The organism is Bacillus sp. z33, assembly GCF_058313615.1.
The window spans coordinates 1,038,086-1,153,428 of sequence record NZ_JBZFQN010000001.1 but is presented as its reverse complement, the minus strand read 5'-3'; the positions used below and the strand labels follow the sequence as shown (position 1 = coordinate 1,153,428).

Genomic DNA, 115,343 nt, shown 5'->3' with positions numbered 1-115,343 from the left:
CATATTATCCTTTTTGTCGAGAATGGCATAAATTTGATCTTTCGTTACTGTACCAATGCGCGGACTATTTGCCTTTCCAGATGTCCGTACATGTAAAGCGGAAGGTGTAATCCGGATATTCTTTGCGGCTTTTTGCGAAAGACTCTGATGAATATATCTACTGTTCACCCAACCCAAATTCCCCTCATAGGTAAAAGAGATCCAGCCATTTTGTACCCCGGAGATCTGGATGATTGTGCCGATGGAAAGATTGCCAAGTACCTCAAAATCCATACCGGGACCATTGCGAATCCGTAGGCCGTCAGCAGTGACAACGCCAGAATTTGATGAGAGCTCCGCTTCTTCATAGCCTGTTACAAGCCAATTAGCAACCCAGCCCGATTTTTTGCCATTCACTTGAAATTTGATCCAATTGCCATCTGTTTCTACAACATCATAGATGCTGCCTGAATGTATCTCATCGATAATTAGATCATTTATATTCGGACCTGCCCGGACATAAGCGGAATGCTCACTAACCACGATTTTGTCCATTGATGCATGTGCGATAAGGCTGGTGTTTTTCATTGGCAAGACTAAAATTATTATTCCTAAAAAAACGATTACTTGTTTTATCAAAATGGAGATCGCTCCTTTTTTATTCAGATCATTGCAATTGAAAAAGAAAAAATATTTTTTATGAAAGTTACATTAGCCAGTCGGGAATACTGAGTAAGACAATCTGTAGTTAAAAAAATAAGGGGTGTAATAATATGAGATACAGCGAAAAAGGATCCATTACACAAAACGCAAGTAATCAAATATTCGGTGTGGATTTTCATGATTTTTTGATTAAGGAGCAGAATAATTCGATGATGGAGCTTGCTTCGGAATTTGGACTGTCTATCAGAGATGTGAAACAATTAAAAAAGAAACTTGAGCGTTCTTAAGGGTTGACAATAAGGAAGTTACTTCGTAATATTAATTAAATAAAAATACATATATTACATACCAATGATGGTGAAGAGTAATTTAGATCACACATGAACAGAGAAGAAGTATCTTAGGCTGAAAATACTTCTGCATGTGCCTTTATGAACGAACACACCGTAGGTTTCGCCCTGAAAAAACGTAAGTTCTAGTAGGGGATGAACGTTAAACAGGCGTTAACTGTAAAAGTGGGAGCTTATAAAAGTTCCAACTAGGGTGGCACCGCGGGCAACAACTCCCGTCCCTTGCATATGCATGGGACTGGGAGTTGTTTTTATTTTACCTAAAATTACCAAGCCATGCCAATTTGAATTTTTTATAGATTGCAGTTTAAGGAGGAAATTTGATATGGCCGTCCAAATACCAAGGGGTACCCAGGATATCCTTCCTGGTCAATCAGAAAAATGGCAGTATATTGAAGAAGCAGCTAAAGAAATTTGTTCGTTGTATCAGTATCAAGAAATACGCACACCGATTTTCGAAAGCACGGAGTTATTTGAAAAAGGTGTAGGAGATACGACGGATATTGTGCAAAAAGAAATGTATACCTTTACGGATAAGGGCAACCGAAGCTTAACGTTACGTCCGGAAGGTACAGCAGCCGTTGTTCGTTCCTTTGTAGGAAATAAAATGTACGGAAATGCGATCCAGCCGGTTAAGTTATTCTATATTGGACCGATGTTCCGCTACGAACGTCCACAAGCTGGGCGCTTCAGACAATTTGTACAGTTTGGTGTTGAAGCCTTGGGAAGTTCCGATCCGGCGATTGACGCTGAAGTGATTTCTCTAGCGATGAATATATACAAAAAGTTAGGGTTAAAGAATCTAAAGCTTGTCATTAACAGCCTCGGAGATAAAGAAAGCCGTGCTAAACATAGAGAAGCTTTGATTGCACACTTTAAGCCTCGTATTGAAGAGTTCTGCCCGAACTGTAAAAATCGATTGGAACGCAATCCGTTGCGAATCTTGGATTGTAAAGAGGACCGCAATCACGAATTAATGGCGAGTGCACCTTCCATTATTGATTATTTGAATGAAGAGTCTACTCAATATTTTAACAAGGTGAAAGCATACTTGGATGCAATCGGAATTTCATATGTCGTGGACCCGGGCCTGGTTCGGGGGCTTGATTATTATAATCATACAGCTTTCGAAATTATGCTGGACTCTGAAGGATTTGGAGCGATTACAACCCTTTGTGGAGGCGGTCGTTATAACGGGCTTGTACAGGAAGTAGGGGGCCCGGAAACTCCAGGCATTGGATTTGCCCTAAGTATTGAAAGATTATTAGCAGCTCTTGAAGCCGAAAAGATAGAGCTGCCAGTAGAAAAAAGAGTAGATTGTTTTATCGTGTCACTTGGTGATGAAGCGAAGGATTACTCTGTAAAACTGGTAGATGAGTTACGCAGCAATGGGATTTCAGCTGAAAAGGATTATTCCGATCGAAAAGCGAAGGGACAATTTAAGGCGGCTGACCGTGTAAATGCTAAATTTGTGGCTGTCCTCGGAGAAGATGAGCTGAAAGAGAATAAAATATCTTTGAAAAATATGCAAACTGGTGAGCAGCAGCAAGTTGGTCTCGCGGAATTACTAACAGAATTAAAAACTAAACTGGGAAGATAATAGGAGGAATTTACAGTGTACGGAAGAACATATTTTTGCGGGGAAGTACCGGTAACAGCAATCGGAGAAGAAATCACTGTCAAAGGGTGGGTCCAAAAAAGACGTGACCTTGGCGGGTTGATTTTTATCGATTTAAGAGACCGTACAGGGATTGTCCAAGTTGTATTTAACCCAGATTTATCACCTGAAGCCCTAGGTCTCGCTGAAAAAATCAGAAGTGAGTATGTATTGAGCGTACGGGGAAAAGTTGTGGCGCGTGAAGAGGGAACGATAAACAGTAACCTTAAAACGGGCAGTATTGAATTGCAGGCAGAAGAGGTAACAATTATTAACGAATCCAAAACACCTCCATTCGCGATTACGGATAACGAAGAAGTATCTGAGGATCTTCGTTTATCTTACCGTTATTTAGATCTTCGCCGTCCGGTTATGTTTGAAACATTTAAAATGAGACATAAAGCGACAAAAGCAATCCGTGACTTTTTGGATGGAGAAGGGTTCCTTGATATAGAGACACCTATTTTAACAAAGAGTACTCCGGAAGGCGCACGTGATTATTTAGTACCAAGCCGTGTGCATGAGGGCGAATTCTATGCATTGCCACAATCTCCACAAATCTTCAAGCAATTATTGATGGTATCCGGAATTGAACGCTATTATCAAGTTGCACGTTGTTTCCGTGATGAGGATTTGCGTGCAGACCGCCAGCCTGAATTTACGCAAATCGATATTGAAACAAGCTTTATGAGCCAGGAAGATATTCAGGACTTGACTGAACGCATGATGGCAAAAGTTATGAAAGATGTTAAAGGAATCGACCTTACTTTACCATTACCGAGAATGACGTATGATGAAGCGATGAGCCGTTATGGTTCCGATAAACCAGATACGCGTTTTGCAATGGAATTAATAGATGTGAGCAATGTAGTTAAAGATTCAGGCTTCAAAGTGTTCGCGGGTGCTGTGGAATCAGGCGGACAGGTTAAAGCGTTAAATGTAAAAGGAGCTGCTTCCAATTATTCCAGAAAAGACATTGACGCATTGGGCGAATTTGCTGCCCGTTATGGAGCAAAAGGCCTTGCCTGGATGAAGATGGAGGAGGAAGGTCTAAAAGGACCAATCGCGAAATTCTTCCAAGATGAAGATGGTAAAGGGTTAATCGAGGTTACTGGCGCTGAAGCTGGAGACTTGCTGCTGTTTGTTGCAGATAAAAAATCTGTTGTAGCAGATGCATTGGGCAGTTTACGAAATAAATTAGGTAAAGAATTAAATCTAATTGATGATAGTAAATTTAATTTCTTATGGGTAACTGACTGGCCATTGCTTGAATATAAAGAAGAGGATGGCAGATACTATGCGGCTCACCATCCATTCACAATGCCTGTTAGAGAAGAAATTCCATTACTTGATGAAAACCCTGGTGAAGTAAAAGCAATTGCCTATGACCTTGTGTTAAATGGATATGAATTGGGCGGAGGAAGCTTACGTATCTTTGAACGTGATATTCAGGAAAAAATGTTTGAGGTTCTTGGATTTACACCTGAAGATGCAAATGCACAATTTGGTTTCTTGATGGAAGCATTTGAGTACGGTACACCTCCACATGGCGGAATTGCGTTAGGATTGGATCGTTTAGTTATGCTGTTATCCGGCCGTACTAACTTGCGTGATACGATTGCATTTCCTAAGACTGCAAGCGCAAGCTGCCTGTTGACTAATGCACCTAGTGAAGTATCAGATAGCCAGCTTAAAGAACTTAGCCTAAAGGTCTCAAAAACAAAATCCGACTTGTAAAAATAATCAGAATTTGATAAAATAAAATTAATCAAATAGACGTCCTGAAGTGTACGTTATGCATCCTTTTTGTTTTGACCAACATTTCATTAACGGGAGTCCGGAGTTTACCAATTGCGCAAATGCCTTTCTCGTGAAGGACTTGCAATACAGAGGAACAGGACGCCCACCTGCCGAGGGCGGGCCAAAGCACCAGGCATCAAACGGCACAAATTGGGACGTCTATACTTATGAAGAATTTACAAAACACGCTGCAGTTGCTGCAGCGTGTTTTTTATATTTTCAAAAACCTTTGACCCAGAGTGCTTATGAAAAATAAATCAATTCATTCCCAGTCGGTAAGTATGGTATTATAAATCGAAAAGATGATACGTTTTCTTAGGAAAAAGCACTAAATATATGGACAGCACCTGACTGGTCAGCAGAAACTGTATCTTACAGTGGTTAAGTGGTTCGTATAAAATACAATTTAAGTGACTAAGTGTGGGAAGCACACAAACGTTTAAGGAAGAAAAAATAGGAAATTACATTAAATAATATAAAGAAATTGGAGTGGAGCTATTCATGTTGCATCAATTCTCACGTAATGAATTGGCGATCGGTAAAGATGGCCTTGAAATATTAAAAAACACGACTGTGGCGATTCTTGGTATAGGCGGTGTAGGTTCTTTTGCCGTAGAAGCTTTGGCACGTTCCGGGGTAGGTACTTTAATATTAGTGGATAAAGACGATATTGATATAACAAACGTGAATAGACAAATTCATGCTCTACTATCTACAGTAGGGGAACAAAAAGTGGATGCCATGAAAAATCGTATCCTTGATATCAATCCTGATTGTGAAGTAATTGCTTTAAAAATGTTTTACACAGAGGAAACGTATGAGGATTTCTTTGCTTATAAACCAGATTATGTGATTGATGCTTCCGATACAATCATTTATAAAATTCATTTGATGAAGGAATGTTTGAAAAGGAATATCCCAATCATCTCAAGTATGGGTGCTGCCAATAAAATGGATCCCACCCGCTTTAAAATTGCCGATATATCCAAAACACATACAGACCCATTGGCCAAGGTCATTCGTACCAAGTTAAAGAAAGAAGGAATTAAAAAAGGGATTCCAGTTGTTTTTTCTGATGAGAGCCCCATCATACCTTTTGATGATGTAACAAAAGTGGTAGGTAATCAGGATGCTGATATACGTAAAGCTAAATTTCCGCCATCTTCCAATGCATTTGTTCCATCGGCTGCAGGGTTGATTACTGCAAGCTGGGTCGTAAAAGAAGCGCTGAAGGAAGTAAAAATTAAACGTGTTAATGATTAACTAAATATAATTGGCGAGTGATGTGTTTACCAGAGAGACATTTCCTCCGACATAAAAAAAGATTGGCTGAGGCCAATCTTTTTTTATGGCTTATTTTTAAATTGTTCCAACCTTTCATAAATGGCAGCTATTCGTTTTTCCTCTCCTGATTCGATAGGTTCGTAATATTTTGTTCCCTTTAAGTTATCAGGGAGATAATCTTGTTTGACCCAGCCGCCGAATGTACCGATCGGGTAGTCATGGGGGTATTTATACCCGACATGGCCAAGGTCTTTTGAACCTGAATAATGGGCGTCGCGTAAATGCTTAGGGATATCCCCAACTTTGCCGCTCCGGATATCAGCAATCGCTTGGTCTAAGGCCTTATAAGCAGAATTGGATTTGGAGGAAAGACACATTTCCACAACCGCAACCGAAAGTGGGATGCGCGCTTCAGGAAGCCCGAGTCGTTCACTGGCTGTCACAGCTGCCAATACATTATTTCCTACAGAAGAATTAGCGAGTCCGATATCTTCGTAGGCAATGACTAAGAGTCTCCGATTTACTGCAACCAAATCCCCGATTTCAAGAAGATGAGCCAAATAATATAAAGCAGCATGGACATCGCTTCCTCTTATACTCTTTTGCAGGGCCGATAATAGATTATAAAAATTAGACCCTTTTTTATCGCCATAAACCCCTACATTCCCCCCTAAATCGTCAATTACTTGATCCTCAATAATATAGGTATCCTCGTCCCTGATTGATGAGTAAACAACTGATTCAAGCAAGGTTAATGCTTTTCTGGCGTCTCCATTTGAGTTAAAGGCAATTTTCTCGATTTGTTCATCGGTAATTCTGATATCCATCTTACCCAGTCCGTTTTTTTCATCGGATAAGGCTCTCTGGAGCAAGGTAATGGTTTCTTCGACGGATAATCGGGTGAGCTGCTTAATTTGCCCGCATCGGCTCCGTATAGCCGGGTTGACATCATGGAAGGGATTTTCCGTTGTAGCTCCAATTAAAATAATGTCGCCTCTTTCTACATGAGGAAGAAGATAATCCTGTTGTGCTTTATTGAATCGGTGGATTTCATCGAGGAATAGAATAACCTGTCCGGTCAGACGAGTTTCCTCCACAACTGCTTCAACATCTTTTTTGCCGGCAGTGGTCGCATTTAATGCAATAAATGGTATTTTGGTTGTCCCGGCAATCGCATAGGCAATAGATGTTTTCCCAATGCCGGGTTCACCGTATAACAACATAGAAGGGACATGTCCGTTTTTAATCATTTTATATAAACTGGTTTGTTTGCCAATGCAATCTTTTTGACCAATGATTTCATCTAAGTTTTTGGGACGCATACGATATGCGAGTGGTTCAGAGTTCACCTTAATTACCTCCACTTTTTGCTTCCGGATGATTTCATTATATCGATAAACCGAACGCATTCCTATAATTTCGTTTTTGTAAAAAAAGTAGTGAATTTTATCCTTTCATGAGATTTCCTGTAGTCGCGACTGTTTTTTTTTACTATGATAAAGGGAGAAGGTGAAAAAAATAAAGAATAATTGTGTTGAGCCGTTGAATACAGGCAATGATTTAAGGTATGGTATACTTTTGTAGACTAAATGTAAGGCTGAGGTGCTAAAAACATGAGAATATCGACCAAAGGAAGATATGGACTTACGATAATGATTGATTTAGCTAAGAAACATGGAGAAGGTCCTACTTCCCTAAAATCAATAGCACAATCAAATGATTTGTCCGAGCATTATTTGGAACAATTAGTGACCCCCTTGCGTAATGCAGGACTTGTAAAAAGTGTCAGGGGTGCCTATGGCGGCTATAAATTAACGAAAGATCCACATGAGATTACAGCAGGTGATGTGATCAGAGTCCTTGAAGGTCCGATTACACCGGTTGAAGGTATTGAAGATGAAGAACCTGTTAAACGGCAATTGTGGATTAAAATTAGAGATGCTGTGAAGGATGTTTTAGATCATACAACTTTGGAAGATTTGGCATCCTATAAGGAAGAGGACGACTCTACTCAATCATATATGTTCTATATTTAATATAAAGTAATTTTGTTTGGCAAAGGAGGTATAGGCCATGGAACAAATTTATATGGATCATGCAGCGACAACGCCTATGCATCCAGAAGTTATTAATGTGATGGCGGAAGTTATGAAGAATTCTTTCGGAAATCCATCAAGCATCCATCAATTTGGGAGAGAATCGAGAAAGCTGGTTGATGATGCAAGAAAATTGCTGGCCGACAGTATTGGTGCGCAAATAGATGAAATCATATTCACGAGCGGTGGTACAGAAGCAGATAATGCAGCGATAATTAGCAGTGTACAAGCCATGAAGGATAAAGGAAGGCATATTATCACTTCAGAAATTGAACATCATGCTGTACTCCATACATGTCAGGCGCTTGAGAAAGACGGATACGAGGTTACGTATTTGCCTGTCAATGAAGAAGGTTTAATCACCGTTGATTCTGTTCAAGCGGCTTTACGTGATGATACGATTTTAGTTACAATTATGTTCGGAAATAATGAAGTGGGCTCCATTCAGCCCATTCAGGAAATAGGCCGGATATTAGAGAGTCATCAGGCATTATTCCATACCGATGCTGTACAGGCATATGGAATCCTTCCTATTACGGTTCATGATTTAGCTGTCGATTTCTTAAGCGTATCAGCACATAAAATTAATGGACCCAAAGGGATGGGATTCTTGTATGCGCGTAAAGGCGTTCCTTTTAAACCGTTGTTGCTTGGTGGGGAACAGGAAAGAAAACGCCGGGCTGGTACGGAAAATGTGCCTGGAGCAGTTGGATTTGCAAAGGCAGCAGAGTTGATGTCTCAAACACGTGATGTGAAGGTAGGGCAATACTTAACATTCAAAAAAATAATGATACAGGTATTTGACGAATCAGGCATAGATTATTCCATTAATGGTAAGCTCGATGATTCCTTGCCACATGTTCTGAATATCAGTTTCCCCGGCTCAAATGTCGAAGCATTTCTAGTCAATATGGATTTGGCGGGTGTTGCTGTTTCAAGTGGGTCTGCATGTACAGCCGGTTCGATTGAACCATCACATGTGCTCGTCTCTATGTTTGGCAAAGATTCCGAGCGTACCAGAAATTCGATACGTTTCAGTTTTGGACAAGGAAATACAGAGCAAGAAGTAGAAAAAGCAGCAAAGATTGCTGTGGGTGTTATTAAACGATTAGTGAAGTAAAAAGGTTTGAGGTGAAGTATATAATGAAATCCCCAGCGGAAACTAGGGTCGTTGTCGGAATGTCCGGTGGAGTAGATTCTTCTGTTGCAGCTTACCTGTTAAAAGAACAGGGCTATGACGTTGTAGGAATTTTTATGAAAAACTGGGATGATACAGATGAAAATGGTGTTTGTACAGCTACGGAAGATTATGAAGATGTCATCCGTGTTTGTAACCACATCGGAATCCCCTACTATGCGGTCAATTTCGAAAAACAATATTGGGATAAAGTGTTCACCTATTTCCTTGAGGAATATAAGGCGGGACGTACACCAAATCCTGATGTCATGTGCAACAAAGAAATTAAATTTAAGGCCTTCCTTGAGCATGCGATGAATTTGGGGGCGGATTACCTGGCGACAGGACATTATGCCCGCGTAGCATACATGGATGGAGAATATAAAATGCTGAGAGGATTGGATGAAAATAAGGATCAGACTTATTTTCTTAACCAATTAACTCAGGAACAATTAAGTAAAGTCATGTTCCCGATTGGTGAATATGATAAGCCGAAAATCAGAGAAATTGCTCTGGAAGCTGGTCTTCCAACGGCTACTAAGAAAGATTCCACAGGGATCTGTTTTATTGGTGAACGTAACTTTAAGGAATTCCTTGGTCAATATTTGCCTGCCAAGCCTGGCGAGATGAGAACGATGAGCGGGGAACTTAAAGGTAAGCATGATGGACTCATGTACTATACATTGGGACAACGCCATGGGCTTGGAATTGGCGGAAGCGGTGAACCATGGTTTGCGGTTGGAAAGGATTTAGAAAAAAATATTCTTCTGGTCGAGCAAGGATTTCACCATGACAGCCTCTACTCTGATTCCATTATTGCAGACAAAATGAACTGGATTTCTGAAAGAAAGCCAGGGGATACATTTGAATGTACGGCTAAATTCAGATATCGCCAGGCAGATAATAAAGTAACTGTGAAAGTACTGGACAATAATCAAGCGGAAGTTATTTTTGCAGAGCCTATCAGAGCGGTGACCCCGGGACAAGCCGCAGTCTTTTATGACGGTGAAGTTTGCCTCGGTGGAGGTACGATTGATAAAGTTTATAAAAAAGGTTTAAAGCTCGACTATGTCGGGTAATTAAAAAGCTAATTGAATGTGGATAGTCTGTTTCGTAAAGGAACAGGCTATTTATGTTCTGTAAAATATACATATGCGGGTGATTGAAGATGGATGTGAAGAAGTACGATTATTCACTTTCCAAAAAAGAAGTTCTCGAGGTATTTGAAACCGATGCAGAAAGGGGGATAACAGAAAAAGAAGCAGAAGCAAGATTAAAAGAGTATGGGAAAAATGAATTCGGAGTAGAACAAAAAAACTCATTATTAAAAATGATCGCTTTACAATTACATAATACGCTTAATTACATCTTGATGGTTGCCGCTATATTCTCTTTTATAGTGGGTGAAGTGAGCGACGGTTTAATTATCGCTTTTGTCATTATAATCAACACGATTATTGGTGTAGTCCAGGAGAAAAAGGCAGAAAATGCATTGGACGAACTAAAAAAGTTAGCAGCACCAAAAGCGCTGGTGAAAAGAGAAGGAAATGTCAGGGAAATAGATGCATCTTTGCTCGTACCGGGTGATTGCGTTCTGCTTGAGGCAGGAAGGACAGTGCCGGCTGATGTTCGTATCATTCAATCCCATTCTCTGAAAATTGAAGAATCTGCTTTAACGGGGGAGAGTCTTCCGGTAGATAAGGACGAGAATTGGAATCTGGAAAATCCTGATCAGCCCCTTGGGGATTATCTTAATATGGGATTCATGTCTACTCAAGTTACAAATGGCCGAGGCGTTGGAATTGTGACTGCAACCGGATTGAACACAGAGGTAGGGAGAATAGCTGAAATGCTTCACAGCACGGAATCCAGTCAAACTCCTTTACAAAAAAATCTTAACCAGCTCGGAGAAAAATTAAGTTATTGTGCCATTATTGTCTGTGTCGTTATGTTCTTTGTAGGATTAATGCAGGGAAGAAATCCTGGAGAGATGTTTATGATCTCCACAAGCCTTGCTGTTTCCGCTATACCTGAAAGTTTATCGACAATGGTTATTATTGTGTTAACGCTTGGGGTAAGGCGTCTTATTAAACAAAGAGCAATTATACGTAGAATTCCAGCAGTTGAAACGTTGGGTTCGGTCAGCATGATTTGTTCAGATAAAACAGGAACACTGACTTTGAACAAAATGAGCGTAGTTGAGCGCTATGTTAATTTAAAAGTATTAGAGGAAAATGTACCATATGCTGAGGATGACCAAAAGTTGGTTAATCAACTGGCATTATGTTCGGATGCCACTTATGAACCGGAAGAAACCGGCGATCCTACAGAAGTGGCTTTTGTTAAAGCAGCACATGTGAATGGATACACAAAGTCTGGTTTGGACAAAGAATTTCCCCGTGTGGCCGAAATACCTTTTGATTCAACGAGAAAAAGGATGACTACCATACATAAAGATGGCGATGGATATCATGTACTGACAAAAGGTGCAGTGGATATCCTGCTAGAGAGAATAACTACTATTCAATTAGATGGCCAAATAGTAAAAATCACGCCTGAATACATAACTGAAATTAACCAGGCTGTGTTGGAGATGTCCAACCGGGCTCTTCGTGTAATGGCTTTGGCAGGTAAAAAAGTTTCAGCTGAAGTAATGACTGAAATGGATGAAGAGGAAATAGAGAGTAATTTGACATTTTATGGAATGGTAGGCTTGATGGATCCTCCACGTCCAGAAGTAAAACTTCAGATTGAAAGAGCCCACCGTTCAGGCATTGAAGTAACGATGATTACAGGTGATCATCCGCAAACAGCAATTGCAATTGCGCACAGATTGGGAATAACAGAATCCGATCAAGTGATCACTGGTGCAGATTTGAATCAAATGACACCTGAAGAGCTGAAGGAAGCAGCAGTAGATACACGTGTATTCGCCCGGGTATCACCGGAGCATAAAGTGCAAATTGTACAGGCCTTTAAAGAAAATGGACATATTGTTTCCATGACCGGCGATGGTGTGAATGATGCACCTTCCTTAAAAACAGCTGATATTGGGGTTGCCATGGGGCAAACAGGTACAGATGTTGCCAAGGGTGCTTCAGATATGGTTTTAATGGATGATAATTTCACCACGATTATAAAAGCGGTTGAAGAGGGTAGGAATATTTTTGCTAATATACGAAAATCTATTCTTTTCCTTGTTACAAGTAATTTCGGTGAAGTCTTAGCTCTCTTCTTTGCCATTTTGCTTGGCTGGCCGACACCGCTACTGACCGTCCATATTCTATGGCTGAATTTGGTTGGTGATTCTATTCCAGCCTTTGCGCTTGGTGTAGATAAGAATAAGGATGTCATGCTTGATAAACCAAGGCCTAAGAAAGAAGGAATTTTCACGAAGGATTCAGTCATCTTCCTGATTTTAAATGGATTATTGATTGGTGTATCTTCTCTCTTAGCCTTCCTGATTGGATTGAAATGGGCAGCTGGAATTGATTCAATATTCGATTTACAATTTAATAATCTTACAGCCCATGAACTGAGAGTCGGGCAAACGGTCGCCTTTATGGCACTAACCTTTATTAGCTACATTCAAGTATATAATGTTAGACATTTACGCAAACCGATCTGGAAAACAGGTGTATTTAGCAATAAATATTTAAATTGGTCTGTCATAGGTGTCGTCTTGTTGCAAATTGCGGTAGTTTATATCGAACCTTTTGCCAAACTTCTCAAGATTGAACCAATCGGTTTGAAAGAATGGATCCTAATCTTCTTCTGTGCACTTGGAACCATTATCGTAAATGAAATTGTTAAGGGCTTCTTAAGGCTCTATGATAGAAGAAAAGCTATGGAGTAACTCCATAGCATCAAACTGTAGACAAAATCCCTATATTAAGGAGACATTGTCTGCAGTTTTTTTCTTTTTTCGTTCTCTTTTCGTTAACACTATTTTCTGCAGAATGGGCTCGCTTTCCGCGGGCAAGCATCAAGCCTCCTCCTGCATTGCACTGCGGGGTCTAGGGTACGCTTGTTTTTCCCGGAGGAGTTTCGCTCATTCTGCAGAAAATAGGTCACTGCGTTTTATACGAAATTTCTCGGTATACGACAGAAATTCTCTGTATTTTTAATTAATATAATTTACTATATAGGGCCTAAAAAATAGATGAGGCTAGATCCATCGTGAAAAAGCCGAAAAATAAGGAATTCAGAAAATGGATCGTACCGAGCCATTCTGAATTCCTTTTTGTCTACAATCTGAGTCTATGGAGTAACTCCATAGACTACTTTATTTCCTCGCTGATTCGATTAGCAATAAGCTGATACCCATTCCGGTTTAAGTGGAGGCTGTCGCTGAAATAGTCCTTTTTTGATTTATCCTGGAACAAATCATTCGTTGGTACGAAGGTAATAGATGAATAGTTGTCCACTGCTTCTTTTAAATCATGATTCCAATCTTCTAAAATTCGATTAAGCTGCTCATCGCTTGGGTTGGGATTATATAATCCGACCACAATGAAAGGGACATCTTCATCAAGGTGGCGGATGCTTTTTAAAATGGTATCAATATTATCAAGATAGTCTTCTTTTTCTCTTTTTACAGCATTCTGATTGATGGTTTGAAAATCTCCGCCTAAGGTTGTACGTAAATCGTTTGTACCAATAAATAAAATGATAGAGTCCGCTTCATTTACTTTTTCGTTTATTTTAGGATTAGCTAATTGTTTTAGCACTCCTTCTGACTCTTGTCCAGGGATTCCATAGTTATTAATTTGATACTCTTCATCTGAAGACGCACTTTTTAATATTTTTTCAAGCTGACCGACATAGCCTTCCTCCTTGCGATCACCTACCCCGTAAGTTAAGGAATCGCCAAGAGCCATAACGACATGCTCCTCATTGGGCTTGGTCTTTTCATCTAAATAATAGGCATATCCCATCCATGCCAATCCAATTACGAGCAAAATTCCTGCAGTATAATAAATTTTTTTCATCTTCTCTCACTCCTATATTTACACTTTTACCCCAAAGACCATGATTTTTAACAAATAGTGTAATTTTATTGACTACAGGAATCATTTGATTGAAAAATGGTACGTGACTCGAAATTTCCCAGCTATATTGAAATTTGCAGCGATTTTATTTCTTTCACTTTTTGTTGCAAAGAAACTGATAATAAGATACTTGCCACAGAGGTCAACTGGATGTCACTTTGTGGTATACTATTTCCATTCAGTTAGGAATGTAGGAGTGAACAACGTTATGGATAAAAATAAATTAGGTATTCAATATATGGAACAAGGAAAATGGGAGGATGCGGCAAAAATTTTCACCGAAATGATAGAAGAAAATCCAAATGATCCGGTAGGATTCATTAATTTCGGCAATGTACTGGCATCGATGAATGATAATCAGCGAGCGATTAAATTTTTTGAAAAGGCCATCGAACTTGATTCAGATGCTGCGACTGCTTATTACGGTTTGGGCAGTATTTATTATGAGCTGGACGATTTAGTAAAAGCGAAGGATCAATTTGAACTGGCTATAAAAAAAGGGATTGAAACAGCGGATGTGATGTTTATGCTGGGATTATGTCTTCTACATTTAGACCAGCCGAAACTGGCATTACCTTATTTCCAAAGAAGTGTTGAACTAAATCCGTCGGATGCAGAAGCTCAGTTCCATTATGGACTGGCTTTGGCAGGTGCTGAGATGTATGATATGGCAATTGATGCGTGGAATAAGACGCTTGAGATTGATGAGTCTCATGCAGATGCGTATTTTAATCTAGGAGTGGCCTATGGTGGAATAAAGGGGGATGCTGATAAAGCGATCTCTTATTTTGAAAAAGCAATTGAGATTCAGCCAGACCATATCCTTGCATTGAATGGATTAAAACAAATGAAGGAACTGTTATAAACGGGAGGTGCTTCCTGTGGAACAAGAGTCGTTCGTCCTTTCCGACAATGACAAACCTTTCATCAAAGGAACACAATTGGTTACCATTTTTCATAATGAACAAAATTTATACTCGGTTGTGCGTATCAGAGTGAAAGAAACAAATCTTAATTATGATGAAAAAGAAGCGGTCATCACCGGGTATTTTCCCCCTATCCATGAAGAAGAAATATACACATTCTACGGAAAAATGAAAGAACATCCCAGGTTTGGGATTCAATTTCATGTAGATAGCTTCCAGCGTGAAATTCCAGAATCAAAGGATGGGGTCATTGCCTACTTATCCGGGTCTCTTTTTAAGGGCATTGGGAAGAAGATTGCGGAAGCGATTGTTGATAAACTTGGGGAGAAAGCTATTTCTAAAATATTGGCCAACCCATCTCTATTGGATGAAATCCCTAAGTTGAGCGGTGAAAAAGCGAAGCATTTGTATGATACACTCGCTGCTAATCAGGGCCTTGAACAAATTATGATTCATTTATCCAATCTAGGATTTGGTCCTCAGCTTTCTATGAAGATCTATCAGGTTTATAAACAGGACGCGATTACCATCATCGAGCAAAATCCCTATCAGCTGGTCGAAACAATTGAAGGGATCGGGTTTACCCGTGCGGATGAAATTGGATTGCAGCTGGGCATTGGAGGAAGCCATCCATCACGGATTAAGGCGGCAATTCTCTATACATTGGACAGATCCTGTGTACAGGATGGTCATTCGTATATGGAGGCTGAAGAACTGCTCACCAGTGTTAAAAACATTTTGGAACAAAATCAGAATGTGGTCATCAGCTTTGAGCAAATTACGGATCAGCTGATTCAGATGGGTGAAGAAGGCAAAATTATTGGTGAAGAGAAAAGATTTTACATGCCATCCTTATTCTTTTCAGAGAAAGGGATCGTAACGAATATTAAACGGATTATGTCTCAGGATTCATATGCCGATCAATTCCCTGAATCTGAATTTTTACTGGAGCTTGGAAAACTTGAGGAACGAATCGGAATGGAATATGCCGAGGAACAAAAGGATGCGATCTTTAAAGCCTTACACTCACCCATGCTGATTCTGACAGGTGGACCCGGTACGGGAAAAACAACGGTTATAAAAGGAATCGTTGAACTATATTCGGAATTACATGGGTTATCCCTCGACCCGAAAGACTATAACAATGAAAATCCTTTTCCGTTTGTTTTAGCTGCTCCGACGGGGCGTGCGGCAAAAAGGATGAAGGAATCTACAGGACTTCCGGCTGTGACCATCCATCGTTTGCTTGGCTGGAACGGGTCGGATGTTCAGCGTGATGAGGATAATCCGATCAGCGGAAGACTTTTGATTGTGGATGAGATGTCCATGGTAGACATATGGCTAGCCAATCAACTATTTAAAGCTTTGCCTGACAATATGCAAGTCATTCTTGTCGGGGACGAGGATCAATTGCCTTCCGTAGGACCAGGCCAGGTTTTAAAGGATTTGCTTGCCTCATCGGTTATTCCGGTGACACGCCTGGAATCAATATTTAGACAGGAAGATGGTTCTTCCATTATTCAACTTGCGCATGCGATAAAAAACGGACAGCTGCCGCCAGATATCCGTAAACCGCAGGGAGATCGTTCGTTTTTCTCTTGTTCTACAAATCAAGTTGCTGATGTGATTAGACAGGTAGTAACCAATGCCCGACAAAAAGGATTCCCAGCGCGTGATATTCAAGTTCTGGCACCTATGTACAGGGGAAGCGCCGGAATTGATTCGTTAAATGTACTTTTGCAGGAAATTCTGAATGATAACCGTGATAAGAAAAAGAGAGAATTAGCTTTTGGGGATGTGGTGTACCGTGTAGGAGATAAGATTCTCCAATTGGTGAACCAGCCCGAAAATGGTATTTACAATGGTGATATGGGTGAAATTATTGCGATTATCTATGCAAAAGAGAATGAAGATAAGCAGGATCAAATTTTTGTTTCATTTGACGGGATAGAAGCGAAATATACCCGCCAGGAGCTTAATCAAATCACGCATGCTTATTGTTGTTCGATTCATAAATCCCAGGGAAGTGAATTTCCAATCGTTATTTTGCCGGTAGTTAAGAGTTATCATCGAATGCTGAGACGCAACCTAATTTACACGGCCATAACGAGGAGCAAAAATTTCTTAATTTTGTGCGGTGAAGAGGAAGCCTTGCGATATGGTGTTGGCCGCAATGGTGAAGATGAACGGAGAACTACTTTGCTGGAAAAACTGCAAGAAGGATTCCGTGAAAAAAGCAGTGTAACTGAATCTGATAATCTGCACGTAGATGAAGAAAATTCTGAAAATGAAATGACATATGAGCAAAAGTTATTTCAGACAGATCCGATGATTGGGATGGAAAACATTACTCCTTATGATTTTATGGTAAGTGGATAAACTACAAATGTTGGTCTTTAAGCTGAATGAATTCTGCATTCAATGGACAAACTGACAATACACATTATTTTTTTGAGGTGATTGTTATGAAATGTCCTAATTGCTCCAGCAAAGATATTGGTAAAATAGGCGTTAATCAATATTATTGCTGGAATTGTTTTGTGGAATTGTCCATCCAAAAAGGAATCATGCATGTCCATCAGGTAGAAGAAGATGGATTGTTGAGTTCTTTGGATGATTTGTTTAGTGAAGAAGATCGACAAATGAGTCTTTGATTCGTACTTCCTATATTATGGGGTGACTTGCAATGAACAAAATGGTTTCGTCGTTAATAACCTTAGGAGCGGGAATGGCGATTTATCGAAGCATGTCCAATAATGGAATGCTATCTAATCGCAGAATGAAAAAGTTGAAGCGTACAATTATGAAGTCTTTTTAAGTGGCTTTATTTAGGTTTAAAAGGCAGGAGAATTTTCCGCCTTTTAAACCTTTTTTTATAAATTACTTGCAGAATTTGACCGTTGGATGAATAAAAAATTAGTAAGATTCCGGAGACTCCAATACATATTTTCTTTTAAACATAAGGAAAATAGAATGGAGGTGGGAATTGTGAACATACAGGTAAAATGGTTTTATCGACTTGGCTTTCTATTATTGTTATTCATCGTCTTATTTGTTTTTTACTTACTCAGACCGATTTGGCTTCCTATTATACAGATATTTATGACTGCCATATCCCCATTTATTGTTGCTGCTTTTATTAGTTACCTCCTTCATCCTCTTGTAGAAAAGGTCCATCGAGAAGGGATTCCTAGAGGGTTAGCCATTGGTTTGATCTACCTGGTGTTTTTTGGTGTTGTAGGGTATGGACTATTTAAAGGAATCCCTGTATTCATAAATCAAATGATTGACGTGGCGGAAAGAGCACCTGAAATGGCAGAGCTATATCGGAATTATATCGTTCGTTTTCATTCACAAACATCAAACTGGCCATTTGGACTGCATGAACGTCTGGAACAAATAATCAACACTATGGAAATGAAACTAAGTTCGTTCGTCAATGTATTGATAGAAGGATTAAGTGGGCTATCGGACTTTTTCTTCTTTGTGGTACTCATCCCGCTTATATCCTTTTATTTGCTGAAAGATGCTGATAGGATAATTGCCTTTGGGTTAAAGCTATTCCCTAAAAAAACAAGGGGAACGATTAAACAGTTTTTAACGGACATTGATCATTCATTAGGTGGTTATCTACGTGGCCAGTTGCTGGTATGTTCTATTATAGGGGCTTTTGCTGCTATTCTCTTTTGGTTTTTTGGTATGAACTATCCCTTACTGCTGGGTATCATTATTGGGGTGACGAATATTATCCCCTATTTCGGGCCATTGATTGGTGCTGTTCCGGCATTACTTGTAGCGGTCACTATTTCAACAAGTATGGTCATCAAGGTGGCGATCATCATTATTGTCCTTCAATTCCTTGAAGGGAACGTCATTTCACCAATCATAATGGGAAAAACGTTAAAGCTCCACCCGCTTGTTATCATTTTTGCTTTACTTGTAGGTGGAGAGATAGGCGGAATTCTTGGCTTAATTCTTGCTGTTCCTATCCTCGCATTTTTAAAGGTTGCGATTACCCATAGTAATTTGTTAAATGAATAATTGATAAACAGTGACTGTGAAACATTGACAAAGAAAACACTAATGACTATAATCCAACATATAACGGATATATTTAAAATATGTTGATGGACCGAGTATGCTTAAGTCCTTCCGTAATGTAAATTGCATTTACATGAAAGAGAGAAGTCTCCGTGGCTGAAAGAGACTTTGGAAGAAGAGAAGCAGAACGCTAATCCGGAGTGCGGGCAAACCCCGCCGTTTAAACCGCGTTAAGGTTTCTGAGGTGACGAAACAATCATGTTTCGTAATCAGGGTGGTACCGCGAGTCAAGCTCTCGTCCCTGCTTTTTGGGATGAGGGCTTTTTTGTGTATAAAAAAGGAGGAGTCAATCAAATGAAGTACATGACTGGGGCAGAAATTCGCCAAATGTTTTTAGATTTCTTTCAGGAAAAAGGTCACAGAATTGAACCGAGTGCATCATTAGTGCCGGTAGAAGATCCAACCCTGCTATGGATTAATTCCGGTGTTGCAACATTAAAAAAATATTTTGATGGCCGAGTTATTCCGGATAACCCGCGAATAACTAATGCCCAAAAATCGATTAGAACAAACGATATTGAAAATGTTGGTAAAACAGCACGGCACCATACTTTCTTTGAAATGCTGGGTAACTTCTCAATTGGTGAATACTTCAGAGAAGATGCAATCAAATGGGGATGGGAGTTATTAACGGACGAGCGTTGGTTTGCAATGCCAAAAGATAAACTCTATATTACCTACTATCCAGCTGATAAAGATACCTATAATGTATGGAAAAGCTTGGGGGTTCCAGATGATCATTTAATTCCGCTTGAAGATAACTTCTGGGAAATTGGTGAAGGCCCATCTGGACCTGATACTGAAATTTTCTTTGACCGTGGAACCAAATTCGACCCTGAAGATATTGGAATTCGTTTAATAGAAGAAGACATCGAAAATGACCGCTATATCGAAATTTGGAATATCGTATTGTCTCAATTTAATGCTAATCCAGAAATCCCACGCAGTGAATATCCGGAATTGCCTAAGAAAAACATAGATACAGGTATGGGCCTTGAGCGGATGGCATCCATTTTCCAAAATGGTGACACGAACTTTGATACGGATTTATTCTTGCCAATTATTCATAAGACAGAAGAAATTTCTGGTCAAACATATAGAACAAGCGCAGAAAAAGATGTGGCGTTTCGTGTGATTGCTGACCATGTTCGTACTGTGGCCTTTGCTATAGGTGATGGTGCGCTTCCGTCCAACGAAGGTCGAGGATATGTATTACGGAGATTGTTGCGAAGAGCTGTCCGTTTTGCTAAGAAAATCGGCATTAATAAACCGTTTATGTATGAACTGGTGCCGGTTGTCGCTGATATCATGGTGGATTATTATCCGGAAGTTCAACAGAAGAAGGATTTCATAGCGAAGGTTGTCCGTAATGAAGAAGAACGTTTCCATGAAACATTGCATGATGGGTTAGCGATTCTTTCCGAAGTCATTGTAGCAGAGAAAAAAAGAGGAAGCGATACAGTAAATGGATATGATGTATTCCGTCTTTATGATACGTATGGATTCCCTGTTGAACTGACAGAAGAGTATGCTGAAGATGAAGGGATGAAAATTGACCGCAAAGGTTTCGAAAGGGAAATGGAAGCTCAACGGACGCGCGCGCGTGCTGCACGCCAGGATGTGGATTCTATGCAAGTGCAAAGCGGTGTTTTAGGAGATATCAAAGTACAAAGTAAATTTGTCGGATATGAAACTCTGCAATGCCCGGCCAAAGTGGAAGCTATCATCAAAAATGGTGAAAAAGTAGATGACGCCATGGCTGGAGAGGAAGTCCAAGTCATATTGGATCAAACTCCTTTTTATGCGGAAAGCGGCGGACAAATTGCAGATAAGGGATTCTTTGAAGGTGATGATTTAAGAGTATTCGTAAAAGATGTTCAAAAAGCGCCGAATGGTCAAAATCTGCATACAGTCATTGTGGAATACGGATTGCTGAAGGAAGGAATGGAAGGCAAAGCGATTGTGGATGAAGCCAATCGTCGTAAGATTATTAAAAATCATACGGCAACACATCTCTTACATCAGGCGTTGAAAGATGTACTGGGAACGCATGTTAACCAGGCTGGTTCTTTAGTTAGACCAGATCGACTTCGTTTTGACTTTTCCCATTTTGGACAAGTAACGGAAGAAGAGCTTGAACAAATTGAGCAAATCGTTAATGATAAAATTTGGAAGAGTATAGACGTAACGATTGAAAATAAAGCTATTGATGAAGCAAAGGCAATGGGTGCAATGGCTTTATTCGGAGAAAAGTATGGTGATATCGTACGTGTTGTACAAGTGGGAGATTATAGCTTAGAGCTATGCGGTGGTTGCCATGTACCTAATACGTCAACGATCGGGCTCTTCAAAATTGTCTCTGAAGGCGGAATTGGCGCAGGTACGAGAAGGATTGAAGCCGTAACTGGTGAATCTGCTTACCTGCAATTAAAAGAACAAATTGGTGTTCTGCGTCAGGCAGCGGCTAAGGTTAAAGCAAATCCAAAAGATTTACCGGCAAAAATCGATTCCTTATTAGGTGAACTAAAAGATGCCCAAAAAGAAAATGAATCTTTGGCAGCAAAACTTTCTAATATAGAAGCAGGAAATATTCAAACCAAAGCTGAATCTATCAATGGTGTAACAGTCTTATCTGCAAAGGTACAGGCACAGGATATGAATAATCTAAGAAATATGGCTGATGAATTAAAGCAAAAGCTTGGGTCTTCTATTATTGTCCTTGGCAGTACACAAGGTGATAAAGTGAACCTGATTGCAGCAGTGACGAAGGATTTGATAGATCAGGGATACCATGCAGGTAAAATTATTAAAGAAGTTGCTGCACGCTGCGGAGGCGGCGGAGGCGGACGTCCTGATATGGCACAGGCTGGCGGTAAAAATCCAGCAGATTTAGATGCTGCACTTGAATTGGTAAAAGAACTGGTTAACCGATAAAAAGAGGGGGCGATTTACCCCCCTTCTATCTAATTGATTAGGGAGGCAATATTTCAGATTTGCCGAACTATCATTTGAATTTTATTATTCGGTTTAATTAGTGTACAATAGGAAGACAAGGAAATATAGCTTTTTTGAATGAAAGCGGGGTGCGTTGAAATGAGTTCATTTGATAAAACAATGAAATTTAATTTCCCGGATGATTCCTTCGAACATGATGTAAGGAATGTTTTAATGGAAGTCTATAATGCTCTGAACGAAAAAGGTTATAACCCTATTAATCAAATTGTAGGATATCTTTTATCAGGAGACCCTGCTTATATTCCGCGTCATAATGATGCACGGAATCTTATTAGAAAGCTTGAAAGAGATGAGATTATAGAAGTACTGGTCAAATCTTATTTAGAGCACCAACGAGAGGGATAATATGAGAATTGTAGGTCTTGATGTGGGGAGTAAAACTGTAGGAGTGGCCATCAGTGACGAAATGGGATGGACTGCTCAAGGTTTAGAAACCATAGCGATAGACGAAGAGAAGAATCAGCTTGGCCTGAAACGTTTAGATGAAATTCTAAAACCTTATAAAGTAGATAAATTTGTCGTCGGTTTGCCAAAAAATATGAATGGGACAATTGGTCCCAGAGGTGAGGCAAGTCAATATTATGCTTCAAAGCTTGAAAAGCGATATAAGGTGCCGGTTGTTTTGTGGGATGAGCGTTTAACCACAATGGCCGCTGAACGTGTTTTATTGGATGCGGATGTCAGCCGTAAAAAACGTAAAAAAGTAATAGATAAAATGGCTGCTGTACTTATTCTGCAAGGATATTTAGACAGCGGCAGCAAATAATTTTGAGGTGATCACATGGAAGAAAATATGATAACTATTATTGATGAAAATGGTAACGAACAGTTGCATGAAATTTTACTTACTTTTGAATTGGATGATTATGATAAACAATATGTAGTATTCGCGCCAGTAGGAAATGAAGAAGATGAAGATGATGACCTCATCCATGTAGCATCTTTTATTCCTGATGAAACAGGTGAAGTTGGAACTTTAAATGATATAGAAGATGATAAAGAATGGGCTATGGTTGAAGAAGTTATCAATACGTTCTTTGACGACGAAGAAGAATAAACATCCAAACACAGCTCTCCCGATTTTCTCGGGAGAGCTTTTTATATGGATGGCGCAAATTTTTTTGCGGAATGATAGAGTATTTTATAAATATAATCATTGATCCTTATAATTAAAATAAATCATGTCCGGGAATGGTCGACATTTAGAGAGGGAAAAGCTAAAATGTTATAAAAAGTAAATGTCTATTAATGAGTGATTATACTATTATCTTGTACTTCTTAAAAAAAATTTATGATAATCATTGACAGATTCCGCTAATATTTGCAATAAATAAAGAGGGCTATTGTAATAAAAATGCCTTAAGGGGGCATCACTTTTGGAAAATGAGAATAATTGGAAGAAAGAACAGATGAAGGTAAAGCTTCGCGAAAGACAAAGTGAGGCTAAAGTGGTGAGAAAAATTGTTGCCGTTTCGTTAGCGGCTTTCATCATTATTTCGGCACTGGCTGCACTTGGCGGGTACTTGTATATTTCCTCTGCTTTAAAGCCCGTTGATCCTGATAATAAAGATGCGATCAAGGTAGAAATCCCACGAGGGTCTGGAATTAGCTTGATTTCTCAAACTTTAGAGGATAACGGAGTCATCAAAAATGCTAAAGTATTTAAATACTTTGTTAAGTTCAAAAATGAATCTGGTTTCCAAGCTGGAACGTATGACTTGACACAATCCATGACAATTCAGGAAATAATTGATCACATCAAAAATGGAAAAGTGGCCGAGACCTATCGTATCACCATTCCTGAAGGTAGAGATCTGCAACAAATTTCCGAAATTATTGCTGATAAAACAGGCAAAAAGTCTAGAAATGTCTTAGCTGTCATCAATAAAAACGAATTTATTAAAGAAATGATGAAAACCTATCCGGATTTATTAACGGATGATATCCTTGGTGAGGATATCAGATATCCATTGGAAGGGTATTTATATCCGGCAACCTACTCATTCTATGAAGAAGATCCAACTATTGAGTCGATTGTCAGTCACATGATTAAAAAGTCCAACGATATTATCGTAAAGTATAAGGATGAGATGGCTAAGGGAAAATGGACACCGCACGCTTTATTAACAATGGCATCTTTAATTGAAGAAGAAGCGACGGAAAAGGTGGATCGTGATAAAATATCTGCCGTGTTTAGGAATAGGATAGAGAAAGATATGCCTCTGCAAACAGACCCAACCGTTCTGTATGCATTAGGTGAACATAAAAATAGGGTTACCTATAAAGACTTAGAGGTCGATTCACCGTATAATCTTTATCGAAATAAAGGATTAACACCGGGTCCAATCGCCAATGCAGGTGAAACATCCATTCAGGCAGCGTTAAATCCGGCCAATATTGATGATCTTTATTTCCTTGCTACTAAGTCAGGAGAAGTCATTTTTAACAAAACATTGGAAGAGCATAATAAGGATAAAGCGAAGCATATCACGAATAATTAGTGCTATTCAGGGGAACGATGGAAATAAAGAAACGTTTCGCTTCTTTCCCCTAAATATGCTAAAATATTCGAAGTGCATAAAATAGTGTATGTATACAAAGAAAGCCATGAGGCTTTCTCATTTTTTTGAATTAAGCAAAGTAAAGGGTTTGGAGGAATGAGGATGAATAAGAATCTTGATGAATATTTACAGACTCTAGTACCTTCTCGTAATGATTTACTAAGTGAAATGGAAGAGTACGCAAGTAAGAATGGTGTTCCGATTATGGAGTTAACCGGTATGGAGTCTATGTTACAGATTCTAAAAATCCAAAAGCCACGTACTATTTTGGAAATTGGGACAGCTATCGGTTATTCTGCTTTACGAATGGCGTACGCTCTGCCAAGTGTTTCCATACTCACAATAGAAAGAGACGAAGAACGAATAGAAAAAGCGCACCATTTTATTGAAAGAGCGGGTATGGGAAACAGAATTAACATTGTTGAAGGCGATGCACTTGAGACTGAAACGATTGTTTCTCCCGAAGGACCTTTCGATTGTATATTTATTGACGCTGCTAAAGGACAATATAAACGCTTCTTTGAAATATATGAAAAGTATTTAAATCAGGGAGGGATCATCCTTTCTGATAATGTTCTGTTTAAGGGCATGGTTGCTCTTGAACAGGAAAAGATTGAATCAAAGCGTACAAAGAATTTGGTCAATAAAATAAAAGGCTATAATGAATGGCTCATGAGTAAAGATGACTTTGATACAGTCATACTACCAGTTGGGGATGGATTGGCTATCAGTATTAAACGAGGTGAAAAAGCATGAAAAAACCTGAGCTATTAGTTACACCCAAAACGACAGCAGACATTATCCCGTTAATAGAAGCGGGTGCAGATGCATTTGTCATTGGTGAACAGCGTTATGGACTAAGATTGGCTGGAGAGTTTGATAGAGAGGCTGTTAAAGAGGCGATTCGGCTTGCTCATTCACAAGGAAAAAAAGTGTATGTGGCCATGAATGCCATATTTCATAACGAGAAAGTGGACGAGTTATCCGATTATTTACGATTCTTGGATGAGAATCATGCAGATGCTGTTATATTTGGCGATCCTGCTGTCTTGATGGCAGCGCGGGAAGCTGCTCCAGCTTTACCCCTCCACTGGAATACAGAAACGACTGCAACCAATTGGTTCACTTGTAATTACTGGGGAACGAAAGGGGCTAAACGCGCGGTCCTTGCCCGGGAAATTAATATGGATGCTATCGTGGAAATCAAAGAACATGCAGAAGTAGAAATTGAAGTACAGGTGCATGGAATGACAGCGATGTTCCAGTCAAAGCGGACACTTATCGGCAATTATTTTAATTATCAGGGTCGCAATATGAAAGTGAATAATTTAAAGGACGACAAAGGTTTATTCTTACATGATCCGGAGCGTAATGCCAAATATCCTATCTTTGAAGATGAAAATGGTACACATATTATGAGCCCAAATGACATTTGCATTATAGATGAATTGGCAGAAATGCTTGAAGCTGGTGTGGACTCCTTTAAAATTGACGGGATTCTAAAAGATTCTGATTATATCATTGAGGTAACAAAATTATATCGCCAGGCGATTGATTTATATGCACTAAATCCGGATCTATATGAAGATAAAAAGAATGATTTACTGCAAAAAGCCGAAGAACTTCAGCCGGCAAACAGAATGTTGGATACCGGCTTCTTTTTTAAAGAGACTGTTTATTAACAGGGAATGGAGGATGACCGAAGAATGTCCGTGTCAGAAAATCGAATTTCTCAAGTCATTGACGGGAAACGCGTTATTATAAAAAAACCGGAATTACTGGCTCCTGCCGGTAACCTGGAAAAGTTGAAAATCGCGGTCCGCTATGGTGCTGATGCCGTCTTTATCGGTGGTCAGGAATATGGGCTGCGCTCCAATGCCGGTAACTTTTCATTGGCAGAAATGAAGGAAGGTGTGGAGTTCGCCAAACAATATGGTGCCAAAATATATGTTACGACCAATATCTTTGCTCACAATGAGAATATTGAAGGTCTTCCTGAATACTTAAAAGGTATTGAGGAGGCTGGTGTAACAGGTATTATTGTGGCTGACCCATTAATCATAGAGACGTGTAAAAAGGCTGCTCCAAAGCTGGAAATTCATCTAAGTACACAGCAATCTTTATCAAACTGGAAAGCTGTACAGTTTTGGAAAGAAGAAGGGTTGGACCGTGTCGTGTTGGCACGTGAAACAAGCGGAGAAGAAATAAAGCTTATGAAAGAAAAGGTAGATATCGAAATAGAAACCTTTATTCATGGGGCCATGTGTATAGCGTATTCTGGGCGCTGTACGCTATCGAACCATATGACAGCTCGTGACTCTAACCGAGGCGGCTGCTGTCAATCATGCAGATGGGATTATCATTTATATACCCATACTGAAGATGGTGAGAAACCACTATTTGAAGAAGAGGATGAAGCATTTGCGATGAGTCCTAAAGATTTAAAGCTGGTCGAATCCATTCCAACCATGATTGAAATGGGAATTGACAGTTTGAAAATTGAAGGGCGTATGAAATCCATTCACTATATCGCTACAGTTGTCAGTGTATATCGTAAGGTTATTGATGCCTATTGTGCGGATCCGGACAACTTTGTTTTTAAAGAAGAGTGGATTACAGAGCTGAATAAGTGTGCGAACCGTGAAACAGCTCCTGCTTTCTTTGAAGGTGTACCAAACCATAAGGAGCAAATGTTTGGTAATCATAATAATAAAACTACACATGATTTTGCCGGACTTGTTCTATCGTATGATGAACAGACATCTATCGTTACCTTACAGCAAAGAAATTACTTTAAACCGGGAGATGAAATTGAATTTTTCGGACCTAATATCGATAACTTTACACAAACAGTCGGTACTATTTGGGATGAGGATGGCAATGAATTAGATGCTGCGAGACATCCGCTTATGACAGTCCGTTTGAAAGTAAATCAACCGGTGCATCCATATGATATGATGAGGAAGGAGAACTAAAAATGACTAAACCAATTGTAATTGGGGTTGCAGGAGGCTCGGGTTCCGGGAAAACGAGCGTAACAAAAGCAATTTATGAACAATTCAAGGGCCATTCCATTATGATTCTTGAACAAGATTATTATTATAAAGATCAAAGCCATCTTCCCTTTGAGGAACGATTAAAAACAAATTATGATCACCCATTGGCTTTCGATAATGATCTTTTATTGGAGCATATTAACAAACTGCTCAAATACGAAGAAATTGAAAAGCCAGTTTATGATTATTCTATGCATACACGTTCAAGTGAAGTCATACGGGTTGAACCCAAGGATGTTATTATCCTTGAGGGTATCTTAGTTCTTGAAGATGAGCGATTACGCGATATAATGGATATTAAACTATTTGTTGATACTGATGCAGATCTTCGTATTATACGTCGACTAATGCGTGATATAAAGGAACGGGGACGTTCGATTGACTCTGTGATTGAACAATATACATCTGTGGTTCGACCTATGCACAACCAATTTATTGAGCCTACTAAGCGCTATGCAGATATTATCATTCCAGAGGGCGGTCATAATCATGTGGCCATTGATTTAATGGTAACTAAAATCCAGACTATCCTGGAACAGAAATCAATGATATAAGATTTCTCTGGATTTTGTATTATATTACCATATGAATAACAAAAAAGTTATCCATTTTTTAAAAAATTTTGATAAAATTAATAGACAAATCAATAAAAAGAAACTAAGCTAACAATGAGTGCAATTGCGCGTTCAAGTGAGAACGCGCAATTCCTATACCAATAAAAGGGTATATACATAATTGTTAAATGCATATATATACATGGATCACCTAATAGCAGTTCGTGCAATGGTGAAAGTACAAAAGGAGTGGAATTTTTTGGGTACTGACAAAGTATTCCCTATGACTAAAGAGGGAAAAGAAAAATTAGAGAAAGAATTAGAACTTTTAAAAACCGTTAAACGTAAGGAAGTTGTTGAACGGATTAAAATTGCCCGCAGTTTTGGGGACTTATCCGAAAACTCTGAGTATGATTCTGCTAAAGAAGAGCAGGCATTTGTTGAAGGAAGAATCACAACAATTGAAAATATGATTAGAAATGCTCAAATCATTGAATCCAGTACATCAAAGGATGGAATAGTAACACTGGGTAAAACTGTAACCTTCAAAGAGCTGCCTGACGGTGAAGAAGAATCCTATACAATTGTAGGTTCTGCAGAAGCTGACCCATTTGAGTCTAAAATTTCAAACGATTCTCCAATTGCCCGCAGCTTAATGGGCAAAAAACCTGGTGATGAAGTAACGGTTTCAACACCTGGTGGTGACATGGAAGTCGTTATCGTATCCGTTCAATAATTTGAAATTTAATGTATGCCATAAAAAAGCGCCCATTTGGGTGCTTTTTTATTTTATCCTGTATTGGTTTGAAAAAGGCTTGTACCGTCGAAACTGGTAGGAGTAAGGGGGTGTGTTTATGAAAAAAAGAATGGTAGGGATTGGAATCAGTTTTCTGGCACTGTTCAGCTTATTAACAGCCCAGCTGATACATATACAGCTAGTGAAGCCAAAGGATTATTCTAAGCATCGCGTTAATTTATTAGAAAATAGTGTGAAACAACGAATCGATGAAATTACATTGGATGATGGGAGAGGCGGATTTCTTGATCGTGAGGGTAAGCCAATATCCTATCAGGAAAAAGCAGTTTTGGTGATGTTCCCTTTTGTTAAACATTTACAATGGCCTGCAGATAAAGTGGCAGCCATTCTTGGAGTAGATAAAGAATTATTGCTGCAAAGGCTTAAGGAAGAAGAAGAACCATTTATTTTTGAAGACAATTCCATAAAAGAATTAACAGAAGTGCAAATGGTGCAAATTAACAATCTCCATATCCCGGGAATTATTGGTGTAAAGAAGTTAGGGGGAATTTCTAATCCGCCAGCAGGACATCTTCTTGGTTCATTAACATTAAATAAGAATGATATTGATTCTGCTAATGAAAATGGGTATACTCCGGTAAATTACCAAACAAAAGTAGGAAAAACCGGATTACAAAAAGCTTTCCAGATTTTTTTACAGGGAAATGGCAGTAAAAAATTGGTTTATCATAAAGCGGCTAATGGCCTGCCTATGTTTGGGATAGATGTTCGTTATTTAGATGAAAGTCAATCTGGCGAAAGAATTAATATTCAAACTACCCTTGATCAGGATTATCAAAAACTAGCGGAGGAAGTAGCTGAGAATAACGGGCTGAAAAAAGGCGGAATTATCCTTTTGGATGTTGAGAACAATGATATCTTGGCAATGGTCTCCATGCCGCGTGAGAATAAAAAAATAAACGATATGAGCAACCATAATCAAATGATTACTCCTCAGACTCCCGGTTCAGTCTTTAAAACGGTTATTGCGGCTGCCGCCATAGAAGAAGGATTATCTCTGGACGGAAGACAATTCAATGGTAATTTGGATCATTTAAATCGGCCTGTGGATGAAAATTCTGGAAGGTTGCTCGGGAGTATAGATTTTAAAACAGGCTTTGCCTTAAGCAGCAATCAGGTGTTTGGAGTTTTGGGAAAAGAATTGGCAAAGAAAAATCCAAATCTTATTGAACAGTATGCCGAACGACTCGGCTTAATCAACCTGAATGGATGGACAGGAAGGGTGTTTCATACTTCTGTCATTAAACAACTGCCGGAAGAGAAAGCGGGTGTTATTTGGGCAGAATCCTCCATGAGGAAGGACGATAATTTTGTGGCCAATACTTCAATCGGCCAATTAAACGTAAAAGTAACTCCACTTGCCATTGCCAGTATGATGGCTACGATTGCCAGAGGGGGAGAAAGGAAAATGGTAAGGGCTGCCTCAAAAGCTGTTGATCATGATGGATTAACTATTGCCTCCTTTAAAGAAAAAGGGATAGAGGGTAAAACCATTTCGAACATTACAGCCAGTAAAGTACAACAATTATTAAGAGGGGTAGTAACAACTACAGGAAAGAATGCAACTGCAGGAAATCTATATACAGCTGAGTATGAGATTGCTGGTAAATCAGGCACAGCTGAAATTGGTATAAAAGAAGATAAATCAAAACAAATGTATAATAAATGGTTTGCCGGGTATTTTCCGTTTCATGAACCAAAGTATGCAATGGTGATTGTAAATTTAGAGACACCTGGAAATTCAGGTGCAGTAACTCCTTTATATTTGCAAATGGTAAACGGGATCCACGCAATTAATCAAAAAAGAGGCATAGAATAAAAAATATGACGAAAAATTGAATAACTTTTAGTGTTTACCTATCCATGTTAAAATAATCTTTATTAGAATATTAGGGGGAAGTATATATGGATAGGCAAGATAAATATCCTTCGCGTATGACTAAACGTAAGGATAAAAAGGTAAATAAAGTCTACAATATACTGATTACAGTTGTCATTCTCCTTATTATCGTGGTTGGAGCTGCTATATTTTTAGGAAACAATGATGAACCGGTAAGTCAGAATACAAATACAAACTCTACGAATGAACAATCGGAAAGTAATAAAGAAGAGGAAGCTGACAACCAGGAAACTGCAACTAATGAGGATGAGCAATCCACTGAGGATGAGAAAGAAGTAAGTCAGGATCAAGAGAAAGATAAAGACTCCTCAAAATCAGAAGAAGATACAGTAGAATCAGAGAAAGTTGAAGAAGAAGGATCTGACGAAAACGTTGAAGAAGCATACTCTGATCCTTCATGGAAACCCGTTGGTACAGAACAAAGCGGAGAGCATGTTACACAATATGAAAAAGGTTCCGCGGATTGGAATGAAATGGAACGTGCTATTGCTTATGGAGCAGGCATCGACCAAAGTAATATGACTCTATGGTATTTAGAAAATGGCGGTGAACCAAATAAAGCCATTGGGACCATATCACCTAAAGATGGATCAAGCACGTATCGTGTGTATATCCAATGGGTTGATGGTGAAGGATGGAAACCAATAAAGGTAGAAAAACTCCTTAAGAATGATAAAGCAAGCTAATACTAATATCACTACTTGTAAAAGGCTGCCCAACTTGGCAGCCTTTTGCTTACTTGCTTACTATGATTGCTGCGAGCCGCCTCTTATACATAACGGAGGCCAACAGGATGTTGGTCATGAAGACGTTGCCACAGGACGTGGCGTTCTTAGTCTTCGTTCCTTAATTCAGCCGTTTCAGCTTTTTAGTCAATCCAGCTTCGGCTCCTAGCTCCTCGAGTCATAAGTGTAGCCACTGCGGGAGGGAAATCGCCTCCCTACGTGACTCCTCTTATGCTTGTCGGAGCTGACCAGTCGCCTCAGCTTTTTAGTTTATAGTGCACAGCTGTTGTGTATGTTGGTTTGCCTTCGGGGGTGGTGTAGACTTGGTAGGATATATTATGTACAGATAGCATGATTGCTTTGTTTTGGTCTATTTTTTGTTGAATTTTCCTTTCAAGGTCTTGCAAAGAAGAAGCCTCAAAAAATTCAACTTTGTCTTCAATCAATTCTAATTTAAAATCCACTTTTTACGCCTCCTTCATTTTCAAAACTAGTCTATCAAAAATACGACGAATACACTAGTTCCGAGACAGAAATGAGTACCTGTTTCTGAGGATGAATTGTGGTAGAATGATACTATTGTCATTAACTTTTAATTTTAAAGGAGCTATATAGATGAAAATTGCTATCATTGGCGCAATGGAAGAAGAAGTTGCGTATTTGCGTGAGAATATAGAGAATGCCGAGTCTGTTGTAATTGCTAATACAGAATATACAAACGGGCAAATGTATGGCGTTGATGTTGTACTATTGAAATCCGGTATAGGAAAAGTAAATGCAGCAATGGGGACGGCAATCCTTCTTGAGAAATTTAAGCCGGATTATATTATAAACACAGGTTCTGCAGGTGGCTATAACCCTGACTTAAATGTGGGAGACATGGTTATTTCAACTGAGGTGCGCCACCATGATGTAGATGTTACGGCATTTGATTATGAATATGGGCAGGTTCCTCAATTGCCAGCAGCCTTTACTGCGGATGAAAGCCTGGTGGCACTTGCGGAGAAAGTTGCTGGAAGCATTGATGGAGTAGGTGTTGGAAAAGGCTTAATAGCCACTGGTGATGTATTTATGTCTGATCCTGAACGTGTACGTTTTGTCAGAGAAAAGTTTCCAGAATTGCAGGCTGTTGAGATGGAAGCAGCAGCTATTGCTCAGGTAGCTTATCAATTTAATATTCCATTCGTTGTTACACGAGCATTAAGTGATATTGCTGGGAAAGAATCTGACCTATCATTTGACCAATTCCTGGAAAAAGCTGCCCTGCATTCAGCTCAATTGGCAATGGGCATCGTAAAAGAATTAGTCTAATATTTAAAAGCTCTGTCTTATACGCCGAGACAGAGCTCTTTTTATTATTCCCTTTTCAGATAGTTTAGGTTCTGTGAACTTTACTAATCTATTGAATAGCCAAGTTTACGCAATGGTTTGCCTTCCACTATTTACATTAGCAGGATGGGAAATATCATGTTACTGTATTACTAGTTTTTAATTGGAAGGTGGTAGTTCCCTTGAAAGAAAAAATGATAGATTATAAACGTTTTGGTACAACGCTCCTTATGTTTGCTGTTTTTCTCTTTTTGGGATCCATATTACCAAAAGAAGGCATGAGTGAAGTTGTGAAAGAATATTTAACTTTTGCTACTGTAGGCGTATTGGTATTATCTACAATATTTTTTGCTCTATCCATGAAATACGCCAAATTAATACAAGATGAAGAATAATAGTTTCTAAAAATAATAGGTCAACTCCATATAGTGAGTTGGCTTTTTTGTTGTAACAAGGGAAATCTACTTATCATGGCTCTGACAGTAAAAATAAGGAATACACTTATAGAATTTTTTTATAGTTTAGTTCTGCATTGTTGATGTGATGAATATATTGACAAAGTGTGCTAAAAACAAACATGGGTATAGTTCAAGGAGGTTATCAAGTGACTATCAATATGATCCTGTTCACTGTCACAATTAAATCCAATAAGTTAGATCGTTCTGAATATGTTTCAATACGCCAAGCAGAAAATGAAATGCTTGATCGCAAGACAATTATGATTAATAAATTTTATTAATTCATTCTATTTTTATAAAGTCTGCAAGGCTCTTAAAGTTTTTTTACGGAAAAAAAGCTACAAGCATGCTAAAACATGCCTATTATTTGGATGGCAGTGGTTAATTATGATAAATCATATTGTTTTAAACGTATCTAAATATCTCTGGATTAATTAAGATAGCGTATAATTCTAAACTCACAGCACAGTATAATCAATTATTCTTTAAGAACAAGTTAATTGGGACTAACTCCCTATGTTGAATTTTGGTTATCAAGAAATATAAGGGGGTGGTTACCATATATTATTTGTAATGGGTGTTGCCGTTATTACGATCAGACTTGTTATTGTTGCTGATATAACAATTATAAAATCATGAATAGAGAAACTTATGCAGAGCATAAGTTTTTCCCCTATTAGGTTCCAAAGTAACCGCCGCCAGAGAAACCCCAAAAGCCAAAGAAGAATAATAAGATGAATAAAATGATAAGAATAGCAAATCCAGCTCCAAACCCACCTCGGCAGGGCGGCGGAGGGCAGCCCCAGCCAAAACTGGGTCCCCCATAAGGATAAGGATACATAAATGAACCTCCTTATACATTAGATTATTGCTATAGTATGGGGAAATGCCTCCAAAGGATTGGGGATAAAATAAATAACTTAATTCTTAAAGGACATGCAAGGGATAGAGGCTGTTGTCATACATTCTAATAATCTAACTGTTTGAAACAGTGAGGAGCTGATCTTTAATGGCAGGGGTTTTAGCAGCATTTGGATATTTTATTAAAGAATTGGTTTTTCTTGTCTCCTATGTGAAAAACAATGCATTTCCCCAACCGTTATCAGCAAAGGAAGAAAGGGAATGTATTGAAAGGATGGCGAAAGGAGATGCGGAGGCAAGGAATTTATTAATTGAACATAATCTAAGGCTTGTAGCTCACATTGTGAAGAAGTTTGAAAATACTGGGGAGGATACCGAAGATCTTATCTCAATCGGGACGATTGGCTTAATAAAGGCTATTGAATCATATTCTTCAGGCAAAGGCACGAAACTTGCTACATATGCGGCACGTTGTATAGAGAATGAAATTTTGATGCACCTTCGAGTGATAAAAAAAACAAAGAAAGATGTATCTTTACATGACCCGATTGGTCAAGATAAAGAAGGAAATGAAATATCATTGCTTGATATATTAAAATCTGAGTCTGAGGATGTCATTGACACAATCCAACTTAATATGGAACTTGAAAAAGTAAAGCAATATATTGATATACTTGATGACCGTGAAAAAGAAGTGATCGTTGGCAGGTTTGGTCTGGATTTAAAAAAGGAAAAGACACAAAGAGAGATAGCGAAAGAACTTGGTATTTCCCGTAGCTATGTTTCGAGAATTGAAAAAAGAGCTTTAATGAAAATGTTCCATGAATTTTATCGGGCAGAGAAGGAAAAAAGGAAGAAAAAATAGTTAAAACGGGCAAAAGATACTTGTCCGTTTTTTTGGGTGGAAGGAAATAATATTGACACGCTTTTAAGAAATTGAGGTGTCAATATGGAAAGATTTAACCCTCAGGATTCTCCATCCTATTTTTACCGATTCGGTTGCATGGTAACCCAATACTATAAGGTAATTTTGTTTATTTGGGGGCTGCTATTCATTGGCGGGATAACGCTAATGCCATCTTTTTTTAATCATCTCGCACCTCCGCAGTTAGATGTAAGTGGATCACAATCTGAACTAACTCAAAAATTAATAGAACGTACATTTACAAAAGATATGGGTGAACAGAATTTTCTTATCTTTCATTCCGATAAACAGACAATAAATGAAAATCATTTTTATGAAAATGTAGATCATGTACTGGCTGATATTCAAGAAATAGAAGGGGTAACAGTTCTTGCTCATCCACTTGAAGAACAGCTTATGGAGGGGACTAACCAAATTTCATCAGATTTGCACACGTGTTATGCTTTACTTTTCATTGAAGGAAATAAGGAACACATACTAGGGACAGTTGATAGGCTTCATGCATATTTGGATTCAAAAAAGGGGGATCTGGAACTATATTTGACTGGCTCTACTCCGACAATAAAAGATTTGACCCATATGGAAAAGCGTGATCTTTCCTTTGCGGAAAAGATAGGAATGCCTTTTGTCCTGGTGGTTCTTTTGGTGGCATTTGGTTCCCTTACAGCAGCAATGATTCCGATTATTATGGGGGCCATGGCTGTTATAATTACCTTTGGATGTTTAAGTATTTCAGGGTACCAGGATTTTGATGTTATTGTACCGAGTGTAGTCACGATGATAGGGCTTGGAATAGGAATTGATTATTCATTATTCCTGATTATGAGATACAAGGAAGAACTCCAAAAAACAGATTCACATCAGGCAATTGCCATAGCAATCGCCACCAGTGGAAAGTCTATATTTTTATCTGGTATGACGGTTATGATCTCGTTAATAGGGCTTCCTCTTGTTCATGCAAAATTATTTCTAAATCTAACGATCGGCACGTTTGCTGTTTTATTCGTACTAATACTGCTGACGCTTACTTTTTTACCTTCATTATTGTGTTTGCTGGGCCATCGTTTGAATAGCTTTTCCATACCATTTATGAAGACAAAGTCTAATCAGACAAGAAATTATATGTATAGATGGACAAAACATATCATGAAGTACTCCATTTCCTATTTAATTGGTACGACGATAATTCTTGCAGCACTCACAACACCATTATTAAAGATCCAGTTAGGAATAGGGCTTAATCAAGATGCCTTAAAGGATTATCCATCTGGTAAGGGGAATGCACTGTTAGAGAGAGAATTTGTTGCTGGTTTATATTCACCGGTTCTATTGGTACAGAAAGCTAAAGGTAATCAATTTAGTATGGATGAGCTCCAGGGAATCGCTGCGATGACGGATATTCTTCAAACCTATGATGAGGTCCAAATGATTTCTTCTATAACGGAATTAACCAATCATTTATCAGGCAATCAATCAAGTGAAGTGCTAGAATTACTCAGACTGCCGGAACTAAAGCCTTATACCAAGTTTTTGGTAAATGAGGATTTTAATGTAGCACCTCTCATGATTACCTTGAAATATGCACCTGATTCTGTTGAAGCAAAAGCATTTGTCTCTAAAATAAGTGAGCGTTTCAAAAAAGAAGTAAATGACGGGACTCTCTATATTGGTGGATTTACAGCACAAATAAATGATTTACACGAAGAAACGGTGAAAAAAACGCCCATTGTCATCCTTATTATATTAATGATTTCCTATTGTTTTTTGGTAATTGCTTTCAAAAGTTTGCTCATTCCAGTAAAAGCTATACTTTTAAATATTATTTGTGTAACAGCGGCGTGCGGAATGACAGTAGCTGTCTTTCAATTTGGATGGGGAGAGAGTCTGTTCCAGTTTACATCACCTGGATATTTACAGTCTTATTTGCCTGTCTTGACATTCGCTATATTGTTTGGTTTATCAATGGATTATGAAGTATTTCTAGTTGGGAGAATAAAAGAAGAATGGGAAAACTCCCTGGATAATGAAGAATCAATTGCAAAGGGTATCGAATATACAGGTCCTTTTATCACCCAGGCTGCAATCATTATGATGATTGTGTTCACTTCATTTATTCTGACACGTGTGCTAGAGATTAAACAATTGGGTTTCACACTGGCTGTTGCGATTTTATTGGATGCTACAATTATCCGGTTAATCCTTGTCCCCATTCTTTTGAAAATGATGGGGAAATGGAATTGGTGGATTCCGCTGCCTGCAAAGAGGAAATAGGAGTTTTAGGGATAATATACTTTGCATAACAGAAAGAAAAATCTTTCCCTTCCTTTAAAGGAATAGTAAACTAAGTAGAGACAAACACCCTGTACGTCATGGGTGTTTTTGCTACTTTTCTAATCAATCAAGTGGTTTTTAAGTATAAGTGCCCATTATTACTAAAGGGAAAATAGGTGAAGAACGTGAAGGAAAAATTATATCAATCATTAATTGAATTGACGAATGGCAGATGGACATCGTCGCTTTTAAGGAAATTTGCTAATTCTAAAGTAAGCAGAAGGATCATCCCATCATTTGCTAAGCAATATAAGATCAATCTGGATGAGATGGACCGTCCCATTCATGAATATACATCCTTGCATGACTTTTTCACAAGGGCTTTAATGCAGGGCGCACGCGATATAAATGGTGATGAAGGTACTGTCGTCAGTCCGGTAGATGCTGTATTGGAAGACAGTGGCGTTATACAAGAAGATTCCTCTTTTAAAGTGAAAGGAAAGGTTTACTCGGTAGAGGAGATGCTTGGGAGTGCTAAGGAAACGGAGAAATATTTGGGCGGAAGGTATATGGTTCTTTATTTAAGTCCAAGTCATTACCATCGTATCCATTCTCCTGTGGATGGAATGGTTACGCGTATGTATAGCCTTGGTCAAAAATCGTATCCAGTCAATAAGTGGGGAATGACATTAGGGAAACACCCCTTATCAAAAAATTATCGGGAGATTACAGAAATCCGGCATCCTGGTGGTTTTCTATCAGTAGTTAAGGTCGGTGCCATGTTTGTTAATTCAATAGAGAGAACACATTCTGGGGATACTTTGCATAAAGGGGAAGAAATCGGATATTTTTCTTTCGGTTCAACAGTAGTTCTATTGTTTGAGAAGGAAACATTCAGCCCATCCATAACCGGAAAATTACCGCAATCGGTACATGTTGGAGAAACTATAGGGTATATAAAATAAAAAGATTAGGCCCTGGTTACTAGACCAGGGCTACAGATGACCATCCATTTTGTGGCGTTAGTTTAGAATATTCTATAAGATAAGGATCTCCTGTCAATTTCTCTCTCGATAAGACGGATAAATTCTTGACTTAAGTTTAAATGCCTGGCTTTGTAGTAAGATTCGATTAACAGATCATCAGGTAATTTTTGCATTATTTTGCCTTGCGGCTTCACCTCCAATTTACCGTTCTAAATGGGTGGCAACGACAGTATATTAGTAGTTTGCCTTGGTGTATCCTTAATTTAACAGAATCGAGCAAGCGGAACAACCGTTCTGTTATCCACAAGGGTAGGTGTATAACTTGTGGGTAACATGTGCGTATCTTTAAGGAACGAAATAAATCGTACTGGATATAAGAAAAAGGGTTGTTAGTGATGTGAATAAACTTATCCACAGTTTTACGCAATGACGTAATATGTCGAAAGGTTTTCCATTTTGACCACACTTTTCATCAAATTTAGCTAATTAGCTATGACATAAATTAAAATATCCGTTATGATGAATAGCGGTGAGAAAGAATAATAGAGGTGTATAGAATGATAAAAGCATTTTTACCTTCCCAGCATGTTAAAAGTATTTTTGAAATTAAACCTCAGGAATTAAAAGATAAAGGGATAAAGGGGATTATTACAGACTTGGATAATACTCTTGTGGAATGGGACCGCCCGCTTGCCACGCCTGAACTGATCACTTGGTTTGAGATGATGAAGAAAAACGGAATTAAAGTGACCATTGTATCCAATAACAGTGAACTCCGTGTAAAATCGTTTGCTGACCCACTTCAAATTCCATTTATCTTTAGGGCAAAGAAACCTATGGGTGCTGCTTTCAAAAGAGCTGTAGATATTATGGGTATTAAAAGGGAAGAAGCAGTCGTAATTGGTGATCAGCTTCTAACTGATGTACTAGGTGGTAATCGTAATGGATTTCAAACAATCCTTGTAGTTCCTGTTGCTCAAACAGATGGATGGACTACTAAAATAAATCGTAAAATTGAACGCAGAATATTAACATGGTTCCGTAAAAAAGGCCAGATAACATGGGAGGACTAGAATTGGAAAAGGAACAAATAAGTTGTGTAGGATGCGGTGTTGCCATTCAAACGGAGAATCCGGAGAAAATTGGTTATGCACCTGCTTCCTCTCTTCAAAAGGAACAAATCATTTGCCAAAGATGTTTTCGGCTTAAGCACTATAATGAGGTTCAGGATGTATCCTTAACCGATGACGATTTCTTGAAAATTTTGAATGGAATTGGAAGTAAAGAGGCTTTAATCGTTAAATTGGTTGATATTTTTGATTTTAATGGAAGCTGGCTTCCTGGTATACAGAGATTCGTCGGCCATAACCCGGTCGTTTTAATTGGTAATAAAAGTGATTTGCTGCCTAAATCTGTGAAACCTAAAAAGCTGATTGCCTGGATGAAACAAATGTCGGCTGAACTGGGCTTGAAGCCAGTTGATGTCATGCTTGTCAGCGGTGCCAAGGGACAAGGTATTGAAGAGGCAATGCAGCGTATTGAGGAATTGCGTGAAGGGCGTGATGTATATGTTGTGGGCTGTACAAACGTTGGGAAATCAACCTTTATCAATCGAATTATTAAGCAGGGAAGCGGAGAAGAAAATGTGATTACAACTTCATACTTCCCGGGAACGACCCTTGATATCATTGAAATACCTCTGGATGATGAAAAAGCACTGATCGACACACCGGGAATCATTAATCATCATCAAATGGCTCATTATGTAGGCAAAGAAGATTTAAAAGTAATTACTCCGAAAAAAGAGATTAAACCAAGAGTTTTTCAATTAAATGAAGGACAAACACTCTTTTTCGGCGGATTGGCTCGATTTGATTTTATCCAGGGCGAAAGAAATTCATTTACCTGTTACTTGTCTAATGATCTTAATATCCATCGGACAAAACTGGAAAAAGCGGATGAGCTGTATAAAACACATGCAGGCGATTTATTGGTGCCGCCGAATCCTTCTGAATTAGATGATTTCCCACCACTTGTAGCTCATCAGTTCTCTATAAAAGAAGGAAAAACAGATATCGTATTTTCAGGTCTGGGCTGGGTGACAATTAATAAGCCGGGTGCAGTAATAGCGGCACATGTTCCAAAAGGGGTACAAGTGACAATTCGTAAATCATTGATCTAAAGGGAGAGTAAAATGAATAAACTGTTCGGCGTATTAGGGAATCCTATTAAGCATTCAATGTCTCCGCTTATTCATAATGACGCATTTGAAAAATATTCGATAGGTGGAGTATATTTGCCTTTTTGCGTGGAGGATACTGATTTACAACAAGCAGTTCAAGGATTAAAAGCTTTGGGAGCCGGTGGTTTTAATGTGACGGTCCCTTTTAAAAGCCTTATTATTCCTTATATCGATGTACTGGACGAGTTTGCACGTGAGGTTGGGGCTGTTAATACAGTTGTCAATAGAGACGGGCGTTTATATGGGTACAATACAGACGGACCTGGATTCATCAAAGGCCTGCTCTCCCTTACAGCGCAAATAGATGATAAAAACGTTTTAATCATCGGAGCTGGCGGTGCAGCGAGGGGAATTTATTTTGCATTAGCCAAAGCAGGTGTGGCTAAACTTGATCTTGCCAATCGAACAGTTTCTTCTGCCGAACAGTTATTGTCTGATTATCAGGGTACCGTAAGCTCAAGTGCCATTAGCCTGAAAGAGGCAGAAAGTTCTCTTGGCCAATATGATATTATTATTCAGACAACCTCAGTTGGGTTGGCAGATATAAATGAGTCACCACTATCGTTGGGAAAATTAACTCAAAACGCTATTGTATGTGATATTATTTATAATCCTCTTGAAACCAAATTATTAAAAGAGGCAAAAGAACGTGGTAATAAGATTCAAAACGGCGTGGATATGTTTGTAAATCAGGGAGCACTGGCTTTCGAGTTATGGACAGGTGTTATGCCGGATACAGAAAGAATGAAACAATTAGTTTTACAACAATTAGGAGGATCATAAATGTTAAAAGGTAAACAAAAAAGTTTTTTACGCTCAAAGGCACACTCCCTACAACCGATATTCCAGGTTGGAAAAGGCGGAGTGAATGAAAATATGATTAAACAAATTGGCGAGGCTTTGGAAGTAAGAGAACTTATAAAAGTAAGCATACTTCAAAACTGTGAAGAAGACCGTGATACTGTGGCTGAACAGCTTTCTAAAGGTGCACGTGCGGAATTGGTTCAAGTCATCGGTAATACAATTGTTTTATATAAAGAATCCAGAGAAAACAAACAAATTATTCTGCCATCATAATTAAATTCTTATTCAGGGAAGGGGGCACTCAATATGAAGAAAATTGGAATTTTGGGCGGAACGTTCGATCCACCTCATATCGGCCATTTAATCATTGCTAATGAAGTCAGGGAGCATATGGGGTTAGATGAGATACGTTTTATGCCCAATAATGTGCCCCCTCATAAAACCAAAACATCAACGACTAATCAAGAACGCTTTGATATGCTTACCTTAGCAATTGGTACGAATCCATATTTGACTATTGATACGATTGAATGGGAAAGAACAGGACCATCGTATACGATAGATACCATTAAACTTATGAAAGAACGGGAAGGCGATTCAGAAATATATTTCATTATCGGCGCCGATATGATTGAATACTTACCTAAGTGGAAAGATATAGACCAATTGAGTCAATTAGTCCGCTTTATTGGCGTTAGACGTCCGGGATACAGTACGGAAACATCCTATCCCGTCAAATTGGTGGATATTCCGGAAATCGCTGTTTCCTCTTCCTGGATTCGTACAAAAATAAGCAAGGGAAAGACAATTAACTATTTGGTGCCTGAAGCGGTAAAGCTATATATTGAGGAGAATCATTTATATGGATCAAAAAAAAGCACTGGAATTGGTTAGGCAGCAATTGCCTGACAAAAGATATATTCATACATTGGGTGTTATGGAAAGTGCTCAGGAATTGGCAGAGCGTTATGGTGCAGATACAGAGAAAGCGAAGTTGGCAGCGATCCTGCATGACTATGCCAAATACCGTCCTCTGGATGAAATGGTAGAAATTATAAAGAGTGAGCATCTCCCACCGGACCTATTGGATTATAATTCAGAAGTATGGCATGCGCCGGTTGGAGCTGTTTTAGTTAAGAAAGAAGCAGATATTTACGATGAGGAAATACTTTCAGCAATCAGAAACCATACTTCTGGCTGTGTTGGGATGAGTATGCTTGATAAGATCATATATTTGGCTGATTATATAGAGCCTGGGAGAAGTTTCCCTGGAGTAGATGAAGTGAGAACCTTGGCTATGGAAAGCTTAGATCAAGCTGTGCTTCAGGCAATGGGCAATACAATCATATTTTTAATTAAAAAAAATCAAAGGATCTATCCAGACACCTTTCATGCCTATAACGATCTTGCAATGCAATTAGGGAGGAGCAACTAAATGAATGGGAAAGAATTATTACAAGTAGCTGTAAAAGCTGCTGATGATAAAAGAGCGGAAGAAATTCTTGTTTTAGATATGAAAGGGATTTCTTTAATCTCAGATTACTTCATTATTTGCCATGGGAACTCAGACAAACAAGTACAAGCTATAGCGCGTGAAATGAAGGAGAAGGTTGAAGAATCGGGAGCAACATTGCGTCGTATGGAAGGCTTTGATGAAGCGCGATGGATTCTTGTAGATATGGGGGACGTGGTAGCGCATATTTTTCATAAGGATGACCGTTCTTATTACAAATTGGAAAGATTATGGGGAGATGCCCCAGAAGTTTCCTTGCAGGATTTTAATCTATGAATTTGAATTATCAAAACTTTGCCTATGTTTACGATTATCTGATGAAAGATGCTCCTTATCAGGAATGGGTTGAGTTTGTAGAGAAAATTGCTCAGAAATATCAATTAGGTGAAAAACTAATTCTTGATATTGGGTGTGGAACAGGAGAACTTGCTATCCGTTTGAAAGAATCTGGCTTCCATCCAACTGGCATCGATTTATCAGAAGAAATGTTGGCGGTTGCCATTCAAAAAGCAAACGAGAAACAGTTGAACATCCCGTTTTATCATCAGGATATGAGAGTTTTAGATGGACTTGAGCAGTATGATTTAGTTGTCATCTTTTGTGACTCATTAAATTATTTAGCCGATGAAAATGATGTGAAGGCTACATTTGCAGGTGTTTTGAATCATTTAAAAGAGGATGGTTTATTTATATTTGATGTCCATTCGGTTCATAAAATGGCTACCCTTTTTAATGATCAGACTTATGCAGATAACGGAGATGATATTTCTTTCATTTGGAACGCTTGGAAGGGGACGGATGTGCCTCACAGTGTTGTGCATGAGTTGACTTTCTTTGTATATGATCAGGAGCTTGATGCGTATAGCAGGTTTGACGAGGACCATTTTCAACGTACATACCCAATTGAAATGTATAAAGCATGGCTTGATGAAATTGGATTCGAAATCGTAGAATTGATGGGGGATTTCGGAGGAAATTCCCTTGAAAAGGCTGAAAGAATCTTTTTTGTTTGTAAAAGAAAATAAAGATAAAAACCCAGGAAACGTATTGGTTCCTGGGTTTTTTACGTATTGGACACAAATTTTTCATAAATACGTGTCTTTTCATAAAGGATTTTTACAAACCATGTGAGAATTTATTAATAGTATGGAACCCCAAACTGATTTTCGATCCCTTTCAAATCTTCTTCAAATTTACGATGTGTAGCCTGAAAGAGATGTTTAAACACATCTCCCAATTCATTCTCTAATACTTTAATCCCCTCACCTGTAATCCCGCCTTTAACACAAACTTTTTCTTGTAAAGCAGGCAATGTGTAGTGTTGTTGATGTAATAATTCACCAAGACCAATAAGCATGGATTCAGTTAATTGGGTGGCTGCTTCAGTCGTTATTCCAGTATGGTCAACTGCTGCTTCAATGAATTTTCTCGCAATAAAGCTAAAAAATGCCGGTCCGCAACTTACAATATCAGAAGAAACTCTTGTATAGTCATTTTCGATTACCAGTGGTTTTGAAATAAAGGATGATAAATCCTGAAGATAATTACGCCACGATGGACGGCAGGATTCGCCGAATGTCAGAAGTGCAGCACCTGATGAAGCACGATTAGTGATGGAAGGTATAAACCTGGCACAAGAACAGGAAACCGTAGCTTCCAATTGTTTTATAGAAATTGGGCTTGTAATCGATACCAAACATTTTTCTACTGTTAGATAAGGTTCAAGGTTCTCAATTAAAGGGAACATTTCATGTGGTTTTACACACAAAAAGATTAAATCAGCCTGTTTTGCAAGTTCAATACTCGAATGGGCTACATTGATTCCTGGAAATTGAGCAGCCAGGGATTGAGCTTTATGTAAAGTTCTGTTCGTAATTACTAAATCCTCTGCTCTTACTGCGGATGACTCAATTAAGCTTTGAATCATGATGGTCCCCATATTACCTGTGCCAATAATGCCGGTAATCATATAAATCCTCCTTATGAATGAATATCCCGATATCCACTATTGTTTATAACCAATCTATGCAAACAACCAATAATTATGAAGAGGAGCGTGAAACAATTGAATGATCAAATCGTACAGTTTATCCGCCGAAATGGAATACTACTAGCAGGTGCTGGAGTAGCCTGTGCTGCACTATTTTTTTGGAATACACAAAGCGAAGAAGGGCAAAGGGAGGAAAGTGCAATTAATTGGACGGAGGAGAGTGAAGTAAAGAATGAGGAAATTGAAAAGCCGGCGACTGTGCCTGAAACAGTAACAACTTATAAGGTTGATGTGAAAGGCGCTGTCCAAAAACCTGGAGTATATGAGTTTGCAACAGGAGACCGGGTGACAGATGTTATTCAAAAGGCAGGAGGTTTTAAAAATGGGGCTGACAGTAAACAAGTGAATATGGCACAACTGGTTGAAGATGAGATGGTTATTTATATCCCGACAAAAGGGGAAGTGGTGGATAATACCTCCAACCAAATTGCAGTGGAAAATTCCGGGGATGTAGCGGCAGACAAGGCAGATGGTACAATCAATTTAAACAAAGCCACATCCGAAGAATTGCAGGAACTTCCGGGAATTGGCCCAAGCAAAGCGACTGCTATTTTGCAGAAACGGGAAGAACTCGGAACATTTAAGGATGTAGAAGATCTGAAAGAAGTAACAGGTATAGGAGATAAAACATTCGAAAAGCTAAAGGAATTAATAACTGTAAAGTAAGAGAAGAATGGTTGTCTATTCTATATAATTCTTGTTAAAGTGTAGGAAAGCTAATTGTTTTAGAAAGAGGAGAGAGAAATGGAGCGTATTTCCTGGGATCAGTATTTTATGGCACAAAGCCACTTACTCGCATTAAGAAGTACATGTACAAGGTTGATGGTAGGAGCTACAGTCGTAAGAGATAATCGTATTATTGCCGGTGGGTACAACGGTTCGATTGCTGGTGGCGTCCATTGTGTGGATGAAGGTTGCTATGTTATTGACAACCATTGTGTTCGGACCATTCATGCTGAGATGAATGCTTTATTGCAGTGTGCTAAATTTGGAGTGCCAACTGAGGGTGCAGGGATATATGTTACTCATTTCCCTTGTCTGCAGTGCTGTAAAGCCTTGATCCAAGCGGGAATTAAAAAGATTTATTATGCAGAAGCCTATAAGAATCATCCATATGCTGAAGAATTATTCGAGCAGGCGGGCGTACTGGTTAAACAAGTGATGATAGATGAAAAATGGGTTGATTTCCATGATACAAAGAAAATGAACTTTGTAATGGAGCTTATTAATGAGCTGAAAGAAAGAGGAGCATCTGACTCAGAACTTGCTCGTTATATGGATGAGGCAGTAAACTTGTTCCCGCAATTTGAGTGATATGAGCAATCAGTTTTTATTTTATTGTGCTGTAATCACAGTATTAGGGGTTGCAGCACCCATTTATATCAATAAATCCTTTCTACTTTTACTGATCCTCACATTTTGTTTCATTTTAAAAAAATTTCCGTTTAAGCAATCGTCTCTCCTATTTGTCATCTTCGCTATTTTTTGTCTGCATAGCTATTTTTGGAATCAATCTAATACTAGTCTCTTGACCGGTGAGGAGACACATCTCCAAATTAGTTTTTCTACTTACCCTAAGATTAATGGAGACCAGGTTAGCGGTCTCGCTAAACTATCAAATAATGAGCATATTTGGATTACTTATCGGATGGATCATGAGGGAGAGGCAACTGAACTTAATAATATGATCTTTACCGGAAAAACCTTCCGTGTAACTGGGAATCTGGAAAAACCAACTCATGCGACAGTCGAAAACGGATTTGATTTTTTTAACTATTTAAGATTCCAGAGAGCCCATTGGATATTGAAAATCGAAGATAAGGAAGATATATCCACAGAAAGTGGTAATTTGTTTGTAAAACTGTCTCAAATGAGAGAGCGGGAGTTAAAGCGAATTGACGAGTTATATTCAGACAGCTCGGGCAGTTTTACTAAAGCACTTATTTTTGGTGAACAAGCGGATATATCGGAGGATATGTATAACCAATTTAAAAAGCTTGGGATTGTTCATATATTGGCCTTATCTGGAATGCAAGTTGCGTTAGTGGCAGCTATTTTGTTTTATAGCTTTTTACGGATTGGTTTAACTCGCAGTTATACCTACTTATTACTGGCTTGTTTGCTTCCGTTTTATGCAGTCATTACCGGTTTGTCAGCGTCGATTGTCAGAGCATGCGTAATGGCAGCAGTCTTTATGTTTGGTCAGTTTATCGGATTGCGTTTGACTGCATTTAAGACGATAACAATATGTTTAATGGGATATTTGCTCATCAATCCATTCCAATTATTTCAAATAGGCTTTCAACTATCTTTTTTGCTGACATATGGGCTGATTCTTTCCACGAGAATTTTTCAGAGAGGGTTTCATTCACCAGTAGCAAACCTCCTGATTATGACGGCAATCTGCCAAATCATCTCCCTTCCTATCATTCTCTATTATTTTTATGAAGTTTCCCTCATTAGTTTCATTTCTAATATAATCTATGTTCCGTTGTTTACCTATTTATTGTTTCCTCTAACGATTGGTGTTTATCTATTCGTGAATGTTGATTTTTTAACTCATCCTGCCTTGCAGCTGCTGGATACGATTTATATTTTATTGGAGGAATCAACAGCGTTTATGTCAGATTTGCCTGTTACCACCCTTTTATTTGGTAAACCTTCCAATCTGATCTTGGTATTGATCGTGCTTTGTTTTGTATTTATTTTAATTGTAATAGAGATTCACTCAAAACGGCTCATCACCGTCTGCCTGATAACGTTACTGTTGCTCTGTTATCAATATAACCATCAGCTTTTCTCGAAAAAAGGAGAGGTAACATTTATAGATGTGGGGCAGGGAGATGCGACATTCATTCAATTGCCTCATAATGAAGGGAACTATCTTATTGATACGGGTGGCGCCACTCTATTTGGAAAGGAGAACTGGGCATTGCAAAAAAAGCAGTTTGATCCCGGAGAAGATATTATTTTGCCATATTTAAAAAGTAAAGGCATTAAGGTGATTGATAAGTTAATACTTACACATGCGGATCAGGACCATATAGGAGGTGCTGGAGCCATCGTAGAAGCATTGAAGGTTCGTGAAATTTTGATTCCATTTGAACAACGTGAGGAGTTTCGGGAGACAGCAATAATAAAAAAAGCGATTAGCCGTCAAATTACGATCATAGAAGTGCAGGCCGGAATGGATTGGAGTGTTGGAGACGCTAAATTTACTGTTATATCGCCGGTAGATAAGGTTGAAGAAAAGAATGAGTCTTCAATTGTGATGAAGGCACATATCAACCAAATAGATTGGTTGCTTGTTGGAGATTTGGGAGAGCCCGGAGAGACCAAACTGCTGCAAAATAAAACGAATCTGAAAGCTGACGTTTTAAAAGTGGGTCATCATGGCAGCAGAAACTCAACTCAAGAAGAGTTTATAAGAGCAGTAGAGCCAAAAATCGCTGTTATATCATCAGGTAGAGATAATCGCTTTGGGCACCCGCATGAGGAAGTCATTGAATTGCTCCATGATGAAGAGATCATCATTTACAGAACGGATTTGCAGGGCAGTATTCAGTATAAGTATAAGAGCAAAAAAGATGGAACGCTTTCTATTCAAAGTCCATAGAATATGTAGGAAATGAAAAACGGCCATGAGGCCGCTTGAAGAAATGAACTATTTACCGATTAATTGTATGACCATAGCAATAATAAACATTGTAGCGAAAAAACCAAATGATACAACAAATCCCATGATGGAATCTGACACGTCATTTGTCTTTGATTGTACATTCTTTTCAAACTCGTTCATTAATCCACCCCCCGACCACATTTTCAGTATAGAACATTTAGTAAAAAAAATCCACAATCTCCAATTTATATCAATATATCCTTATGTTTTACAAATAAATGTATCCTTATAAAACAGAAAAATTGAAATTGAGGTTGATCTATAGCGCTTTTTCGCTTTTTTGTTTGGTGTCCCGGGGCCGGCAAGAAGGCGTTGATATAGATTGTGGGAACCGGATATTTTTTCCGGTTCCTATTGTAATACTTGTCAAAATGGATGGCTACGATTAGGATGGAAGGAGCAAATTATAAACAGAGGCGATTATTGTGGTAGTAGATTTATGGAACGCAATTAAAAGTAAACGGTTTAGTCCTGTCTATCTATTATATGGGGAAGAAGAGTATTTTATAAAAAAGACCAAAGCATTGATCTGTGAGCATGCTTTATCAGAGGACGAAGCAGAGTTTAATTTGGCAACAGTTGATTTAGAAGAAACTCCTGTGGAATTAGCAATAGAAGAATTGGAAACTTTACCGTTTATCGGGGAGCGCAGGGTGGTTATTTTACATAATCCCACATTTTTAACAGCTGAAAGAAAAAAAGAAAAGGTCGATCATGATTTGAAGCGATTGGAAAGTTATTTGGCTAATCCTTCACCAACTTCGATTGCCGTCTTTATTGCCCCGTATCCAAAACTGGACGAGCGGAAGAAAATAACAAAAGAATTGAAGCGTAATTCCGCTGTCCTGGAAGCAAAACCTTTATATGAAAAGGAATTAACGAAATGGTTAATGGCAAATGCTAAATCTTTAGGAGTGAAAATTTCACCTGATGCGGTGGAAACCTTATTATCCCTAACGGGGAATCATTTAATGATGGCTGCTGGAGAATTAGAAAAGCTCGCTTTATATGCGACAGTCGAACAGGAGATTGACAAGTCGATGGTCAATAAACTTGTTCCTAAAAGTTTTGACCAGAATGTCTTTGATTTGGTCGATTATATTATGAACGGTCAAAAAAAAGAAGCCGTCCAGTTATACAAAGAGCTATTGATATTAAAAGAAGAACCGATTCGAATATTGGCTGCCATCGCTCGGCAATATCGAATTATTTTACAGGTTAAAAAGTTATCGGGGCAAGGATACAGTTTCCAGCAAATCGCATCCAAATTAAAAATGAGTCCTTATCCGGTTAAACTGGCTCTGAAGCGTGTAAATGATTTTTCTGATATGAAGTTATTGCGTGCTCTTGGCGAATTAGCCGAACTCGACTTTAGAATGAAGAGTGGTGCAGGTGATAAAGAAATTCTTTTAGAGCTGTTTATATTAAAATCCTAAAATTTAAGTACCTGTTGAAACGAAAGGTATCATGGCCATGGCATGATACCTTTCATAGTGGTAATGCTATCTTTTAATGGTTGTAAAGTTGTTTTCTATCAAGAGCCAATTCTGCGGAAATGATAATCCCAATTTCCAATAACTCATCCCCCGAAGATTCAATTCCTTTAAGAGATTAAATTTTGCCTGTATGGAGCGGGCATCTTCAAACCATACTTCATGTTCTTTCCCTTCAGCATCCCGGTATCTAAAATAGGGTGCCTGTGCATTATTATCATAAAGAATACGTACGTTATTACGCCGTGCAAGGTTTATTGCCTGCTGAGGAGAAACGGCTCTGGCTGTGGTGCCCTGCACAAATGGAAGTGTCCAATCATATCCATACAGATTTTGCCCCATCATAACCTTACGTGATGGGATCTCTGAGATTGCATACGTAAGCACCTGACGAACAGGTCCTATTGGTGATACTGCCTGTGCCGGCCCGCCGCTATAGCCCCATTCGTACGTCATTATGAGCACCCAATCTACCACTGCACCTTGTGCTTTGTAGTCATGTGCCTCATACCACTTGCCTGTTTGAGTAGCGCTTGTTTTAGGAGCTAGCGCAATTGAAACCTGCCAGCCCTGAGGTGAAAACCGCTCCTTCGCCTTCCTTAAGAAATTCGTATAAGCCTCTCGGTCTTCCCCTCGCAGGCTTTCAAAGTCAAAATGAATATCTCTGAATCCTTGAGCTTTGGCCGTTTCTTCAATTGTGGAAAGCAATTTACTTTGAATATCCGTGTTGTTTAAGATGAGTGCACCGAGTTCAGCGCTGAATGCATCATTTTCTAAATTGGCCACAACCATAACCAGTACATTGTCCGCGTTGGCTGCTATAGTCGGAAAATTACCCAAAAGAGGCGGTTTTAGCGTACCGTCGCGTTGAACCTGATAGCTGAACGGTGATAAATATGTAAGGTGAGGTGCTGCAATTCTTGCTTCTCGTTCCAGGTTGGGAGAAACAGCATTTCCTCTTGGTTCCACATATGCATTAAATTCAGCCTCACGTTTAGGGATTGGAGGGATATACAGTCTCAACCCAACAGTTAATGGTGTGTTTAATGAAATATTATTCACTTCTGCTAGTCGTTGAGTAGTTGTACCAAATCTCCGGGCAATCGTATACAGGCTATCTCCTGGTTGTACAAAGTAATAGCTCCCTGTAATCGGAATAACAAGTGCCTGACCTATAACCAAATCATTTGGATTTTCTAATTGATTTGAAGAGATAATCTGTTCGGCTGTCGTGTTAAAGGTCTGCGCAATGGAATAAATACTCTCTCCTTGTCTGACAACATGTATCTGCATTGCTTATACTCCTTTCAATGCCTCTTTTATTCAATATATGTAGAAGCAGGAATAAGAATAACTAAAATGGCTATCGCCGCTAGTGAGATAGAATACAGAGAGTTCGTTAAATGTTCATGTTTTTAACTCAAAAGTTTACTATTTTATTCAATTTGGTATAACGAATAGATTATAATTTTAATGAATAGATTGCTGCATCGTTGAGGAGTGAAGTCATGTTGAGTAAGAAGAACATAGTATTACATCCAATTCCCCTTCTACGGATCATGGGAATCGTAGACGGGATCTCGTTGCTCGTGTTAGTGGGGATAGCCATGCCGCTTAAATATTGGGCGGATTTTCCTATTGCCGTAACGATTGCCGGTTCCATTCATGGTGGGATATTTATAGGTTATTTAGTAGCTATAGCTTATACCCAAATTCGAATACAGTGGAATATTGGGTGGTCTTTATTGGCCCTTATAGTTGCGTTCATCCCGTTTGGTAATTTTTGTTTTGATGTTTGGCTAAAAAGGCGTCAATCATCTTACTATGTAAAACCCTTACCAAAGCTGTGGATTGTATATGCCATTATCATGTTTACGTTTATTGATTTATTTACACAGCTACCAGTTATGAGTACATATGCTACTTCACTTGGCGCAAGTGTAATGGTTGCAGGTTTTGTTGTGGGAATGTATTCATTGACCAATACTTTTGGGAATATCCTGTCTGGTATTTTTACGGATAAATATGGAGCTTTTATTGTGCTTTGTACAGGCTTGCTCATGACAAGCACATCTTTGCTGCTTTATAATTTTGTAAACGATGTGCCAGGCTTGATTATCGTGCGTTTTCTCCATGGTTTTCTTGGAGGATTGATTGTCCCTGCTGCTTTTACGTACTTAGCGAACCAAATGGATAGTAAGAAGCAAGGCAGCCAAAGTGCTGTGACAGGTTCGTTTATTGGGTTGGCAGCTATTTGCGGTCCTGCATATGGCGGTATTATGGCCAGCAGGACATCCGTACCATTTGTTTTTACAACCATTGCTGTGTGCGGGATTATTTTATTGTTTGCAACGGTGTTGTTTTTGAGGACCCATTCTGAATCGAAACAGCACAAAATGGAGGAGAGAGAAAAGCTCATCTTTAATAAAGGAATACTTCAGGCCTACACAGGAGCATTCTTTTTAATGTTTTCACAAGGGGCCCTTGCGTATTTATTACCCTTGCATGTTGATGTATTAGGCTATAGTTCACGACTAAGCGGTACGTTAATGAGTATATTTGGACTAGTTGCTGTAGCGATATTTGTTTTGCCGACGAATAAATTTTTCGATCGTATTCCACCATTAATAAGCTTTTCGATTGGACTGGCATGCATGGGAATCAGCCAAATTTTACTGGGGCAATCAAATGAACTAATATTTCTTTATTCTATAATGGTTTTATACGGGATTGGGTTTGCTTTCTTATTTCCTGCAGCAAATTCATTATTGGTACAATCGACTACTAAAAGGATGCGTGGGAAAGCGTATGGGTATTTTTATGCGTTATTTTCATTAGGGGTAGTAGCGGGTTCATCAGGTCTCGGGCTCGTGCCGGCTTCCATATCTATGCAATTCTGCTTAATTGGAATCATACTGCTTGTTTGTGCAATAGTCATGTGTGTGCAGGCGAAACAATTAAAATCGGATACTGTTAAAGAGAGTGCCCAAGGATAAGTAGAATTTTTCTCAGCAGGAGCTATCAGGCTCCTGTTTTTTGTATAGGCTTGAAGCGGGGAGGAGGTGGTGATAATATGGACGGGGTTTATCTTTAAAGACTATATTAAAAGTTGAAATATAGCTGTGTTTCCGCTCGTATACCTATTTCTTTTACCTTCCTCAAAATTCAATTGTTGCTGCTATTTGGATCTGTCTTTTAGAATTTCTCCATAAAAAATAAGAAACCGATTTTTTTAAAAAATAGCTTTGTTAAATTTAAATGTTGATATCCGTACCTGGCCTTCGCTTACCGCCTGTGAGGTCTCCCTTAGCTTCGCTTTTCATAGCAAGGGAGTATTAGACCATCCTCCACTATCAACCAGGTAATAAATTAACAAAGCCCAATGAATAAAAATAAAAAAAAACGCCCCTCTAGAGGGTACGTTTCATTAAGCGTTTAATTTGTTTACTTTTTTCATAAGACGAGATTTTTTGCGAGCAGCAGCATTTTTGCTGATTAAGCCTTTAGTTGCAGCTTTATCAAGTCCTTTAACAGCAGCAACGATAGATTCGTTAGCGATAGTAGCATCGTTAGTAGCGATTGCAGTTTCTACCTTTTTAACGGTTGTACGTACTGCATTTTTTTGAGCGATATTGTTAGCTCTAGCAGTTTCGTTAGTTTTAACGCGTTTAATAGCTGATTTGATATTAGCCATTCTATTCACCTCCAGAAGAACCGAGATTATGTCAACTCGATATTCTAATCAAATAACATTCACAACATATGATATTCTATCAAAATGTATGTGTTTATGCAATACTCAGATGCATCAAATCGAAAAAAACCATTATGATAAACGGTTTTTCCTGTTAAGCATCGTATCTTTACATAATTAAAAGAATGAGAAGGAAGGAATAAGGTAAAAATATCTCTTATAGATCATTTCAGGGGGTAATCGTTTGAATAAAGATTTAGATATGAGCCAATATCAAATTAGAACCGATTTGGCTATAGAGGCACGTGAACTGGCTATTCCGCTGTCAGATGCTCCGGACACCTCGAATATTGAAGGAGTCATTTTAAAAGAGCGGGAAATGGACGGAATTAAATTATCACATCTTGAAATAACAAAAGAAGGCGAAAAACAAGTAGGGAAAAAAGAAGGTTTTTATATAACAATGGAAGTTCAGGGGATCCGTGAACAGGATTCTGAGCTCCAAAAAAAAGTTGAGGCAGTATTTGCTAAACAGCTGGCTTATCTAATAGACAGAATAGGATTATCTTCAGAAGCACATTGTCTTGTTGTTGGTTTGGGAAATTGGCATGTAACACCGGATGCATTAGGTCCGACTGTGACGGATAATCTCATCGTGACTAGACATCTTTTTAAATTTCAGCCAGAAGCTGTTTCCAAAGGGTTTCGTCCGGTCAGCGCTATATCACCGGGGGTTATGGGTGTTACAGGAATTGAAACAAGCGATATCATTAAAGGTATCGTAGAAAATATAGATCCAGATTTCATCATTGCGATAGATGCGTTGGCAGCTCGTTCGATTGAGCGTGTAAATACTACCATTCAAATTACAGATACCGGGATTCATCCTGGATCAGGTGTGGGCAATAAACGGAAAGAACTCAGTAGAGAAACATTGGGAGTGCCTGTGATCTCAATTGGTGTACCGACAGTGGTGGATGCCGTATCCATTACCTCAGATACAATTGATTATATTTTGAAACACTTTGGACGCGAATTAAAAGAAGGAGACCGCCCTTCACGTGCGCTTACTCCGGCTGGAATGACGTTTGGAGAAAAACGTAAATTAACGGAAGAAGATTTACCTGAGGAAGAGCATAAAAAGACGTTTCTTGGTATTGTCGGGACATTGTCTGATGAGGAAAAAAGAATGCTGATCCGTGAAGTACTCTCCCCTTTGGGACATAATTTAATGGTTACGCCAAAGGAAGTAGATGTATTCATAGAAGAAATGGCAAACCTGATAGCTAATGGAATGAATGCAGCATTACATGAGGCTATAAATCAAGATAATACGGGTTATTACACTCATTAATCTAGTTATGGTTCTAGTTACTCTATCAAAGCATACAATTTACTAGAATGCTTCCTGAAAGGGTGGAACCATGAAAGCCAAAAAAACTAGCTTTTTCATAGTAGCACTTCAAGCAGCCACCATTATTCGTTTGCTATTTATCATTTTCGTTACAATGGTTTTTATTTTTTTAATAACTGGATTACTGACATCGCTCAAACCGGAATATCGGCCGAGTTCTGATTCAGTTAATGAAGCAGCAGGACAGGTTCCTGGTAAATTCCTGTATAAATATTTAGGGAAAGGGAATATGTATTTTTTACAATCTTTCCCTGATGGAGAAACGGAATCTGTTTCGAGTCAACTTTTTCAATCCCTGACAAATATCTCGTTAAATGATCCGCGAAGTTTACTTGGTCATGAGCTGCCTGGATATTCCTTGTTTGATGGAGATATCTTAGTGGCAGGGGAGGGGACTGATTATACAAATATGCCAATCGAGTCTCCTCCAACTGATGAAGCTTTGGAAAAAGATACAGAGGCCGAGGAAATTGTGGATGAAGAAGAACTTGTTAAGACAGATCAGGCTGGTATTCAGAAAACGAAAGAAGAAGTGATGTATATTTATTTTTCGCATACAAGGGAATCATATCTCCCCTTATTAAAGGGCGTAACGAATTCTGATTCTGCCTTTCATTCGAAAGTAAATGTAACGCTTGTCGGTGATAAGCTAAAGAAATCGCTTGAAGCGAAAGGAATTATGACAAAGGTAGATAAAACAGACGTTAATGCCATATTGAACAAGAAAGGGCTGCAATATGGAAGTTCATACAGCCAATCACGAAGTCTTGTCCAGGAAGTGTTGGCTACTGATAAAAATATTAAATATTTTATCGATGTACACCGTGATTCACAGCGGAAAAATGTGACAACCATTACGATAGATGGTAAGTCCTATGCCAAATTATGCTTCATTATTGGCGGTGAAAATCCAAACTATGAACAGAACTTAAAGTTGGCAAAGGAAATGCATAAGAAAATTTCAGAAAAATATCCAGGTTTAAGTCGCGGTGTCTTTGAAAAAAGAGGTGCAGGAACGAATGGGAAGTTTAATCAGGATTTATCCGGGAACGCCATGTTAGTTGAAGCCGGTGGAGTAGATAATACATTGGACGAATTAAATGCTTCCATGGAAGTGTTAGCTGGTGTATTGGCTGAACACTATTGGAATGCTGAGCCAGTACAGGGGAATGCTGCGGAATGAATAAAGGAGAATGCTAAGATGGGTAAATTTATTCTTAAAGTAAGTATGCTTCTTTTCCTCCTTCTTTTCGGGGTCATACTAGGAATGCAATTGGCCAATCAAAATATGAAAAAAATGCAAGGATATGACGATCCAAAAATGTATGAGGCTTTTACGATCGATAAACAAGAGGATGGAGATATTAATGCTACTGTTCTTGGAAATCAGGTTTCTACAACGGACCTGGAAGAAAAGAAAAAGGATATGGAAGAATGGAAAGCTTTTAATGTCTTATCCAGTGCGGGCAAAGGAATATCTAATGTTTTCACCGGGCTATTTAAAGGAATGGCCGACATCATCTCAGAGGAATAATAGATGAATCAAGCTCGTACGGAACGTATTTATACTCCGCGAGCTTTCTTTATTTTGCTATTAATTCACCTCATTTTTCCTAAACCGTTTACGGTTTGAATTTATTTCTGCTATAATCAGTAATATCTGTGTTTGAAAGTAACAGGAGTGAACATAATGAATAATCAGGAACGGCTAAAGAGACAAAGTAAAATCCGCAACTTTTCGATTATTGCCCATATTGACCATGGAAAATCGACCTTAGCGGACAGAATTTTAGAAAAAACCAATGCTCTGACATCCAGAGAGATGAAGGACCAGCTTCTTGACTCTATGGATTTGGAAAGGGAGCGCGGAATTACGATTAAATTGAATGCTGTTCAATTAAAATATAAGGCAAAAGATGGAGAAGAATATATCTACCATCTAATTGATACTCCGGGACACGTAGATTTTACGTATGAAGTATCCAGAAGTTTGGCTGCCTGTGAAGGCGCTGTGTTAGTGGTCGATGCTGCACAGGGAATTGAAGCGCAAACCTTGGCCAATGTTTATTTGGCATTAGACAATGATTTAGAGATTCTGCCGATTATAAATAAAATTGACTTACCGAGCGCAGATCCGGAACGTGTTCGCGGCGAAATCGAAGATGTAATTGGGCTGGATGCATCGGAAGCTGTCCTTACTTCCGCCAAAGCTGGTATAGGAATTGAGGAAATACTTGAACAGATTGCAGAAAAAGTGCCCGCTCCAACCGGCGATCCCGCAGCTCCTCTGAAAGCATTGATTTTCGATTCAATCTATGATGCATATCGCGGAGTCATCGTATCCATTCGTGTGATGGATGGAACAGTTAAGCCGGGCGATAAAATCAAAATGATGGCGACCGGTAAGGAATTTGAAGTTCTCGAAGTGGGTGTCCATACACCGAAAGCAACACTATGTGATGAATTAACAGTGGGTGATGTTGGCTTCCTGACAGCCGCTATTAAAACTGTTGGTGATACACAAGTCGGGGATACAATTACCAATGCCAAAAATGGGTCAACAGAACCATTACCGGGATATCGCCGTATGAATCCAATGGTTTATTGCGGATTATATCCAATAGATACTGCGAAATTTAACGACTTACGAGAAGCACTTGAAAAATTGGAACTTAATGATTCTTCTCTGCAATTTGAACCTGAAACCTCACAGGCCCTTGGATTTGGATTCCGCTGCGGATTCCTAGGGTTATTGCACATGGAAATTGTCCAGGAAAGAATTGAACGTGAATTTAATATTGACTTGATAACAACCGCTCCAAGTGTAATTTATAAGGTTAAAATGACCGATGGCAGTGAAATCAATATTGATAATCCATCCAATATGCCTGATCCACAAAAGATTGAACGTATTGAGGAGCCTTATGTAAAAGCAACTTTGATGGCACCAAATGACTTTGTCGGTGCGATTATGGAGCTTTGTCAAACGAAGCGGGGGAATTTCATCGATATGCAATATGCTGATGAGAACCGTGTGACGATCATTTATGAAATTCCATTGTCCGAGATTGTTTATGACTTCTTTGACCAATTGAAATCAAATACAAAAGGATATGCATCTTTTGACTATGAGTTAATTGGCTACCAAGAATCTAAACTGGTTAAAATGGATATTTTATTAAATGGTGAAACCGTTGATGCATTGAGCTTTATCGTTCATAGAGATTTTGCATATGAGCGTGGAAAGATTATTGTAGAAAAGTTGAAAGAGCTTATCCCTCGACAACAATTTGAAGTGCCTATACAAGCAGCAATCGGCAATAAAATTATTGCGCGTTCTTCCATTAAAGCAATGAGGAAGAATGTGCTTGCAAAATGTTACGGTGGAGATATCTCACGTAAACGTAAATTATTGGAGAAACAAAAAGAAGGTAAAAAACGCATGAAGCAAGTTGGTTCTGTAGAAGTTCCACAAGAAGCGTTTATGGCTGTTCTGAAGATGGATGACTCCAATCCAAAAAAATAAAATATCAAATGAGCAGGCCAGACATTTTTGTTCTGGCCTCTATTTTATTATGATAGGTATAGCGGTTTTCGCTGATAGAAGAAAGGGGTGTCGGAATTGGTTAAAAGTTTATATCTCCACATTCCATTTTGTACACAAATATGTCACTACTGTGACTTCAATAAATTTTATATTCAAAATCAGCCGGTGGATGGATATATCCAGTCCTTATTAAAGGAAATGGATCTGTATGATTTATCTCAAAACGAACCTTTGTCCACTGTTTTTATCGGAGGAGGTACACCCTCTGCTTTGGAACCTTCACAGCTAGAGCAATTGCTGTTTTCCATGAAAGAAAAGATAGCGCTAAGGCCTGATTATGAATACACAGTTGAGGCAAATCCAGGTGATTTGTCGAAAGAGAAACTGAAAATCATGAAGGAAGCTGGCGTTAACCGACTAAGTTTAGGTGTACAATCATTCAATGAAGAATTATTGAAGAAGATAGGCCGTGCACACAATGTGAAAGATGTGTATGAAACGATTGACATGGCGAGAGAAGAAGGTTTTGAAAACATTAGCATTGACCTGATTTATTCCTTACCAGGACAAACTCTTGATGATTTGGAAGATACAGTTGACAAGGCTTTAAAGTTGAATCTCCCTCACTTTTCGGCATACTCTTTAATTGTTGAACCGAAGACGGTATTCTATATCATGCTCAATAAAGGCAAGCTAACATTGCCAGGGGAAGATGCTGAAGCTTCAATGTATGAATATGTGATGCAACGTTTAGGGGAAGCGGGCTACCATCAGTATGAGATCTCCAATTTTGCAAAAAAAGGATTTGAAAGCAGACATAACCTCGTATATTGGAATAATGAAGAATATTATGGCCTTGGTGCAGGAGCACATGGGTACCTGGATGGTGTCCGTTATCATAATCATGGGCCATTAAAGAAATATATGAATGCCATTCAAGAAGGTCGGAAGCCTATTATTGAACAAATTACCGTAACACGCAAAGAACAAATGGAAGAAGAAATGTTCTTGGGCCTCAGAAAGATGGAGGGTGTTTCTTCTGAACAATTCCAAAAAAGATTTTCTGCAAATATAAACGACGTATTTGGGGAAACAATAAATAAAATGGTTATGCAGGGGTTATTGGAGCTTACTGATGGAAGAGTTAAATTGACCGATTCCGGTAAATTAATGGGTAATGAAGTGTTTCAAGCATTTTTATTATAGGGAAAAAACATAATCATAACCGTTGACACATAACGGCGGTTTTGTTACTTTATTTATAGACTTAGCACTCAACAGTAAAGAGTGCTAACAGGGGTGATTATCGATGTTAACAAATAGACAACTGGCAATTTTACAGGTGATCATCGATGATTTTATTTCTACGGCCCAACCTGTGGGTTCCAGAAATATTTCCAAAAAAGAAGGTATTTCCCTAAGTTCTGCCACCATCAGAAATGAAATGGCTGATTTAGAAGAAATGGGGTATCTGGAAAAAACACATACCTCTTCAGGGCGTATTCCCTCTGAAAAAGGGTATCGGTATTATGTGGATCACCTTGTATCACCGCAGCAACTGCAAAAGGATGATGTTCTAAAGCTTAAATCTGTTTTCAAAGAGAGATTATTTGAGTTAGAGAAAATTGTGCAACGTTCGGCCGGTATTTTATCGGAAATTACGAAATACACTGCAATCATGCTTGGACCTGCTGTTTTAGAGAACCACTTACGTCGAATCCAGATTGTACCGCTTGATAAAAATAAGGCTATTGCTATCATCGTGACGGATACAGGTCATGTTGAGAATAAAATGATTCATCTCCCTCATGGATTTGATATGAATGAAATGGAGAGAGTGGTTAATATCCTGAATGATCGGTTGAGCGGTGTACCATTGGTCCAACTCAAAGATAAGATATTCAGGGAAGTAGCTGTTTTATTAAAACAGCATATTACGAATTATGATATGGTTCTGCAAATGCTGGCAACTTCTCTGCAAATGCCCGAGAATGAAAAACTGTTCTTTGGCGGTAAGGCGAATATGCTCAGCCAACCAGAATTTCATGATATTGAAAAAGTAAAGGCGATTTTCAATATCATGGAACAAGAACGAGATTTGTATGAACTGGTCAGCAAAACACCTGAAGGAATTAATGTGAAAATCGGTACTGAGAATAATAATTTAGCGCTTGAAAATTGCAGCATTATCAGTACAACTTATTCCATTGGAGACGAGAAGCTTGGTACAATTGCCATTCTTGGTCCCACACGGATGGATTATTCCAGAGTTATGAGTTTATTATCGTTCTTTTCGAATGATTTAACTGAGATGCTGACAAAACAGTATCAAAATAAAAAGTAACGGTAATAGTAGTAATACTGCTTTAACGTATATACATCAACACTTTCAGGGAGGTGAGAAGCAGTGTCAGAAAATAAAAATGAAACAATTGAAGAGATCTTTGATGAAGCAGGGAAAAATGATATGAATGATACATCCTCAGAGGAAGCCGCTGAAACAAGTGAAACCGTTGAGGAAGCTTCCGAAAATAAAGGGGATAGCAAAATAGCTGAACTTGAAAAAAAAGTACAGGAAGCTGAAGGCAAGTATGTTCGTCTTTATGCAGATTTTGAAAACTATCGCCGCCGCGTCAAGTTAGATGCAGAAGCAGCGCAAAAATACAGAGCGCAATCTCTTGTTACTAATCTCTTGCCTGCTATCGATAACTTTGATCGAGCGCTTAAAAGTACAACTGAAACTGAAGAAACAAAACCAATCCTACAAGGAATGAATATGGTTTTATCCAGCATACTTACAGCTTTGAAAGAAGAGGGTGTGGAGGTAATTGAATCCGTAGGTAAAGAATTCGATCCTCATATCCACCAAGCGATTATGCAAGATAATAACGAAGAATTTGGTTCAAATATTGTTGTTGAAGAATTCCAAAAAGGTTATAAATTAAAAGACCGCGTTATTCGTCCAGCAATGGTTAAAGTGAATCAATAAACAAACAGTGTTACATATTAATGGGAGGTTAAAGTAAATGAGCAAAATTATTGGTATTGACTTAGGAACCACCAACTCTTGTGTATCCGTATTAGAAGGCGGAGAACCAAAGGTTATTCCAAATCCAGAAGGTAATAGAACGACTCCTTCTGTTGTTGCATTTAAAAATGGAGAACGTCAAGTTGGGGAAGTAGCAAAACGCCAAGCTATTACAAACTTAAACACAATCAGTTCCATTAAACGACACATGGGTACTGACTATACAGTAAATATCGAAGGAAAAGATTATTCTCCACAAGAAGTATCTGCCATTATCCTTCAATATTTAAAATCCTATGCTGAGGAATACTTAGGAGAAAAAGTAACAAAGGCAGTTATTACTGTTCCTGCATACTTCAATGATGCTGAACGTCAAGCGACTAAAGATGCTGGCCGTATTGCAGGTCTAGAAGTAGAACGTATTATCAACGAACCAACAGCAGCGGCACTTGCTTACGGTTTAGATAAAGCAGATGAAGATCAAAAAATCCTAGTATTTGACCTTGGTGGCGGTACTTTTGACGTATCCATCCTTGAATTGGGTGACGGAGTATTTGAAGTACGTTCAACAGCTGGTGACGCCCGCCTAGGTGGAGATGACTTCGATAACGCCGTAATGGAATATTTAATCGAAGAATTCCGCAAAGAAAATGGAATTGATCTTTCTAAAGATAAAATGGCTCTTCAACGTTTGAAAGACGCTGCTGAAAAAGCGAAAAAAGATTTATCCGGTGTAACATCCACACAAATTTCTTTACCGTTCATCACTGCCGGTGAAGCTGGTCCATTACACATGGATGTAACGTTAACACGTGCGAAATTTAATGAAATTACAGCTTCTTTAGTTGAAAGAACAATGGGTCCTACCCGTCAGGCTCTTCGCGATGCAGGTCTGTCTCCAGCTGAAATCGATAAAGTTATCTTAGTTGGTGGTTCTACTCGTATTCCTGCTGTTCAGGAAGCTATTAAAAAAGAAACTGGTAAAGAACCTCATAAAGGGGTAAACCCTGATGAAGTGGTAGCTATGGGTGCTGCTATCCAAGGTGGAGTTATCTCCGGTGACGTTAAAGATGTTGTTTTACTTGATGTAACTTCTTTATCTCTTGGTATTGAAACAATGGGAGGAGTATTTACTCGTTTAATCGACCGTAATACAACAATCCCAACAAGCAAATCTCAAATTTTCTCTACAGCAGCTGATAACCAAACAGCCGTTGATATCCATGTTCTTCAAGGTGAGCGTCAAATGGCAGCGGATAACAAAACGCTTGGCCGATTCCAATTGACTGATATTCCGCCGGCACCGCGTGGTATCCCACAAATTGAAGTAACATTTGATATCGATAACAATGGTATCGTTAATGTACGTGCTAAAGATCTTGGCACAAATAAAGAACAGGCGATTACGATTCAATCAGCTACAAGCTTAAGTGATGAAGAAATCGAACGTATGGTTAAAGAAGCGGAAGAAAACGCAGAAGCAGATAAACAACGTAAGGAAGAAGCAGAATTACGAAATGAATCTGATGCTTTAGTATTCCAAACAGAAAAAACACTTAAAGATCTTGAAGGTAAAGTAGACGAAGCTGAAGTTCAAAAAGCAACAGAAGCTAAGGATGCCTTAAAAGCCGCGATTGAGAAAAATGATCTTGCAGAAATGAAAGAGAAAAAAGAAGCGTTACAAGAAATTGTACAAGCTCTTAGCGTGAAACTATATGAGCAAGCTGCTCAAGCTGCAGAACAACAAGGCCAAGAAGGTGCTAATAAGGCTGATGATGTCGTAGATGCAGAATTTACTGAAGTTGACGACGACAAAAAATAATCATTGAACGTAAAAAGTCAAAGTCAGGCTAGCCTTGACTTTGGCTTTTTTTAACGAATTCTCCATTTTTTGTTTATATTGCGCCACGGCTTATTCAAGTGGTACAATGTTTTTTATGTGAAACGACGGACTATATAGAATCAGGAGTGTGAGGAATGAGCAAACGGGATTATTATGAGGTGTTGGGGGTTGGCAAAAATGCCTCGAAGGATGAGTTGAAAAAAGCATATCGCCGCCTTTCCAAGCAGTATCACCCTGACCTCAATAAAGAAGCAGATGCAGCAGAAAAATTTAAAGAGATTCAGGAAGCTTATGAAGTGCTAAGCGATGACCAAAAGAAAGCAAGATACGATCAATTTGGTCATGAAGACCCTACACAGGGATTTGGCGGAGGCGGAGCAGGCTTTGAAGGCTTCGGCGGCTTTGAAGATATTTTCAACTCCTTCTTTGGCGGAGGCGGAAGAAGAAGAGATCCGAATGCTCCAAGGCAAGGTGCAGACCTGCAATATACAATGACGTTATCTTTTGATGAGGCAGTGTTTGGTACAGAAACAACCATTGAAATTCCAAAAGAAGAAGAATGTGAAACATGTAAAGGATCCGGAGCCAAGCCTGGAACACAACCTGAAACTTGTACACATTGTAATGGTACAGGCCAGTTAAATGTAGAGCAAAATACTCCATTTGGCCGTATTGTAAACCGGAGAGTATGTCAGCACTGCAGCGGTACAGGTAAGCTGATTAAACATAAATGTGGCACTTGCCATGGTAAAGGCGTTGTGAAAAAACGTAATAAAATTCAAATTAAAGTCCCTGCCGGTGTCGATGACGGCCAGCAGCTGCGCGTTCCTGGTAAAGGTGAGCCTGGTATTAATGGCGGACCTCCGGGAGATTTATATGTTGTATTCCAAATCAAACCGCATGAGTTTTTTGAGCGTGACGGGGATGATATTTATTGTGAAATGCCAATTACCTTTGCACAGGCTGCTCTGGGTGATGAAATCGAAGTTCCAACCATGCATGGTAAAGTGAAACTGAAAGTGCCTGCTGGGACACAAACAGGTACTCGTTTCCGCTTAAAAGGGAAAGGTGTGCCAAATGTAAGAGGATATGGACAGGGTGATCAGCATATCCGTATTTTAGTTGTAACACCAACAAAATTAACCGATAAACAAAAAGAACTAATTCGCGAATTCGCTGATATCAGTGGTCATGGCCAGTTGGACGAAAATGATGAAGGTTTCTTTGCGAAAGTGAAAAGAGCAATAAAAGGTGAATAATAAAGGTAGGAGTTGGTAGAGAATGAAATGGTCCGAATTAAGTATTCATACAACAAATGAAGCGGTCGAACCAATATCGAATATTTTACATGAAGCTGGGGCAAGTGGGGTAGTGATAGAGGATCCCCTTGAACTGGTTCGTGAAAGGGAGAATGTATTCGGAGAAATCTATCAACTTAATCCTGCTGATTTTCCAAAAGAAGGCGTTATTGTAAAAGCTTATCTTCCTGTCACCAGTTTCCTTGGTGACACAGTGGATGGGATTAAAGATCTTATCAATAATTTAATAAAGTATGATATCGATCTTGGTCATAATGAAATAACCATCAGCGAGGTTAATGAGGAAGAATGGTCCACTGCATGGAAAAAATATTACCATCCTGTAAAGGTCTCTGAACAGGTAACGATTGTCCCAACATGGGAGGAATATACCCCAGTTCATACAGATGAAAAAATCATTGAATTGGATCCAGGTATGGCATTCGGTACTGGCACACATCCAACAACTGTACTTTGTATTCAAGCGCTCGAGAAGACGGTCAAACCAGGTATGAAGGTCATTGATGTGGGAACAGGTTCTGGTGTCCTCACAATAACAGCAGCTAAATTTGGCGCTGATTCCATTTTGGCTCTTGATTTAGATGAGGTTGCTGTAAATAGTGCCAGAGTGAACTGTAAATTAAATAAAGTCCATGATAAGGTTACAATTAAACAAAATGACCTTTTAAAAGGAATTGATTTTGAAGCTGATATTGTGGTAGCCAATATTTTGGCTGAAATCATTGTTCGATGTACAGAAGATGTAGCCAGAGTGCTAAAACCGGGCGGAACATTTATATCTTCTGGTATCATTCAACAAAAACGCCATGAAGTGGAAGAAGCTATAAAACAAGCTGGACTTGTGATTGAAGAAGTTATGACGATGGAAGACTGGGTTTCTATCACTGCTCGTAAATTATAGATTTAACTTGATTCAGCAGATGTCTCTGATCCTCAGGAAGGTGAAGAGATGGATGCCGGAATAAGAAATTAAATCAGTAGAAATTCAAACTCCGTCTAAAATTAAGTTAAAAGCCTAGGGCGGATGGCAGAAAAATCGCAAGGAATCTAAATGATTTTTCGCTATCCTGACGCCTAGGCGTCAGTGATTTTAAAGGACAGAAAGGTGCTGGCCATGCAGAGATATTTTATTGAGAAATCAGATGATCAATTTGAGGTAACGATAACCGGAGATGATTTTCACCATATGACCCGGGTTATGCGTATGACTGCGGGAGATACGTTTTATGGAGTAATGAATCAAAAGACAGCGATCGTTAAAATTGAATCCATTCAAGAAAAAACTCTGACTGGCCGCATATTGGATTGGATAGAGGAATCAAAAGAATTGCCGATACAGGTTACCATTGTGAACGGTTTGCCCAAAGGGGATAAACTAGAATGGATTATCCAAAAAGGGACAGAACTGGGTGCATATTCCTTTATCCCTTTTAATGCAACTCGTTCTATAGTAAAATGGGATACTAAAAAGGCTGAAAAAAAAACAGAACGTCTCCGGAAAATAGCGAAAGAAGCTGCAGAACAATCTCACAGGACAGAAATTCCCGAGGTATCCGACCCTGTAGACATACGCAGGTTGCTGGACCTTGCTCATAGATTTGATTATAAGCTGGTAGCTTATGAAGAGGATGCAAAGCAAGGGGAAGCGTCTCAATTGGCTAAAACAATCGGAGAAATGGTTCCAGGGCAAACTCTTTTAATGGTATTTGGTCCTGAAGGTGGCTTGGATTCGGCAGAAGTGAATCAACTTTTAGAAAACGGCTTTCAAACATGCAGTCTGGGACCGCGTATCTTACGTACAGAGACTGCACCATTATATGCTTTGTCAGCCATATCTTATCAATTAGAATTAGTGAGGTGAAGGGAATGGCTACAGTAGCTTTCCATACATTAGGATGTAAAGTCAATCATTATGAGACAGAGGCGATATGGCAGCTGTTTCAAGCGTCAGGCTACGAAAGAGTAGAGTTTGAACAACGCTCGGATGTTTATGTGATTAATACATGTACCGTTACAAATACTGGTGATAAGAAAAGCCGGCAGGTCATCCGGAGGGCAGTGCGGAAGAACCCAGATGCAGTTATTTGCGTAACAGGCTGTTATGCGCAAACTTCACCGGCAGAAATTATGGCAATTCCCGGTGTGGACATTGTGGTCGGAACGCAGGATCGCGATAAATTAATAGGTTATATTGATACTTATTTAACGGAAAGACAACCTATTAACGGCGTAAGAAATATTATGAAAACAAGAATTTATGAAGAATTGGACGTACCGGCATTTACGGATCGGACGCGTGCGTCTCTGAAAATTCAGGAAGGATGCAATAATTTTTGTACATTTTGTATTATTCCTTGGGCACGCGGTTTATTGCGTTCCCGTGATCCAGAGGAGGTTGTTCGCCAGGCACAGCAGCTTGTCGCAGCCGGTTATAAAGAAATTGTCTTAACTGGTATTCACACAGGCGGTTATGGGGAAGACTTGAAGGATTACAATCTGGCTATGTTATTGAGGGAATTGGATCAAAGGGTTGATGGACTGAAACGTATTCGCATATCATCTATTGAAGCCTCTCAAATAACGGATGAAGTCATTGAAGTATTGCGCGAATCTGATAAAGTGGTTCCGCATCTGCACATTCCTGTACAATCAGCTTCTAATACCGTGCTTAAGCGTATGCGCCGGAAATACTCTTCTGAATTCTTTGCGGAACGATTGGAAAGATTGCGTGAAATTATTCCGGATTTAGCAGTGACGTCAGATGTAATTGTAGGTTTCCCTGGTGAAACAGAAGAAGAGTTTATGGAAACGTATAACTTTATTAAAGATCAACATTTCTCAGAACTGCATGTTTTCCCTTATTCAAAACGGACTGGTACTCCGGCTGCCCGTATGGAAGATCAAGTAGACGAAGATGTGAAAAATGATCGTGTTCACCGTTTAATATCGTTATCAGAGCAGCTTGCCAAAGAATATGCATCTCAGTATGAAAATGAAGTGCTGGAAGTCATCCCAGAGGAACCATTTGAAGATGGAGAGACAAAAGGGCTATATCAAGGCTATTCCGATAACTATTTGAAAGTCGTATTCCCTGCTACAGAAGATATGGTAGGGAAGATCGTGAAAGTGAAAATCACGAAAGCTGGTTATCCGTACAATGAAGGACAATTTGTTCGTGTTATGGATGATACGGTCGAACAAGCTGTCGTTAATTTGTAATAATTGAAAGATGGGCGGTTACAGAGTAATTCTAAGTATCCGCCCGTTTTGATTTTTATGAAGTGAGGTATAAAATAAATAGACGGAACTAAAATATTTTAGTCTGTTTAGAGATGGCTAACTAATTAACCTACACGAATATAGGAATAACAGTTGACCTTGAATGACACATATATTATAATTTGATGGTACATGGTTTCCTTCTATGTGTAGGAAATTAGAGTTGTTGTGCTCGGAGGGAGGGAAAGAGATGTCTAAAACAGTCGTTAAGAAAAACGAATCGCTTGAAGATGCTCTTCGACGCTTCAAACGCACAGTTTCCAAGCAAGGTACTATGCAGGAAGTAAGAAAGCGCGAATTCTATGAAAAACCTAGTGTAAAACGTAAGAAAAAGTCTGAAGCTGCGAGAAAACGCAAGTTCTAAAAGAGGTGCACTTAATGAGTCTTGTTGAGCGTTTAAACAGCGATATGAAACAAGCTATGAAGAACAGAGAAAAAGACAAGCTCTCCGTCATCCGAATGGTAAAGGCTTCTCTTCAGAATGAAGGAATAAAGCTTGGTAAACAAGAATTATCCGAAGATGAAGAGTTAACCGTGCTTTCTCGCGAATTAAAGCAACGCAAAGACTCCCTCCAGGAATTTGATAAAGCAGGCCGTCAAGATTTGGTCGAAAAGCTTCAATCAGAAATCGAAATTGTCGAGGCATATTTGCCAAAACAATTATCCGAGGATGAGTTAAATGCGATTGTTACTCAAGCGATTGCCGAGACGAATGCCACTTCCAAGGCTGACATGGGCAAAGTAATGTCCGCAGTCATGCCAAAAGTGAAGGGTAAAGCTGATGGATCTTTAGTCAATAAACTTGTACTGCAAAATCTTACAAAATAAGACGTTTAAAACCCGCAAATTAAATTTGCGGGTTTTTTATATACAATAAACCAAGTATTGTGAAACTTATGCACAATAATAACGTATAATGAATTATAGACAATAAAATAAAGAAGGAAAGGAGGTTGAATAAGTATGAGGAAAAGATGGTGGGCATGGATCATCATCTTTGCATTATTTTTAATAGGAATCGCAGGTCCTCCGTCAGGAAATGCGAACGCAGATAAAGTTTACATAGTACCTCTGCAGGATGAGGTGGAAAAAGGTTTATCTAACTTTTTGAAACGAGCGATCGCAACAGCTGAAAAAGATGGAGCGAAGGCAATTATATTTGATATCAATACACCTGGCGGGGCGGTAGATGCAGCCGATGAAATTGGAGAAATATTTGCAAATACCGAATTAAAAACGGTTGCCTTTGTCAATAACCGTGCCTTATCTGCAGGTGCTTTTATTTCTTTAAACGCTGATGAAATTTATATGGTGCCCGGCGCTACAATGGGTGCAGCAGCGGTCATAACATCTGATGGAAATGCTGCCGATAAAAAAGCCCAGTCCTATTGGCTCGCTAATATGCAAAAGGCTGCTGAATCCAGTGGAAGGGATCCTCTCTATGCGAAAGCAATGGCGGATGAAGATATTGATTTGCCGGAGTATGGAGCTGAAAAAGGAAAATTGCTTACACTTACAGCGAATCAGGCTATAAAGGTTGGCTATAGTGAAGGTACGGTTGAAAATCAGAAGGATTTATTAAAGACATTGGGATATGACAAAGCAGAACTGATTCATTTTGGAGAAAGCTTAGCTGATAAAGTTGCCCGTTTTCTGACGAATCCGATTGTCATTCCTATCCTTTTATCGATTGGTACTATTGGCCTTGTCGTTGAACTTTTTTCGCCTGGTTTCGGTTTGCCTGGTTTAGCCGGCATTACGTCCCTGTTATTGTTCTTTTATGGACATATGGTTTCAGGGCTGGCTGGGTATGAAACGTTAATTCTATTTATAGTTGGTATAGGATTACTATTACTGGAATTTTTCCTTCCTGGCGGTATTGTAGGTGTTATTGGTTTTATTGCAATTATAGCAAGTTTCTTTCTTGCTGCGGGGGATGTGGAGCAGATGGCAATCGCCATATTAATTGCATTGATTGCTGGATTTATAGCAATTGTAGTATTAATAAAAGTATTTGGGAAGAAAATGACGGCCTTTGACAGGATTATACTTACCGATTCCACGAATACAGAGAGTGGTTATGTTTCAAATGTTAATCGCAATGAGCTAATTGGAAAAGTAGGAGTTCTAGTGACTGATTTGCGGCCTTCCGGAACGCTTTTGCTTGAAGGAGAAAGAATTGACGTGGTAAGTGAAGGCAGCTTTATCATGAAGGGAACACATGTAAAAGTCATTAAAACAGAAGGTTCTCGTATAGTAGTAAGACCATTTGAATTATAAATAAGGATAAGAATGAAGGGAGTTTTAACGCAATGGTATTAACATCAGCATCTATATTTGCTCTAGTGGGCATTGCTTTAGTGATTATTTTATTGGCAGTACTATTTACATTTGTACCGGTTATGCTTTGGATTTCGGCGATAGCTTCCGGAGTGCGAGTAAGTATCTTTACATTGGTTGGGATGAGGTTGCGTCGTGTATCCCCAAGCCGTGTGATCAATCCTTTGATTAAAGCAAGAAAAGCAGGTTTAAATGTAACGACGAATCAATTGGAAAGCCATTATTTGGCAGGTGGTAATGTCGATCGGGTGGTTAATGCATTAATCGCTGCTCACCGTGCCAATATCGAATTAACGTTTGAACGTTGTGCTGCAATTGATCTGGCAGGTCGTGACGTACTTGAAGCTGTGCAAATGAGTGTTAACCCTAAAGTTATAGAAACACCGTTTATTGCGGGTGTAGCTATTAATGGGATTGAAGTGAAAGCGAAGGCTAGAATCACGGTCCGTGCCAATATTGAACGTCTGGTTGGGGGTGCAGGAGAAGAGACTGTTATCGCCAGGGTTGGAGAAGGTGTAATTTCCACTATTGGTTCCAGTGCAAGCCATACAACTGTTTTGGAAAATCCGGAACGTATTTCTCAAACTGTTCTAAGTAAAGGCCTGGATGCCGGAACAGCATTTGAAATTTTATCCATTGATATAGCAGATGTTGATATCGGTAAAAATATTGGTGCAGAGCTGCAGACAGAGCAAGCCGAAGCAGATAAAAAGATTGCTCAGGCAAAAGCTGAAGAGCGTCGTGCCATGGCAATTGCACAAGAACAAGAGATGAAAGCAAGAGTAGAAGAGATGAGAGCGAAGGTAGTGGAATCTGAGGCTGAGGTACCGCTTGCTATGGCTCATGCTTTCAAAGCAGGTAATATGGGCGTTATGGATTACATGAACTATCAAAACCTTGCTTCTGATACGAATATGAGAGAATCTATCAGCAAAACCAACAAAGATGATCGAAATCTGGATAATGAATAATCTTCCTGTCTAAAGCTGGGAAAGGAGGTCCTGTCCATGGTTATGGGAGCAGTTTGGGATAATCCTCTTATCCTTTTTGTAATCATCAGTTTAATAAGCTGGTTCTTTCAAAGAGATAAAGGGACGGAAAAGCCTGATAATAAGCCAAATAGAAAGTATACATCACCTCCTGTAAATAAAAGCGAGCCTGTTAGGGAATCAAACCAAACAGTTGTTAGAAATCAGGATGAAGATATTAGAAAAAAAATTCAGGAACGTGAAAGAGAACTTCAAAAGAAAGTTAGACAGCGTCCTGATTTGCAAAAAGAAGCAACTTCTCTTGCTCAAACGATTAAGGAGCAGTACGAGGCCCAAAAGAAAAAAGTTAATCAAGCTGAAAGGCCCGTTATAATAAAAGAAACTAAGCCTGAAATAAGTGTTCCAAAGGAATTTAAACCATTGGTTCAGAAAGCCGTCAAACAAGCAAAGCAAGAGCCGGTCAAACGAGGTTTTAATGCACGGAATATAGACTTACAAGAAGCGTTTATTATGTCGGAAATCTTGGGTCCTCCTCGTTCGAGAAGAAAACAGATTCGATAGGAGCTTTATATTACTGCTGTTTAAACGTATATAGACTTTAGGCAGAACTTTTTGAAGCATCGAATTGCCCCTGAATTGTTAGAAACCAAATCTAACATTTCAGGGGTTTTTTTATTGCCCTTCCCCAAGTTCCACTTCACCCGGTGCATTGATATGTGCCGGTACTTCATCCAGAAGTTTATACGCAATGTGATTTAAAAAGATTAAAGAACTGAAATAAAATGTATGTTCTCCATTTTTATGTATAAAGAAATGATTAGATGCCTTCTCATAATTTTGATTTCCTGTTGACCGTAAAGATTAAAAATGAATGGCTGAGGGATCCTCATCATCTTATGTATTATTAAGACGGTGTCTTTAATTTAGCATTTAATGGTCTCTTTTAGAATAGGTATGATATTGAAGTGATTTAACTGAACAGCTTTATAACTATTGGCTCATTAATTAGTTTAGGGAGAGGGAGGTTTCCTTATGGCTCGTGCATGGGGGTATCGTATTAAAAAGTGGGTCACGGCCGCAATGGACCTGCCTCAAGATATTATGATGGATTTACCGAGGATCACGATGGTGGGTCAAATCCATATTTACATAGAAAATCATAAAGGCTTACTTGCATTTTCAGATCAGGAATTAAGATTGCTGCTTAAGAACGGACAACTCCTTGTCAAGGGTCAGGCATTTGTATTAAAAACGATTCTTCCAGAAGAAATCTTACTTGAAGGGAAAATTGATCAGGTTATCTTTCTAGAAGAATAACCTAAGGGGAGGTTCTTATGAAAAATCATTGGACGAATACTATTACCGGTTACATCAAGGTGCAAATAAAAGGGCGGGGGATAGAACGTTTAATTAACAGAATGCTTAAAGAGGGTATTCAAGTTTGGGATGCAAAAAATATGGGCACAGAAACAGTTGTTTTTTATATAAAGTTGCAGGATGTTCCTAAATTACGGAAATCAGTTAGGAATAGTGAGTGCAAGGTCTTTTTTGTAGAAAGGAAGGGTGGGCCTTTTTTTGCCTTAAAGTTAAAAAAATATAGCGGCTTGGTTGTTGGGGTTACGATGTTTTTTATTATTATTTTTATTTTATCAAATATGATTTGGGGGATAAAAATAGAAGGTGCAAGTCCGGCGATTGAACATCAGGTAAGAAAAGAATTGGATAAAATGAATATAAAAGTAGGTAAGCTTCAATTTACCGTGGATGACATGGAAGATATCCAAAAAGAACTCAGTAAACGGGTGCCAGCTATTACTTGGATAGGTGTGCAGTTGGAAGGGACGACCTTCCATTTTCAGGTTGTTGAAAAAAAACAGCCAGAAAAAAATCCCGCAGATCTTTATGTAAATCTCGTTTCATCTAAAAAAGCAACCATTGTTCAAACAATGGTTGAAAGGGGACAAGGCTTGGTTGAAAAGCACCAGGTTGTCAAAGAAGGCCAAATCCTTGTCAGCGGATTTATTGGAAAAGAAGACAACCAAAAATTTGTGGGGGCTAAAGGAAAGGTTATGGCGGAAGCTTGGTATACAACTAGTGTTGAGGTACCGCTTAAGACGAATTTCTACGTGTTTAATGGTGATGCTAAGAATAAATACAATCTTAACTTTGGTAATGTTCAAGTGCCGATATGGGGATTTGGCCATCATAAATTCAAAGAGTATGAAGTGGAGGAGGACCGAAAGACGTTTAAATTTTTTAAGTGGGATCTCCCAATCGCCTACCATAAAAAAATATATCGCAGTAAGGAAAAGGTTACTCGAGTATATACGAAATCTGAAGCAGAAAAGCTGGCGTTGAACATGGGGGAAAAGGATGTTCTCAAGATTGCCCCTGATGATGCCAGAGTCATTAATGAAAAAATTTTGAAAAACCAGCTTGACAATGGTAAAGTTAAAATGACTATACATTATCAAGTTTTAGAAAATATTGCAATCGGACAACCGATGATTCAAGGAGACTAAGGAATGCCAGAGAAGTCTAAATTGATTAATTTACAATTGGAGTCACCAAGTGAAGCTGCTGAACTGTTTGGTGTACATGATAGCAATCTAAAGATACTGGAAAGCGAGTTGGACGTCAGTATTGTATCCAGAGGTGAAACAATCAGCGTGTCCGGCACACCGGAAAACTTGGAAAAAGCAGATAACATTCTACAAACGCTTTTGGTCATTATTCGAAAAGGAATTAAGATTGGACCCCGTGAAGTTGTCTATTCCATTAATTTATCGAATAACGGTACTTTGGAGTACTTTGCTGATTTATATGATGAGGAAATAGCCAGAAGTGCTAAAGGTAAATCAATCCGTATAAAAACTTTGGGACAAAAAGAGTACATTTCTGCCATAAGAGGGAAGGACTTAGTTTTTGGGATTGGACCTGCTGGAACCGGTAAAACCTATTTAGCCGTAGTAATGGCTGTAACTGCTTTGAAAAATGGTCATGTAAAACGTATTATTTTAACAAGGCCAGCAGTTGAAGCAGGTGAAAGCCTGGGCTTCTTACCAGGAGATTTAAAGGAAAAAGTAGATCCATATTTAAGGCCTCTGTATGATGCGCTTCATGATATATTGGGATTAGAGCAAACTGCAAGGCTTATTGAGCGTGGAACAATTGAAATTGCGCCTTTGGCTTATATGAGAGGCAGAACACTCGATGATGCTTTTGTCATACTTGATGAGGCACAAAATACGACACAGGCCCAAATGAAAATGTTCCTGACCAGACTAGGGTTTGGCTCCAAAATAGTGGTGACTGGTGACACTTCACAAATAGATTTGCCACGTGGTGTGCAATCGGGATTAAAGGCCGCTGAAAGAATTTTAAAAGATGTTTCAGGCATTAAGTTTATCCACTTAGACCAAACTGACGTGGTTCGGCATCCGCTTGTAGCAAAAATCATCCAGGCATATGAAAACTTCGAACCAACCGAGCACTCCTAATAAATATTAAACCGCCACAGATTAGCTGTGGCTTTTTCATTATTTACCTTTCTAATTATATAATTCAGAGTGAAACGTACGGTGAAACCTGTTATTATTACATAAAGTGTTTGAAAATTATACATATAAAATATTCTCCGCTGAGAAAGGGGAACGTATGAATTTTAAAAACATAAGCAGTCCTGTCAAAAATTTTGTATCTAAGCCAGTATTACAAGTTAGCATGCTTCTATTAATGGCGCTCGTTTCTTTTGTTTTTTTATTTGGCAGCGTTAAACCGGAAAAACTGAATGTCGAGCTCTATAATGTAGCTGAAACGACCATTCGGTCTCCAAAAACAATAGAAGATCCTGTTGAAACGAAAGAAAAACGGCAAAAAGCTATAAATAGCGTTGAAGATGTTTATACGGTAAATAAAGAATATGTGAAAAAAAGAGTCAAATTAGTTAATGATATTTACACTTCTGCAGAGAGTGTGGTTAGCGCCGGTTTAAAAAATCAAGAGGTGAAGCAAGGTAAGGAAGATACAGCACTTACACTATCCAAGCCTACGGAATATGTATCTGATTTGAGAGAGAAATTAGGAGATAATGTCAATAAAGATCTATCAGATGAAACCTTGATTAATCTACTGGGGTCCAACTTATCTGATTTATCCATTGCTAAGGATATCACCATCACGAGTATCAATGAAATGATGAAAGATGGCATTAGGGGAAATGAAGTCGAAAATGCGAAAAAGAAAGTCGAAGAAGGAATCAAATACACAAGTCTTCCGGCTAAATTAAAATCAGCCTCCATTGATTTAGGAAGATATGCAATCATTCAAAATGTGTTTTTTGATCCTGAGTCAACGGAAAAAGCAAGGGAAAATGCAAGTGAATCTGTTGAACCAATCAGAATTCTTCAAGGGCAGATTATTGTCGAGGAAGGATATTTAATTGATACAGAAGTCTATCGCCAATTAAAGCTGGTAGGTCTTCTGAATAGTGAAGATTCTCTTCTCCCTTATGTTGGATTAGCAGCCGTTATAATAGTTATTTTTACTGGCGTCTATTTAATGTTTGGAGATACGATCAGGAAATCTGATCATATTGACCATCGGGATAATCTATTTATCTTCAGTATGGTTTATCTGCTGGCGCTGCTATTAATGAAAACAATCGATATATTTGTTGGATTAAGCCATGAATCAAATGCTTACTTCTTTCCGGCCGCGATGTCGGCGATGCTTGTAACAATATTAATGAGAGAACGCCATGCTGTGGGAATAACGGTTGTACTTTCTGTTGTCGGCAGCATTATGTTTAAGGAGGAATTGGCCGGAACCGTTAATGTGACTATGGGAATTTATATTCTTGTAAGCGGTATATCGGGAATCCTTCTTTTAAAACAAGGAGTAGAGCGTACCAGTATATTAAGAGCTGGTATGGTTAATGCACTCATTAATTTGGTCGTCGTTTTAGGTCTGATTTGGATTGGTGGAAGCGGTATTAATTATATCATGATACCTGTAGCGGCGATTGCTTCAGGAGTAACATCAGCAGTATTTACGATTGGTATTCTCCCTTTTATTGAAACAGGATTTGGTATATTCTCTTCTATTAGAATGATTGAGTTATCAAATCCAAATCATCCACTTTTACGAAAGTTATTGACGGAGGCGCCAGGAACATATCATCATAGTGTCATGGTGGCTAATTTGGCAGAGGCAGCTTGTGAAGCGGTTGGTGCCAACGGATTACTTGCGCGGGTTGGTTGTTATTACCACGATGTAGGAAAAACAAAAAGACCTTATTATTTTATCGAGAATCAAATCAACATCGAGAATCCACATGATCACTTGACACCAGAGAAAAGTACAAAGATCATTGTATCTCATGTAAAAGATGGCGCGAAAATGGTTGAAAAATATAAGCTTCCAAAAGAGATTGTAGATATTGTAGAGCAACATCATGGGACAACCTTGTTAAAGTACTTTTATTATAAAGCAAGCGAGGCAGGCAGAGAGGTTAAGGAAGAGAATTTTAGATATCCGGGGCCAAAAGCCAAAACGAAAGAAGCAGCTATTATTGGGATTGCTGATAGTGTGGAGGCGGCTGTACGATCGCTGAAATCTCCTACGCAAGCGACAATCGAAAAGCTTGTAAAGTCAATAATTGCTGATAGACTGAATGATGGACAGTTAAATGAATGCGATTTAACGTTTAAAGAACTGGAAAAGGTTAGCCAGTCATTGTGCGAAACGTTAGCTGGCATTTTTCATAACCGGATTGAATATCCAGAATTAGAAAAAGAATAAAGCAGGTGAATGAATTGATTTTAACTATTGATATTTTAGATGAAACGGAACAAGTAACTGCGGAACAACAAGAGCTTGTCACAAAACTGCTTGACTTTGCAGCCATTCAGGAAAAGGTGAAAGAGGGCAGTGAAGTCTCTGTAACATTTGTAGGTAACGAACGTATCCATGAAATTAATAAAGAATATCGTCAAAAAGATGCTCCGACTGATGTTATTTCATTTGCGATGGAGGAAATGGGAGAGGGAGAAATCGAAATCAAAGGCCAGGACGTACCAGCAGTCCTTGGAGACATTATTATTTCGATTGACCGTACAAAGGAGCAGGCTGATGAGTATGGCCACTCATATGAACGGGAACTTGGGTTTTTAGCGATCCACGGATTTCTTCACTTGCTAGGATATGACCATATGAATGAGGAAGACGAAAAAGTAATGTTTACACGACAAAAAGAATTATTGGATCAGTATGGGCTCTCAAGATAAGAAAACAACATATCGTTTTTTTAAAAGTTTTTCTTATGCCTGGCAGGGTGTTTTATATGGAGCAAAAAAAGAAGCTAATTTCAAGTTCCATCTGGCTGCCGCTATCATCGTTTGTATAGCGGCTTTTTACTTCTCAATTAGTCAGATAGAATGGTTATTTGTGCTCATGGCGATTGCTGGTATGCTGGTACTCGAACTTATTAATACAGCTATCGAAAAGGTGGTTGACCTTGTGACAGGAGAGTATCATCCTCTCGCAAAAAAAGCAAAGGATTTAGCCGCCGGAGCGGTATTGGTGTATGCTATATTTTCTGCTATCATTGGCCTCGTTATTTTTTTGCCAAAGATTTGGAGCATGCTTGTTTAAATGAAGAAGAGAAAGTAATATATGGATAATCAGGTTTTAATGTATGAGTAAAAAGAGTGTGTGAAACAGAATATGCACGGTATCTCCATTTTACTCTTTTGATGGGGGCTGGGATTTTATTTCAAGATACCGCAGCTTTTTGGCTTTTTCTCATGGATAATCAAATAAAAAATAATTGGCGGTAGTGGCTGATACAGAACTTCCGTTTTCGCTTGGCAGATGATATGCCTGTTATTTAATAACCATAAAAAGTATACAGTGGAAACGACAGTTCAAGGAGCGCTACCTGAAGCCTTTACACCGGAGGATTTACATGACTAATACAACCAATAATCAACAATTTAAATCAGGATTTGTCTCTATAATAGGGAGACCGAATGTAGGAAAATCAACCTTTATCAATCAGGTCATTGGGCAAAAAATTGCGATTATGAGTGATAAGCCTCAAACCACGCGCAATAAAGTTCAAGGCGTATTGACAACGAATGACAGTCAAATCGTATTTATTGATACACCCGGAATTCATAAACCAAAGCATAAGCTTGGTGATTTTATGATGAAGGTAGCTTCTAATGCCTTGCAGGAAGTTGACGCCATCCTCTTTATGGTAAATGCGGAAGAAGGTTTCGGACGCGGTGAGGAATTTATTATTGAAAAGTTAAAATCCTATAAAACACCTGTTTTCCTTGTTATTAATAAAATTGACCTCATTCATCCCGATGAATTATTTAAAATTATTGATTCGTATAAAGAAAAATATGACTTTGCAGAAATTGTACCGATTTCCGCTCTCGAGGGAAATAACATAGAAACATTATTAAAGCAAATAAATGCTTATTTACCAGAGGGACCCCACTATTATCCAGCTGATCAAGTAACGGATCATCCTGAACGATTCATTATTTCTGAAATGATTCGTGAAAAAGCACTGCATCTAACAAGAGAAGAAGTACCTCATTCCTTAGCAGTTATGATCGATAAAATTGAGCGTAAAGAAAAATCGGAAACCGTTCACATTATGGCAACCGTTATTGTCGAACGTGATTCTCAAAAAGGAATCATTATTGGCAAAAAAGGTGCAATGCTTAAAGAAATCGGACAACGCGCACGCACCGACATCGAAAATCTTCTCGGCTCAAAAGTATTCCTCGAACTATGGGTAAAAGTCCAAAAAGACTGGAGAAATAAAGCCTCCCATCTAAGAGATATCGGATTTAGGGAAGATGATTATTAAGATGCTGAGACGACTGTTCAGCTCCGACAAGCATAAGAGGAGGCACGTAGGGAGGTGATCTTCCCTCCCGCAGTGGCTACACTTATGACCTCGAGGAGCTAGGAGTCGAAGCTCAATTGCATAAAGGGCAGGATGGCTTTGCTTCAAGGAACGAAGACTAAATGCGCCACGTCGTGTGCAACGTCTTCATGACCTACATCGTGTAGGCCCGCGACAAGCATAAGACAAATACTCGGAGGGAGGGTTTTTCTCCCGTAGAGTATTTGCTTATGACTCGAGCTCCTAGGCCCAGAAGCTCGATTAAATAAGATGCTGAAGCGGCTTGCCCAGAAGCGAGGAGCATAAGACGAAGGCTTGGAGGGAGTGTTTTTCTCCCATAGAGGCTTGGCTTATGTCCTGAGCTTCTAGCCGCTGAAGCTCGTTTACTAAAGCTGAGACGACTGTATCAAGGAATGAAGACTAAATGCGCCACAATAGTGTGCAACGTCTTCATGACCGACCTGCATCCTGTAGGCTGTATTTGTAAAAAATAATTTTATTCGGCAATGAGGGGAAATCAAATTAGTAAATATTTAATCACATGATTTTATTCGGGTTGGTGAAACTAATCGTAGATAAGAGACGAAAGAAGTCTCTATCAACGAAAGGTGGTATAAGTATGATTAACTTTACCTGGAATGTTTTTAGACAGACCGGCAGTGTGGATACTTATCTTCTTTTTAAGGAACTTGAAAGACAGGATGAAGGTCAATCTGAAGTGATTAAAGAGGAATACAAAGAAGTAGAAATCCCTATAAATTAATAAACTTGCCGTCATATTGGAGTGAGTGACGTGCTGACAAAATGCGAAGGAATAGTCATTCGCAGTACTGATTATGGTGAGACAAATAAAATTATTACGTTGTATACCAGAGAGTTTGGGAAAATCGGGGTGATGGCAAGAGGAGCGAAAAAGCCAAACAGTCGCTTTTCAGCCGTCACTCAGGTGTTCCATTATGGTACATATTTATTTTTAGGAAGCCGTGGACTGGGTCAATTACAACAGGCGGAAACTATTGATTCTTTCCGTTCGATTCGTGAGGATATATTCTTAACTGCTTATGCAGCTTTTATTGCTGAATTACTGGATAAAGGAACAGAAGAGAGAAAACCTCATTCATCTTTGTATGACCTTTTTTATCTATCGCTCCACTATATTAATGAAGAATACGATCCAGAAATTATCATGAATATAGTTGAACTGAAAATGTTGAACGTTTTTGGATTTGCTCCTGAATTAAACCGTTGTGTAAATTGCGGGGCACAAGATGGAACATTCTCCTTTTCTGTAAAAGAAGGTGGCCTGTTGTGTCATAGATGTGATCATATCGATCCTTATAAAATCAAGATATCACCGGCTGTTGCTCGGATTTTGCGAGTTTTATTTTATATGGATTTAAATCGACTTGGTACGATTTCGTTAAAAGATGAGACCAAACAAGAAATCAGGAATGTCCTTGATAATTACTATGGTGAATATTTAGGTGTTGAATTAAAAGCCAAGCGTTTTATAAACCAAATGAATAAATTCAGAGGAAATATTTAAACATATACTTTAGGTGATTGTATTGACAATGAAGGTCGTTATTGTATAGAATGTGAGATAAATTAATATGTAGTTACTGTGAAGGAAAGTAGTATTTGGATTAAGATATGCTAAGCGAGTCTGGGGATGGTGTAAGCCGGAACATATCAACCAAAGAAGGCAGTCTGGAGTAACACATTGCAAAGTGGCCGGAAATCCGGCAAATAGGGTGGAACCGCGGGTAAACTCTCGTCCCTATGCTTCAATAGCATAGGGATGGGAGTTTTTTAATTTGTATAAAGGAGAGATAAGAATATGACAGTATCAATGGATCAAATTGTGTCGCACGCAAAACATAGAGGATTCATTTTCCCTGGCTCCGAGATCTATGGAGGTCTTGCGAATACTTGGGATTACGGTCCTCTTGGAGTAGAAGTAAAAAATAATATTAAAAAAGCATGGTGGAAAAAGTTTATTCAAGAATCTCCATACAATGTGGGTCTTGATTCTGCTATTTTAATGAATCCGCGTACGTGGGAGGCTTCCGGTCATATTGGAAACTTTAATGATCCGATGATTGATTGTAAGAAATGTAAAGCTCGTCATCGTGCGGATAAATTGATAGAGGATGCTTTGCAGGCTAAGGGCACAGAAATGATTGTTGATGGATTATCTTTTGACAAAATGCAAGAACTAATCCAAGAGAATGATATTGCGTGTCCTGATTGCGGAGCAAAGGATTTTACGGAAATTAGACAATTTAATCTTATGTTCAAAACATTCCAAGGTGTAACTGAATCCAGTACAAATGAAATTTTTCTCCGTCCAGAAACGGCGCAAGGTATTTTTGTTAACTTTAAGAATGTACAACGTACAATGAGAAAGAAATTACCTTTTGGAATTGCCCAAGTTGGTAAGAGCTTCCGTAATGAAATTACACCAGGGAATTTTACTTTCCGTACTCGTGAATTTGAACAAATGGAATTGGAGTTTTTCTGTAAACCAGGTTCTGAATTGGAATGGTTCCAATATTGGAAAGATTACGCAGAAAAATGGTTGCTATCATTAGGAATGAAAAAAGAAAATTTCCGACTTCGTGACCATGAAGAGGAAGAACTTTCTCATTATAGCAATGCAACGACTGACTTTGAATATAAATTCCCATTTGGTTGGGGAGAGCTTTGGGGCATTGCATCCCGTACGGACTTCGATTTAAAGCGACATATGGAGTATTCAGGAGAAGACTTCAATTATTTGGATCCTGAAACGAATGAAAAATATATTCCTTATTGCATAGAGCCTTCTTTGGGAGCGGACCGGGTAACATTGGCTTATTTAATTGATGCCTATGAAGAAGAACAGCTTGAAGATGGTACATCCCGTACAGTTATGCATCTTCACCCGGCTTTGGCACCATTTAAAGCTGCCGTTCTTCCGTTATCCAAAAAGCTTTCTGAAGGAGCAAAAGAGGTCTTTGCCAAACTCTCTGAGGATTTCATGGTGGACTATGATGAAGCTGGTTCCATTGGGAAACGTTACCGCCGTCATGATGAGATTGGTACACCTTTCTGTATCACATATGATTTTGATTCAGTAGAGGATAACCAAGTAACCGTACGTGACCGTGATACGATGGAGCAAACGCGTATCAGTATCGAAGAACTTCCAGCCTTTTTACAATCAAAAATTAAATTTTAATCTAAAGCTTGCTCAATGAGGGAATGCAGTGTTCACTTATTGGGCAGGCTATTTTAAATTAATATGATTTATTACACTTCATGGATAAATAGTTTATAATAAACTTTATATATAATTCTGTATAAGGGCACTTTAGGGTGGTGAGTAAGATCGAACTAAGCAAAAGACAAGAACAAATCCTCCAAATTGTTAAGGATAACGGACCTATTACAGGCGAGCATATTGCTGATCAATTAAATTTAACACGTGCAACCTTACGCCCGGACTTAGCGATTCTGACAATGGCCGGTTATTTGGATGCCAGACCGCGTGTGGGATATTTCTATACAGGCAGGACGGAAACACAGCTGCTAACTGATAATCTGAAAAAACTATTCGTTGGAGATTATCAATCAATTCCGATAGTCATCAGTGAAGGGGTATCTGTGTATGATGCGATATGCACAATGTTTTTGGAAGATGTGGGTACATTATTTGTAGTGGATAAAGAATCGCTCCTAGTAGGTGTACTTTCCAGAAAAGACTTGTTAAGAGCTAGTCTTGGTCAACAGGAATTAAGCAGTATACCAGTACATATTATTATGACACGGATGCCTAATATTACAGTATGTACGAAAGAAGATTTGCTAATTGATGTGGCTGAGAAGTTAATTGATAAGCAAATAGATGCCCTTCCGGTTGTCAAAAAAAGTCCAAAGGGTTTTGAAGTCATAGGGAGATTAACCAAAACAAACATTACAAAGGCGTTTGTTGGTTTGGCTCGAGACGATCATTAACCAATTTTAGATTAAAGAGAAATTATTCATTATTGGAGGAGACAATGAATCAATCTATCATATACGTGGTTTCGGATTCAGTGGGAGAAACAGCTGACCTTGTGACAAAGGCTGCAGTGAGTCAATTTAGCACTTTAAATATAACGCTTAAACGAATTCCATTTGTGGAAGATATTTCTACGATTGATGAGGTTGTAAACTTGGCGGAAATGGATAATGCAGCCATAGCTTATACTTTGGTAAAGCCGGAAATCCGAGAGTATATGGCTAAAAAATCGATAGAAAAAAATGTAGTTGCTTTTGATATCATCGGTCCTTTTATTGATACACTTGAAAATAAGTTTGGCGAGCAAGCGTTAAATGAACCTGGACTGGTAAGGAAGTTAGATGAAAATTATTTTAAGCGAGTAGAGGCGATTGAGTTTGCTGTAAAATATGATGATGGAAGAGATCCAAAGGGAATTATCAAGGCTGATATTGTGCTATTAGGTGTGTCAAGAACCTCAAAAACTCCTTTATCTCAATTTTTGGCACATAAGCGATTTAAGGTGGCGAATGTCCCGCTTGTCCCAGAAGTTGAACCTCCGGAAGAACTATTTCAGATAAACCCTAATAAATGCATTGGGTTACAAATTAGCAGTGAAAAATTGAACAATATAAGAAAAGAGCGTTTAAAGTCTTTAGGACTGAACGATAGTGCGGTATACGCGAATCTGGATCGCATAAAAGAAGAATTAGCATACTTTGAATCAATTGTTAAAAAGCTGAATTGCCCGATCATTGATGTGACCAATAAGGCAGTCGAAGAAACAGCAAATATTATCGTGAATATCATTAATAAACAGCGATAAAAAGAGCATGCGGAAGCATGTTTTTTACATGAGAAATATAAATTCCGTTATGCGAGTGAAAAGTGTAGCAATTTGACAAGATTTATTCTATAATAAAAAATTGTGATAAAATACCTTTCATCAGGTTTAGAGTTATTTATTAAGGAATAAACTAGAATAAGCTTTTAAATAACAAAAAGTCAAGAAGTCCTAAAAAAAATAATTCGACAAACGTATAATCAGTCTAGAAAAAAGAAGGATTAAGATGAGAGATGTAGAAATACAAAAGAAGAGTCGTTTAACGGTTTTTGTAGATGCGGATGCCTGCCCGGTTAAAGAAGAGGTTTTGAGCGTATGCGAACCATATGAAGTTGAGATTAACTTTGTGGCAGCCTATACAAATACTACAGATCGTTATCCTGATGTTACCTGGAAGTGGGTAGAACCGGGAAGAGATGCAGCGGATTTATATATATTAAATCATTTAAAGCGGCATGATATTGTTATTACTGAAGATATAGGACTGGCAGCAGGATGTCTTGCTAAGTATGCTTATGTTTTAACTTCAAGGGGAATAGAGATAACAGAAAATGAAATTGATTCATTTATTTCTTGAAACCCGGCACCTGAATGCTAAAGCAAGAAGATCTGGTAAATATGATAAAGGACCAAAAAAACTAAAAAAACCGGATAAAATGAAGTTTTCGGAGACATTAAAAAAAATATTGTCGAAAATTGAAGGATTTCAGGGACCGATATAGAATTAAGTTATTCATGCTTATTATGAAATAGGTGCTAAAACTTGAAAAACCAATTAATTCCAGATGAAACAGTGAACGAAATTCGCACTAAAAATGATATCGCTGATATCGTTGGTGAATATGTTCAGTTAAAAAAACAAGGTCGAAATTACTTTGGTCTATGTCCATTTCATAATGAAAACAGTCCATCATTTTCTGTAGCCCCAGATAAGCAAATCTTCCATTGCTTTGGGTGTGGTGCCGGAGGGAATGTCTTTACATTTTTAATGGACATAGAAGGATATTCCTTCACAGAAGCTGCAAAAAGTTTGGCTGAGAGGGCTGGTATACCTCTGGATGTACATGAAAATGAATCTCCGGATGGGACAAAGCCTCGCCATGAACTGGATGATATGAAGGAAGCGCATGAGCTTTTAAGGAAATTTTACCACCATTTGCTCGTAAATACAAAACAGGGTCAGGAAGCTCTTGAATATCTGTTGAGCCGCGGATTTACGGTGGAATCAATAGAAAAGTTCCAAATAGGTTATTCACTCGATTCCTGGGATTATGTGCATAATTTCCTAAAGAAGCGAAACTTCTCTATCGAGCGCATGGAAAAAGCAGGTTTGCTGGTCAAAAAGGAAGACGGACAAAAATATTTTGATCGATTTAGAAACAGAATTATGTTTCCAATTTTTGATAGGCAAGGTAAAACAATCGCTTTTTCTGGAAGGGCTCTTGCAGCCGGAGATGAACCAAAGTATTTAAATAGTCCCGAGACACCTCTTTTTAACAAGAGCAAAATAGTATACAACTATCATCTTGCTCGTCCCTTTATACGAAAGAAAGAGGCAGCAATCTTGTTTGAAGGATTCGCTGATTGTATATCTGCCGATCGTGCAGGTGTTCATAACGGTGTAGCAACAATGGGAACGGCCTTAACTGAACAGCATCTCCAATTGCTTAAACGAAGTACAGATACCATTATCGTTTGTTATGATTCGGATGCACCAGGAATAGAGGCAGCAAATAAAACAGCTGATTTGATCCGGGAAAGCGGCTGTCAGGTAAAAATCGCAATCATGCCAAATGGATATGATCCCGATGACTATATCAGGGAATTTGGAGAGGAAAAATTCCAAAATGATATAATAGGGGCCGCACATACGTATATCTCTTTTAAAATGATATACCATAAAAGAGGGAAAAACTTTGCAAACGAAGGGGATAAGATGGACTATATCGATCTTGTCCTTCGTGAAACTGCAAAACTTGATAGTGAAGTGGAAAGGGAATTCTATCTAAGGCAAATTGCTACTGATTTTACACTTTCTCTTGATTCTTTGCTTAATCAACAGAGCAAAGTGGGTAAATATAATAAAAAGGCAAAAAACTCTCCCAATCCGAATGCTCAAAAGCAAACATTACCAACCATGCGTAGAGATAATCGGATGAAACCTGCTTATATAAAAGCGGAGGAAACATTGCTTGCCTTAATGCTTCATGATCGTGATCTTGCATTTCGTATTCAAAAATTACTTGGAGAAAATCAAATGGTTGTGGATGATCACCAGGCAATCATTACGTATTTATTCGCTTTTTATGAGGAAGATCATGAAGCGGATACAAGTTTGTTTCTTCATTTCCTACCAGATCCGAATTTGCGTAAGATTGTAACTGAAATTGAAATGATGACTTATAATCACGATCCGAGCGAACAGGAACTATATGATTATATCCACCAAATTAACAGATATCAAAAAATGCTAATCATTAAAGAAAAGGAGGCGGAACAACTCGAGGCTACAAGAAGACAGGACACAAAACGTGCTGTTGAATTGGGTATCGAGCTCATTTCGTTAAGAAATTCTTTATGATGTGAAATAAGAAGTGGATTGAGAAGGAGGGGAACAAATGGCTGAAAAGTCAGCACGTTCCAAAGAAAAAGAAGTAGAAAGCAACACAGAAATGACATTAGACCAGGTGAAAGAATTTATTACAGAGCTTGGGAAGAAACGCAGCAGGCTAACTTATGAGGATGTAGCAGAAAGGCTTTCCAGTTTCGTACTTGATTCAGAACAAATGGATGAATTTTATGAATATCTTGGTGAGCAGGGTATTGATATAGTAAATGAAAGTGATGATGATAACCCGGGAACTCAGGAACTCGAAAAAGAAGAAGAGTTTGACTTGAACGATTTAAGCGTTCCTCCAGGTGTAAAAATTAACGATCCTGTACGCATGTACCTGAAAGAAATCGGCCGTGTTGATTTATTATCGGCAGAAGAAGAGATTGTCTTGGCAGAGCGTATTGAAGAAGGCGATGAAGAAGCAAAAAGACGTCTGGCTGAAGCAAACCTTCGTCTAGTTGTCAGTATCGCTAAAAGATACGTAGGCCGCGGCATGTTGTTCCTTGATTTGATTCAGGAAGGGAACATGGGATTAATTAAAGCAGTTGAGAAGTTTGATCATCGTAAAGGGTTTAAATTCAGTACGTATGCAACGTGGTGGATCAGACAAGCTATCACCCGTGCCATTGCTGACCAAGCCAGAACCATCCGTATTCCTGTGCATATGGTAGAAACCATTAATAAACTAATCCGTGTCCAAAGACAACTCCTTCAGGATTTGGGACGTGAACCATCTCCCGAAGAGATAGCTGAAGAGATGGATTTAACACCGGAAAAAGTCCGTGAAATTCTTAAAATTGCTCAAGAACCTGTATCCTTGGAAACGCCAATTGGTGAAGAAGATGATTCTCACCTGGGTGATTTTATTGAAGATCAAGATGCTACATCTCCTTCTGATCATGCAGCATATGAATTATTAAAAGAACAGCTGGAAGATGTATTAGATACTTTAACAGACCGTGAAGAAAATGTACTTCGATTACGTTTTGGGTTGGATGATGGCAGAACCCGTACGTTAGAAGAGGTAGGGAAAGTATTTGGTGTAACACGTGAGCGAATTCGACAAATTGAAGCGAAAGCTTTGCGTAAATTGCGTCATCCGAGCCGCAGTAAGCGTCTTAAGGATTTCTTAGAATAGAATATACCATAAATAGTTTAAAAAAACAGCTTCACCCAGGTATCTGGGGTGAAGCTGTTTTTATATTAAATGTATTTTAGAAAAAGACAAAGAATAGGGTACATATTTAGGAAATAAAAAAATGATTTACTTGAGCATGAAAGAAAAACTAAAACTTACGGATTGGATGAATTATCGCGAATTTTGGGTCTGAACTGTATAAAGTAAGGAAAAAATTGAAGAAAATAAAAGTTATAACTTTTCCAAAATTGGTTTTTACAGTAAAATGAAGAAGGGTAAATGTAAGATGATGGTTAAATTAGTACTTACATAGGGGAGGGGAACTACTATGAAAAACAATGCATTTATGCCATATATTTTAATTATGGTACTGGGTATTACACTAGTCTTTTTCTTATCACTTAAAGGTCTTGGGGATGCTGATAAAATGGCTAAAGAAAAAGAAGGCGGCGGAAAAACAGAAGAAACAGCAAGTTCTGATAAACCGGAAGATATTTATAAGCAACAATGTGCTTCGTGCCATGGCGGTAATTATGAAGGTGCAGCTGGTCCTAAATTAATAGGGGTAACGGACAAAGAACACATTAAAGATCGTATCGAGAACGGTAAAGGAATGATGCCTGGCGGACTTGTACCGGAAGATAAGGTCGACGATATGGTCGATTTTATAGCAGGCTTAAAATAGGAAAAAACCCATTGCCTAAGCAATGGGTTTTTCTATGTATCAGCTAAGCATATCCTGTCTTGTAAACACGATAAAGGAAATAAGAAGAGCTCCAAGTCCCCATAAGGCTAAAATGGAAAGGGAGAAAGGCAATGTCATCCCATCAATCATAGGCATACTGCCTGAAAGATAGTCGATCAATTCCAGATTCACACTGTAAATATATTTTGCTCCGTCCCAGGCTGTCGCAAATCCTTTTAAAATAGCCCCTGCTATGAGGGAGGCAAACATTACGCCCATACCTCCCGGCGTGTTACGAATCAGTATAGAGACCATAAAAGCAATTGTTCCGACGATCACGCTGACATACCACACTAGTCCTGCTGACATTAAAATATATTGCCATTGTGGTATAAGTCGGATTGAATCGGTGATTAAATTGCCATTAACATATTCGAACCCCGTTGCAATTGGTAATTTCCAACCTGAGAAACTAAAGAATATCCCAGCCAAAAAATAAGATAGGGCAATAACAATTAAGACGATTAATGAAATAAATAACAAAAGTGTAACATATTTACTTAAAAGAATCTTCCACCTTTTCACAGGCCGAGTCAGCAATAATTTTATTGTACCGTCACTGCGCTCCCCACTGATTATATCAATCGCTATAATCATGACGAGTAAAGGTATAAACATGCCAATCCCCTGTTTCAAAAATTCTCTTACAAACGTGGGAGCTCCCGGAGAGCTGGGATTGATATCATGTTCTAAATAGTATTGCTGCTGTTTAACCTGGATACTTAAATAATGCTTCCATTCCTCAGATATCCCGGTACTGCTTAGGCGATTCTGACCTTCGACAATTCTCTGCTGAAGAACAACGCGCCAGTCATCGGTTCCCATCCGTTTCTCGGTTTCTTTTGTCTGTTGATTTTGCGCATAGAGGAAAATTGGAATTAGAACAAGCAGGATTAAGATGATGACCGCAATACGCCGCTTTTTAATTATTTTTTCTGCTTCATTAAATACGAGTTTACCGAACTCTATCATGGTTGTTCCCCCCTGTCAGCTCCATAAATAGATCCTCTAAGGTTAACGTTTTTTCATATACGGAATGTACATTAATCCCATTTTCGTTTAAAAATCGATTATATGTACTGATAAAATCCGCTGGTAAGCTGCAGACTACTAAATCATCTTTTATTTGCAAATCATGAATATGTTCTTTCGTTTTTAATAATTCGAATGCTTTTTCAAGGGGTGTAACCCTCCACTCAACTCTGTCTCTGGAATGGTCAAGCAAATCGCTAACGCTTGAGATGGTAATCATTTTACCAGTATTGATAATCGCTACTCGGTCACACATTAATTGAATTTCGCTTAATAAGTGACTGGAAATAAATACACTGATTTCCTTTGTTTGTACCAAGTTTCGAACAAACTCACGTAATTCACGAATTCCTGCTGGATCAAGTCCGTTAGTAGGTTCATCCAGTATCAATAATTGTGGATTTCCAAGTAAGGCCTGTGCGATTCCAAGGCGCTGCTTCATTCCAAGGGAATAGGTTTTAACTTTGTCATGTATTCTGCTTTCAAGATTTACCTGCCGGATAATATCCTCTATTCTGTTATCAGGGATATCTCCGAGCATACGGGCAAACTGTTTCAGGTTTTCCCAGCCTGTCAGATACGTATAGAGTTCCGGATTTTCAACAATGGAGCCTACCTGGCGCATAGCTTTCTTAAATGATGTTCGTAGGTTGTAACCTCCAATTGTAATGGTCCCTCGTGTTGGTTTAATTAAACCGACAAGCATTCGGATGGTAGTTGTCTTACCCGCACCGTTTGGCCCTAAAAAACCAAAAACCTCTCCATGATCCACTTCAAAGCTGATATCTTCAACAAGGTGATTACCTTTAATGACTTTGGTTAAATGATCGACTTTCAATACAGGTTGACTCATATATCAATCCCCTCCCAACTGTTGTTGACTTGCTATGGACTGGATCAACCGTTCCGAAATAGCTTCATATCCTTTTTTATTAGGATGGAAGTGATCTGTGTACAAAAAGTTTTTTCCTTGGCCCTGAAATAAGTCAAAGACTGGAATGATATGTATGTCTGGGTATTGAGTAGCCAGTGTTTGCAATTGGTGGTTCCAATCAATAACAAATTTTGAGGTATCCCCTAATTCCTTAAATTCTTCAAAGGGATTGTACAGACTGATCCAATAGATGGGTACATCCGTATTATAAGAGCGGATTATCTCGATAATTTTCTTGCTATTATTAATAAAAGTATTTGTATCTGGTGTATATTCAGTTAGGTTAGTCGTTAATGTTTCAACACCGGGAAAGAGATCATTTCCTCCGATTGTCATAACTACTAAATCAGCGTTCTTAACTGTATGCTTGGTACCTGAAGTATTAAGAATGGTTAGTAAATCGGTTGTTTTAGCTCCGCTGACCGAGAGGTTGGACAAACTAATCTTCTGATCATAGTCCCCTGTTAATCTGGCGGTTAATCTTTTTACATAGCCATCGCCACTATCATCGCCAACTCCGCGAGTTAAAGAATCGCCCAGAGCTACAATAGACAATTTTTCGGTATCTTTTTTAGTGAGCGGCTCTTTCTCTTTTTCCATTTTATATTGATTAATCTCCTTTGGATTTATAACTGCTCTGGTACCCTGAATAAAGCCAGCGAGTAATAGAAACGTTGTCAGTAAACTAATGACAAGAATTGTGACGGTTATCCACTTTTTTTTCATTTATCCACCTGCTTTACTATAGTTTAGAGTTGATCTAGTTTCAGTTTTCACGTTCCTATCTCTATTAAACCAAAATATTGTGACAAGGAGGAGAAATTTGGCTGAAAAATGTATACTGAAGAAAGTCCTTTGCATTAGGGGATGAGTTTTTTTATACTAAGGTAATAAATGAATTCCTATTAAGAGTGGAGTATGAAGTAATGAATGTAGATAAATTATCAAAAAGATTAACGCGAGTAACCTCCTATGTCCCAAAGGGCAGTGTTTTGGCTGATATAGGATCTGATCATGCCTATTTGCCTTGTTATGCAGTTAAAGAAGGAATCGTACAAAAAGCCATTGCAGGAGAAGTAGTGGAAGGTCCTTTTCAATCTGCATTAAGCCAAGTGAGGGAATCTCAGCTAGAAGACTCTATATCTGTTCGTAAAGGAAATGGTCTGGAAGTTATATCTCCTGGAGAAGTAACAGCTATTACGATATGCGGAATGGGCGGTTCTTTAATAACAAGTATTTTAGAAAATGGAAAATCTAAACTATCAGGGAGAGAGACGTTAATTCTACAACCCAATATTGGAGCTCAGTTTATACGAAAATGGCTGATAGCCGAGGGGTGGGAATTGAAAGCGGAAGAAATCCTGGAAGAGGACGGAAAAATATATGAAATTTTAGTAGCTGAAAAAGGAGAGCCATTGAAGTCTTACCGAGGATTGCCTTTTGAAGCAGCAGAATTAATGGGGCCATTTTTATTAAAAGAAAAGAATTCAATCTTTATGAAAAAGTGGACAATGGAGTTAAAGCATTGGAATAAGATTTTGAAACAAATAGAGTCCAGTGAAAACGAAAAGACTCAGGAAAAGAAAGAAGAAATTCAAAAATCAATAGAGTTGGTAGAGGAGGCGCTTCAATAATGAAAACACCAAATGGTTATGAAGTCATCCAGCTTTTTGAAGGCTATTCCCCTAAATATTTAGCTGAAGAAGGAGACCCAATCGGGTTGCAGGTCGGCAGTCTTAGCAAGAAAGTAAAGAAAGTTATGGTGGCACTGGATGTAACCGAAGAAGTGGTGGATGAAGCTGTACATAAAGGTGTGGATTTAATTATTGCACATCATCCGTTGATTTTTCGCCCATTAAAAAAAATCACCCCTGATCAGCCGGCTGGAAGAACAATTGAAAAATTAATTAAAAATGATATTGCTCTTTATGCAGCGCATACGAATCTTGACATTGCGGAGGGCGGCGTCAATGATATGCTGGCCGATGCGTTGGGACTTGAGAATACTTCTATTTTGAAGGGGACTCATCGAGAAAAACTTTACAAACTAGCTGTATATGCACCTACTTCAGCTGAATCTGAAGTGCGTGAAGCATTAGGACGAGCGGGTGCGGGCAATTTGGGCAATTACAGCCATTGCAGTTTTACATTGTCAGGTACAGGTAGATTTAAGCCTGATCAAGAGGCGGATCCGTATATTGGATCCTCAGGAGAATTTGAACATGTAGAAGAAGTGAAGATAGAAGTTATTGTACCGGAACCTACTGTAACCAAAGTAGTGAAAGCAATGCTGAAAGCTCATCCATATGAAGAAGTCGCTTACGATTTGTATACTCTTGAAAACAAGACAGGTAAGGAATTTGGGCTAGGTCGAGTTGGTACTATCTCAGAGGCTATGTCTTTAAGAGAATATGCAGAGCATGTCAAACAGGCACTGGATGTGGCTTCAGTTCGCGTCGTGGGAGATCTCGATGCCTCAGTGGAAAAGGTGGCTGTGCTAGGCGGAGATGGTGATAAATTTGTCAGAACAGCACAATTTGCCGGTGCAGATGTCTTTATTACCGGTGATATTTATTACCATACAGCGGTTGACTTTAAGCAGGAAGGCATGAATATCATTGATCCTGGTCATAATGTAGAAAAAATTATGAAGCAGGGCGTTTCAAATAAGATGGCAGCCCTATGCAAAGATTCTGGCTTTGAAATAGAATTCATCCCATCCAAAGTTGATACAAACCCATTTCAGGTAATCTAAAAAGCTGAAGGGCCTTGGTCAGGAGCGAGGAGCATAAGACAAAGGCACGTAGGGGATGAACTTCCCCCGCAGTGGCTTTGCTTATGTCCTGAGCTCCTAGGCCCTGAAGCTGGATTGACTAAAAAGCTGAAGGGCCTTGGTCAGCCGCGACAAGCATAAGAGGAGGTGCGTAGGGAGAACGCTTTTTTCTCCCGCAGCAGCTACACTTATGACTCGAGCGGTTAAGCCCTGAAGCTAGATTAACAAAACCGAATTCTCCATTAATAAAATAAGAGTCAAAAAAAGTTGCCTGCTGGTCTGCTGGCAACTTTTTTAAACTCTTTTCATTTCATAATCTTTTCCCAAATAATCTTTATTTCACTTTTACTTTAGGCAATATTTTGGAAAGAGGTACTTTCTTTTCAGTTGCCCATGTTGATGGGGCAGCAGGATCGAATTGATCCAAAAATGCAATGACTTCTTTAGTAATAGGAGTGGGTGTGGAAGCACCTGCTGTTACACCGACTACTTGAGCATCCTTGATCCAGTCTATTTCTAACTCACTGACATCAGCAATCCGATAGGCTTTAGTATGGGCGATTTCTTCAGATACCTGTGCTAATCTGTTGGAGTTATTGCTCTTGGGATCCCCAACCACAATCAGAACATCCAAATCTTTTGCCTGCTCAGCTACAGCTTCTTGACGTACTTGAGTAGCCATACAAATTTCTTTATGGATTTCAGCTGCAGGGTATTTTTTCTTCACTTCTTCTATTAAGTCTGCAACATCCCATTGACTCATGGTCGTTTGATTGGTCACAATGATTTTCTCGTTATTAATGTTAAGATCATCGATATCTTGTTTGGACTCAATGAGATGCACAATGTCGGGAGCTACGCCAACAGCGCCTTCAGGCTCGGGATGTCCTTTCTTGCCGATATAAATGATATCATAGCCCTCTTTTTCTTTTTCTTCAATTAAATTATGAGTAGCTGTAACGTCCGGGCAGGTTGCGTCAATCGTTACAAGGCCCTTTTGTTTCGCAATTTCTCTTACTTCAGGAGATATACCATGTGCAGTAAAGATGACAGTGCCGGAATCAACCTTCTCAATGATTTCTTTACGGTCTCTACCGTCAAGCGTAATAATCCCTTCTTGTTCAAATGCTTCTGTAACATGCTGATTATGGACAATCATGCCCAAAATATAAATAGGGCGGGGCAAAGTTTTATCTAAAGCGGCATTTCTTGCGATAACCATCGCATCCACAACGCCGTAACAATATCCTCTTGGGGAAATTTTAACTACTTTCATTGATTAAAAAAAAGCCTCCTTGCTCCTTGTCTGTTTGACAGATGGAGTGTTTCTTATATTATAAGCGAGGACTTTAAAACTTACAAAAAGAAATCATCAGGAAATCTCCTATGTAAAAAAGCGCTCCTTTTTTAGGGGCGCTGAACGTTTATATAAAAAGTTTTGGCACGGATGGTTTCACAGTAGGGATTTTCGGTTTTATTAATGTGCTTTCAGGAAGCTCGTGTGCTAAGTCTAATTCGCTGGATTCATCATTTTTCTGATTAGAGCTTTTAACGGATTCTGAAGTCTCTATAGGGTCGGTTGACTCCAAAACGCTTGATTCAACCTGATTGAAAGGTTCTTCTGCTTCATCTTCAGTGGTAATTGAATTTAATCCCCGATAAATTTTCCACATGGACGGTAAATTTTTAATAAGTGGTCCATATTGCTGAACCTGGCGAACCATTGGTACAACTCGTTCGCCGGCTGCTAATACCTTTTGCGTACTGTTCATGAAATTTGTCAAAGTAGAACCTCCGCTGGCTGCTTTAGCAGCTGTGTTGGCACCCTGTGCCAGGCCGGAACCTCCCCCTCTGCCAAACAAAGACGCCAGAAATCCTCCGCCTTGCTTGGGTGCGTTTACTGCTCTGAAAGGAATCCCTCCTCGGGGCATAGGTGGACCGAAAAATCCTCTTGTATTAAATTGAGGTGCTGAACCTCTGATAAAGCCGTGTCCTCGTGGCGGTCCAAAAATAGGTGGCCTCATGGGTGGCATATGTTTCCCTCCTTTCTATATTGTCTCTTGTTCAGGTTCACATAATAGAATATGTCAGGCAGGGACGGTAAAGTGCGAATATATGAAAGAATAGGCTTTTAATCCACAAAAACTTGTTATTAGTCCTTCACATAAGGTAATATGAGAAGGATAGTTGCTAAAAAGCTTGTAAGCATGTCAGAAAGTTGGTAAAAAATGAGTTCATTTAAAATGTTTAAGTTACCCGAATATGTAATGGAAGCTGTTGAGAAGGTAGGTTTTAAGGAGCCGACAATCATACAGGAAAGAGTTATTCCAGCTGTATTCAGCGGTAAGAGTATTATAGGCCAGTCACAAACAGGTACTGGAAAAACCCATTCTTTTTTAGTGCCAATCATGGCAAGAATCAATCATGAAAAGATGGAAGTACAGGCTGTAATTACAGCACCGACAAGAGAATTAGCAGTCCAAATTTATAAAGCTGCTGTATCTCTGAATGAGCATTTTCCTGAAAATAAACAAATTCATATAAAAAGCTATGTAGGTGGAACAGATAAACAGCGTTCAATCGACAAACTTACCGTTCAACCGCAGCTTGTAATCGGTACACCTGGACGTATTAAAGATTTATCGGGAGAAAATGCATTGAACGTCTTTTCCGCCGATATTTTAGTAGTTGATGAAGCTGATTTAATGATCGATTTAGGATTTATGGAAGATGTGGATAAAATTGCTTCGAAAATGGCGCCTGAGCTGCAAATGCTTGTATTTTCTGCTACCATTCCAGAAAAACTTCAGCCATTCTTGAAAAAGTATATGAATAATCCAAAACATATCCATGTGGATCCGACAAAAGTGTCTGTAGCAAAATTAGAGCATATTCTAGTTCCTGTTAGACACCGTGACAAGGTTCAATTGGTTAAATCAATTGTTGAACTTCAAAATCCGTTCCTTGTGCTTATTTTTGCTAACACAAAGCAAAACGCAGATCAGCTGGCAGATGCCTTGCTTGACAAAGGAATGCAAGTAGGCAGAATACATGGTAACCTGCCGGCTAGAGAAAGAAAAAGAGTTATGAAGGAAATCAATGCGCTTAAATATCAATATGTTGTAGCAACAGACTTAGCAGCAAGAGGAATTGATATTGAAGGCGTAAGCCATGTGATTAATTATGAACTTCCTCAAGATTTGGATTTCTATATTCATCGCTGCGGCCGTACAGCGCGTGCAGGAATGTCCGGAGTAGCTGTTACCCTTTATGAAGAGAAGGATGACCAAGCTCTAAATAAACTTGAATCCATGGGAGTAACATTCAGCAACCATGACGTAGTAAAAGGCGAATGGGTTGAAATTGATGATCGCAATAAGCGTAAAAAACGTAAAAATCAACCCAAAGCAGCCGGCGAGGTAAAGAAATACGGCAAATTCTCGAAGCATTTGCGTAAAGTAAAACCTGGCTATAAAAAGAAAGTGAAAGCTGAAGTAGAAAAAATTAAAAAGAGAGAAAGACGCATAAAGAAAAAATAAAAGGGGTCAGATGGATGCTTAAAATCGGATCACATGTTTCCATGAGCGGAAAGAAAATGCTTTTAGGTGCAAGTGAAGAAGCGGCTTCTTATGGTGCCAATACATTTATGATTTACACAGGCGCTCCTCAAAACACAAGAAGAAAGAAAATTGAGGATTTGAATATTGCGGCCGGTCTATTGCATATGGAGGAAAATGGGATGAGCGATATCGTTGTCCATGCTCCGTATATTATCAATATTGGTAACGCAGTAAATCCTGCTACTTTCCAATTAGGTGTCGATTTTCTTCGTTCGGAAATCGAACGAACGGAAGCTTTGGGAGCCTACCAAATTGTCTTGCATCCAGGTGCACATGTTGGGGAAGGTTCAGAAATAGGTATTAAAAAGATCATCGAAGGATTAAACGAAGTGATTACCCCTGATCAAAAAGTCCAAATCGCATTGGAAACGATGGCAGGAAAGGGCTCAGAGTGTGGTAGAAGTTTTGAAGAATTAGCAATGATTATCGATGGTGTTACACATAATGATAAGCTTAGTGTTTGCTTTGATACTTGTCATACACATGATGCGGGATATGATATTGTGAATGATTTTGATGGCGTTTTAAACCATTTTGATAAAACAGTCGGAGTAGACCGTATTAAAGTTCTGCATATTAATGACAGTAAAAACGAATGTGGGATGAAAAAAGACCGGCATGAAAATATCGGATATGGAAAGATTGGTTTTCAACCTCTCCATTACATTGTACATCATCCGCAATTAACATCTGTACCCAAAATATTGGAGACTCCATTTGTTGGAACGGATAAAACGAACAAAAAGGCACCGTATAAATATGAAATTGATATGCTAAGAGATGGAGTCTGGGTAGATTTTCAAACTTCCATGCTTGGGCAAATGGTATAAAGAGAGTGGGAAGCAGTACAATTGTACTGCTTCCTCTTTAAATTCCGGTCATATTATCAAATAATTTCTCGATTTGCTGGGCCTTCTTAGCACTAGTGATTTTTTCGATTTCTCCCAAGAGCTGTTTTCGTTCACTCTGATCAAAAATATTAATGGATTTCCCTCGGATTAGTTTGGTTATATCTTCAGCTTCCGTTTTTGATAAAGTCAAACCATGCTGCTCTGCAAACTTAAGCAATTCACTGGCAGTGATACGATTGATCTTTAAGTTGACAATGCTTTCAAATAGCTTCAAATTACCACCCCGTTTTTACCATATGAAAAGACAAGAAAGAAATGAACTAAATAATACAATATTAAGTAAATATGTTTACTTTACTGAAATTGTCCTGTATACTACATGAGATAAATCGTAATCATTCTTATTAACAGGTGGCCGAGTATGAATAATGACTTAATTAAAATAGAACATGTCAGTTATAAATATGAGAGAGAAAACGTATTGGAGGATATAAATTTATCCGTAAAGGATGGAGATTTCCTCGCTATTGTCGGACCGAATGGATCTGGCAAATCCACATTGCTGAAACTGATGCTCGGATTAAATAAAATACAGCAAGGCGAAATTTTCTTATTCGGTGAGAAAATAAGCAAATTTAAAAAATGGGAGAAAATTGGTTATGTGTCACAAAAGGCGAACTCCTTTAACAGCGGTTTCCCTGCTACAGTGGAAGAAGTAGTGGCAAGCGGGCTAACAAAAAAAATAGGACTTTTTCGCTTCTATAACAAAACTCATCGTCAAAAAGTAGTAAAAGCGCTCACAGAAGTGGGAATGCAGAGTTTCATCAAAAGACCCATTGGAGAATTATCAGGCGGTCAGCAACAACGGGTATTCATTGCAAGGGCACTGGTCAGTGATCCTTCCTTGTTAATACTGGATGAGCCTACAGTTGGTGTAGATGTAAAGAATGTCTCTAATTTTTATGATCTGCTATACGATTTAAACCGTAACCTTGGATTGACGCTTATTCTGGTCACTCACGATACAGGGACCGTTACGGAAAAGGTCACTCATATTGCTTGTTTAAATAAACAAATACATTTTCATGGGAATACATGTGAATATGAACATTTGGATGATAAGGATATGTCAGCTTTTTATGGCCATGATGTTTATACATTAACACATGACCATTAATTTGGAGGAAGTAGTATGTTATCAATGTTTCAATATGAATTTCTGCAAAATGCCTTCCTTGCGGGGATTGTCATCGGGGTTATTGCTCCGCTGTTGGGTGTATTTATTGTAGTGCGAAAACTTTCTTTAATTGCAGATGCCCTTAGCCATGTAACCTTGACTGGAATTGCGTTCAGTTTGCTACTAAGTAAGGAAGTGCCTGCGCTTAGTTCATTAAATCCTTTATATATGGGGATGGCTTTCTCGGTAACGGGATCACTTTTTATAGAACGACTTCGTTCCGTATACAAGCATTATCAGGAACTTGCCATTCCAATCATTCTTTCCGGAGGAGTGGGTTTGGGAGCGATTTTTATTTCACTCGCAAATGGGTTTACAACAGATTTATTCGGCTATTTATTTGGGAGTGTCAGCGCAGTAAGCCGAACAGATTTATGGATTGTTTTGGCAATCAGTATTGCTGTTATCGCAATCGTTATATTGCTATATAAAGAATTATTTCTTTTATCCTTTGATGAAGAGCATGCCAAAACTTCCGGAATCCCGGCTAAAGCCATTCACTTTATTTTTATCGTTCTCGTGGCTTTGGTTATTGCTATTTCAATGAGAATAGTGGGTGTGCTGCTTGTTTCTTCATTAATGACCTTACCGGTTGCTGCCGCTCTCAAAGTAGCAAAGGGCTTTAAACAAACCATTTTTATTTCCATTCTGTTTGGAGAACTGGCCGTAATAGGGGGATTATTTACATCTTATTATTTAAATCTGGCTCCCGGTGGTACAATCGTTGTATTGGCAATTATCATTCTTTTAATCACGATTTTAATGAAAAAATGGAGAATGACAGCGTAAGGAGGTATCATAAATGGATGTTAAAGAAGCAATGCAACTTTTGAAAGATAGAGGCTACAAATACACTGAAAAGCGTGAAGATATGCTGAAACTCTTTTCGAAGAGCAATCGTTATTTAACAGCCAAAGAAGTCCTTGAACAGTTGAAAAGCTCATACCCGGGTATGAGCTACGATACGATTTACCGGAACTTATCATTGTATGCAAACTTGGGAATTCTGGAAACGACTGAACTCTCAGGCGAAAAAAGATTTCGTTTTGCATGCATTGGTAATCATCACCATCATCATTTCATCTGTATGGTATGTGGGGAGACCCGTAATGTAGATGCATGTCCTATGGAAAAAATTACAGAGGACTTTAAAGGATATGATATTTCAGGTCATAAATTTGAAATATATGGAAAATGTCCAGATTGCTGTTTACAGGAAAATGTACATCCATCGTAAAAGAGAGAGAGCCATTCTGATTAGAATGGCTCCTTTTTATTACTGATTTCCTTAACCCATGCATTTACCCATTGAGAGGCTTCTCTCCAGTCACCTACACGGACGACATTCTTCGGTGTGGCCTTTCGATTATAAGGTGTATCAAATAAGATGACCGGAATTTTGCATTCTTCTGCAATGCCAACAGCGTTATCGTGTTTATCCTCGAAGAACAGATCAATCTGATGTTTTTTTACGGTTGCAATCTTATTATGTGTGCCAATTAATTCAATATGGTGGTAAAGCAGATCATTTTCACTAAACCATTGTTTCGTGACGGGTAATAAGGTTTCATTTCTGGCACTGATAAAGTACAATTCAAATACATCTTTCCACTCCTGTAAAACCTGTTTTGCATGCTTGGCTATAGGAGATTCCGAATAAATGATGGGCTCGTGTTTTTGAAACCATTGATCGAATTCTTTCTCCGGTACATTCACAAATGGGTATAATTCATATTGATTAATATCCTCTAATGTAAGCTGCAGTCGAAAGGCTTTGTTGATATAGGGAAGTATGGAATCCGGACTTGTAATCGTCCCGTCAATATCGATTCCAAATCGTTTGGGATTAGACATTAAGCATTTCCTCCAAAATATATTTGACTGTAGTTTACATCAAAAAGCGACAAATTGCTTTTCTAAATTTTGTAGATTCATGAAACAATCCCTGCTCATGAGTTCATGGCCAATGGAGTACACTATAAAGGCTCCATTATAGGAAGGCGGAGATTATTGAATGTCAACATCAAAAAGACATACGAATGCTAAAATCCAAAGAAATACAATGAATGGCCGTAATGAACAAGCTTTTCAGAAACTCAACTCTAACGAGGAAGCTTCAGCTGAATTTATTGATCCTGCCGAATACCGCCATATTCACAAAAAAGATGGCAGTATTGCTACTTCTGCTTTAAATGGCTTTGGTATATTGGCGTTAGGCTTATCAATTGCCTCACTCTTTATACTGCCAGTCATTTTTGGGACAGGCGGGATTATTGTAGGAATCTTTGCGACAAAAACTGAATCGCGGATTATGGGTATCGCAGCCATTGTTATTGGTGTATTTTCAGTTATTGCGGGTTTATTGGTATATCCCTTTTTCTAACAGGGTGAGCATAATAAAAGGAGCTGGTTCTGACCAGCTCCTCTCCTTCATTCTTGTATTAAGCTTGCTTTTTCTTTTTCAAGTCTTTGTTTTTCGTAATACTCCTCAGCAAGGATATCAATTTCTTTTTTCAGTTCCTCAACCATTACTGCTTCCGGTACTTTGCGAACAATCTTTCCTTTACGGAACAATAGGCCTTCTCCGCGCGCTCCTGCAATACCGATATCGGCTTCTCTGGCTTCACCAGGTCCGTTAACAGCGCAGCCTAATACTGCCACTTTAATTGGAGCTTTTATTTTTTGAATATATTCATCCACTTCATTGGCAATGGAGATCAAATCAATCTCTATACGTCCACAAGTAGGGCAGGATATTAATGTAGCTGAATTAGCTGATAAGCCGTAAACTTTTAAGAGTTCTCTGGCTACTTTTACTTCTTCAACCGGATCAGCACTTAAAGAAATACGTAATGTATTCCCAATTCCTTTACTTAATAATGCACCAATCCCTGCTGCACTCTTAATGGTTCCAGAGAATAAAGTACCAGATTCAGTAATCCCAAGGTGCAATGGATAATCAAAAGCCTGTGCTGCCTTTTCATAGGCTTCAATTGCCAAGCGCACATCAGAAGCTTTCATAGATACAATGATGTCATGGAAATCTAAATCCTCAAGGATTTTTATATGATGCAAAGCACTTTCAACCATACCATCGGCTGTAGGGTACCCATATTTTTCAAGGATTTTACGTTCCAATGATCCTGCATTGACGCCAATACGAATAGGAATTCCTTTCGCTTTGGCTGCTTTTACAACAGCTTCGACTTTTTCGCGTCTTCCGATATTGCCCGGATTAATACGGATTTTATCTGCTCCGCCTTCAATCGCGATTAAGGCCAAACGATAGTCGAAATGAATATCTACTACCAAAGGTATATTAATCCGCTTTTTAATATCAGCAATTGCAAGGGCAGCACGTTCATCAGGACAAGCTACGCGTACAATTTGGCATCCCGCTTCTTCCAAGCGATTAATTTCGGCGACAGTCGCTTCTACATCATGTGTCTTCGTTGTCGTCATACTTTGTATAATAACTTCATCGTTGCCACCAATCGTTAGTGGACCCACTTTTACTGGGCGGGTTTTTGTACGATGTATTAGTTCACTCACTGGTCATTCTCTCCTTTTAGGCTATTTGCCCCAATACCAATATATATATTATCTTCTAAATTATTGTATCAGCGTTTTGGCTAAAATAACAATAAAGTGGATTATGAATTGGCTTTTTAGTAATTTTTAAAGCGATAAGATTGTCCAATCTTTATTTCTTCAGGAATAATTCCATCATTTAATAACGCAAAGTCTTCGATAATTTGATCTATAGGTACTGGAAGTGTACCTTCTTTTTTTTCTACTACAGAAAGAACGGTATCTCCAGGCTCTACTTTTATATTATAGTAGTTTTCATCTGTTTTATCCATATTCTCAGAGTAAGTTGGAAGGGTGCCTACATTTATATCAAAATAAATGGAGTATATTACTAAACAAAAGCCAATAAAAAGGAGTATCTTCTTCATCTTTATCGCTCTCCTTCCTTCGTTTACTAGATTATATGAAGTTAGTAGAGATAATAGAATTGATTTTAAAATGTTTTTGACTGTTTTTACTTTGACAGTAATGCCAGTGGTAATTTGTACGGATTATCTTTTTAATTCTATTTTTCGGCACTAAAAAAACCCTTCCGCAGGAATTCGGAAGGGTTTCTTAGATTAAGGCTGTATCGTTTTTTGCTTACTTTTTGGAATGGGCATTTCTTTTACAGAAAGGTAGATCATCATTAATGTAATAAACCATTTAACATAGACGTCTCCAATCACCGGGACCTGAATAAAATTCATAAAGGTAAAGAATGTAACCGCCAAAGTAAAACTGTAGGTGGCCAATCTCCACTGTTGTCCAAAAGTAGCTTTTCTGTTCATAGCAGAGATAAATAGTCCGCCGATATAAGCCAGAAGTGTAATCTCCAGGAATAGGATTGCCGTTGTAAACAGATACATCATGACAATGCAAAGTCCGATTAGTATGTAAAGGGATGCTTTTGAAGATTTAATAAAATCGCTTGTCTTCTCATTATTCAATTCGAGTCCTGATATCATTGAATAAGGAAGTGTTTGTGTTTGGCCATTTGCCGAGAGGACTAGTTCATCCTGAAGAATTCCAATATCGATATCAGTCATATTGGTAATATCATTTGCCTTTAGGCTACCAGTACTGTCAAAATGAAATGTGACTGTGTCCTTTTCAATAATGACAGGTAGTTTCTCGTCTGAGTAAAGTCTGCCATCTTTAATTTCGAATTCAGGAAAATCTGTTATTAATGCTTCTGCCATACGATCTGTCCCCTCAAGGATATAATTCGTAAGATAAGTGGCAGAGGGTAAAATAGTTAACAAAGATAATAAAAAAGCATAGAGGATGGTCTTGCCTATACCCTGAAACCGAAAAGAAGCAATGTGCTTCGGCGAGTATAAACTTTTAATAAATTGTGAAAATATATTCATGGACTACAACACCTTTTTTTGAGTTTCATACTTTATTCTAGCTGGCTTATGTCATTATGACAAGAATGTACTGCGTTATTAGCGAATCAACGCGAAAATTGTGTTAGTAAATTTTATAAAATGGGTATTTCATTATGTTATAGAGGAGTGACGAAGATGGAATGGTTGTATTGGCTTTTGATTTGGCTGGTGTTTATTATTGGTTTTATAGGGTTGGTTTATCCTGTTATTCCGAGTGTCCTATTTATAATCGGCGGGATGCTTCTATATGGCCTATTCTTTTCATTTGAACCATTTTCCTGGTTTTTCTGGTTAATTCAAGGGATGTTTGTTTTACTCTTGTTTGGAGCCGATTATTTGGCTAATCTCTATGGTGTAAAGAAATTTGGAGGTTCAAAAGCAGGGGTTTGGGGTAGTACAATAGGGTTACTGGTTGGTCCGTTTGTTATTCCTTTTCTTGGTATTATACTTGGCCCGTTTTTAGGTGCGGTTTTAGCTGAATTGTTGGTGCACAAACAATCATTTAAAAATGCTCTTAAAATTGGTACAGGTTCAGTGCTTGGATTTGTCGGCAGTGTGATAACAAAATTGATCATTCAGATTATCATGATTGTATATTTCTTTATCTGCGTTCTCTGAATAAGCATAAAGGTTGATAAAAATGGGTTCTATTGCTAATCTAAAGATATAGACTTTCGTAACATATTAAATTTACAGAAATGCCCGAAAGTGCTTACATTCACAATTATTAGGAGGAAGAGAATTATGGCTTATTCTTTACCACAATTATCGTATGAATATGATGCACTTGAGCCTCATATCGACAAAGAAACAATGAATATACACCACACAAAACATCATAACACGTATGTGACTAACTTAAATGCTGCTTTAGAAGGACAGGAAGCATTGGCAGCAAAAAGCTTAGAAGATCTTCTGGCGGACATTGAATCTGTTCCTGAAGGCATTCGTACTGCTGTTAGAAATAATGGCGGTGGACATGCTAACCATACATTATTCTGGGAAATTCTATCACCTAATGGCGGTGGCGAACCAACTGGAGAACTAGCTGACGCACTTACAGCTAAATTTGGAACTTTTGAAAACTTTAAAGAAGAGTTTGCTAAAGCTGCAACTACTCGTTTTGGTTCCGGATGGGCTTGGTTAACGGTTAAAGATGGTGAACTAGATCTTTACAGTACTGCTAATCAGGATTCTCCATTAATGGATGGTAAAACACCTATTCTTGGCCTTGATGTTTGGGAGCATGCATACTACCTAAACTACCAAAACCGTCGTCCTGAATACATTAATTCCTTCTGGAATGTTGTAAATTGGGATGAAGTATCTAAACGTTATACAGCTGCAAAATAATCAAAATGTTTAAAAGGGGATACAGGAAGCGGACACTTGTTCGTTTCCTGTATCCCCTTTTTGTATTCTAGGTAACAGGCCTGAGTTGTTAACAAATACCAAATGATTTAAATCTACATAACAGGATTATCTACTGGAAAACTAACCGTGAACTAAAAGGGGCGTTTTTATGAATATAGATAATCAAATAATCAAAAAAATAAAAGCAAATAAGGAACTTTACATCCTTTTGTTAATTGGAGCTCTTTATTCGTTAAGTACGGCACTTTCCAACACATTCGTTAATATTTATTTATGGAAACAGTCGGAGGCACTGATCAACCTGGGAATTTATAATCTGTCTGTGGTTATCCTTCAGGGAATCACCTTTATTTTGGCAGGAAGATTGGCTAAACATATCGATCGCATTATTGTCCTTAGGCTTGGGATCTTGTTTTTAGCTGCATTTTATATAGCGGTCCTGACATTCAGTTCTACCAATCACTTTTATCTTATTATGATTGGTGGTTTACTTGGGATTGGATATGGATTCTATTGGCTAGCATACAATGTCCTGACATTCGAAATTACTGAACCTGAAACAAGAGATACATTTAATGGTCTCCAGGGGATAACTGGTTCTATAGGAGGGATGATTGGCCCTTTTTTCGCAGGATATATTATTACTGTTTTGACCGATAACAATGGTTATCTGCTTATTTTTGGACTTTCCTTATGTTTATTTATTGTGGCAGTGCTTGTCAGTTTTAATTTAAAAAGCAGAGCGGCTACCGGGAAGTACAGGCTGAAGCGTATTTTTGAAGAAAGAAAACACAACAAGGACTGGAGGAGAATTACATATGCCAACTTCTCGCAGGGGCTAAGAGAAGGGACATTTCTCTTTGTCGTTTCCATTTTTGTATTTGTCGAAACAGGTAGTGAGATGGCTTTAGGTACATATGGATTATTAAGTTCAGGGATATCGTTTATTGCCTATTTCTTAGTCGGCAGATATTTAAGGGTTCGTTACCGGAAATGGTCGATGCTGACGGGGGTTATTTTTCTTTATGGTTCAATTTTTTTATTGATATACGAAGTGTCATTCGCCAAACTGCTTACATATGCATCCATACTTGCTGTGGCGTATCCCTTATTGCTTGTCCCATACATGTCTGTCACGTATGATGTAATAGGACGTTCCTGGAAAGCAGGAGAGCATCGTATTGAATATGTCGTAATCCGGGAATTGTTTTTAAATTTGGGAAGAACCGTATCAATTCTTGTATTTATATTGTTTATTAAAACTCTACCTGAGAGTAGTGGCATCAAAATATTACTATTGCTACTGGGTTCCGGTCATATTTTTGTATATTATTTTGTGAAGGATATCAAGCTATAAACAATTAAAAGTTGCTGGAATCTTTTACTTCTGTTAATCTTTAAAAATTGATAATAAAATGATAAGAAATGTGTATTAGAAGGGATGGGGACAGTGAAAGTCAGAAAAAAGAAAAAGAAAAAACATGTACCTGTTCGCCTGAATTTACTATTTTTTGCAGTATTTGTGATGTTTTCTGCATTAATACTCCGTTTAGGAATTGTTCAAATTGTATATGGAGATGACTATAAACGTGAAATAGAGCGGACGGAAGATGTGACTGTCAGCAATTCTGTGCCGAGGGGAAAAATTTATGATCGATATGGAAAAATTATTGTTGATAATCAGCCCCTATATGCCATAACCTACACGCGAACACAAAAAACGTCAAGTAAAGAGATGCTTGAAACAGCTGGAAAGTTATCTAAACTCATTGAGGTTAGTACAGATAAAGTTCGTGAACGAGATAAGAAAGACTTCTGGATTTTAAATAATCCTGAAGCTGCTAAAAAGAAAATTACCGAAAAAGAATATCAGCAATTAAGTGATGGAAAACTTACTGATGATGATATTTACAAGATGCAGCTGGATCGCATTACTGAAAAGGAAATTGATTTCAGCCAAAGTGAATTGGAAGTACTGGCGATTTACACCAAATTTGTTTCCGGTTACTATTTAACTCCGCAAATTGTGAAAAATAATAATACGACTTATGAAGAAGTAGCCAGAGTGAATGAGCAGATTGAATCTCTACCAGGCGTTGATACAACAACGGATTGGGAACGTAAATATGCGTATGGTGATACTCTTAAATCTGTTTTAGGGAAAGTATCAAGTGCTGATGAGGGATTACCCTCTGATAAAACTGGCTATTATTTAGCTAGGGGCTACAGTCGAAATGATAGAGTCGGAACTTCATACTTAGAACAGCAGTACGAAGATTTATTACGAGGACAACAGGAAAAAATCAGGAATGTAACGAATACATCCGGAGATATAGTCAGTACAGAAGTTATATCTGAAGGGCAAAGAGGTAAAGATCTTGTATTAACGGTTGACATGGATCTTCAAATAGCAACTGAAGAGATTATCGAAAAGCAATTGAAACAAAAGAAAGCAAGCGGGAATACAAAATACCTAGATCGCGCTTTTGTCGTTGTAACGAATCCAAATACGGGAGAAATTTTAACCTTAGCTGGTAAGCAATACGCCGCGGATGATAACGGAAAAATGCAAATGAATGATATGGCTTTGGGAACATTTACATCTTCCTATGCCATGGGTTCTTCTGTTAAGGGAGCAACTATTTTAACGGGTTATCAAACTGGTGCAATTAACCCTGGACAGGTCCTTTTTGATGGACCAATGAAGATTAAAGGGACACCTGACAAAAAATCGTGGAAGAATTTTGGTAATATTAGCGATATTGAAGCACTCAAAGTCTCTTCCAACGTATACATGTTTAAAACAGCGATTGCACTAGGTAATGGTAATTATGTTCCAGGAAAGTCATTAAGAGTTGATAACTCAGCATTTGCTACAATGAGGAACAATTACAACCAATTTGGTTTAGGTGTGAAAACTGGATTAGACTTACCTGGTGAACAAATTGGCTATAAAGGATCTTCACAGGGACCGGGTTTATTAATGGACTTTTCCATCGGCCAATATGATACGTATACTCCTCTGCAGCTGGCTCAATATGTTTCAACTATTGCAAATGGCGGGAACCGTATTAAACCGCATGTATTAAAACAAGTTCGTGAACCAGTGGATGATGAAAAGAATGATACGCTTGGTCCGGTTATAAAAGAGGTTAAAACAGAAGTGCTCAATACTCTGCCTATGAAATCTGAGTGGATTGAACGGGTACAAGAAGGGTTCAGGCAAGTAACGCAATCCACCGGGGGAACAGCCTATTCTTATTTTGGAAATGCTGATTATAAACCTGCCGGTAAGACGGGTACAGCGGAAGCCTTTTACGATGGTCCTAAATGGGAAAGGGGCACGATGCAGCCAGAAACATATAATATTACTTTTGTTTCCTATGCACCTTCTGATAACCCAGAAATAGCTATGAGCGTTGTAGTGCCATGGGCCTATCAAAATTCTTCAGGCCATAAGATGAATCTGGAAATTGCGAAAGAAGTTTACGAAAAATACTTTGATTTAAAAGAAGAACGTGCCAAGAAATAAAAAAATATTAAAAGATTGATAGAAGGGTGGCCTCAGTGTTGGGGCGGCCCTTTTTTACTTGGTTTTCCCCTTCTCAGGCACCTAAAAAAAAATCCCACCATATAACATGAACACTTCAAATAAGTGAACTAATCCCCACCCTTTTTATTCATTTTTACACGGATGATATTTAGTGAAAATGAATGAATTTAACCACAATCTTTACAATAAAAATCTGAATATTTACACTGAGTTTACAATTCCTTAATACTGAATTTAAAATTATTCCTTACTATAGAAAATGTAAAGACTAAAATGACATCTATTAAATAAGAACCAGAGTATACAGGAGGATTGGAAATGGGTAGAAGGAAATCAGTATTTATGATTACTTTGTTACTTATGATCGGTTTGCTGGCAGGTTGTGCCAGTAATAATGGAGGAGGAGCAAAGGCAGGTAGCGGCTCTGAAGAAGAAGGATACACAGGAATTATAAATACAGCAGGTTCTACAGCTTTATTACCTTTAGCTGATGAAGCAGCGAATGAATTTATGGCGAAAAACCCGAATGTATCGGTTACTGTTCAAGGCGGTGGAAGCGGAACAGGTATAAATCAAGTGGCTAGTGGTACAATCAATATCGGAAATTCCGATCTTCCTTCAGCAGATAAAATTGAAGATGAGAAATTAGCGAATGAACTGGTCGATTATAAAATAGCCGGTATCGCTTTTGGAATTGTGATAAATGAAGATGCCGATGTCGACAACTTAACAATTGAACAAATCCAAGGAATCTTCTCCGGGAAAATTAAAAACTGGAAAGAAGTTGGAGGTTCTGATTCTGAAATCAATGTCGTCAATAGGCCGGAATCATCAGGCACACGATATGCCTTTGAAAAAACAATTATGAAGAATATCAGTATAGATGGTGGCGTTGGAACAACACAGGATTCTAACGGTGCAGTAGAAAACTCTATTCATTCCACTCCGGGATCGATTAGTTATCTGGCTATGAGCTACCTCGCTGAGGGGAAAGGCTCATCTTTAAAACCCGTAACCATTAATGGGGCTGAACCTACAAGTGAGAACGTTGCCGATGGAAGCTATCCTTTCTGGTCCTATGAATATATGGTAACTAAAGGAGAAGCAGGCGGAGCTGTTAAAGGTTATATGGACTTCATTAGGAGTGATGAATTCGCCGAAACAGTTACCAAAATGGGATACATTCCAATGTCAGCACTTGAAAATAAAGAATAATCCTTAGAAATAACAGGATTTTCTCACTCAGCCTGTTATTATCTGTTTACTGGAAAGGAGCGGAAAGGTTTGAAGGACCATAAACCAATCAACTATTGGAAAAGTGAATACATCGGACGCATTCTTGTTACGTTATGTGGGTTATTAATCGTCGTAACAACTATGGCTATTATTGTTTTTATAACAGGAAAAGGTATTCAATCATTTACATCCAGTAATATCTCTATAGTGGAGATGTTAACTTCAACAAACTGGAGTCCAAGTGATGGAGAATATGGAGCGTTAATATTTATCATAGGCAGTATACTTGTTTCGCTAGGTGCCATCCTTATCAGTGCGCCTATTGCTATAGCTCTAGCAATATTTACGAATTTTATCTCTCCTAAATTTGGAAAAAAAGTCTTGCAGCCAGTTTTGGAATTACTAGTGGGAATTCCATCTGTTGTGTATGGTTTGCTTGGTGTGACGATATTAGTTCCTTTTTTGAGAAATTCATTTGGCGGAGTAGGATTCAGTTTAGCGGCTGGGATTATTGTACTGAGTATTATGATTTTACCAACCATTGCAAGTTTGGCAACAGATGCATTAAGAAATGTACCTCCACAGCTTCTGGAAGCCTCCTATGGGCTCGGTTCCACAAGATGGCAAGCCATCAGTCGGGTCATCATTCCCGCTGCAAAGGATGGGATTTTTACAGGGGTCGTTCTGGGACTTGCCCGTGCTTTTGGTGAAGCACTTGCTGTTCAAATGGTTATCGGAAATACGATTAAATTGCCGCTGAGTTTAAGTGATCCAACTGCAACACTTACAGGAATATTAACGATGGATATGTCTAATACATTGAATGGAACCGCATGGAATAATGCTTTATGGAGCTTGGCTCTCATTCTTTTATTCATGTCATTCTTATTCATCATGATTATTCGATTTATCGGGAATAGGGGTGCGCAGAAATGAACGCTAGAACGGTAAATAAAATATGGACGAGTATTTTCTATATAGTAGCTATTTTTGTTGTTATTTTATTGGGTTTCTTAGTTTTTGAGATTCTAAAAAAAGGGTGGGGTTTTTGGGACCCATCATTTCTGACTGGACGTTCTAGCAATATAGAGGCTGGTGGAGGAATAGGGTATCAATTATTTAATTCATTTTATATGTTAGTCATCACCTTGATTATCTCGGTACCACTTGGTCTCGGGGCAGGTATCTATTTAGCGGAGTATGCTAAACCAGGGAAGTTACTATCGTTTATCCGCTTATGTATTGATACAATGGCCTCTCTCCCATCTATTGTTGTTGGTTTATTTGGTTTATTAGTATTTGTCACTGCTACGGGTTGGGGATATACCATTATCGGAGGGGCCCTTGCTATTGCGATTTTAAATTTGCCAAGCTTAACACGAGTCAGTGAAGCGGCCATCTCTGAAGTATCAGCTGGTGTTAAAGAGGCCAGTCTTGGACTCGGGGCTACCAAATGGCAAACGATTGTAAAAATTGCTCTTCCGACGGCGATGCCTCAAATTATAACGGGAGTAATCTTAGCAGCCGGTCGTATATTTGGTGAAGCAGCCGCATTAATTTATACAGCAGGATTAACAACACCGATATTGAATACGGCAGCTGATCTAACAAGCCCGGTTAACCCATTTAATATATTTAGACCTGCAGAGACTTTGGCCGTTCATATTTGGAAATTAAATTCTGATGGAATTGTACCGGATGCGACAGAGATCGCGACAAAATCAGCAGCTGTATTGATTATTATGGTACTGATCTTTAATCTCCTTGCACGTTTATTCTCAAGCGCTGTCCAAAAACATTTTGAAGGTGGCAAAAGTAAAAGAAAACAAAAAGCATCTGTTTCATAATTGAAATCATCATTTTTACCTAGGGGGAACTTTAGATGATAGAAGTAAAAGAAGCCAAATCGACAGCAAAGCAAAATAATAGCAAGCTCGTCTACGAAACAAAAGGTTTAGATTTATGGTACGGTGAAAATCATGCATTAAAAAATATTAATCTTGCAGTTAACGAAAATGAAGTGACAGCCATCATTGGACCTTCAGGCTGTGGGAAATCTACTTATATAAAAGTATTAAATAGAATGATAGAGCTCATCCCAAGTGTGCGTACTTCAGGTGATATATTATACCGAGGACAGAATATATTTGACAAAAACTTCCAAGTGGAAGAATTACGGAAAAGAGTTGGGATGGTCTTTCAGAAGCCGAATCCATTCCCAAAGTCTATTTATGAAAATGTAGCATACGGACCAAAAATTCATGGCGTTAAAAATAAAAAAGAACTGGATGAAATTGTAGAGAAAAGCTTACGTGGTGCAGCAATTTGGGATGAGGTTAAGGATCGATTGCATACAAATGCCAACGGACTTTCTGGCGGGCAGCAGCAACGTATTTGCTTAGCAAGATGTCTGGCGGTTTCTCCTGATGTCATTTTGATGGATGAACCAACTTCAGCATTAGATCCGATTTCAACCTTAAAAGTTGAGGAACTCGTACAAGAATTGAAAGAGAAATTCAGTATTATTATTGTTACTCATAATATGCAACAAGCAGCGCGTATATCTGATAAAACAGCCTTCTTCTTGAATGGGGAAGTCATTGAATACGATAAGACAGATAAAATTTTCTCGAATCCACATGATAAAAGAACAGAGGATTATATAACAGGGCGGTTCGGATAAGCAGAATCATTTTGAAGGGAGAATGAAAATGGTTTTAAGAGAAAAATTCGAGAGTGAGCTTCAGGAATTAAAGGTAAAAGTCATTGATATGGAGCGCTTTGCTTCATTAGCGTTGGATAAATCATACAAGGCCTTGCTGACAAATGATGTAGAACTGGCACTTTCTGTTATAGAGGATGATAAAAAACTTGATAAGATGGAAGAAGAACTTGATGAACTAGCCATTCTGATGATTGCTAAACAGCAGCCAGTTGCAACGGATTTAAGACACATTGTTTCAGCTATTAAAATCGGTTCTGAAATTGAGCGCGTTGGTGATTATGCCAAGAACGTTGCAAAGACGGCCATCAGATTATCAAAAGAAGAAAAGCCATTTATCAATGAGGCTGTAGGAGAAATGCACGCAACATGTATTAAAATGCTCAACATGTTTAATGAATCCTTTATGGAGGAGAATATTGTCCTTTCTAAGGAACTGGCAGAGCTCGATGACAAAGTAGATGAATTATATGGACAGGAGATACAAAAAATACTTGAAATGAAGCATCCTGAGTCCACTACAGTTAATGAGAATTCTCAGCTATTATTTATTGTTCGTCATTATGAAAGAATAGGTGATCATATTACGAATATGGCCGAAGAAACCCTCTATATGATTAAAGGCAGACATTATCATTTAAATGAATAGAGTAGATTCTTACCAGTGTCATGAAAAAATGGAGCTTCCAAATGAGGAACTCCATTTTTTATTTTGCCATTGAGAAGAGTGTTCTTTATAAAAACAATGCTTTAATGCCTTGAAACCCAAAATAAACTCCGAATCCTAATAGAGATAGTCCTGAGATTGCTGATATTCCTTTCAGGCTTGTCTCATTCAAAAATCTTCTGAATCCGTTTGTTAAAAAGGCAACGATAAGATCCCAAAAGGTTAAACCAAGAAAAATCATGGAACTATAAGCGATAAGCGAGCTTGTCCCATATGTTGAAACAGTTTTTGCAAGAACAGAACCATATATTCCGATCCAAAAAAGGATGGATAATGGGCTTGTAATGGACATTATAAATCCTGTTAGAAACGATCTGGCCAGCGAGTCTTTCGTACGATAATCATCCATTGTGAGTGTATGAACCCTCATGATACTTTCTACACCGGTATAAATAAGGACGAATCCCCCAAAGAGCCAAAGGAAAATCTGGACATAGGGGATCGTAATAAATTGTACAAAACCTAAATAAACCAGTAGCATAAATATTCCATCCGCAATCATAGACCCTAAACCAACTACCCAGGCGTGAAAAAAGCCATTTTTAATCCCTTTATCGATTCTGGCTGAGTTAACTGGACCAATAGGCGCCGCTAATGTTATTCCTAATAAAAAATAACTAAATAAAATATGTCCGCTCACGCTTTCACTCCAATTTTTGTGTCTTAAACTTGTATATATTTATGAGAAAAAGAGGAGAAGTATAACAATTTTATTGTTCAGACTGTCGATAAAATCGATAGCTGTTTTAATCCCTTAAAAAATGATTATTTAGTATCGAAAAACACAAGAGATACTGATTAAAAGTTAAGAAGACTTCCTTGCAACAAACTAATTCTTAAAAAAAGATTTTGTCCACACTCTGTAACCATTTTATTGTTTTTATAAATACAAAGTAACGAAAAGAGAAGTTTACAATAGAGGAGGGCAATTCCTAAACAGGTTTATAAAATCTTAACTTGGATATAAGGAAATAAAAATCTATATAAAGAAGGGGCGATAAATGTGGAGGAAAGAGATACGGTAACAGTAGAAGGAGTATCTATTAACTATTTTCTCAGTGAAAAGACTGTTCATATAGATAATAATGAATCATTAAAATCTGTTATTCCAAATCCTAAAGCAGCCATTCAACTGGCCAGGCAATTGAAAGCGAACTATTATAAGAAATATGGAAGTGAGTTATCTGTATCCGAGCTGTCAATGGCTATAGAAATCTATGGTCATATCTATCCTGAAAAAATCGCCAATGCC

Annotated in this window: 118 protein-coding genes, 1 other RNA gene and 1 other annotated feature (2 of these 120 running past the window's edge); of the genes, 98 read left to right on the top strand and 21 right to left on the bottom strand. The window is 38.5% G+C overall.

What is annotated here, in order from left to right; genetic code table 11:
- On the bottom strand, positions 1-618 hold the 5' portion of the coding sequence (locus tag AC4G3L_RS05475) for an N-acetylmuramoyl-L-alanine amidase family protein (protein ID WP_491075959.1). 639 nt of this gene lie to the left of the window's left edge; only the first 618 of its 1,257 coding nucleotides appear in the window; its start codon is at positions 616-618; the stop codon falls past the left edge of the window.
- Between the two features lie 134 nt (positions 619-752).
- On the opposite strand from AC4G3L_RS05475, the gene AC4G3L_RS05470 reads away from it, so the two are divergent.
- The 5 genes from AC4G3L_RS05470 (at position 753) to AC4G3L_RS05450 (ending at position 5,712) form a co-directional block, all read left to right on the top strand.
- Complete coding sequence (locus tag AC4G3L_RS05470; RefSeq protein WP_491075958.1) at positions 753-929, top strand: hypothetical protein; 177 nt, start codon at positions 753-755, stop codon at positions 927-929.
- A 55-nt stretch (positions 930-984) separates the two neighbouring features.
- Positions 985-1,218, top strand: a binding site (T-box leader).
- A 99-nt stretch (positions 1,219-1,317) separates the two neighbouring features.
- On the top strand, positions 1,318-2,592 hold the full coding sequence (gene hisS, locus AC4G3L_RS05465; protein ID WP_491075957.1) for a histidine--tRNA ligase: 1,275 nt from the start codon (positions 1,318-1,320) through the stop codon (positions 2,590-2,592).
- 15 nt (positions 2,593-2,607) lie between these two features.
- Positions 2,608-4,386, top strand: coding sequence for an aspartate--tRNA ligase (aspS, locus tag AC4G3L_RS05460; protein WP_491075956.1), 1,779 nt, complete (start codon positions 2,608-2,610; stop codon positions 4,384-4,386).
- Positions 4,387-4,424: 38 nt separating this feature from the next.
- Positions 4,425-4,610: non-coding RNA, 6S RNA (gene ssrS / locus AC4G3L_RS05455), on the top strand.
- A gap of 340 nt (positions 4,611-4,950) precedes the next feature.
- Positions 4,951-5,712 (top strand): tRNA threonylcarbamoyladenosine dehydratase, encoded by a 762-nt coding sequence (locus AC4G3L_RS05450; RefSeq protein WP_491075955.1) that lies wholly within the window; start codon positions 4,951-4,953, stop codon positions 5,710-5,712.
- A gap of 83 nt (positions 5,713-5,795) precedes the next feature.
- Here AC4G3L_RS05450 and AC4G3L_RS05445 read toward each other — a convergent pair whose 3' ends face one another.
- Positions 5,796-7,082: a replication-associated recombination protein A gene (locus tag AC4G3L_RS05445; RefSeq protein WP_491075954.1), complete on the bottom strand. Its 1,287-nt coding sequence runs from the start codon at positions 7,080-7,082 to the stop codon at positions 5,796-5,798.
- 264 nt (positions 7,083-7,346) lie between these two features.
- Between AC4G3L_RS05445 and cymR the strand changes: the two genes are divergently transcribed.
- The 4 genes from cymR to AC4G3L_RS05425 all read left to right on the top strand — a co-directional run bounded on the left by cymR (position 7,347) and on the right by AC4G3L_RS05425 (position 12,862).
- A complete protein-coding gene (gene cymR / locus AC4G3L_RS05440; RefSeq protein ID WP_491075953.1) occupies positions 7,347-7,769 on the top strand; it encodes a cysteine metabolism transcriptional regulator CymR in 423 nt (140 codons plus the stop codon).
- Positions 7,770-7,806: 37 nt separating this feature from the next.
- Positions 7,807-8,949, top strand: a complete 1,143-nt coding sequence (locus AC4G3L_RS05435; RefSeq protein WP_491075952.1) for a cysteine desulfurase family protein — start codon at positions 7,807-7,809, stop codon at positions 8,947-8,949.
- A gap of 23 nt (positions 8,950-8,972) precedes the next feature.
- Positions 8,973-10,085: a tRNA 2-thiouridine(34) synthase MnmA gene (gene mnmA, locus AC4G3L_RS05430; RefSeq protein WP_491075951.1), complete on the top strand. Its 1,113-nt coding sequence runs from the start codon at positions 8,973-8,975 to the stop codon at positions 10,083-10,085.
- 89 nt (positions 10,086-10,174) lie between these two features.
- Complete coding sequence (locus AC4G3L_RS05425) at positions 10,175-12,862, top strand: cation-translocating P-type ATPase (protein WP_491075950.1); 2,688 nt, start codon at positions 10,175-10,177, stop codon at positions 12,860-12,862.
- A gap of 424 nt (positions 12,863-13,286) precedes the next feature.
- Here AC4G3L_RS05425 and AC4G3L_RS05420 read toward each other — a convergent pair whose 3' ends face one another.
- Positions 13,287-13,997, bottom strand: a complete 711-nt coding sequence (locus tag AC4G3L_RS05420) for a GDSL-type esterase/lipase family protein (RefSeq protein ID WP_491075949.1) — start codon at positions 13,995-13,997, stop codon at positions 13,287-13,289.
- A 268-nt stretch (positions 13,998-14,265) separates the two neighbouring features.
- Between AC4G3L_RS05420 and AC4G3L_RS05415 the strand changes: the two genes are divergently transcribed.
- The 18 genes from AC4G3L_RS05415 to AC4G3L_RS05330 all read left to right on the top strand — a co-directional run bounded on the left by AC4G3L_RS05415 (position 14,266) and on the right by AC4G3L_RS05330 (position 31,881).
- On the top strand, positions 14,266-14,922 hold the full coding sequence (locus AC4G3L_RS05415; protein WP_491075948.1) for a tetratricopeptide repeat protein: 657 nt from the start codon (positions 14,266-14,268) through the stop codon (positions 14,920-14,922).
- Between the two features lie 16 nt (positions 14,923-14,938).
- A complete protein-coding gene (recD2, locus tag AC4G3L_RS05410) occupies positions 14,939-17,362 on the top strand; it encodes an SF1B family DNA helicase RecD2 (RefSeq protein WP_491075947.1) in 2,424 nt (807 codons plus the stop codon).
- Between the two features lie 86 nt (positions 17,363-17,448).
- The gene (locus tag AC4G3L_RS05405; protein WP_491075946.1) at positions 17,449-17,637 is read left to right on the top strand and encodes a YrzR-like zinc ribbon domain; all 189 of its coding nucleotides are present in this window, start codon (positions 17,449-17,451) and stop codon (positions 17,635-17,637) included.
- Positions 17,638-17,669: 32 nt separating this feature from the next.
- Positions 17,670-17,801: a YrzQ family protein gene (locus AC4G3L_RS05400; protein ID WP_491075945.1), complete on the top strand. Its 132-nt coding sequence runs from the start codon at positions 17,670-17,672 to the stop codon at positions 17,799-17,801.
- A gap of 170 nt (positions 17,802-17,971) precedes the next feature.
- Complete coding sequence (locus AC4G3L_RS05395) at positions 17,972-19,024, top strand: AI-2E family transporter (protein WP_491075944.1); 1,053 nt, start codon at positions 17,972-17,974, stop codon at positions 19,022-19,024.
- 354 nt (positions 19,025-19,378) lie between these two features.
- Complete coding sequence (gene alaS, locus AC4G3L_RS05390; protein WP_491076242.1) at positions 19,379-22,018, top strand: alanine--tRNA ligase; 2,640 nt, start codon at positions 19,379-19,381, stop codon at positions 22,016-22,018.
- Between the two features lie 159 nt (positions 22,019-22,177).
- Positions 22,178-22,444 (top strand): IreB family regulatory phosphoprotein, encoded by a 267-nt coding sequence (locus tag AC4G3L_RS05385; protein ID WP_491075943.1) that lies wholly within the window; start codon positions 22,178-22,180, stop codon positions 22,442-22,444.
- Between the two features lies 1 nt (position 22,445).
- Positions 22,446-22,865, top strand: coding sequence for a Holliday junction resolvase RuvX (gene ruvX, locus AC4G3L_RS05380; protein WP_491075942.1), 420 nt, complete (start codon positions 22,446-22,448; stop codon positions 22,863-22,865).
- A 15-nt stretch (positions 22,866-22,880) separates the two neighbouring features.
- Entirely contained in the window at positions 22,881-23,156 is a 276-nt protein-coding gene (locus AC4G3L_RS05375; protein ID WP_491075941.1) for a DUF1292 domain-containing protein, read from the top strand.
- Between the two features lie 319 nt (positions 23,157-23,475).
- Positions 23,476-24,600, top strand: coding sequence for an endolytic transglycosylase MltG (gene mltG, locus AC4G3L_RS05370; RefSeq protein WP_491075940.1), 1,125 nt, complete (start codon positions 23,476-23,478; stop codon positions 24,598-24,600).
- Positions 24,601-24,762: 162 nt separating this feature from the next.
- A complete protein-coding gene (locus AC4G3L_RS05365) occupies positions 24,763-25,416 on the top strand; it encodes an O-methyltransferase (protein ID WP_491075939.1) in 654 nt (217 codons plus the stop codon).
- Entirely contained in the window at positions 25,413-26,342 is a 930-nt protein-coding gene (locus tag AC4G3L_RS05360; protein ID WP_491075938.1) for a peptidase U32 family protein, read from the top strand. The genes AC4G3L_RS05365 and AC4G3L_RS05360 overlap by 4 nt, the downstream gene beginning before the upstream one ends.
- A 24-nt stretch (positions 26,343-26,366) precedes the next feature.
- Positions 26,367-27,635 (top strand): peptidase U32 family protein, encoded by a 1,269-nt coding sequence (locus AC4G3L_RS05355; RefSeq protein WP_491075937.1) that lies wholly within the window; start codon positions 26,367-26,369, stop codon positions 27,633-27,635.
- Positions 27,636-27,637: 2 nt separating this feature from the next.
- Positions 27,638-28,270, top strand: coding sequence for a uridine kinase (gene udk, locus AC4G3L_RS05350; protein ID WP_491075936.1), 633 nt, complete (start codon positions 27,638-27,640; stop codon positions 28,268-28,270).
- 259 nt (positions 28,271-28,529) lie between these two features.
- Positions 28,530-29,006: a transcription elongation factor GreA gene (gene greA / locus AC4G3L_RS05345; protein WP_491075935.1), complete on the top strand. Its 477-nt coding sequence runs from the start codon at positions 28,530-28,532 to the stop codon at positions 29,004-29,006.
- 118 nt (positions 29,007-29,124) lie between these two features.
- Positions 29,125-30,906: a peptidoglycan D,D-transpeptidase FtsI family protein gene (locus AC4G3L_RS05340; RefSeq protein WP_491075934.1), complete on the top strand. Its 1,782-nt coding sequence runs from the start codon at positions 29,125-29,127 to the stop codon at positions 30,904-30,906.
- Positions 30,907-30,992: 86 nt separating this feature from the next.
- On the top strand, positions 30,993-31,673 hold the full coding sequence (locus AC4G3L_RS05335; protein ID WP_491075933.1) for a YrrS family protein: 681 nt from the start codon (positions 30,993-30,995) through the stop codon (positions 31,671-31,673).
- A gap of 34 nt (positions 31,674-31,707) precedes the next feature.
- A complete protein-coding gene (locus AC4G3L_RS05330; protein ID WP_491075932.1) occupies positions 31,708-31,881 on the top strand; it encodes a hypothetical protein in 174 nt (57 codons plus the stop codon).
- An 88-nt stretch (positions 31,882-31,969) separates the two neighbouring features.
- Here the strand turns inward: AC4G3L_RS05330 and AC4G3L_RS05325 are convergent, their stop codons facing one another.
- Positions 31,970-32,176, bottom strand: a complete 207-nt coding sequence (locus AC4G3L_RS05325; protein WP_491075931.1) for a DUF2536 family protein — start codon at positions 32,174-32,176, stop codon at positions 31,970-31,972.
- Between the two features lie 151 nt (positions 32,177-32,327).
- On the opposite strand from AC4G3L_RS05325, the gene mtnN reads away from it, so the two are divergent.
- From mtnN to AC4G3L_RS05310, 3 genes are all read left to right on the top strand, one after another.
- On the top strand, positions 32,328-33,023 hold the full coding sequence (mtnN, locus tag AC4G3L_RS05320) for a 5'-methylthioadenosine/S-adenosylhomocysteine nucleosidase (RefSeq protein ID WP_491075930.1): 696 nt from the start codon (positions 32,328-32,330) through the stop codon (positions 33,021-33,023).
- A gap of 200 nt (positions 33,024-33,223) precedes the next feature.
- The gene (locus tag AC4G3L_RS05315; RefSeq protein ID WP_491075929.1) at positions 33,224-33,436 is read left to right on the top strand and encodes a YrhC family protein; all 213 of its coding nucleotides are present in this window, start codon (positions 33,224-33,226) and stop codon (positions 33,434-33,436) included.
- 209 nt (positions 33,437-33,645) lie between these two features.
- A complete protein-coding gene (locus AC4G3L_RS05310) occupies positions 33,646-33,780 on the top strand; it encodes a YrzI family small protein (RefSeq protein WP_491075928.1) in 135 nt (44 codons plus the stop codon).
- 395 nt (positions 33,781-34,175) lie between these two features.
- On the opposite strand, the gene AC4G3L_RS05305 is transcribed toward AC4G3L_RS05310, so the two are convergent.
- Positions 34,176-34,340: a YjcZ family sporulation protein gene (locus AC4G3L_RS05305; RefSeq protein WP_491075927.1), complete on the bottom strand. Its 165-nt coding sequence runs from the start codon at positions 34,338-34,340 to the stop codon at positions 34,176-34,178.
- 168 nt (positions 34,341-34,508) lie between these two features.
- Between AC4G3L_RS05305 and sigK the strand changes: the two genes are divergently transcribed.
- From sigK to AC4G3L_RS05290, 3 genes are all read left to right on the top strand, one after another.
- Positions 34,509-35,225, top strand: coding sequence for an RNA polymerase sporulation sigma factor SigK (sigK, locus tag AC4G3L_RS05300; protein ID WP_491075926.1), 717 nt, complete (start codon positions 34,509-34,511; stop codon positions 35,223-35,225).
- A gap of 84 nt (positions 35,226-35,309) precedes the next feature.
- The gene (locus tag AC4G3L_RS05295) at positions 35,310-37,556 is read left to right on the top strand and encodes an MMPL family transporter (protein ID WP_491075925.1); all 2,247 of its coding nucleotides are present in this window, start codon (positions 35,310-35,312) and stop codon (positions 37,554-37,556) included.
- A 185-nt stretch (positions 37,557-37,741) separates the two neighbouring features.
- Positions 37,742-38,521, top strand: coding sequence for a phosphatidylserine decarboxylase (locus AC4G3L_RS05290; protein WP_491075924.1), 780 nt, complete (start codon positions 37,742-37,744; stop codon positions 38,519-38,521).
- A 62-nt stretch (positions 38,522-38,583) separates the two neighbouring features.
- On the opposite strand, the gene AC4G3L_RS05285 is transcribed toward AC4G3L_RS05290, so the two are convergent.
- Positions 38,584-38,715 (bottom strand): sporulation histidine kinase inhibitor Sda, encoded by a 132-nt coding sequence (locus AC4G3L_RS05285; RefSeq protein ID WP_491076241.1) that lies wholly within the window; start codon positions 38,713-38,715, stop codon positions 38,584-38,586.
- 384 nt (positions 38,716-39,099) lie between these two features.
- Here AC4G3L_RS05285 and AC4G3L_RS05280 point away from each other — a divergent pair, with 384 nt between their 5' ends.
- Genes AC4G3L_RS05280 through AC4G3L_RS05245 form a run of 8 tightly spaced genes read left to right on the top strand, consistent with a single transcriptional unit; the run spans position 39,100 to position 44,126 of the window.
- Positions 39,100-39,615, top strand: coding sequence for a YqeG family HAD IIIA-type phosphatase (locus AC4G3L_RS05280; protein WP_491075923.1), 516 nt, complete (start codon positions 39,100-39,102; stop codon positions 39,613-39,615).
- 2 nt (positions 39,616-39,617) lie between these two features.
- Positions 39,618-40,724 carry a ribosome biogenesis GTPase YqeH gene (yqeH, locus tag AC4G3L_RS05275; protein WP_491075922.1) on the top strand — a complete coding sequence of 369 codons (1,107 nt, stop codon included), beginning with the start codon at positions 39,618-39,620 and terminating at the stop codon, positions 40,722-40,724.
- Between the two features lie 12 nt (positions 40,725-40,736).
- A complete protein-coding gene (gene aroE / locus AC4G3L_RS05270; RefSeq protein WP_491075921.1) occupies positions 40,737-41,567 on the top strand; it encodes a shikimate dehydrogenase in 831 nt (276 codons plus the stop codon).
- Positions 41,568-41,861 (top strand): ribosome assembly RNA-binding protein YhbY, encoded by a 294-nt coding sequence (gene yhbY / locus AC4G3L_RS05265; RefSeq protein ID WP_491075920.1) that lies wholly within the window; start codon positions 41,568-41,570, stop codon positions 41,859-41,861.
- A gap of 33 nt (positions 41,862-41,894) precedes the next feature.
- Positions 41,895-42,482, top strand: a complete 588-nt coding sequence (locus AC4G3L_RS05260; RefSeq protein WP_491075919.1) for a nicotinate-nucleotide adenylyltransferase — start codon at positions 41,895-41,897, stop codon at positions 42,480-42,482.
- Positions 42,451-43,023 (top strand): bis(5'-nucleosyl)-tetraphosphatase (symmetrical) YqeK, encoded by a 573-nt coding sequence (gene yqeK, locus AC4G3L_RS05255; protein ID WP_491075918.1) that lies wholly within the window; start codon positions 42,451-42,453, stop codon positions 43,021-43,023. The genes AC4G3L_RS05260 and yqeK overlap by 32 nt, the downstream gene beginning before the upstream one ends.
- Complete coding sequence (gene rsfS / locus AC4G3L_RS05250) at positions 43,024-43,377, top strand: ribosome silencing factor (protein WP_491075917.1); 354 nt, start codon at positions 43,024-43,026, stop codon at positions 43,375-43,377.
- Entirely contained in the window at positions 43,374-44,126 is a 753-nt protein-coding gene (locus tag AC4G3L_RS05245) for a class I SAM-dependent DNA methyltransferase (RefSeq protein WP_491075916.1), read from the top strand. Before rsfS ends, AC4G3L_RS05245 begins: the two co-directional genes overlap by 4 nt.
- Positions 44,127-44,239: 113 nt before the next feature.
- Here the strand turns inward: AC4G3L_RS05245 and comER are convergent, their stop codons facing one another.
- Positions 44,240-45,070, bottom strand: coding sequence for a late competence protein ComER (gene comER / locus AC4G3L_RS05240; RefSeq protein ID WP_491075915.1), 831 nt, complete (start codon positions 45,068-45,070; stop codon positions 44,240-44,242).
- A gap of 96 nt (positions 45,071-45,166) precedes the next feature.
- On the opposite strand from comER, the gene AC4G3L_RS05235 reads away from it, so the two are divergent.
- The 3 genes from AC4G3L_RS05235 (at position 45,167) to AC4G3L_RS05225 (ending at position 48,767) form a co-directional block, all read left to right on the top strand.
- Positions 45,167-45,817, top strand: coding sequence for a helix-hairpin-helix domain-containing protein (locus AC4G3L_RS05235; RefSeq protein WP_491075914.1), 651 nt, complete (start codon positions 45,167-45,169; stop codon positions 45,815-45,817).
- 78 nt (positions 45,818-45,895) lie between these two features.
- A complete protein-coding gene (locus tag AC4G3L_RS05230; protein ID WP_491075913.1) occupies positions 45,896-46,465 on the top strand; it encodes a ComE operon protein 2 in 570 nt (189 codons plus the stop codon).
- A gap of 1 nt (position 46,466) precedes the next feature.
- On the top strand, positions 46,467-48,767 hold the full coding sequence (locus AC4G3L_RS05225; RefSeq protein ID WP_491075912.1) for a DNA internalization-related competence protein ComEC/Rec2: 2,301 nt from the start codon (positions 46,467-46,469) through the stop codon (positions 48,765-48,767).
- Positions 48,768-48,815: 48 nt separating this feature from the next.
- On the opposite strand, the gene AC4G3L_RS05220 is transcribed toward AC4G3L_RS05225, so the two are convergent.
- The gene (locus AC4G3L_RS05220) at positions 48,816-48,950 is read right to left on the bottom strand and encodes a YqzM family protein (protein ID WP_491075911.1); all 135 of its coding nucleotides are present in this window, start codon (positions 48,948-48,950) and stop codon (positions 48,816-48,818) included.
- A gap of 305 nt (positions 48,951-49,255) precedes the next feature.
- Between AC4G3L_RS05220 and holA the strand changes: the two genes are divergently transcribed.
- Positions 49,256-50,266, top strand: a complete 1,011-nt coding sequence (gene holA / locus AC4G3L_RS05215) for a DNA polymerase III subunit delta (protein ID WP_491075910.1) — start codon at positions 49,256-49,258, stop codon at positions 50,264-50,266.
- Positions 50,267-50,332: 66 nt separating this feature from the next.
- On the opposite strand, the gene AC4G3L_RS05210 is transcribed toward holA, so the two are convergent.
- Positions 50,333-51,616, bottom strand: a complete 1,284-nt coding sequence (locus tag AC4G3L_RS05210; RefSeq protein ID WP_491075909.1) for a glycoside hydrolase family 18 protein — start codon at positions 51,614-51,616, stop codon at positions 50,333-50,335.
- Positions 51,617-51,831: 215 nt separating this feature from the next.
- Here AC4G3L_RS05210 and AC4G3L_RS05205 point away from each other — a divergent pair, with 215 nt between their 5' ends.
- Positions 51,832-53,319 (top strand): MFS transporter, encoded by a 1,488-nt coding sequence (locus AC4G3L_RS05205; protein WP_491075908.1) that lies wholly within the window; start codon positions 51,832-51,834, stop codon positions 53,317-53,319.
- Between the two features lie 431 nt (positions 53,320-53,750).
- On the opposite strand, the gene rpsT is transcribed toward AC4G3L_RS05205, so the two are convergent.
- On the bottom strand, positions 53,751-54,017 hold the full coding sequence (gene rpsT, locus AC4G3L_RS05200) for a 30S ribosomal protein S20 (protein WP_491075907.1): 267 nt from the start codon (positions 54,015-54,017) through the stop codon (positions 53,751-53,753).
- A gap of 262 nt (positions 54,018-54,279) precedes the next feature.
- Between rpsT and gpr the strand changes: the two genes are divergently transcribed.
- The 34 genes from gpr (at position 54,280) to cccA (ending at position 89,008) form a co-directional block, all read left to right on the top strand.
- Positions 54,280-55,371 (top strand): GPR endopeptidase, encoded by a 1,092-nt coding sequence (gene gpr / locus AC4G3L_RS05195; protein ID WP_491076240.1) that lies wholly within the window; start codon positions 54,280-54,282, stop codon positions 55,369-55,371.
- A 70-nt stretch (positions 55,372-55,441) separates the two neighbouring features.
- Positions 55,442-56,614, top strand: a complete 1,173-nt coding sequence (gene spoIIP, locus AC4G3L_RS05190; RefSeq protein WP_491075906.1) for a stage II sporulation protein P — start codon at positions 55,442-55,444, stop codon at positions 56,612-56,614.
- 18 nt (positions 56,615-56,632) lie between these two features.
- A complete protein-coding gene (locus AC4G3L_RS05185) occupies positions 56,633-56,965 on the top strand; it encodes a DUF3679 domain-containing protein (RefSeq protein WP_491075905.1) in 333 nt (110 codons plus the stop codon).
- Positions 56,966-57,121: 156 nt separating this feature from the next.
- Positions 57,122-58,957: a translation elongation factor 4 gene (gene lepA, locus AC4G3L_RS05180; protein ID WP_491075904.1), complete on the top strand. Its 1,836-nt coding sequence runs from the start codon at positions 57,122-57,124 to the stop codon at positions 58,955-58,957.
- Positions 58,958-59,053: 96 nt separating this feature from the next.
- Complete coding sequence (gene hemW / locus AC4G3L_RS05175) at positions 59,054-60,184, top strand: radical SAM family heme chaperone HemW (protein WP_491075903.1); 1,131 nt, start codon at positions 59,054-59,056, stop codon at positions 60,182-60,184.
- A 103-nt stretch (positions 60,185-60,287) separates the two neighbouring features.
- Positions 60,288-61,322 carry a heat-inducible transcriptional repressor HrcA gene (gene hrcA / locus AC4G3L_RS05170; protein ID WP_491075902.1) on the top strand — a complete coding sequence of 345 codons (1,035 nt, stop codon included), beginning with the start codon at positions 60,288-60,290 and terminating at the stop codon, positions 61,320-61,322.
- A gap of 63 nt (positions 61,323-61,385) precedes the next feature.
- Positions 61,386-61,967: a nucleotide exchange factor GrpE gene (gene grpE / locus AC4G3L_RS05165; protein ID WP_491075901.1), complete on the top strand. Its 582-nt coding sequence runs from the start codon at positions 61,386-61,388 to the stop codon at positions 61,965-61,967.
- Between the two features lie 37 nt (positions 61,968-62,004).
- Positions 62,005-63,828, top strand: coding sequence for a molecular chaperone DnaK (dnaK, locus tag AC4G3L_RS05160; RefSeq protein ID WP_491075900.1), 1,824 nt, complete (start codon positions 62,005-62,007; stop codon positions 63,826-63,828).
- 155 nt (positions 63,829-63,983) lie between these two features.
- Positions 63,984-65,108 (top strand): molecular chaperone DnaJ, encoded by a 1,125-nt coding sequence (gene dnaJ, locus AC4G3L_RS05155; RefSeq protein ID WP_491075899.1) that lies wholly within the window; start codon positions 63,984-63,986, stop codon positions 65,106-65,108.
- 22 nt (positions 65,109-65,130) lie between these two features.
- Entirely contained in the window at positions 65,131-66,069 is a 939-nt protein-coding gene (gene prmA, locus AC4G3L_RS05150; RefSeq protein WP_491075898.1) for a 50S ribosomal protein L11 methyltransferase, read from the top strand.
- 213 nt (positions 66,070-66,282) lie between these two features.
- Positions 66,283-67,029, top strand: coding sequence for a 16S rRNA (uracil(1498)-N(3))-methyltransferase (locus AC4G3L_RS05145; RefSeq protein WP_491075897.1), 747 nt, complete (start codon positions 66,283-66,285; stop codon positions 67,027-67,029).
- A gap of 5 nt (positions 67,030-67,034) precedes the next feature.
- On the top strand, positions 67,035-68,387 hold the full coding sequence (gene mtaB / locus AC4G3L_RS05140) for a tRNA (N(6)-L-threonylcarbamoyladenosine(37)-C(2))-methylthiotransferase MtaB (protein ID WP_491075896.1): 1,353 nt from the start codon (positions 67,035-67,037) through the stop codon (positions 68,385-68,387).
- 250 nt (positions 68,388-68,637) lie between these two features.
- Entirely contained in the window at positions 68,638-68,811 is a 174-nt protein-coding gene (gene rpsU, locus AC4G3L_RS05135) for a 30S ribosomal protein S21 (RefSeq protein ID WP_066105253.1), read from the top strand.
- A 14-nt stretch (positions 68,812-68,825) separates the two neighbouring features.
- A complete protein-coding gene (locus AC4G3L_RS05130; RefSeq protein WP_491075895.1) occupies positions 68,826-69,275 on the top strand; it encodes a GatB/YqeY domain-containing protein in 450 nt (149 codons plus the stop codon).
- Positions 69,276-69,410: 135 nt separating this feature from the next.
- Positions 69,411-70,727, top strand: coding sequence for an NfeD family protein (locus tag AC4G3L_RS05125; RefSeq protein ID WP_491075894.1), 1,317 nt, complete (start codon positions 69,411-69,413; stop codon positions 70,725-70,727).
- A gap of 32 nt (positions 70,728-70,759) precedes the next feature.
- Positions 70,760-71,758 carry a flotillin-like protein FloA gene (gene floA, locus AC4G3L_RS05120; protein WP_491075893.1) on the top strand — a complete coding sequence of 333 codons (999 nt, stop codon included), beginning with the start codon at positions 70,760-70,762 and terminating at the stop codon, positions 71,756-71,758.
- A 36-nt stretch (positions 71,759-71,794) separates the two neighbouring features.
- Positions 71,795-72,337, top strand: coding sequence for a YqfB family membrane protein (locus tag AC4G3L_RS05115; RefSeq protein WP_491075892.1), 543 nt, complete (start codon positions 71,795-71,797; stop codon positions 72,335-72,337).
- A gap of 471 nt (positions 72,338-72,808) precedes the next feature.
- Positions 72,809-73,093 (top strand): sporulation protein YqfC, encoded by a 285-nt coding sequence (gene yqfC, locus AC4G3L_RS05110; RefSeq protein ID WP_491075891.1) that lies wholly within the window; start codon positions 72,809-72,811, stop codon positions 73,091-73,093.
- A gap of 17 nt (positions 73,094-73,110) precedes the next feature.
- On the top strand, positions 73,111-74,298 hold the full coding sequence (yqfD, locus tag AC4G3L_RS05105) for a sporulation protein YqfD (RefSeq protein ID WP_491075890.1): 1,188 nt from the start codon (positions 73,111-73,113) through the stop codon (positions 74,296-74,298).
- A gap of 3 nt (positions 74,299-74,301) precedes the next feature.
- Entirely contained in the window at positions 74,302-75,276 is a 975-nt protein-coding gene (locus AC4G3L_RS05100; RefSeq protein WP_491075889.1) for a PhoH family protein, read from the top strand.
- Positions 75,277-75,433: 157 nt separating this feature from the next.
- The gene (locus AC4G3L_RS05095) at positions 75,434-77,578 is read left to right on the top strand and encodes an HD family phosphohydrolase (RefSeq protein ID WP_491075888.1); all 2,145 of its coding nucleotides are present in this window, start codon (positions 75,434-75,436) and stop codon (positions 77,576-77,578) included.
- A gap of 14 nt (positions 77,579-77,592) precedes the next feature.
- Positions 77,593-78,063, top strand: coding sequence for an rRNA maturation RNase YbeY (ybeY, locus tag AC4G3L_RS05090; protein WP_491075887.1), 471 nt, complete (start codon positions 77,593-77,595; stop codon positions 78,061-78,063).
- On the top strand, positions 78,047-78,430 hold the full coding sequence (locus AC4G3L_RS05085; protein ID WP_491075886.1) for a diacylglycerol kinase family protein: 384 nt from the start codon (positions 78,047-78,049) through the stop codon (positions 78,428-78,430). Before ybeY ends, AC4G3L_RS05085 begins: the two co-directional genes overlap by 17 nt.
- 313 nt (positions 78,431-78,743) lie before the next feature.
- The gene (gene era / locus AC4G3L_RS05080) at positions 78,744-79,664 is read left to right on the top strand and encodes a GTPase Era (protein WP_491075885.1); all 921 of its coding nucleotides are present in this window, start codon (positions 78,744-78,746) and stop codon (positions 79,662-79,664) included.
- 658 nt (positions 79,665-80,322) lie between these two features.
- Positions 80,323-80,466 carry a YqzL family protein gene (locus tag AC4G3L_RS05075; RefSeq protein ID WP_491075884.1) on the top strand — a complete coding sequence of 48 codons (144 nt, stop codon included), beginning with the start codon at positions 80,323-80,325 and terminating at the stop codon, positions 80,464-80,466.
- Between the two features lie 30 nt (positions 80,467-80,496).
- Positions 80,497-81,249 carry a DNA repair protein RecO gene (recO, locus tag AC4G3L_RS05070; RefSeq protein ID WP_491075883.1) on the top strand — a complete coding sequence of 251 codons (753 nt, stop codon included), beginning with the start codon at positions 80,497-80,499 and terminating at the stop codon, positions 81,247-81,249.
- A gap of 294 nt (positions 81,250-81,543) precedes the next feature.
- Complete coding sequence (locus AC4G3L_RS05065; protein ID WP_491075882.1) at positions 81,544-82,926, top strand: glycine--tRNA ligase; 1,383 nt, start codon at positions 81,544-81,546, stop codon at positions 82,924-82,926.
- 140 nt (positions 82,927-83,066) lie between these two features.
- Positions 83,067-83,702, top strand: coding sequence for a transcriptional regulator CcpN (ccpN, locus tag AC4G3L_RS05060; protein WP_491075881.1), 636 nt, complete (start codon positions 83,067-83,069; stop codon positions 83,700-83,702).
- 44 nt (positions 83,703-83,746) lie between these two features.
- Positions 83,747-84,553 carry a pyruvate, water dikinase regulatory protein gene (locus AC4G3L_RS05055; protein WP_491075880.1) on the top strand — a complete coding sequence of 269 codons (807 nt, stop codon included), beginning with the start codon at positions 83,747-83,749 and terminating at the stop codon, positions 84,551-84,553.
- Positions 84,554-84,797: 244 nt separating this feature from the next.
- Complete coding sequence (locus AC4G3L_RS05050) at positions 84,798-85,148, top strand: DUF188 domain-containing protein (RefSeq protein ID WP_491075879.1); 351 nt, start codon at positions 84,798-84,800, stop codon at positions 85,146-85,148.
- Positions 85,123-85,293 carry a DUF188 domain-containing protein gene (locus AC4G3L_RS05045; RefSeq protein WP_491075878.1) on the top strand — a complete coding sequence of 57 codons (171 nt, stop codon included), beginning with the start codon at positions 85,123-85,125 and terminating at the stop codon, positions 85,291-85,293. Before AC4G3L_RS05050 ends, AC4G3L_RS05045 begins: the two co-directional genes overlap by 26 nt.
- A 41-nt stretch (positions 85,294-85,334) precedes the next feature.
- A complete protein-coding gene (gene dnaG / locus AC4G3L_RS05040; RefSeq protein ID WP_491075877.1) occupies positions 85,335-87,152 on the top strand; it encodes a DNA primase in 1,818 nt (605 codons plus the stop codon).
- A 37-nt stretch (positions 87,153-87,189) separates the two neighbouring features.
- Entirely contained in the window at positions 87,190-88,323 is a 1,134-nt protein-coding gene (rpoD, locus tag AC4G3L_RS05035; RefSeq protein ID WP_491075876.1) for an RNA polymerase sigma factor RpoD, read from the top strand.
- Between the two features lie 328 nt (positions 88,324-88,651).
- Complete coding sequence (gene cccA, locus AC4G3L_RS05030) at positions 88,652-89,008, top strand: cytochrome c550 (RefSeq protein WP_491075875.1); 357 nt, start codon at positions 88,652-88,654, stop codon at positions 89,006-89,008.
- 39 nt (positions 89,009-89,047) lie between these two features.
- On the opposite strand, the gene AC4G3L_RS05025 is transcribed toward cccA, so the two are convergent.
- The 3 genes from AC4G3L_RS05025 to AC4G3L_RS05015 are packed head-to-tail and all read right to left on the bottom strand — an operon-like array spanning position 89,048 to position 91,760.
- Entirely contained in the window at positions 89,048-90,040 is a 993-nt protein-coding gene (locus AC4G3L_RS05025; protein ID WP_491075874.1) for an ABC transporter permease, read from the bottom strand.
- Complete coding sequence (locus AC4G3L_RS05020; RefSeq protein WP_491075873.1) at positions 90,024-90,953, bottom strand: ABC transporter ATP-binding protein; 930 nt, start codon at positions 90,951-90,953, stop codon at positions 90,024-90,026. Before AC4G3L_RS05020 ends, AC4G3L_RS05025 begins: the two co-directional genes overlap by 17 nt.
- A gap of 3 nt (positions 90,954-90,956) precedes the next feature.
- Complete coding sequence (locus AC4G3L_RS05015) at positions 90,957-91,760, bottom strand: GDSL-type esterase/lipase family protein (protein WP_491075872.1); 804 nt, start codon at positions 91,758-91,760, stop codon at positions 90,957-90,959.
- A gap of 200 nt (positions 91,761-91,960) precedes the next feature.
- On the opposite strand from AC4G3L_RS05015, the gene AC4G3L_RS05010 reads away from it, so the two are divergent.
- Both AC4G3L_RS05010 and AC4G3L_RS05005 read left to right on the top strand, forming a co-directional pair.
- On the top strand, positions 91,961-92,668 hold the full coding sequence (locus tag AC4G3L_RS05010; RefSeq protein ID WP_491075871.1) for a tRNA (adenine(22)-N(1))-methyltransferase: 708 nt from the start codon (positions 91,961-91,963) through the stop codon (positions 92,666-92,668).
- Positions 92,668-93,789 carry a Nif3-like dinuclear metal center hexameric protein gene (locus AC4G3L_RS05005; protein WP_491075870.1) on the top strand — a complete coding sequence of 374 codons (1,122 nt, stop codon included), beginning with the start codon at positions 92,668-92,670 and terminating at the stop codon, positions 93,787-93,789. Before AC4G3L_RS05010 ends, AC4G3L_RS05005 begins: the two co-directional genes overlap by 1 nt.
- Positions 93,790-94,141: 352 nt before the next feature.
- On the opposite strand, the gene AC4G3L_RS05000 is transcribed toward AC4G3L_RS05005, so the two are convergent.
- Together AC4G3L_RS05000 and vrrA are read right to left on the bottom strand one after the other, a co-directional pair.
- Positions 94,142-95,083, bottom strand: coding sequence for a 4-hydroxy-3-methylbut-2-enyl diphosphate reductase (locus AC4G3L_RS05000; protein ID WP_491075869.1), 942 nt, complete (start codon positions 95,081-95,083; stop codon positions 94,142-94,144).
- A gap of 148 nt (positions 95,084-95,231) precedes the next feature.
- The gene (gene vrrA, locus AC4G3L_RS04995; RefSeq protein ID WP_491075868.1) at positions 95,232-95,840 is read right to left on the bottom strand and encodes a VrrA/YqfQ family protein; all 609 of its coding nucleotides are present in this window, start codon (positions 95,838-95,840) and stop codon (positions 95,232-95,234) included.
- A gap of 210 nt (positions 95,841-96,050) precedes the next feature.
- Here vrrA and AC4G3L_RS04990 point away from each other — a divergent pair, with 210 nt between their 5' ends.
- Complete coding sequence (locus AC4G3L_RS04990) at positions 96,051-97,346, top strand: DEAD/DEAH box helicase (protein WP_491075867.1); 1,296 nt, start codon at positions 96,051-96,053, stop codon at positions 97,344-97,346.
- A gap of 14 nt (positions 97,347-97,360) precedes the next feature.
- Positions 97,361-98,257, top strand: a complete 897-nt coding sequence (locus AC4G3L_RS04985) for a deoxyribonuclease IV (protein ID WP_491075866.1) — start codon at positions 97,361-97,363, stop codon at positions 98,255-98,257.
- A gap of 37 nt (positions 98,258-98,294) precedes the next feature.
- On the opposite strand, the gene AC4G3L_RS04980 is transcribed toward AC4G3L_RS04985, so the two are convergent.
- The gene (locus tag AC4G3L_RS04980) at positions 98,295-98,552 is read right to left on the bottom strand and encodes a DUF2624 domain-containing protein (protein WP_491075865.1); all 258 of its coding nucleotides are present in this window, start codon (positions 98,550-98,552) and stop codon (positions 98,295-98,297) included.
- A gap of 147 nt (positions 98,553-98,699) precedes the next feature.
- Here AC4G3L_RS04980 and AC4G3L_RS04975 point away from each other — a divergent pair, with 147 nt between their 5' ends.
- From AC4G3L_RS04975 to AC4G3L_RS04965, 3 genes are read left to right on the top strand one after another with little or no spacing between them, the layout of a single operon-like run.
- The gene (locus AC4G3L_RS04975; protein WP_491075864.1) at positions 98,700-99,455 is read left to right on the top strand and encodes a metal ABC transporter ATP-binding protein; all 756 of its coding nucleotides are present in this window, start codon (positions 98,700-98,702) and stop codon (positions 99,453-99,455) included.
- A 15-nt stretch (positions 99,456-99,470) separates the two neighbouring features.
- Positions 99,471-100,304: a metal ABC transporter permease gene (locus AC4G3L_RS04970; RefSeq protein ID WP_491075863.1), complete on the top strand. Its 834-nt coding sequence runs from the start codon at positions 99,471-99,473 to the stop codon at positions 100,302-100,304.
- A gap of 13 nt (positions 100,305-100,317) precedes the next feature.
- The gene (locus AC4G3L_RS04965) at positions 100,318-100,752 is read left to right on the top strand and encodes a Fur family transcriptional regulator (protein ID WP_491075862.1); all 435 of its coding nucleotides are present in this window, start codon (positions 100,318-100,320) and stop codon (positions 100,750-100,752) included.
- 20 nt (positions 100,753-100,772) lie between these two features.
- Here AC4G3L_RS04965 and AC4G3L_RS04960 read toward each other — a convergent pair whose 3' ends face one another.
- Positions 100,773-101,369: a 5' nucleotidase, NT5C type gene (locus tag AC4G3L_RS04960; RefSeq protein WP_491075861.1), complete on the bottom strand. Its 597-nt coding sequence runs from the start codon at positions 101,367-101,369 to the stop codon at positions 100,773-100,775.
- 160 nt (positions 101,370-101,529) lie between these two features.
- Here AC4G3L_RS04960 and AC4G3L_RS04955 point away from each other — a divergent pair, with 160 nt between their 5' ends.
- On the top strand, positions 101,530-101,898 hold the full coding sequence (locus AC4G3L_RS04955; protein WP_491075860.1) for a hypothetical protein: 369 nt from the start codon (positions 101,530-101,532) through the stop codon (positions 101,896-101,898).
- Between the two features lie 47 nt (positions 101,899-101,945).
- Here AC4G3L_RS04955 and ispG read toward each other — a convergent pair whose 3' ends face one another.
- The 3 genes from ispG to AC4G3L_RS04940 all read right to left on the bottom strand — a co-directional run bounded on the left by ispG (position 101,946) and on the right by AC4G3L_RS04940 (position 104,458).
- Complete coding sequence (gene ispG, locus AC4G3L_RS04950; RefSeq protein ID WP_491075859.1) at positions 101,946-103,067, bottom strand: flavodoxin-dependent (E)-4-hydroxy-3-methylbut-2-enyl-diphosphate synthase; 1,122 nt, start codon at positions 103,065-103,067, stop codon at positions 101,946-101,948.
- 116 nt (positions 103,068-103,183) lie between these two features.
- A complete protein-coding gene (locus tag AC4G3L_RS04945) occupies positions 103,184-103,474 on the bottom strand; it encodes a hypothetical protein (protein WP_491075858.1) in 291 nt (96 codons plus the stop codon).
- 192 nt (positions 103,475-103,666) lie between these two features.
- Positions 103,667-104,458, bottom strand: coding sequence for a DUF1189 domain-containing protein (locus AC4G3L_RS04940; protein ID WP_491075857.1), 792 nt, complete (start codon positions 104,456-104,458; stop codon positions 103,667-103,669).
- A gap of 156 nt (positions 104,459-104,614) precedes the next feature.
- On the opposite strand from AC4G3L_RS04940, the gene AC4G3L_RS04935 reads away from it, so the two are divergent.
- From AC4G3L_RS04935 to phoU, 9 genes are all read left to right on the top strand, one after another.
- Positions 104,615-105,097: a DUF456 domain-containing protein gene (locus AC4G3L_RS04935; protein WP_491075856.1), complete on the top strand. Its 483-nt coding sequence runs from the start codon at positions 104,615-104,617 to the stop codon at positions 105,095-105,097.
- Between the two features lie 126 nt (positions 105,098-105,223).
- Entirely contained in the window at positions 105,224-105,832 is a 609-nt protein-coding gene (locus AC4G3L_RS04930; RefSeq protein WP_491075855.1) for a superoxide dismutase, read from the top strand.
- A 169-nt stretch (positions 105,833-106,001) separates the two neighbouring features.
- The gene (locus AC4G3L_RS04925; RefSeq protein WP_491075854.1) at positions 106,002-107,210 is read left to right on the top strand and encodes an MFS transporter; all 1,209 of its coding nucleotides are present in this window, start codon (positions 106,002-106,004) and stop codon (positions 107,208-107,210) included.
- A gap of 93 nt (positions 107,211-107,303) precedes the next feature.
- Positions 107,304-109,385 (top strand): peptidoglycan D,D-transpeptidase FtsI family protein, encoded by a 2,082-nt coding sequence (locus AC4G3L_RS04920; protein ID WP_491075853.1) that lies wholly within the window; start codon positions 107,304-107,306, stop codon positions 109,383-109,385.
- Between the two features lie 339 nt (positions 109,386-109,724).
- The gene (locus AC4G3L_RS04915) at positions 109,725-110,621 is read left to right on the top strand and encodes a phosphate ABC transporter substrate-binding protein PstS family protein (protein ID WP_491075852.1); all 897 of its coding nucleotides are present in this window, start codon (positions 109,725-109,727) and stop codon (positions 110,619-110,621) included.
- A gap of 69 nt (positions 110,622-110,690) precedes the next feature.
- On the top strand, positions 110,691-111,578 hold the full coding sequence (pstC, locus tag AC4G3L_RS04910) for a phosphate ABC transporter permease subunit PstC (protein WP_491075851.1): 888 nt from the start codon (positions 110,691-110,693) through the stop codon (positions 111,576-111,578).
- Positions 111,575-112,489 carry a phosphate ABC transporter permease PstA gene (pstA, locus tag AC4G3L_RS04905; protein ID WP_491075850.1) on the top strand — a complete coding sequence of 305 codons (915 nt, stop codon included), beginning with the start codon at positions 111,575-111,577 and terminating at the stop codon, positions 112,487-112,489. Before pstC ends, pstA begins: the two co-directional genes overlap by 4 nt.
- 35 nt (positions 112,490-112,524) lie before the next feature.
- Positions 112,525-113,325: a phosphate ABC transporter ATP-binding protein PstB gene (gene pstB / locus AC4G3L_RS04900; RefSeq protein WP_491075849.1), complete on the top strand. Its 801-nt coding sequence runs from the start codon at positions 112,525-112,527 to the stop codon at positions 113,323-113,325.
- A 28-nt stretch (positions 113,326-113,353) separates the two neighbouring features.
- The gene (gene phoU / locus AC4G3L_RS04895; RefSeq protein ID WP_491075848.1) at positions 113,354-114,013 is read left to right on the top strand and encodes a phosphate signaling complex protein PhoU; all 660 of its coding nucleotides are present in this window, start codon (positions 113,354-113,356) and stop codon (positions 114,011-114,013) included.
- A gap of 85 nt (positions 114,014-114,098) precedes the next feature.
- Here the strand turns inward: phoU and AC4G3L_RS04890 are convergent, their stop codons facing one another.
- The gene (locus AC4G3L_RS04890) at positions 114,099-114,731 is read right to left on the bottom strand and encodes a LysE family transporter (RefSeq protein ID WP_491075847.1); all 633 of its coding nucleotides are present in this window, start codon (positions 114,729-114,731) and stop codon (positions 114,099-114,101) included.
- A 363-nt stretch (positions 114,732-115,094) separates the two neighbouring features.
- On the opposite strand from AC4G3L_RS04890, the gene AC4G3L_RS04885 reads away from it, so the two are divergent.
- Positions 115,095-115,343: the 5' portion of a hypothetical protein gene (locus AC4G3L_RS04885; RefSeq protein ID WP_491075845.1), read on the top strand. Its footprint extends 144 nt past the window's final position; only the first 249 of its 393 coding nucleotides appear in the window; the start codon lies at positions 115,095-115,097; its stop codon lies beyond the right edge, outside the window.

Bases quoted from the DNA above. Each gene is read 5' to 3' on its own strand.
- AC4G3L_RS05470 (WP_491075958.1), top strand. From the start codon at position 753: ATGAGATACAGCGAAAAAGGATCCATTACACAAAACGCAAGTAATCAA.
- hisS (WP_491075957.1), top strand. From the start codon at position 1,318: ATGGCCGTCCAAATACCAAGGGGTACCCAGGATATCCTTCCTGGTCAA.
- AC4G3L_RS05450 (WP_491075955.1), top strand. From the start codon at position 4,951: ATGTTGCATCAATTCTCACGTAATGAATTGGCGATCGGTAAAGATGGC.
- cymR (WP_491075953.1), top strand. From the start codon at position 7,347: ATGAGAATATCGACCAAAGGAAGATATGGACTTACGATAATGATTGAT.
- AC4G3L_RS05435 (WP_491075952.1), top strand. From the start codon at position 7,807: ATGGAACAAATTTATATGGATCATGCAGCGACAACGCCTATGCATCCA.
- mnmA (WP_491075951.1), top strand. From the start codon at position 8,973: ATGAAATCCCCAGCGGAAACTAGGGTCGTTGTCGGAATGTCCGGTGGA.
- AC4G3L_RS05425 (WP_491075950.1), top strand. From the start codon at position 10,175: ATGGATGTGAAGAAGTACGATTATTCACTTTCCAAAAAAGAAGTTCTC.
- AC4G3L_RS05420 (WP_491075949.1), bottom strand. From the start codon at position 13,997: ATGAAAAAAATTTATTATACTGCAGGAATTTTGCTCGTAATTGGATTG.
- AC4G3L_RS05415 (WP_491075948.1), top strand. From the start codon at position 14,266: ATGGATAAAAATAAATTAGGTATTCAATATATGGAACAAGGAAAATGG.
- AC4G3L_RS05405 (WP_491075946.1), top strand. From the start codon at position 17,449: ATGAAATGTCCTAATTGCTCCAGCAAAGATATTGGTAAAATAGGCGTT.
- AC4G3L_RS05400 (WP_491075945.1), top strand. From the start codon at position 17,670: ATGAACAAAATGGTTTCGTCGTTAATAACCTTAGGAGCGGGAATGGCG.
- alaS (WP_491076242.1), top strand. From the start codon at position 19,379: ATGAAGTACATGACTGGGGCAGAAATTCGCCAAATGTTTTTAGATTTC.
- AC4G3L_RS05385 (WP_491075943.1), top strand. From the start codon at position 22,178: ATGAGTTCATTTGATAAAACAATGAAATTTAATTTCCCGGATGATTCC.
- ruvX (WP_491075942.1), top strand. From the start codon at position 22,446: ATGAGAATTGTAGGTCTTGATGTGGGGAGTAAAACTGTAGGAGTGGCC.
- AC4G3L_RS05375 (WP_491075941.1), top strand. From the start codon at position 22,881: ATGGAAGAAAATATGATAACTATTATTGATGAAAATGGTAACGAACAG.
- AC4G3L_RS05365 (WP_491075939.1), top strand. From the start codon at position 24,763: ATGAATAAGAATCTTGATGAATATTTACAGACTCTAGTACCTTCTCGT.
- AC4G3L_RS05360 (WP_491075938.1), top strand. From the start codon at position 25,413: ATGAAAAAACCTGAGCTATTAGTTACACCCAAAACGACAGCAGACATT.
- AC4G3L_RS05355 (WP_491075937.1), top strand. From the start codon at position 26,367: ATGTCCGTGTCAGAAAATCGAATTTCTCAAGTCATTGACGGGAAACGC.
- udk (WP_491075936.1), top strand. From the start codon at position 27,638: ATGACTAAACCAATTGTAATTGGGGTTGCAGGAGGCTCGGGTTCCGGG.
- AC4G3L_RS05340 (WP_491075934.1), top strand. From the start codon at position 29,125: ATGAAAAAAAGAATGGTAGGGATTGGAATCAGTTTTCTGGCACTGTTC.
- AC4G3L_RS05335 (WP_491075933.1), top strand. From the start codon at position 30,993: ATGGATAGGCAAGATAAATATCCTTCGCGTATGACTAAACGTAAGGAT.
- mtnN (WP_491075930.1), top strand. From the start codon at position 32,328: ATGAAAATTGCTATCATTGGCGCAATGGAAGAAGAAGTTGCGTATTTG.
- AC4G3L_RS05305 (WP_491075927.1), bottom strand. From the start codon at position 34,340: ATGTATCCTTATCCTTATGGGGGACCCAGTTTTGGCTGGGGCTGCCCT.
- sigK (WP_491075926.1), top strand. From the start codon at position 34,509: ATGGCAGGGGTTTTAGCAGCATTTGGATATTTTATTAAAGAATTGGTT.
- AC4G3L_RS05295 (WP_491075925.1), top strand. From the start codon at position 35,310: ATGGAAAGATTTAACCCTCAGGATTCTCCATCCTATTTTTACCGATTC.
- AC4G3L_RS05285 (WP_491076241.1), bottom strand. From the start codon at position 38,715: ATGCAAAAATTACCTGATGATCTGTTAATCGAATCTTACTACAAAGCC.
- AC4G3L_RS05280 (WP_491075923.1), top strand. From the start codon at position 39,100: ATGATAAAAGCATTTTTACCTTCCCAGCATGTTAAAAGTATTTTTGAA.
- aroE (WP_491075921.1), top strand. From the start codon at position 40,737: ATGAATAAACTGTTCGGCGTATTAGGGAATCCTATTAAGCATTCAATG.
- yhbY (WP_491075920.1), top strand. From the start codon at position 41,568: ATGTTAAAAGGTAAACAAAAAAGTTTTTTACGCTCAAAGGCACACTCC.
- AC4G3L_RS05260 (WP_491075919.1), top strand. From the start codon at position 41,895: ATGAAGAAAATTGGAATTTTGGGCGGAACGTTCGATCCACCTCATATC.
- yqeK (WP_491075918.1), top strand. From the start codon at position 42,451: ATGGATCAAAAAAAAGCACTGGAATTGGTTAGGCAGCAATTGCCTGAC.
- rsfS (WP_491075917.1), top strand. From the start codon at position 43,024: ATGAATGGGAAAGAATTATTACAAGTAGCTGTAAAAGCTGCTGATGAT.
- AC4G3L_RS05245 (WP_491075916.1), top strand. From the start codon at position 43,374: ATGAATTTGAATTATCAAAACTTTGCCTATGTTTACGATTATCTGATG.
- comER (WP_491075915.1), bottom strand. From the start codon at position 45,070: ATGATTACCGGCATTATTGGCACAGGTAATATGGGGACCATCATGATT.
- AC4G3L_RS05230 (WP_491075913.1), top strand. From the start codon at position 45,896: ATGGAGCGTATTTCCTGGGATCAGTATTTTATGGCACAAAGCCACTTA.
- AC4G3L_RS05225 (WP_491075912.1), top strand. From the start codon at position 46,467: ATGAGCAATCAGTTTTTATTTTATTGTGCTGTAATCACAGTATTAGGG.
- AC4G3L_RS05220 (WP_491075911.1), bottom strand. From the start codon at position 48,950: ATGAACGAGTTTGAAAAGAATGTACAATCAAAGACAAATGACGTGTCA.
- AC4G3L_RS05210 (WP_491075909.1), bottom strand. From the start codon at position 51,616: ATGCAGATACATGTTGTCAGACAAGGAGAGAGTATTTATTCCATTGCG.
- AC4G3L_RS05205 (WP_491075908.1), top strand. From the start codon at position 51,832: ATGTTGAGTAAGAAGAACATAGTATTACATCCAATTCCCCTTCTACGG.
- rpsT (WP_491075907.1), bottom strand. From the start codon at position 54,017: ATGGCTAATATCAAATCAGCTATTAAACGCGTTAAAACTAACGAAACT.
- gpr (WP_491076240.1), top strand. From the start codon at position 54,280: ATGAGCCAATATCAAATTAGAACCGATTTGGCTATAGAGGCACGTGAA.
- spoIIP (WP_491075906.1), top strand. From the start codon at position 55,442: ATGAAAGCCAAAAAAACTAGCTTTTTCATAGTAGCACTTCAAGCAGCC.
- AC4G3L_RS05185 (WP_491075905.1), top strand. From the start codon at position 56,633: ATGGGTAAATTTATTCTTAAAGTAAGTATGCTTCTTTTCCTCCTTCTT.
- lepA (WP_491075904.1), top strand. From the start codon at position 57,122: ATGAATAATCAGGAACGGCTAAAGAGACAAAGTAAAATCCGCAACTTT.
- hrcA (WP_491075902.1), top strand. From the start codon at position 60,288: ATGTTAACAAATAGACAACTGGCAATTTTACAGGTGATCATCGATGAT.
- dnaK (WP_491075900.1), top strand. From the start codon at position 62,005: ATGAGCAAAATTATTGGTATTGACTTAGGAACCACCAACTCTTGTGTA.
- dnaJ (WP_491075899.1), top strand. From the start codon at position 63,984: ATGAGCAAACGGGATTATTATGAGGTGTTGGGGGTTGGCAAAAATGCC.
- prmA (WP_491075898.1), top strand. From the start codon at position 65,131: ATGAAATGGTCCGAATTAAGTATTCATACAACAAATGAAGCGGTCGAA.
- AC4G3L_RS05145 (WP_491075897.1), top strand. From the start codon at position 66,283: ATGCAGAGATATTTTATTGAGAAATCAGATGATCAATTTGAGGTAACG.
- mtaB (WP_491075896.1), top strand. From the start codon at position 67,035: ATGGCTACAGTAGCTTTCCATACATTAGGATGTAAAGTCAATCATTAT.
- rpsU (WP_066105253.1), top strand. From the start codon at position 68,638: ATGTCTAAAACAGTCGTTAAGAAAAACGAATCGCTTGAAGATGCTCTT.
- AC4G3L_RS05130 (WP_491075895.1), top strand. From the start codon at position 68,826: ATGAGTCTTGTTGAGCGTTTAAACAGCGATATGAAACAAGCTATGAAG.
- AC4G3L_RS05125 (WP_491075894.1), top strand. From the start codon at position 69,411: ATGAGGAAAAGATGGTGGGCATGGATCATCATCTTTGCATTATTTTTA.
- floA (WP_491075893.1), top strand. From the start codon at position 70,760: ATGGTATTAACATCAGCATCTATATTTGCTCTAGTGGGCATTGCTTTA.
- AC4G3L_RS05115 (WP_491075892.1), top strand. From the start codon at position 71,795: ATGGTTATGGGAGCAGTTTGGGATAATCCTCTTATCCTTTTTGTAATC.
- yqfC (WP_491075891.1), top strand. From the start codon at position 72,809: ATGGCTCGTGCATGGGGGTATCGTATTAAAAAGTGGGTCACGGCCGCA.
- yqfD (WP_491075890.1), top strand. From the start codon at position 73,111: ATGAAAAATCATTGGACGAATACTATTACCGGTTACATCAAGGTGCAA.
- AC4G3L_RS05100 (WP_491075889.1), top strand. From the start codon at position 74,302: ATGCCAGAGAAGTCTAAATTGATTAATTTACAATTGGAGTCACCAAGT.
- AC4G3L_RS05095 (WP_491075888.1), top strand. From the start codon at position 75,434: ATGAATTTTAAAAACATAAGCAGTCCTGTCAAAAATTTTGTATCTAAG.
- AC4G3L_RS05085 (WP_491075886.1), top strand. From the start codon at position 78,047: ATGGGCTCTCAAGATAAGAAAACAACATATCGTTTTTTTAAAAGTTTT.
- era (WP_491075885.1), top strand. From the start codon at position 78,744: ATGACTAATACAACCAATAATCAACAATTTAAATCAGGATTTGTCTCT.
- AC4G3L_RS05075 (WP_491075884.1), top strand. From the start codon at position 80,323: ATGATTAACTTTACCTGGAATGTTTTTAGACAGACCGGCAGTGTGGAT.
- AC4G3L_RS05065 (WP_491075882.1), top strand. From the start codon at position 81,544: ATGACAGTATCAATGGATCAAATTGTGTCGCACGCAAAACATAGAGGA.
- AC4G3L_RS05055 (WP_491075880.1), top strand. From the start codon at position 83,747: ATGAATCAATCTATCATATACGTGGTTTCGGATTCAGTGGGAGAAACA.
- AC4G3L_RS05050 (WP_491075879.1), top strand. From the start codon at position 84,798: ATGAGAGATGTAGAAATACAAAAGAAGAGTCGTTTAACGGTTTTTGTA.
- AC4G3L_RS05045 (WP_491075878.1), top strand. From the start codon at position 85,123: ATGAAATTGATTCATTTATTTCTTGAAACCCGGCACCTGAATGCTAAA.
- rpoD (WP_491075876.1), top strand. From the start codon at position 87,190: ATGGCTGAAAAGTCAGCACGTTCCAAAGAAAAAGAAGTAGAAAGCAAC.
- cccA (WP_491075875.1), top strand. From the start codon at position 88,652: ATGAAAAACAATGCATTTATGCCATATATTTTAATTATGGTACTGGGT.
- AC4G3L_RS05025 (WP_491075874.1), bottom strand. From the start codon at position 90,040: ATGATAGAGTTCGGTAAACTCGTATTTAATGAAGCAGAAAAAATAATT.
- AC4G3L_RS05020 (WP_491075873.1), bottom strand. From the start codon at position 90,953: ATGAGTCAACCTGTATTGAAAGTCGATCATTTAACCAAAGTCATTAAA.
- AC4G3L_RS05015 (WP_491075872.1), bottom strand. From the start codon at position 91,760: ATGAAAAAAAAGTGGATAACCGTCACAATTCTTGTCATTAGTTTACTG.
- AC4G3L_RS05010 (WP_491075871.1), top strand. From the start codon at position 91,961: ATGAATGTAGATAAATTATCAAAAAGATTAACGCGAGTAACCTCCTAT.
- AC4G3L_RS05005 (WP_491075870.1), top strand. From the start codon at position 92,668: ATGAAAACACCAAATGGTTATGAAGTCATCCAGCTTTTTGAAGGCTAT.
- AC4G3L_RS05000 (WP_491075869.1), bottom strand. From the start codon at position 95,083: ATGAAAGTAGTTAAAATTTCCCCAAGAGGATATTGTTACGGCGTTGTG.
- vrrA (WP_491075868.1), bottom strand. From the start codon at position 95,840: ATGCCACCCATGAGGCCACCTATTTTTGGACCGCCACGAGGACACGGC.
- AC4G3L_RS04990 (WP_491075867.1), top strand. From the start codon at position 96,051: ATGTTTAAGTTACCCGAATATGTAATGGAAGCTGTTGAGAAGGTAGGT.
- AC4G3L_RS04985 (WP_491075866.1), top strand. From the start codon at position 97,361: ATGCTTAAAATCGGATCACATGTTTCCATGAGCGGAAAGAAAATGCTT.
- AC4G3L_RS04975 (WP_491075864.1), top strand. From the start codon at position 98,700: ATGAATAATGACTTAATTAAAATAGAACATGTCAGTTATAAATATGAG.
- AC4G3L_RS04970 (WP_491075863.1), top strand. From the start codon at position 99,471: ATGTTATCAATGTTTCAATATGAATTTCTGCAAAATGCCTTCCTTGCG.
- AC4G3L_RS04965 (WP_491075862.1), top strand. From the start codon at position 100,318: ATGGATGTTAAAGAAGCAATGCAACTTTTGAAAGATAGAGGCTACAAA.
- AC4G3L_RS04960 (WP_491075861.1), bottom strand. From the start codon at position 101,369: ATGTCTAATCCCAAACGATTTGGAATCGATATTGACGGGACGATTACA.
- AC4G3L_RS04955 (WP_491075860.1), top strand. From the start codon at position 101,530: ATGTCAACATCAAAAAGACATACGAATGCTAAAATCCAAAGAAATACA.
- AC4G3L_RS04945 (WP_491075858.1), bottom strand. From the start codon at position 103,474: ATGAAGAAGATACTCCTTTTTATTGGCTTTTGTTTAGTAATATACTCC.
- AC4G3L_RS04940 (WP_491075857.1), bottom strand. From the start codon at position 104,458: ATGAATATATTTTCACAATTTATTAAAAGTTTATACTCGCCGAAGCAC.
- AC4G3L_RS04935 (WP_491075856.1), top strand. From the start codon at position 104,615: ATGGAATGGTTGTATTGGCTTTTGATTTGGCTGGTGTTTATTATTGGT.
- AC4G3L_RS04930 (WP_491075855.1), top strand. From the start codon at position 105,224: ATGGCTTATTCTTTACCACAATTATCGTATGAATATGATGCACTTGAG.
- AC4G3L_RS04925 (WP_491075854.1), top strand. From the start codon at position 106,002: ATGAATATAGATAATCAAATAATCAAAAAAATAAAAGCAAATAAGGAA.
- AC4G3L_RS04915 (WP_491075852.1), top strand. From the start codon at position 109,725: ATGGGTAGAAGGAAATCAGTATTTATGATTACTTTGTTACTTATGATC.
- pstA (WP_491075850.1), top strand. From the start codon at position 111,575: ATGAACGCTAGAACGGTAAATAAAATATGGACGAGTATTTTCTATATA.
- pstB (WP_491075849.1), top strand. From the start codon at position 112,525: ATGATAGAAGTAAAAGAAGCCAAATCGACAGCAAAGCAAAATAATAGC.
- phoU (WP_491075848.1), top strand. From the start codon at position 113,354: ATGGTTTTAAGAGAAAAATTCGAGAGTGAGCTTCAGGAATTAAAGGTA.